General features: G+C 70.1%; 120 protein-coding genes and 3 pseudogenes (2 of these 123 only partly in view). 46 read left to right on the top strand and 77 right to left on the bottom strand.

All coding sequences use genetic code 11. The annotated features are described in order from the left end of the window. Positions 1-567, bottom strand: partial view of a class I adenylate-forming enzyme family protein gene (locus ACZ3II_RS02950; protein ID WP_465515924.1) — the 5' portion only. Its footprint begins 861 nt before the window's first position; 567 of the gene's 1,428 nt are visible here — the first part of the coding sequence; the start codon lies at positions 565-567; its stop codon lies beyond the left edge, outside the window. A gap of 502 nt (positions 568-1,069) precedes the next feature. Between ACZ3II_RS02950 and ACZ3II_RS02955 the strand changes: the two genes are divergently transcribed. Together ACZ3II_RS02955 and ACZ3II_RS02960 are read left to right on the top strand one after the other, a co-directional pair. Then, a complete protein-coding gene (locus ACZ3II_RS02955) occupies positions 1,070-1,918 on the top strand; it encodes an ECF subfamily RNA polymerase sigma factor, BldN family (RefSeq protein ID WP_465516591.1) in 849 nt (282 codons plus the stop codon). 175 nt (positions 1,919-2,093) lie between these two features. Beyond that, the gene (locus ACZ3II_RS02960) at positions 2,094-3,263 is read left to right on the top strand and encodes a DUF5667 domain-containing protein (RefSeq protein WP_465515925.1); all 1,170 of its coding nucleotides are present in this window, start codon (positions 2,094-2,096) and stop codon (positions 3,261-3,263) included. 177 nt (positions 3,264-3,440) lie between these two features. Here the strand turns inward: ACZ3II_RS02960 and ACZ3II_RS02965 are convergent, their stop codons facing one another. The 5 genes from ACZ3II_RS02965 to ACZ3II_RS02985 form a co-directional block, all read right to left on the bottom strand. Then, entirely contained in the window at positions 3,441-4,415 is a 975-nt protein-coding gene (locus ACZ3II_RS02965) for a lysophospholipid acyltransferase family protein (protein WP_465515926.1), read from the bottom strand. Next, complete coding sequence (locus ACZ3II_RS02970) at positions 4,412-5,455, bottom strand: NAD-dependent epimerase/dehydratase family protein (protein WP_465515927.1); 1,044 nt, start codon at positions 5,453-5,455, stop codon at positions 4,412-4,414. The genes ACZ3II_RS02965 and ACZ3II_RS02970 overlap by 4 nt, the downstream gene beginning before the upstream one ends. A 42-nt stretch (positions 5,456-5,497) precedes the next feature. After that, a complete protein-coding gene (locus ACZ3II_RS02975) occupies positions 5,498-5,599 on the bottom strand; it encodes a 30S ribosomal protein bS22 (RefSeq protein WP_007465623.1) in 102 nt (33 codons plus the stop codon). Between the two features lie 124 nt (positions 5,600-5,723). After that, positions 5,724-5,960: a helix-turn-helix domain-containing protein gene (locus ACZ3II_RS02980; protein ID WP_465515928.1), complete on the bottom strand. Its 237-nt coding sequence runs from the start codon at positions 5,958-5,960 to the stop codon at positions 5,724-5,726. A 181-nt stretch (positions 5,961-6,141) separates the two neighbouring features. Then, the gene (locus tag ACZ3II_RS02985; protein WP_465515929.1) at positions 6,142-7,062 is read right to left on the bottom strand and encodes a proline dehydrogenase family protein; all 921 of its coding nucleotides are present in this window, start codon (positions 7,060-7,062) and stop codon (positions 6,142-6,144) included. Between the two features lie 87 nt (positions 7,063-7,149). On the opposite strand from ACZ3II_RS02985, the gene ACZ3II_RS02990 reads away from it, so the two are divergent. Then, complete coding sequence (locus ACZ3II_RS02990) at positions 7,150-7,689, top strand: CGNR zinc finger domain-containing protein (RefSeq protein WP_465515930.1); 540 nt, start codon at positions 7,150-7,152, stop codon at positions 7,687-7,689. Here the strand turns inward: ACZ3II_RS02990 and ACZ3II_RS02995 are convergent. After that, positions 7,676-8,485: a sugar phosphate isomerase/epimerase family protein gene (locus ACZ3II_RS02995; protein WP_465515931.1), complete on the bottom strand. Its 810-nt coding sequence runs from the start codon at positions 8,483-8,485 to the stop codon at positions 7,676-7,678. The two genes, ACZ3II_RS02990 and ACZ3II_RS02995, sit on opposite strands and share 14 nt — an antisense overlap. An 85-nt stretch (positions 8,486-8,570) precedes the next feature. Between ACZ3II_RS02995 and ACZ3II_RS03000 the strand changes: the two genes are divergently transcribed. Next, positions 8,571-9,389, top strand: coding sequence for a DUF3109 family protein (locus ACZ3II_RS03000; RefSeq protein WP_465515932.1), 819 nt, complete (start codon positions 8,571-8,573; stop codon positions 9,387-9,389). Between the two features lie 99 nt (positions 9,390-9,488). Here ACZ3II_RS03000 and ACZ3II_RS03005 read toward each other — a convergent pair whose 3' ends face one another. Continuing rightward, positions 9,489-10,172, bottom strand: a complete 684-nt coding sequence (locus ACZ3II_RS03005; protein WP_043533249.1) for a response regulator transcription factor — start codon at positions 10,170-10,172, stop codon at positions 9,489-9,491. A 30-nt stretch (positions 10,173-10,202) separates the two neighbouring features. After that, positions 10,203-11,483, bottom strand: a complete 1,281-nt coding sequence (locus ACZ3II_RS03010; RefSeq protein WP_465515933.1) for a sensor histidine kinase — start codon at positions 11,481-11,483, stop codon at positions 10,203-10,205. A gap of 181 nt (positions 11,484-11,664) precedes the next feature. Here ACZ3II_RS03010 and phoU point away from each other — a divergent pair, with 181 nt between their 5' ends. Further along, complete coding sequence (gene phoU, locus ACZ3II_RS03015) at positions 11,665-12,318, top strand: phosphate signaling complex protein PhoU (RefSeq protein ID WP_465515934.1); 654 nt, start codon at positions 11,665-11,667, stop codon at positions 12,316-12,318. Between the two features lie 103 nt (positions 12,319-12,421). Here phoU and ACZ3II_RS03020 read toward each other — a convergent pair whose 3' ends face one another. Continuing rightward, positions 12,422-13,171, bottom strand: a complete 750-nt coding sequence (locus ACZ3II_RS03020) for a phosphoglyceromutase (protein WP_465515935.1) — start codon at positions 13,169-13,171, stop codon at positions 12,422-12,424. 139 nt (positions 13,172-13,310) lie between these two features. On the opposite strand from ACZ3II_RS03020, the gene ACZ3II_RS03025 reads away from it, so the two are divergent. Next, positions 13,311-14,540 carry an MDR family MFS transporter gene (locus tag ACZ3II_RS03025; protein WP_465515936.1) on the top strand — a complete coding sequence of 410 codons (1,230 nt, stop codon included), beginning with the start codon at positions 13,311-13,313 and terminating at the stop codon, positions 14,538-14,540. Positions 14,541-15,128: 588 nt separating this feature from the next. On the opposite strand, the gene ACZ3II_RS03030 is transcribed toward ACZ3II_RS03025, so the two are convergent. Further along, on the bottom strand, positions 15,129-15,611 hold the full coding sequence (locus tag ACZ3II_RS03030; RefSeq protein ID WP_465516592.1) for a type III secretion system chaperone family protein: 483 nt from the start codon (positions 15,609-15,611) through the stop codon (positions 15,129-15,131). Next, entirely contained in the window at positions 15,605-16,885 is a 1,281-nt protein-coding gene (gene mshA / locus ACZ3II_RS03035) for a D-inositol-3-phosphate glycosyltransferase (protein WP_465515937.1), read from the bottom strand. Before mshA ends, ACZ3II_RS03030 begins: the two co-directional genes overlap by 7 nt. A gap of 148 nt (positions 16,886-17,033) precedes the next feature. On the opposite strand from mshA, the gene ACZ3II_RS03040 reads away from it, so the two are divergent. Then, on the top strand, positions 17,034-17,789 hold the full coding sequence (locus ACZ3II_RS03040) for an SDR family oxidoreductase (RefSeq protein ID WP_465515938.1): 756 nt from the start codon (positions 17,034-17,036) through the stop codon (positions 17,787-17,789). Between the two features lie 2 nt (positions 17,790-17,791). Further along, on the top strand, positions 17,792-18,547 hold the full coding sequence (locus ACZ3II_RS03045) for a class I SAM-dependent methyltransferase (RefSeq protein WP_465515939.1): 756 nt from the start codon (positions 17,792-17,794) through the stop codon (positions 18,545-18,547). Between the two features lie 52 nt (positions 18,548-18,599). On the opposite strand, the gene ACZ3II_RS03050 is transcribed toward ACZ3II_RS03045, so the two are convergent. Together ACZ3II_RS03050 and ACZ3II_RS03055 are read right to left on the bottom strand one after the other, a co-directional pair. Then, positions 18,600-19,007 carry a response regulator gene (locus ACZ3II_RS03050; RefSeq protein WP_465515940.1) on the bottom strand — a complete coding sequence of 136 codons (408 nt, stop codon included), beginning with the start codon at positions 19,005-19,007 and terminating at the stop codon, positions 18,600-18,602. A 141-nt stretch (positions 19,008-19,148) separates the two neighbouring features. Continuing rightward, positions 19,149-20,354, bottom strand: a complete 1,206-nt coding sequence (locus ACZ3II_RS03055) for a S8 family peptidase (RefSeq protein WP_465515941.1) — start codon at positions 20,352-20,354, stop codon at positions 19,149-19,151. Positions 20,355-20,614: 260 nt separating this feature from the next. Between ACZ3II_RS03055 and ACZ3II_RS03060 the strand changes: the two genes are divergently transcribed. Together ACZ3II_RS03060 and ACZ3II_RS03065 are read left to right on the top strand one after the other, a co-directional pair. Continuing rightward, a complete protein-coding gene (locus ACZ3II_RS03060) occupies positions 20,615-20,827 on the top strand; it encodes a DUF7455 domain-containing protein (protein WP_465515942.1) in 213 nt (70 codons plus the stop codon). Between the two features lie 76 nt (positions 20,828-20,903). Continuing rightward, a complete protein-coding gene (locus ACZ3II_RS03065) occupies positions 20,904-22,664 on the top strand; it encodes a sensor histidine kinase (RefSeq protein ID WP_465515943.1) in 1,761 nt (586 codons plus the stop codon). Positions 22,665-22,750: 86 nt separating this feature from the next. Here the strand turns inward: ACZ3II_RS03065 and ACZ3II_RS03070 are convergent, their stop codons facing one another. The 7 genes from ACZ3II_RS03070 to ACZ3II_RS03100 form a co-directional block, all read right to left on the bottom strand. Beyond that, a complete protein-coding gene (locus ACZ3II_RS03070) occupies positions 22,751-23,557 on the bottom strand; it encodes an SRPBCC family protein (protein WP_465515944.1) in 807 nt (268 codons plus the stop codon). Positions 23,558-23,617: 60 nt separating this feature from the next. Beyond that, positions 23,618-24,343 carry a hydrolase gene (locus ACZ3II_RS03075; protein ID WP_465515945.1) on the bottom strand — a complete coding sequence of 242 codons (726 nt, stop codon included), beginning with the start codon at positions 24,341-24,343 and terminating at the stop codon, positions 23,618-23,620. Positions 24,344-24,570: 227 nt separating this feature from the next. Then, positions 24,571-24,813, bottom strand: coding sequence for a carbon storage regulator CsrA (csrA, locus tag ACZ3II_RS03080; RefSeq protein WP_465515946.1), 243 nt, complete (start codon positions 24,811-24,813; stop codon positions 24,571-24,573). 76 nt (positions 24,814-24,889) lie between these two features. After that, on the bottom strand, positions 24,890-25,288 hold the full coding sequence (gene fliW, locus ACZ3II_RS03085) for a flagellar assembly protein FliW (RefSeq protein ID WP_465515947.1): 399 nt from the start codon (positions 25,286-25,288) through the stop codon (positions 24,890-24,892). Positions 25,289-25,329: 41 nt separating this feature from the next. Beyond that, positions 25,330-26,247 (bottom strand): flagellin N-terminal helical domain-containing protein, encoded by a 918-nt coding sequence (locus tag ACZ3II_RS03090; RefSeq protein WP_465515948.1) that lies wholly within the window; start codon positions 26,245-26,247, stop codon positions 25,330-25,332. An 11-nt stretch (positions 26,248-26,258) separates the two neighbouring features. Then, entirely contained in the window at positions 26,259-27,725 is a 1,467-nt protein-coding gene (gene flgK, locus ACZ3II_RS03095; protein ID WP_465515949.1) for a flagellar hook-associated protein FlgK, read from the bottom strand. Beyond that, on the bottom strand, positions 27,725-28,210 hold the full coding sequence (locus tag ACZ3II_RS03100) for a flagellar protein FlgN (RefSeq protein WP_465515950.1): 486 nt from the start codon (positions 28,208-28,210) through the stop codon (positions 27,725-27,727). The genes flgK and ACZ3II_RS03100 overlap by 1 nt, the downstream gene beginning before the upstream one ends. 245 nt (positions 28,211-28,455) lie before the next feature. Here ACZ3II_RS03100 and ACZ3II_RS03105 point away from each other — a divergent pair, with 245 nt between their 5' ends. From ACZ3II_RS03105 to ACZ3II_RS03170, 14 genes are all read left to right on the top strand, one after another. Continuing rightward, positions 28,456-29,706 (top strand): flagellin N-terminal helical domain-containing protein, encoded by a 1,251-nt coding sequence (locus ACZ3II_RS03105; RefSeq protein ID WP_465515951.1) that lies wholly within the window; start codon positions 28,456-28,458, stop codon positions 29,704-29,706. Positions 29,707-29,834: 128 nt separating this feature from the next. After that, positions 29,835-31,250, top strand: coding sequence for a flagellar filament capping protein FliD (fliD, locus tag ACZ3II_RS03110; protein ID WP_465515952.1), 1,416 nt, complete (start codon positions 29,835-29,837; stop codon positions 31,248-31,250). Between the two features lie 50 nt (positions 31,251-31,300). Then, on the top strand, positions 31,301-31,672 hold the full coding sequence (fliS, locus tag ACZ3II_RS03115) for a flagellar export chaperone FliS (RefSeq protein ID WP_465515953.1): 372 nt from the start codon (positions 31,301-31,303) through the stop codon (positions 31,670-31,672). After that, the gene (locus ACZ3II_RS03120; protein ID WP_465515954.1) at positions 31,669-32,007 is read left to right on the top strand and encodes a hypothetical protein; all 339 of its coding nucleotides are present in this window, start codon (positions 31,669-31,671) and stop codon (positions 32,005-32,007) included. The genes fliS and ACZ3II_RS03120 overlap by 4 nt, the downstream gene beginning before the upstream one ends. 179 nt (positions 32,008-32,186) lie before the next feature. Beyond that, positions 32,187-32,534 (top strand): flagellar basal body rod protein FlgB, encoded by a 348-nt coding sequence (gene flgB, locus ACZ3II_RS03125; RefSeq protein ID WP_465515955.1) that lies wholly within the window; start codon positions 32,187-32,189, stop codon positions 32,532-32,534. Between the two features lie 2 nt (positions 32,535-32,536). Continuing rightward, entirely contained in the window at positions 32,537-32,929 is a 393-nt protein-coding gene (locus ACZ3II_RS03130) for a flagellar basal body rod protein FlgC (RefSeq protein WP_465515956.1), read from the top strand. Between the two features lie 5 nt (positions 32,930-32,934). Beyond that, positions 32,935-33,285, top strand: a complete 351-nt coding sequence (gene fliE / locus ACZ3II_RS03135) for a flagellar hook-basal body complex protein FliE (protein ID WP_465515957.1) — start codon at positions 32,935-32,937, stop codon at positions 33,283-33,285. Position 33,286: 1 nt separating this feature from the next. After that, a complete protein-coding gene (gene fliF, locus ACZ3II_RS03140) occupies positions 33,287-34,897 on the top strand; it encodes a flagellar basal-body MS-ring/collar protein FliF (RefSeq protein WP_465515958.1) in 1,611 nt (536 codons plus the stop codon). Positions 34,898-34,913: 16 nt separating this feature from the next. After that, on the top strand, positions 34,914-35,939 hold the full coding sequence (fliG, locus tag ACZ3II_RS03145; protein ID WP_465515959.1) for a flagellar motor switch protein FliG: 1,026 nt from the start codon (positions 34,914-34,916) through the stop codon (positions 35,937-35,939). Further along, entirely contained in the window at positions 35,923-36,591 is a 669-nt protein-coding gene (locus ACZ3II_RS03150) for a FliH/SctL family protein (protein WP_465515960.1), read from the top strand. The genes fliG and ACZ3II_RS03150 overlap by 17 nt, the downstream gene beginning before the upstream one ends. A 13-nt stretch (positions 36,592-36,604) precedes the next feature. Next, positions 36,605-37,912: a FliI/YscN family ATPase gene (locus ACZ3II_RS03155; RefSeq protein ID WP_465515961.1), complete on the top strand. Its 1,308-nt coding sequence runs from the start codon at positions 36,605-36,607 to the stop codon at positions 37,910-37,912. Between the two features lie 315 nt (positions 37,913-38,227). Next, entirely contained in the window at positions 38,228-38,671 is a 444-nt protein-coding gene (locus ACZ3II_RS03160) for a flagellar export protein FliJ (protein ID WP_465515962.1), read from the top strand. After that, on the top strand, positions 38,668-39,660 hold the full coding sequence (locus ACZ3II_RS03165; RefSeq protein WP_465515963.1) for a transglycosylase SLT domain-containing protein: 993 nt from the start codon (positions 38,668-38,670) through the stop codon (positions 39,658-39,660). The genes ACZ3II_RS03160 and ACZ3II_RS03165 overlap by 4 nt, the downstream gene beginning before the upstream one ends. 31 nt (positions 39,661-39,691) lie before the next feature. Next, the gene (locus ACZ3II_RS03170; RefSeq protein WP_465515964.1) at positions 39,692-41,887 is read left to right on the top strand and encodes a flagellar hook-length control protein FliK; all 2,196 of its coding nucleotides are present in this window, start codon (positions 39,692-39,694) and stop codon (positions 41,885-41,887) included. A 136-nt stretch (positions 41,888-42,023) separates the two neighbouring features. On the opposite strand, the gene ACZ3II_RS03175 is transcribed toward ACZ3II_RS03170, so the two are convergent. The 25 genes from ACZ3II_RS03175 to ACZ3II_RS03295 form a co-directional block, all read right to left on the bottom strand. Next, the gene (locus ACZ3II_RS03175; RefSeq protein ID WP_465515965.1) at positions 42,024-42,272 is read right to left on the bottom strand and encodes a hypothetical protein; all 249 of its coding nucleotides are present in this window, start codon (positions 42,270-42,272) and stop codon (positions 42,024-42,026) included. A gap of 12 nt (positions 42,273-42,284) precedes the next feature. Further along, positions 42,285-43,616 (bottom strand): hypothetical protein, encoded by a 1,332-nt coding sequence (locus tag ACZ3II_RS03180; protein ID WP_465515966.1) that lies wholly within the window; start codon positions 43,614-43,616, stop codon positions 42,285-42,287. A 169-nt stretch (positions 43,617-43,785) separates the two neighbouring features. Then, entirely contained in the window at positions 43,786-45,840 is a 2,055-nt protein-coding gene (locus ACZ3II_RS03185; protein WP_465515967.1) for a flagellar biosynthesis protein FlhA, read from the bottom strand. A gap of 170 nt (positions 45,841-46,010) precedes the next feature. Continuing rightward, complete coding sequence (locus ACZ3II_RS03190; RefSeq protein ID WP_465515968.1) at positions 46,011-47,102, bottom strand: EscU/YscU/HrcU family type III secretion system export apparatus switch protein; 1,092 nt, start codon at positions 47,100-47,102, stop codon at positions 46,011-46,013. Positions 47,103-47,128: 26 nt separating this feature from the next. Continuing rightward, on the bottom strand, positions 47,129-47,893 hold the full coding sequence (gene fliR / locus ACZ3II_RS03195) for a flagellar biosynthetic protein FliR (protein WP_465515969.1): 765 nt from the start codon (positions 47,891-47,893) through the stop codon (positions 47,129-47,131). A gap of 4 nt (positions 47,894-47,897) precedes the next feature. Continuing rightward, positions 47,898-48,662, bottom strand: coding sequence for a flagellar type III secretion system pore protein FliP (gene fliP, locus ACZ3II_RS03200; RefSeq protein ID WP_465515970.1), 765 nt, complete (start codon positions 48,660-48,662; stop codon positions 47,898-47,900). Positions 48,663-48,664: 2 nt separating this feature from the next. Then, positions 48,665-49,093 carry a FliO/MopB family protein gene (locus tag ACZ3II_RS03205; RefSeq protein WP_465515971.1) on the bottom strand — a complete coding sequence of 143 codons (429 nt, stop codon included), beginning with the start codon at positions 49,091-49,093 and terminating at the stop codon, positions 48,665-48,667. Positions 49,094-49,098: 5 nt separating this feature from the next. Further along, entirely contained in the window at positions 49,099-49,854 is a 756-nt protein-coding gene (fliN, locus tag ACZ3II_RS03210) for a flagellar motor switch protein FliN (protein WP_465515972.1), read from the bottom strand. After that, complete coding sequence (locus tag ACZ3II_RS03215) at positions 49,851-50,801, bottom strand: flagellar motor switch protein FliM (protein WP_465515973.1); 951 nt, start codon at positions 50,799-50,801, stop codon at positions 49,851-49,853. Before ACZ3II_RS03215 ends, fliN begins: the two co-directional genes overlap by 4 nt. 110 nt (positions 50,802-50,911) lie before the next feature. Then, on the bottom strand, positions 50,912-51,370 hold the full coding sequence (locus ACZ3II_RS03220; RefSeq protein ID WP_465515974.1) for a flagellar basal body-associated FliL family protein: 459 nt from the start codon (positions 51,368-51,370) through the stop codon (positions 50,912-50,914). Positions 51,371-51,390: 20 nt separating this feature from the next. Then, positions 51,391-52,398: a flagellar motor protein MotB gene (locus tag ACZ3II_RS03225; RefSeq protein ID WP_465515975.1), complete on the bottom strand. Its 1,008-nt coding sequence runs from the start codon at positions 52,396-52,398 to the stop codon at positions 51,391-51,393. A 5-nt stretch (positions 52,399-52,403) separates the two neighbouring features. Further along, positions 52,404-53,195 (bottom strand): motility protein A, encoded by a 792-nt coding sequence (locus ACZ3II_RS03230; protein ID WP_465515976.1) that lies wholly within the window; start codon positions 53,193-53,195, stop codon positions 52,404-52,406. A gap of 1 nt (position 53,196) precedes the next feature. Next, positions 53,197-53,481, bottom strand: coding sequence for a flagellar FlbD family protein (locus ACZ3II_RS03235; RefSeq protein WP_465515977.1), 285 nt, complete (start codon positions 53,479-53,481; stop codon positions 53,197-53,199). Positions 53,482-53,701: 220 nt separating this feature from the next. After that, positions 53,702-55,018, bottom strand: a complete 1,317-nt coding sequence (locus ACZ3II_RS03240) for a flagellar hook protein FlgE (protein WP_465515978.1) — start codon at positions 55,016-55,018, stop codon at positions 53,702-53,704. Between the two features lie 17 nt (positions 55,019-55,035). Beyond that, positions 55,036-55,485 (bottom strand): flagellar hook assembly protein FlgD, encoded by a 450-nt coding sequence (locus tag ACZ3II_RS03245; protein WP_465515979.1) that lies wholly within the window; start codon positions 55,483-55,485, stop codon positions 55,036-55,038. Between the two features lie 225 nt (positions 55,486-55,710). Then, on the bottom strand, positions 55,711-56,199 hold the full coding sequence (locus ACZ3II_RS03250) for a hypothetical protein (protein WP_465515980.1): 489 nt from the start codon (positions 56,197-56,199) through the stop codon (positions 55,711-55,713). Positions 56,200-56,206: 7 nt separating this feature from the next. After that, positions 56,207-56,569: a response regulator gene (locus ACZ3II_RS03255; protein WP_465515981.1), complete on the bottom strand. Its 363-nt coding sequence runs from the start codon at positions 56,567-56,569 to the stop codon at positions 56,207-56,209. Then, complete coding sequence (locus tag ACZ3II_RS03260; RefSeq protein WP_465515982.1) at positions 56,566-57,051, bottom strand: chemotaxis protein CheX; 486 nt, start codon at positions 57,049-57,051, stop codon at positions 56,566-56,568. The genes ACZ3II_RS03255 and ACZ3II_RS03260 overlap by 4 nt, the downstream gene beginning before the upstream one ends. Beyond that, positions 57,048-57,434 carry a response regulator gene (locus tag ACZ3II_RS03265; RefSeq protein ID WP_173476755.1) on the bottom strand — a complete coding sequence of 129 codons (387 nt, stop codon included), beginning with the start codon at positions 57,432-57,434 and terminating at the stop codon, positions 57,048-57,050. The genes ACZ3II_RS03260 and ACZ3II_RS03265 overlap by 4 nt, the downstream gene beginning before the upstream one ends. A 5-nt stretch (positions 57,435-57,439) precedes the next feature. Beyond that, positions 57,440-58,285 carry a CheR family methyltransferase gene (locus ACZ3II_RS03270; protein WP_465515983.1) on the bottom strand — a complete coding sequence of 282 codons (846 nt, stop codon included), beginning with the start codon at positions 58,283-58,285 and terminating at the stop codon, positions 57,440-57,442. Then, positions 58,282-59,451 carry a protein-glutamate methylesterase/protein-glutamine glutaminase gene (locus tag ACZ3II_RS03275; RefSeq protein ID WP_465515984.1) on the bottom strand — a complete coding sequence of 390 codons (1,170 nt, stop codon included), beginning with the start codon at positions 59,449-59,451 and terminating at the stop codon, positions 58,282-58,284. Before ACZ3II_RS03275 ends, ACZ3II_RS03270 begins: the two co-directional genes overlap by 4 nt. A 13-nt stretch (positions 59,452-59,464) precedes the next feature. Further along, positions 59,465-60,337: a hypothetical protein gene (locus ACZ3II_RS03280; RefSeq protein WP_465515985.1), complete on the bottom strand. Its 873-nt coding sequence runs from the start codon at positions 60,335-60,337 to the stop codon at positions 59,465-59,467. After that, the gene (locus ACZ3II_RS03285; protein ID WP_465515986.1) at positions 60,337-60,774 is read right to left on the bottom strand and encodes a chemotaxis protein CheW; all 438 of its coding nucleotides are present in this window, start codon (positions 60,772-60,774) and stop codon (positions 60,337-60,339) included. Before ACZ3II_RS03285 ends, ACZ3II_RS03280 begins: the two co-directional genes overlap by 1 nt. Position 60,775: 1 nt before the next feature. Beyond that, entirely contained in the window at positions 60,776-63,142 is a 2,367-nt protein-coding gene (locus ACZ3II_RS03290) for a chemotaxis protein CheA (RefSeq protein ID WP_465515987.1), read from the bottom strand. Between the two features lie 88 nt (positions 63,143-63,230). Next, on the bottom strand, positions 63,231-63,929 hold the full coding sequence (locus tag ACZ3II_RS03295) for a response regulator transcription factor (protein WP_465515988.1): 699 nt from the start codon (positions 63,927-63,929) through the stop codon (positions 63,231-63,233). A gap of 385 nt (positions 63,930-64,314) precedes the next feature. Between ACZ3II_RS03295 and ACZ3II_RS03300 the strand changes: the two genes are divergently transcribed. Continuing rightward, a complete protein-coding gene (locus ACZ3II_RS03300) occupies positions 64,315-64,920 on the top strand; it encodes a CAP domain-containing protein (protein WP_465515989.1) in 606 nt (201 codons plus the stop codon). Positions 64,921-64,973: 53 nt separating this feature from the next. Here the strand turns inward: ACZ3II_RS03300 and ACZ3II_RS03305 are convergent, their stop codons facing one another. Next, entirely contained in the window at positions 64,974-66,050 is a 1,077-nt protein-coding gene (locus ACZ3II_RS03305; RefSeq protein WP_465515990.1) for a UDP-N-acetylmuramate dehydrogenase, read from the bottom strand. 32 nt (positions 66,051-66,082) lie between these two features. Here ACZ3II_RS03305 and ACZ3II_RS03310 point away from each other — a divergent pair, with 32 nt between their 5' ends. The 3 genes from ACZ3II_RS03310 (at position 66,083) to ACZ3II_RS03320 (ending at position 69,339) form a co-directional block, all read left to right on the top strand. Beyond that, a complete protein-coding gene (locus tag ACZ3II_RS03310) occupies positions 66,083-66,844 on the top strand; it encodes a maleylpyruvate isomerase family mycothiol-dependent enzyme (RefSeq protein ID WP_465515991.1) in 762 nt (253 codons plus the stop codon). Positions 66,845-66,931: 87 nt separating this feature from the next. Further along, positions 66,932-68,320, top strand: a complete 1,389-nt coding sequence (locus ACZ3II_RS03315; RefSeq protein WP_465515992.1) for a GH1 family beta-glucosidase — start codon at positions 66,932-66,934, stop codon at positions 68,318-68,320. A 5-nt stretch (positions 68,321-68,325) separates the two neighbouring features. Beyond that, positions 68,326-69,339, top strand: a complete 1,014-nt coding sequence (locus ACZ3II_RS03320; protein ID WP_465515993.1) for a LacI family DNA-binding transcriptional regulator — start codon at positions 68,326-68,328, stop codon at positions 69,337-69,339. A gap of 551 nt (positions 69,340-69,890) precedes the next feature. On the opposite strand, the gene ACZ3II_RS03325 is transcribed toward ACZ3II_RS03320, so the two are convergent. The 13 genes and pseudogenes from ACZ3II_RS03325 to ACZ3II_RS03385 form a co-directional block, all read right to left on the bottom strand. Continuing rightward, positions 69,891-70,406, bottom strand: a complete 516-nt coding sequence (locus tag ACZ3II_RS03325) for an O-acetyl-ADP-ribose deacetylase (RefSeq protein WP_465515994.1) — start codon at positions 70,404-70,406, stop codon at positions 69,891-69,893. A gap of 107 nt (positions 70,407-70,513) precedes the next feature. Beyond that, entirely contained in the window at positions 70,514-71,314 is an 801-nt protein-coding gene (locus tag ACZ3II_RS03330) for an EI24 domain-containing protein (protein WP_465515995.1), read from the bottom strand. Positions 71,315-71,397: 83 nt separating this feature from the next. Next, positions 71,398-71,823, bottom strand: coding sequence for a hypothetical protein (locus ACZ3II_RS03335; protein ID WP_465515996.1), 426 nt, complete (start codon positions 71,821-71,823; stop codon positions 71,398-71,400). A 198-nt stretch (positions 71,824-72,021) separates the two neighbouring features. Next, positions 72,022-72,912 (bottom strand): alpha/beta fold hydrolase, encoded by an 891-nt coding sequence (locus ACZ3II_RS03340; RefSeq protein WP_465515997.1) that lies wholly within the window; start codon positions 72,910-72,912, stop codon positions 72,022-72,024. 22 nt (positions 72,913-72,934) lie between these two features. Continuing rightward, positions 72,935-73,249: a DUF2516 family protein gene (locus tag ACZ3II_RS03345; RefSeq protein ID WP_465515998.1), complete on the bottom strand. Its 315-nt coding sequence runs from the start codon at positions 73,247-73,249 to the stop codon at positions 72,935-72,937. A gap of 58 nt (positions 73,250-73,307) precedes the next feature. Next, positions 73,308-73,778: a hypothetical protein gene (locus tag ACZ3II_RS03350; RefSeq protein WP_465515999.1), complete on the bottom strand. Its 471-nt coding sequence runs from the start codon at positions 73,776-73,778 to the stop codon at positions 73,308-73,310. An 11-nt stretch (positions 73,779-73,789) separates the two neighbouring features. Beyond that, positions 73,790-74,158 (bottom strand): annotated as a pseudogene (locus tag ACZ3II_RS03355) (helix-turn-helix domain-containing protein); the annotation flags it as partial. A gap of 76 nt (positions 74,159-74,234) precedes the next feature. Then, positions 74,235-75,146, bottom strand: a complete 912-nt coding sequence (locus ACZ3II_RS03360; RefSeq protein ID WP_465516000.1) for an asparaginase — start codon at positions 75,144-75,146, stop codon at positions 74,235-74,237. After that, positions 75,143-75,976: a beta-keto acid cleavage family enzyme gene (locus ACZ3II_RS03365; protein WP_465516001.1), complete on the bottom strand. Its 834-nt coding sequence runs from the start codon at positions 75,974-75,976 to the stop codon at positions 75,143-75,145. Before ACZ3II_RS03365 ends, ACZ3II_RS03360 begins: the two co-directional genes overlap by 4 nt. A 113-nt stretch (positions 75,977-76,089) precedes the next feature. Further along, complete coding sequence (locus tag ACZ3II_RS03370; RefSeq protein ID WP_465516002.1) at positions 76,090-76,287, bottom strand: DUF397 domain-containing protein; 198 nt, start codon at positions 76,285-76,287, stop codon at positions 76,090-76,092. Positions 76,288-76,329: 42 nt separating this feature from the next. Further along, positions 76,330-77,202 (bottom strand): helix-turn-helix domain-containing protein, encoded by an 873-nt coding sequence (locus tag ACZ3II_RS03375; protein ID WP_465516003.1) that lies wholly within the window; start codon positions 77,200-77,202, stop codon positions 76,330-76,332. Positions 77,203-77,546: 344 nt separating this feature from the next. Then, positions 77,547-78,587, bottom strand: coding sequence for a CAF17-like 4Fe-4S cluster assembly/insertion protein YgfZ (ygfZ, locus tag ACZ3II_RS03380; RefSeq protein WP_465516004.1), 1,041 nt, complete (start codon positions 78,585-78,587; stop codon positions 77,547-77,549). Next, positions 78,584-79,018, bottom strand: coding sequence for a Fur family transcriptional regulator (locus ACZ3II_RS03385; protein WP_465516005.1), 435 nt, complete (start codon positions 79,016-79,018; stop codon positions 78,584-78,586). The genes ygfZ and ACZ3II_RS03385 overlap by 4 nt, the downstream gene beginning before the upstream one ends. 7 nt (positions 79,019-79,025) lie before the next feature. On the opposite strand from ACZ3II_RS03385, the gene ACZ3II_RS03390 reads away from it, so the two are divergent. Beyond that, a complete protein-coding gene (locus ACZ3II_RS03390) occupies positions 79,026-79,757 on the top strand; it encodes an aminotransferase class IV (protein ID WP_465516006.1) in 732 nt (243 codons plus the stop codon). A gap of 60 nt (positions 79,758-79,817) precedes the next feature. Here ACZ3II_RS03390 and ACZ3II_RS03395 read toward each other — a convergent pair whose 3' ends face one another. Together ACZ3II_RS03395 and mtfM are read right to left on the bottom strand one after the other, a co-directional pair. Then, positions 79,818-80,417, bottom strand: coding sequence for a heme-binding beta-barrel domain-containing protein (locus ACZ3II_RS03395; protein WP_465516007.1), 600 nt, complete (start codon positions 80,415-80,417; stop codon positions 79,818-79,820). Further along, a complete protein-coding gene (gene mtfM, locus ACZ3II_RS03400) occupies positions 80,414-80,518 on the bottom strand; it encodes a small membrane protein MtfM (protein ID WP_043533180.1) in 105 nt (34 codons plus the stop codon). Before mtfM ends, ACZ3II_RS03395 begins: the two co-directional genes overlap by 4 nt. Before the next feature lie 14 nt (positions 80,519-80,532). Between mtfM and ACZ3II_RS03405 the strand changes: the two genes are divergently transcribed. Then, positions 80,533-80,907 carry a DsrE family protein gene (locus ACZ3II_RS03405; protein WP_465516008.1) on the top strand — a complete coding sequence of 125 codons (375 nt, stop codon included), beginning with the start codon at positions 80,533-80,535 and terminating at the stop codon, positions 80,905-80,907. Here ACZ3II_RS03405 and ACZ3II_RS03410 read toward each other — a convergent pair. Beyond that, positions 80,901-81,794 carry a hypothetical protein gene (locus ACZ3II_RS03410; protein WP_465516009.1) on the bottom strand — a complete coding sequence of 298 codons (894 nt, stop codon included), beginning with the start codon at positions 81,792-81,794 and terminating at the stop codon, positions 80,901-80,903. The two genes, ACZ3II_RS03405 and ACZ3II_RS03410, sit on opposite strands and share 7 nt — an antisense overlap. Positions 81,795-81,865: 71 nt before the next feature. Between ACZ3II_RS03410 and ACZ3II_RS03415 the strand changes: the two genes are divergently transcribed. From ACZ3II_RS03415 to ACZ3II_RS03425, 3 genes are all read left to right on the top strand, one after another. Continuing rightward, the gene (locus ACZ3II_RS03415) at positions 81,866-82,042 is read left to right on the top strand and encodes a hypothetical protein (RefSeq protein ID WP_465516010.1); all 177 of its coding nucleotides are present in this window, start codon (positions 81,866-81,868) and stop codon (positions 82,040-82,042) included. Beyond that, on the top strand, positions 82,039-82,239 hold the full coding sequence (locus tag ACZ3II_RS03420; protein ID WP_465516011.1) for a type II toxin-antitoxin system RelE/ParE family toxin: 201 nt from the start codon (positions 82,039-82,041) through the stop codon (positions 82,237-82,239). The genes ACZ3II_RS03415 and ACZ3II_RS03420 overlap by 4 nt, the downstream gene beginning before the upstream one ends. Positions 82,240-82,332: 93 nt before the next feature. Next, positions 82,333-82,638 carry a helix-turn-helix domain-containing protein gene (locus tag ACZ3II_RS03425; protein WP_465516012.1) on the top strand — a complete coding sequence of 102 codons (306 nt, stop codon included), beginning with the start codon at positions 82,333-82,335 and terminating at the stop codon, positions 82,636-82,638. Positions 82,639-82,670: 32 nt separating this feature from the next. Here the strand turns inward: ACZ3II_RS03425 and ACZ3II_RS03430 are convergent, their stop codons facing one another. Further along, positions 82,671-84,701, bottom strand: a complete 2,031-nt coding sequence (locus ACZ3II_RS03430) for an ATP-dependent DNA helicase (protein ID WP_465516593.1) — start codon at positions 84,699-84,701, stop codon at positions 82,671-82,673. Between the two features lie 33 nt (positions 84,702-84,734). Here ACZ3II_RS03430 and ACZ3II_RS03435 point away from each other — a divergent pair, with 33 nt between their 5' ends. After that, positions 84,735-85,244, top strand: a complete 510-nt coding sequence (locus tag ACZ3II_RS03435) for a DUF402 domain-containing protein (RefSeq protein WP_465516013.1) — start codon at positions 84,735-84,737, stop codon at positions 85,242-85,244. On the opposite strand, the gene sigJ is transcribed toward ACZ3II_RS03435, so the two are convergent. Next, on the bottom strand, positions 85,221-86,108 hold the full coding sequence (gene sigJ, locus ACZ3II_RS03440) for an RNA polymerase sigma factor SigJ (protein WP_465516014.1): 888 nt from the start codon (positions 86,106-86,108) through the stop codon (positions 85,221-85,223). The genes ACZ3II_RS03435 and sigJ overlap by 24 nt on opposite strands. A 99-nt stretch (positions 86,109-86,207) precedes the next feature. Here sigJ and ACZ3II_RS03445 point away from each other — a divergent pair, with 99 nt between their 5' ends. From ACZ3II_RS03445 to ACZ3II_RS03455, 3 genes are all read left to right on the top strand, one after another. Further along, positions 86,208-87,152 carry a PI-PLC domain-containing protein gene (locus tag ACZ3II_RS03445; protein WP_465516015.1) on the top strand — a complete coding sequence of 315 codons (945 nt, stop codon included), beginning with the start codon at positions 86,208-86,210 and terminating at the stop codon, positions 87,150-87,152. Between the two features lie 84 nt (positions 87,153-87,236). Then, complete coding sequence (locus ACZ3II_RS03450) at positions 87,237-87,863, top strand: DUF47 domain-containing protein (protein WP_465516016.1); 627 nt, start codon at positions 87,237-87,239, stop codon at positions 87,861-87,863. A 3-nt stretch (positions 87,864-87,866) separates the two neighbouring features. Beyond that, positions 87,867-88,874, top strand: coding sequence for an inorganic phosphate transporter (locus ACZ3II_RS03455; protein ID WP_465516017.1), 1,008 nt, complete (start codon positions 87,867-87,869; stop codon positions 88,872-88,874). Here ACZ3II_RS03455 and ACZ3II_RS03460 read toward each other — a convergent pair. Then, positions 88,871-89,848, bottom strand: coding sequence for a Gfo/Idh/MocA family protein (locus ACZ3II_RS03460; RefSeq protein ID WP_465516018.1), 978 nt, complete (start codon positions 89,846-89,848; stop codon positions 88,871-88,873). The genes ACZ3II_RS03455 and ACZ3II_RS03460 overlap by 4 nt on opposite strands. Before the next feature lie 115 nt (positions 89,849-89,963). On the opposite strand from ACZ3II_RS03460, the gene ACZ3II_RS03465 reads away from it, so the two are divergent. After that, positions 89,964-90,737, top strand: a complete 774-nt coding sequence (locus tag ACZ3II_RS03465; RefSeq protein ID WP_465516594.1) for an NUDIX hydrolase — start codon at positions 89,964-89,966, stop codon at positions 90,735-90,737. A 431-nt stretch (positions 90,738-91,168) separates the two neighbouring features. On the opposite strand, the gene pstB is transcribed toward ACZ3II_RS03465, so the two are convergent. From pstB to ACZ3II_RS03495, 6 genes are all read right to left on the bottom strand, one after another. Next, the gene (gene pstB, locus ACZ3II_RS03470; protein WP_465516019.1) at positions 91,169-91,945 is read right to left on the bottom strand and encodes a phosphate ABC transporter ATP-binding protein PstB; all 777 of its coding nucleotides are present in this window, start codon (positions 91,943-91,945) and stop codon (positions 91,169-91,171) included. Between the two features lie 12 nt (positions 91,946-91,957). Beyond that, positions 91,958-93,007: a phosphate ABC transporter permease PstA gene (pstA, locus tag ACZ3II_RS03475; RefSeq protein WP_465516595.1), complete on the bottom strand. Its 1,050-nt coding sequence runs from the start codon at positions 93,005-93,007 to the stop codon at positions 91,958-91,960. A 32-nt stretch (positions 93,008-93,039) separates the two neighbouring features. Continuing rightward, positions 93,040-94,113 (bottom strand): phosphate ABC transporter permease subunit PstC, encoded by a 1,074-nt coding sequence (gene pstC, locus ACZ3II_RS03480; RefSeq protein ID WP_465516020.1) that lies wholly within the window; start codon positions 94,111-94,113, stop codon positions 93,040-93,042. Between the two features lie 47 nt (positions 94,114-94,160). Next, positions 94,161-95,264: a phosphate ABC transporter substrate-binding protein PstS gene (gene pstS, locus ACZ3II_RS03485; RefSeq protein ID WP_465516021.1), complete on the bottom strand. Its 1,104-nt coding sequence runs from the start codon at positions 95,262-95,264 to the stop codon at positions 94,161-94,163. Positions 95,265-95,572: 308 nt separating this feature from the next. Next, a complete protein-coding gene (gene mshD / locus ACZ3II_RS03490) occupies positions 95,573-96,460 on the bottom strand; it encodes a mycothiol synthase (protein ID WP_465516022.1) in 888 nt (295 codons plus the stop codon). 15 nt (positions 96,461-96,475) lie between these two features. Next, entirely contained in the window at positions 96,476-97,192 is a 717-nt protein-coding gene (locus tag ACZ3II_RS03495; RefSeq protein WP_106315799.1) for a winged helix-turn-helix transcriptional regulator, read from the bottom strand. 288 nt (positions 97,193-97,480) lie between these two features. On the opposite strand from ACZ3II_RS03495, the gene ACZ3II_RS03500 reads away from it, so the two are divergent. The 5 genes and pseudogenes from ACZ3II_RS03500 to ACZ3II_RS03520 all read left to right on the top strand — a co-directional run bounded on the left by ACZ3II_RS03500 (position 97,481) and on the right by ACZ3II_RS03520 (position 100,841). Next, positions 97,481-98,473: a hypothetical protein gene (locus tag ACZ3II_RS03500; protein WP_465516596.1), complete on the top strand. Its 993-nt coding sequence runs from the start codon at positions 97,481-97,483 to the stop codon at positions 98,471-98,473. A gap of 73 nt (positions 98,474-98,546) precedes the next feature. Continuing rightward, entirely contained in the window at positions 98,547-99,338 is a 792-nt protein-coding gene (locus tag ACZ3II_RS03505; RefSeq protein WP_465516023.1) for an LmeA family phospholipid-binding protein, read from the top strand. Positions 99,339-99,405: 67 nt separating this feature from the next. Further along, positions 99,406-99,483: pseudogene (locus ACZ3II_RS03510) on the top strand (Ms5788A family Cys-rich leader peptide); the annotation flags it as partial. Positions 99,484-99,655: 172 nt separating this feature from the next. After that, a complete protein-coding gene (locus tag ACZ3II_RS03515; RefSeq protein ID WP_465516024.1) occupies positions 99,656-100,504 on the top strand; it encodes a sulfurtransferase in 849 nt (282 codons plus the stop codon). 4 nt (positions 100,505-100,508) lie between these two features. Next, positions 100,509-100,841 (top strand): DUF1416 domain-containing protein, encoded by a 333-nt coding sequence (locus ACZ3II_RS03520; protein ID WP_465516025.1) that lies wholly within the window; start codon positions 100,509-100,511, stop codon positions 100,839-100,841. Positions 100,842-100,947: 106 nt separating this feature from the next. On the opposite strand, the gene ACZ3II_RS03525 is transcribed toward ACZ3II_RS03520, so the two are convergent. Continuing rightward, on the bottom strand, positions 100,948-102,195 hold the full coding sequence (locus tag ACZ3II_RS03525) for an AI-2E family transporter (protein ID WP_465516597.1): 1,248 nt from the start codon (positions 102,193-102,195) through the stop codon (positions 100,948-100,950). A gap of 162 nt (positions 102,196-102,357) precedes the next feature. Here ACZ3II_RS03525 and ACZ3II_RS03530 point away from each other — a divergent pair, with 162 nt between their 5' ends. Further along, on the top strand, positions 102,358-102,654 hold the full coding sequence (locus ACZ3II_RS03530; RefSeq protein ID WP_465516598.1) for a GroES family chaperonin: 297 nt from the start codon (positions 102,358-102,360) through the stop codon (positions 102,652-102,654). Between the two features lie 2 nt (positions 102,655-102,656). Here the strand turns inward: ACZ3II_RS03530 and ACZ3II_RS03535 are convergent. Both ACZ3II_RS03535 and ACZ3II_RS03540 read right to left on the bottom strand, forming a co-directional pair. Then, positions 102,657-104,118, bottom strand: a pseudogene (locus tag ACZ3II_RS03535) (PrsW family intramembrane metalloprotease); the annotation flags it as partial. Next, positions 104,115-105,233: an FUSC family protein gene (locus ACZ3II_RS03540; RefSeq protein WP_465516026.1), complete on the bottom strand. Its 1,119-nt coding sequence runs from the start codon at positions 105,231-105,233 to the stop codon at positions 104,115-104,117. The gene ACZ3II_RS03540 and the pseudogene ACZ3II_RS03535, both read right to left, overlap by 4 nt. Before the next feature lie 30 nt (positions 105,234-105,263). Here ACZ3II_RS03540 and ACZ3II_RS03545 point away from each other — a divergent pair, with 30 nt between their 5' ends. Beyond that, the gene (locus ACZ3II_RS03545) at positions 105,264-105,902 is read left to right on the top strand and encodes an HD domain-containing protein (RefSeq protein ID WP_465516027.1); all 639 of its coding nucleotides are present in this window, start codon (positions 105,264-105,266) and stop codon (positions 105,900-105,902) included. Between the two features lie 100 nt (positions 105,903-106,002). On the opposite strand, the gene ACZ3II_RS03550 is transcribed toward ACZ3II_RS03545, so the two are convergent. Together ACZ3II_RS03550 and ACZ3II_RS03555 are read right to left on the bottom strand one after the other, a co-directional pair. Then, the gene (locus ACZ3II_RS03550; protein WP_465516028.1) at positions 106,003-106,266 is read right to left on the bottom strand and encodes a DUF4031 domain-containing protein; all 264 of its coding nucleotides are present in this window, start codon (positions 106,264-106,266) and stop codon (positions 106,003-106,005) included. After that, entirely contained in the window at positions 106,263-108,062 is a 1,800-nt protein-coding gene (locus ACZ3II_RS03555) for a glycerol-3-phosphate dehydrogenase/oxidase (RefSeq protein ID WP_465516029.1), read from the bottom strand. The genes ACZ3II_RS03550 and ACZ3II_RS03555 overlap by 4 nt, the downstream gene beginning before the upstream one ends. 111 nt (positions 108,063-108,173) lie before the next feature. Here ACZ3II_RS03555 and ACZ3II_RS03560 point away from each other — a divergent pair, with 111 nt between their 5' ends. Continuing rightward, a protein-coding gene (locus ACZ3II_RS03560; RefSeq protein ID WP_465516030.1) for an Ig-like domain-containing protein crosses the window boundary here: on the top strand, positions 108,174-110,861 show its 5' portion. The gene runs 2,484 nt beyond the window's last position; 2,688 of the gene's 5,172 nt are visible here — the first part of the coding sequence; its start codon is at positions 108,174-108,176; its stop codon lies beyond the right edge, outside the window.

Consider the following 110,861-nt stretch of genomic DNA (forward strand, 5'->3'; position numbering starts at 1 on the left):
GTGGTGCACGACGCTGCCGAGCCCGGTGTTCAGCCCGTAGGCGTGGAAGAACGGCACCGCCAGCAGCACCACGTCGTCCGGTCCCACCACCGGCGGATCGATGCGATCGAGCTGGTCATGGTTGGCGGCGAGCGCGGCGTGGGTGAGCATCGCGCCCTTCGGGCGCCCGCTCGTGCCCGAGGTGTAGAGCAGGACCGCCAGATCAGTTTCCCGGGGTACGGGGTGAGCGGTCCCGCCGCCCTCCCCCACCTCGTCGACCACCAGCGACGCGCCGGAGTCCGAGATGACGTGGTCACGCTCGTCGGCGGTCCAGGCGGGACTGAGCGGCACCGCGACCCGCCCGGCACGCAGCACCCCGAAGTAGGCGACGGCGAAGTCCACGGTGTTGCCGAGCAGCAGCGCGACCCGGTCGCCGGGCGCGGTGCGCGACGCGATCCAGCCGGCCGCGGAGGACACGCGCGTGTCCCATTCCGCCCAGGTGACCGTGACGTCTCCGGCGATCAGCGCGGGCCGGCCGGGGCGGCGTGCGGCAGCCTCGGCGAGGGCGTCGCGGGCGGGTTCCTCCACGAGGCCCGAGTCTGGCACAAACGGCTCCCCGCCGGGTCGACGCACGGGCGGTCCGTCCGGAAAGCGGCATCTTCGCAGAAGATGACCTTGATGGGGCGGTGCCGCCTTGATGCGGTTCGCGGCTTTGCGCGTAGCGCACACGTTGTGCGACTCCGTGTGTCCGAACTCGGCAATACTTCCGCTCTGTGTAACGGGATCCACACCAACGGGTGAGGCCAACCGGCTATTTCAGCGGGTTGCCCCCACCCTTTTGTTGTGATTGACCGCTTTTCTTGTTGTGAGTGACCCACCCTCATCCCGAGGAGGCCGCTGTGCCCCACAAAGCACGGAATCACGGTGAATTCACGTCTGGCGGGACGAATTCGCTGTCGTCACAGGCCCGCCGGGTTGAGGAGGCGCAGTGACCCATGTGTACGCCGAGGACCCGTATGGCCGTGACGTCTTCTCGGCGCGGCTCGCACTCACCGAGGGCTTGAACGCTTTGCGCAATTCAGTGGACGGCATGATCGTCAACGCCATCCGGGGCGACAGCCCGAAGCAGACCGGCAGCCGCCGGACGCCGAACGGGCCACCCGCGGTCGCGTCGCCGCACACCGGCAACGGCAAGTTCTCCGGCGGCCGGGTCGGGCCGCCGCGGACCCCGTCCCAGCCCACCGCCGGCCAGCGTTCCAACATCGGCGAGGGCGAGACCGTCACCGGCGACCACACCGTGGTCGTGCCGACCCAGAGCACCACCGGCCCGCCGAGCGAGGCCAGCCCGCCGAAGGCCAGGCCGGACCGGGGGGACCCGGCCGCCGAGGTGTGGGCGCTCGTCGAACGGGCCCAGGCCGGCGAGGCCGAGGCCTTCGGCCTGATCTACGACCGGTACGTGGACACGGTCTTCCGCTTCGTCTACTTCCGCGTCGGCAACCGGCAGCTCGCCGAGGACCTGACCTCGGACACCTTCCTGCGGGCTCTCAAGCGCATCGGCAGCTTCACCTGGCAGGGCCGGGATCTGGGCGCCTGGCTCGTCACCATCGCCCGCAACCTGGTCGCCGACCACTTCAAGTCCGGCCGGTACCGCCTCGAGGTGACCACCGGCGACGTGCTCGACGCCGACCGCGAGGACCGGGGCCCGGAGGGCAGCCCGGAGTCCGCGGTGGTCGACCACATCACCAACGTCGCCCTGCTCACCGCGGTCAAGCAGCTCAACCCGGAACAGCAGGAATGCATCGTGCTCCGCTTCCTGCAGGGTTTCTCGGTGGCCGAGACCGCACAGACCATGGGCAAGAACGAGGGCGCCATCAAGGCCCTGCAGTACCGGGCCGTCCGCGCGTTGAACAGGCTCCTGCCGGACGGGTTCCAATCTTGATCCGGCGATCTCACTTGTCGATCTCCGATACCCGATGGGAACGCCCGGCACCCGTAACCGGGGCCGCGTGTCGCGCGTTTGTCCGGATGCGACCCCGGACCGTCACCCACGGCCCGGTCGCCGACGCCGGCCCCAAGGCCGGCGAGACAGTCACGAGCGAGGGGAGGTGCCCACGGTGAAGTTCGCATTCCCGAACTCCCGGAGTGCCGCGCGCTTCGCGGAACTGATCGACGACGCCGGCGGCGCCCGTCGGCACCACACCCGTGGGCAGGCCGACGAGGAACTGAACCGGCTGGTCGCCATCGGTAACCGGCTCTCCGCGGCCAATCTCGGCGCACCGGTCGACTCCGAGTTCCGCGTCGGCCTGCGCGCCATGCTGGTCGCGACGGCCGAACGGGACGGCATCGGGCAGACCGACGCCGCCGCCGATCCGGGACCGGCCGCCGCGGCCGGCACCGTCCGGCGCCCACTGTTCGGCCGCCGGATCCGCACCCGCGGGGCGATCGTGATCGGCGTCGCCGCCGGCGCGATGGCCGTCTCCGGGATATCCGCGGCCAGCGAGAGCGCCTCACCGGGCGACGCGCTGTACAGCGTCAAACGGCAGACCGAACGTGCCCAGCTGGCGATCGCCGGATCCGACGTGACGCGGGGCGAATTGTCCCTCGACTTCGCCCGGACCCGGCTCTCCGAGGCGATGGCGATGAAGGGTGACGAACCCGAGTTCGCCCTGGTCCTGGACGACATGGACGCCGACACCCGGAAGGGCGCCCGGCTGCTGACCACCAAGGCGGTGTCCCAGCAGGACACCAAGCCGCTGGCCACCCTGGACGGCTTCGCCGCCGACCAGCGCAAGGCGTTCAACCCGGAGCTGGAGAAGCTGTCCAGCGCCAACCGGGAGCGGGCGGCGGTGTCCCTGGAGCTGCTGCGGGACGTCACCAAGCGCACCGAGTCGCTGCGGTCCGGGCTGGCCTGCGCCAAGGTCACGCCGAACGGCTCGGACGCGCTCGGGCCGAAACTGCGCGACTGCCGGGACGACGACGCCGCCGCCGGCGGTGCTCCGGACGCGACGCCACAGCCGCACAGCGGCTCCGGCAAGACCGGCGCCAAGCAGGGCGGGCAGACCCCGACGCCGAAGCCCTCGAAGTCCGGGACCGGCGCGGTTCCCGGGACGACCGGGAAGGCGACGGTGCCCGGCACCGGCAAGTCGACCGGACCGGCGGGCACGACGCCGGCCACCACCGGTGGGGCCACCCCGACGCCGACGGACACGGCAGGCACCTCGGACCTGACCCCGGCGGAGGAAGAGGGCGGCGTGCTGGGCGGGCTGCTCAACGACCTGTTCTGACAGTCAGGCCGGGCGCGGAACGTGGCGAGGGGCGGTGCCGGAGTTCAACACTCCGGGGCCGCCCCTCAATCCTCACTATAGGACGGACGAGCCGCGTACCCGAAGCAGATTGGCACGCTTCATTCCCGTGTGTGGAGTTCGGCCGCTATGCGCACCCCAACTCAACACGCATGGAACTTACGGGCCGAACGGGTCCGGCCGTTTCTGCAGGAGTTCGTGCAGGGTCGCCTGGATCGTCTCGCGGACCTGGTCGGCGAGGTTGTAGACGACGAGCGGGTCGTCGGCGTACTCGGTGAGGTGCGCGGTGGGGATCGGCGGGCAGAACTCGATCAGCCACTTGCTCGGCAGCGGCACCAGACCCAGCGGCCCGAGCAGCGGGAAGGTCGGGGTGACCGGGAAGTACGGCACCCCGAGGAGCCGGGCCAGCGGCTTCAGGTCGGCCAGGATCGGATAGATCTCCTCGGCGCCGACGATCGCCACCGGCACGATCGGGGTGCCGGTGCGCAGCGCCGCCGACACGAACCCGCCCCGGCCGAACCGCTGCAGCTTGTAGCGCTCGGAGAACTTCTTCCCGATGCCCTTGAAGCCCTCCGGGAACACCCCGACCAGGTGGCCGGAGTTCATCAGGCGCTCGGCGTCGGGATTGCAGGCGACGGTGGCGCCGGCCGCCCGGGCCAGCTCGCTCATCACCGGCATCCGGAACACCAGGTCGGCGCCGAGCAGCCGCAGATGACGCTCGTTCGGGTGCTTGTCGCGCAGGGCGACGGTGAGCATCAGGGCGTCCAGCGCGATCGTGCCGGAGTGGTTGCCGACCACCAGGCCGCTGCCGTCGGACGGAACGTTCTCGATGCCGAACACCTCGGTCCGGAACCAGTCCCGGTAGAGGACCTTCAGCAGCGGGTGGAAGAAGGCGTCGGCCAGCTCGGGGTCGAACCCGAACTCGTCGACCTGATATTGCCCGGCCAGGCGCCGCCGCAGGAAGGCCAGCGCGCCGGCGACCCGCTCGTCCCACACGTCGGCGGGCGGCTCGGCCATGGCGGGCCGCTCCGGGATCGGCCGCCTGCCGTTGACCCGCTGCACCGGAGGCGGCTCGGGCAGTTGGAAGTCGGCCTGCCCGGGCAGCATGTCGCCGCGGTACTCGTCCTGGCTCATGATCCGGCCCGGACCTTGCGGATGCCGTCCAGGATCGCGTTCTCCGCGGCGGCCAGCCGGTCGGCGGTGAGCGTGGAACCCTCACCGTGCGCCCGGATGAACTCCTCGAAGGCGGCCAGCGTGGTCCGCGGGGTGAAGCCGAACTCGTCGATCAGGCGGGTCGTGTCCACCACCCGACCGTGCACGAAGAGGTCGATCTGGTCCAGTCCGATCTGCTCGACGCCGAACTGGCGGAGCAGGGCCGCGCCGGTGGAGAGGGCGGGCTCGGGCACCGGCAGCGAGATCCGGCCGGCCCGGCGGACCGCCTGGGAGAGCATCAGCACCCCGGAGCCGGCGACGTTGAAGGTGCCCGGGTGGTCCTCGATCACCGAGCGGTGCAGGACCTCCAGCGCGTCCTCGACGTGCACGAACTGGAGCCGGGCGTCACGGCCGAGCACGGTGGGCACCACCGGCTGGGAGAAATACCTGGTCAGCGACGTCTCGGCGGACGAGCTGATCATGGGGGCGAAGCGGAGGACGGTGGCCGCGACCTCGGGCCGGCGGCGGCGGAACCCGCGGACGTACCCCTCGATGTCGAGGATGTCGCGGGCGAACGCGCCACGCGGCACCGCACGGGGCTCGGTGTCCTCGGTGAAGACCGCCGGGTCGCGGAAGGAGGCGCCGTAGGCGGCGGTCGACGAACGCACCACCAGCTTGCGCAGCGTGGACGTGCCCTGCGCAGCGGCCAGCACCTGCATGGTGCCGATGACGTTCTGCTCTTTCATCGCCGCCCGGCCCTGCTGGGCGTCAGGCACGCTGGTGATGGCCAGGTGCACGACGGCCTCGGCGCCGAGGTCCGCGATCGCCTCGGTGGCCGCGCGCGCGTCAGCCCGAATCCGTTCCACCCCGTCCAGCAGGCCCATCAGGCCGGCGGGCGGGTCATGCGGATCCAGGCCGACGACACGGTCGATCCGGGGATCTGCGGCAAGACGTGCAGCAACCCGGGCGCCGATGTATCGGCTGACCCCGGTGACTACGACAACGCTGGGCGCGGCTGTCACGTTGTTGGGATCCTCAGGCCGGACGATCCGCCCGGCCCTCAATCACTTACCGAGACGACGACGCTGGACGCGGGTCTTGCGCAGCAGCTTGCGGTGCTTCTTCTTCGCCATACGCTTGCGGCGCTTCTTGACCACGGAGCCCATACGAAAAGCCTCTCGAACCAGATGTCATGAAACTGCACTGTGGCGGGGACCGGCAGGGCCGACCCGGGAACCAACCGGTCCAGCGTACCGGCAGGCCCCCCGGGGACCAACAGGACCCCTGCGGTCAGGCGCTCTGTGAGAACGCTCCGCGCAGATAAGCGTGTACCGCGTGCTCGGGCACCCGGAACGAGCGGCCGACCCGCACCGCGGTGAGGTCACCGCCGTGCACGAGCCGGTAAACGGTCATCTTGGAGACCCGCATCAGCGCGGCCACCTCGGCGACCGTCAAAAACCGCACCTCGGAGAGCCGTTCCTCGGTCTGGCCGGAAGTCTGGACTGCGGTCTGGGCTGGACCCGTCATCTCGTCGCACCGATCCTTTCGCAGGCACGATCCGCCGCGGCCGGAGGCTCCCGGACGCCGCGAGGACGACGTGCGTGTCATCAGAACGGTATCGATACGGCTGTGACCAACGCGATACGTTCCGTGAAATGCCCACAAAAAGTCAAGGCCGACACGCCGGATCTGTGACGGTTTCGACCCTTTACTTCCGGGAACTGACGGCTCGGGCCACGAAACCCACGTTCGTAGGGCGCTCGGCGAGGCGGCGCATCAGGTAGCCGTACCACTGCTCGCCGTACGGCAGGTAGATCCGTACCGTGTGGCCGCCGGCCGCCAGCCGGGCCTGCTCCTCCGGGCGCACCCCGTAGAGCATCTGGAACTCGTACTCGGCGGTGGAACGGTCGAACCAGCGGGCCCGGTCCTCGCCGATCGCGATCAGCCGCGGGTCGTGGGTGGCCACCATCGGGTAGCCCTCCCCCGACATCAGGATGTTCAGGCAGCGCACGAACGACTTGTCCACGTCCAGGGCCGACTGGAAGGCCACCGACTCGGGTTCGGCGTACGCCCCCTTGCAGAGCCGCACCCGCGAGCCGGACGTCGCCAGCTCCCGGCAGTCCCCCTCGGTGCGCCGCAGGTACGCCTGCAGCACCGCCCCCGTCGACGGGAAGTCCTTACGCAGCTCCAGCAGCGTCTCGAGGGTGGCGTCGGTGGAGTTGTGGTCCTCGGCGTCCAGGGTCACCGTGGTGCCGGCCTCGGCAGCGGCGGCACAGACGGCACGGGCGTGCTCGTACGCCAGCTTCTCGTCGATCCGCTGGCCGAGGGCCGACAGTTTCACGCTGACCTCGGCTGCCGGCGTCAGCCCGGCGTCCTTGAGCCGCCGGAGGATCGTGACGTACTCGTCGCGGGTGGCCACCGCCTGCTCTATCGTGCGGGTGTCCTCACCCAGATGGTCGAGGCTGACGGTCAGGCCGTCGTCGGCCAGTTCGCGACTGACCCGGAGCACCTCGTCGGCGCCGTGGCCCGCGACGAAACGCCGCACGACATTGCGGCTGACGGGGACGGACTCGACCAGTCGCTCGAGCCGGGCGGACCCGGCCGCGGCGAGAAACAGGGAACGGAGCATGCGCCGAGCGTAACGTCCGGACATGCCCCGACCTGCTGAGGCAACACATACGTGCCCAGGGACCCCACCTGCGGCTACCTTTGTCGGGTGAACTTCGATGCGTACGCCCGGACGGCGATCGACCTCGTCAACGCCGGTCTGGACGACCTCGCCGGGCTGCGGGCCCTGTTCTCCGGCGATCAGGCATACATGCGCGATCAGGTCGCCGAGAAGGACCTCGTGGTGTTCCGCCGTGCCCAGCGCCGGTTGCGTGAGGTCTTCGAGCACGGCACCACCGGCCAGGACGCCGACGCGGTCCGGGAGCTGAACAGCCTGCTGGAGGCCTACCCCGTCCAGCCACGCATCTCCGGCCACGACGCCAGCGACTGGCACATGCACGTCACCAGCCGCGGCTCCTCGGTGAGCGCGGAATACCTGGCCGGCGCCGTGTGGGGGCTCTCGGTCTGGCTGTGCGAGTTCGGCAGCGCCCGGTTCGGCATCTGCGCCGACGAGCGCTGCGGCAACGTCTACCTCGACACGTCGTCGAACAACTGCCGCCGGTTCTGCTCGGAGCGCTGCGCGACCCGCTCGCACGTGGCCGCCCACCGCGCCCGCAAGCGTGCCGCCGGAACCCTCACCCCTGCGTGATCGCCGGGCTCGGCTCCAGGTGACGCCGGGCGAACTCCAGGGCTTCCCGGAGGTCCGCCTCGCGGGCCGGGCGGCTCGCCGCCTTCCGCGTGTTGATCTCCAGCGCCACTGATCCGGTGAATCCGCGGCCGGCCAGCGAGCGCAGCAGCTCCGCGCACGGCTGATTGCCACGGCCGGGGACCAGGTGCTCGTCGCGGCCCTCGCCGGTGCCGTCGCCGAGGTGCACGTGCCGCAGGCCGGCGCCCATCCGGTCGGCCATGTCGAGGGCGTCGATGCGGGACGCGGCGCAGTGCGACAGGTCGAGCGTGTAGGCGTTGAAGCCGATCTCGGTCGGGTCCCAGCCGGGGTTGTACGGCACCACCCAGCGACCGGCCATCTTGACCGGGAACATGTTCTCCACCGCGAAGGACAGGTCCGGGTGCCGGTCCTGGATCTTGGCCAGGCCCCCGGCGAAATTGCGGGCGTAGTCGCCCTGCCAGCGGAACGGTGGGTGCACCACCACGGTCGGCGCGCCGAGCGACTCGGCGAGCTGGGCGGCCCGGCTCAGCCGCTCCCACGGGTCGGAGCTCCACACTCGCTGGGTGACCAGCAGGCAGGGGGCGTGCACCGAGAGGACCGGCACGCCGTAGTGGTCGGCGAGGCCCTGGAGGGCGCCGGCGTCCTGGCTGACGGCGTCGGTCCAGACCATGACCTCGAGGCCGTCGTAGCCGACCGTGGCCGCCATCTCGAACGCCGCCGCGGTCGGCTCCGGGAAGACCGAGGAGCTGGAGAGAAGCACGGGTACGCGGGAAGTCACGCCCTCCAGCGTAGCCATACGCCACCGCGGCGGATATATCAGCTCTAAACGGTCATGATCGACGGGTGGGCGTACGCTGAGGCGGATGAGCCGCACGCGACCACCCCGGGAAACCTCGCTCGACTTCCCTCGTGAATGGATCGAGTTCCTCGATCCCGCCGATGAGCAGCACCTCGTCCGGGCCGACCTGACCTGGCTGCTCTCCCGCTGGACCTGCGTCTTCGGCTCCGCCTGCCGCGGCATCGTGCCGGGCCGCGCCGAGGACGGCTGCTGCTCGCACGGCGCGTTCTTCACCGACGCCGACGACGAGAACCGGGTCAAGGCCGCGGCCGCCAAGCTGACCCCGGAGACCTGGCAGCACTACCGCCGGGGGTTCAAGAATTACACCGAGGTGGACACCGTCGACGGGACGAAACCCGCGCGGCGTACGGCCACCCGCGCCGCCGACGGCCCCTGCGTCTTCCTGAACGAGGCGGATTTCCCGGCCGGCGGCGGCTGCGCACTGCACGCCCAGGCCCTGCGGGACGGGGTGCACCCGCTCACCTACAAGCCGGACGTGTGCTGGCAGCTCCCGGTGCGCCGGGAACAGGACTGGATCAAGCGGCCGGACGGCACGAAGCTGCTGCAGTCCACGGTGACCGAGTTCGACCGGCGAGGATGGGGGCCGGGCGGTCACGATCTGGCCTGGTGGTGCACGTCGTCACCGGACGCCCATGTCGGGACCGAGCCGATGTATCTCTCCTACGCCCCGGAGCTGATCGCGCTGATCGGCGAGGCCGCGTACAAGAAGCTGGCCTCGCTGTGCGCGGCCCGGGTCAAATCCGGCCTCATCGCCGTGCACCCGGCCACCGCACGCGCCACTGCCCCGACACGTCGCGGTGGCCGGGAGCCGGCCACCCCGTGATCACACCCCGATCCCTTGGAGCACCGGATGGCCCGATCACGGGCGGGCCATCCGGCTCTCACATAGTCTCATGCAAGGTGTACAAGGAGCAAGGGTGAATCAGGGCTCGAACTTGTAGCCCAGACCCCGCACGGTGACGATGTAGCGCGGCGCGGACGGCTCCGGCTCCACCTTGGAGCGCAGCCGCTTGACGTGGACGTCCAGGGTCTTGGTGTCACCGACGTAGTCGGCGCCCCAGACCCGGTCGATCAGCTGGCCGCGGGTGAGCACCCGGCCGGCGTTGCGCAGCAGCAGCTCGAGCAGCTCGAACTCCTTGAGCGGGAGCTGCACGCCGGCGCCGTCGACGGTCACCACGTGCCGCTCGACGTCCATCCGGACCGGACCGGCCGCGAGGGTCGGGGTGCTCACCTCGGCGGCCTCGGTGCCCTGCCGGCGGAGCACCGCGCGGATCCGGGCGACCAGCTCCCGCGGCGAGTACGGCTTGGTGACGTAGTCGTCCGCTCCGATCTCCAGACCGACGACCTTGTCGATCTCGCTGTCCCGGGCGGTGACCATGATGATCGGGACGGCCGAACGCTGCCGCAACTGGCGGCAGACCTCGGTGCCGGACATCTCCGGCAGCATGAGGTCGAGCAGCACGATGTCGGCGCCGGTCCGGTCGAACTGCGTCAGGGCGGAGGTCCCGGTCGCGGCGACCGACACCTCGAATCCCTCTTTGCGCAGCATGTACGACAGGGCGTCGGAGAACGACTCCTCGTCTTCGACCACGAGCACGCGGGCCAATGTGGTTCCTTCCGTCGTCCGTACAGGGGCTCAGCGCCCGGCTGCACCGGACTCGATCTCAATCGCCGTCGGTGACGACGAGGGGGACTCGGGGGGTCGCGCCGGTAGGCGCAGGGTGAACGTCGAACCGTCGCCGAGTGAACTGGTCACATCGACGCGGCCGCCGTGGTTGGTGGCGATGTGCTTGACGATGGCGAGGCCGAGACCGGTGCCACCGGTCGACCGGGACCGGGCCTGATCAGCGCGGTAGAACCGTTCGAAGACCCGTTCGACGTCGTGCGGGGCGATGCCGATGCCCTGGTCGGTGACGTCGATCTCGATCCACTCGTCGTCCTGACGGAGCGTGATCGAGACCTTGGTGTCGTCGCCCGAGTACGCGATCGCGTTCTCCACCAGGTTGGTGACGGCGGTGGCGAACTGACTGTCACTGCCGTACGCCATGACGCCCTTGGGCCCGTCGTAGGCGATCTCGATGCCCTTGGCCGACGACGTGGTGCGGGTCCGGTCGATCACCTCGGCGATCACCCAGTCCAGCGAGACCGGCTCGGGGTTGGGCAGCGGCTCGGCGCCCTGCAGACGGGTCAGTTCGAGCAGCTCGTTGACGAGCCGGCCCATCCGGGCGGACTCGTGGTGGATCCGCTCGGCGAAGCGGCGCGCCGCCAGCAGGTCCTCGGAGTGGTCCTCCAGCGCCGCCTCGGGCAGCTGCGTCGCGTCCAGCAGCGCCTCGGCCAGCAGCTGCAGGGCCCCGATCGGGGTCTTGAGCTCGTGACTGACGTTGGCCACGAAGTCCCGGCGGACCCGGGCCAGCCGGTGCGCCTCGGTCACGTCGGCGGCCTCGACCGCGACATGCGTCGAGTTCAGCGCGACCGCGCGCAGATGCAGGCCGAGCGGCGCCTGGGCGCCACCGGCACGGCCCCGGGGAAGATCGAGTTCGACTTCGCGGCGTACGCCGGTCCGCCGCACCTGACCGGCCAGGGTACGCAGGATCGGATGGGCCGCGATGGTGCCCGGCGCCCCGCCGGACCGCAGCAGGCCCATGGCACGGGCAGCCGGGTTGACCAGCACCGGGTGATCCTCGGCGTCGAGGACGACGACACCGACCCGCAGCGAGTCGAGACTCTTCCGGCCGATCCCTTTCAGGCCGTGCTTACCCGCCGGGCGATCATCGTCCGGTTCGATGGCGGCGCTCCCCTCCGGGGCACCGGTTCCACCCGGGTCGCCCGATCGGCGTATCCGGGCGAGCACCAGGCCCGCTCCCACACCGACGGCGAGCGCGGCAGAAACCATGCCGGCGGCGTATTCCCACTCCACGCAGCGATCGTAGGGTCATTGTTTACCTGAACCACAGGGCCATTACGGCAAATCGGGCGCGTGTCGAATAAAGTTCACTGCCGCGCCCGGCGTCGTTCACCGGTGTTCACGTAGCCGCCGTCCCGCCCGAATAGCGTGGGCCCGCACCCGGCCGTGGCCGCACGAAAGAAGGACTTGGAAAATGCGCGAGGAGTACCAGGCCGATCTGGTCGAGGTGAGCCGCCTGCTGGTGACGATGGCGGAGTCCGTCCGCGCCGCCCTGCGCAAGGCCACCTCGGCGCTGTTGACAGCGGACATCGAGGCCGCCCGCGCGGTCATCGATCGGGACGCCGAGGTCGACGCGATCTACGAGCAGGTCGAGCTGAAGGTGGCGGACACCATCGCCCGCCAGGCGCCGGTCGCGTCCGATCTGCGGCGCGTGATCACCGCCCTGCACATCGCCGCCGACCTGGAGCGGATGGGCGACCTGGCCGAGCACGTGGCGAAGACCGCGGCGCGGCGGCACCCGTCGCCGGCGGTTCCGGCCGAGCTGCGCCCGACCTTCCAGGGGATGGCCCAGGTCGCCGACGAGATGGCCGAGAAGATCACCGACCTGCTCGGCAAGCCGAACGCGGAGGTCGCGGCCCAGCTCGAGAAGGACGACGACGCGATCGACGACCACGAGCGCAAACTGTTCAAGATCATGCTGGCCGACGACTGGCCGTACGGCGCGGAGACCGCCATCGACGGCGCGCTGCTCGGCCGCTTCTACGAGCGGTACGCCGACCACGCGGTCAACATCGGCGAGCACCTGATCTACCTGATCACCGGCGAGAAGTCCGACGAGCTGAGCTAGCTGAGCAGGACCCCGCGTCGACCATGGGGGTGTGGTTGCCGCCACACCGCGCGGGGAGAGGAGGGCCGGGACACCACGGGGGTGTCCCGGCCTTCGTCGTTCGTTACTTCTTGCCCTGGTTGGCGACGGCCTCGGCGGCTGCCTTCGCGGCGACCGGGTCGAGGTAGGTGCCGCCCTTGGTGATCGGGCGGAGGTTCTCGTCCAGGTCGTAGCGCAGCGGGATGCCGGTCGGGATGTTCAGGCCGGCGATCGCCTCGTCGGAGATGTCGTCGAGGTGCTTCACGATCGCGCGCAGCGAGTTGCCGTGCGCCGCGACCAGGACCGTCTTGCCGGCGCGCAGGTCCGGGACGATCGCGTCGTACCAGTAGGGCAGCGCCCGCACCAGGACGTCCTTCAGGCACTCCGCCGTCGGCAGGATCTCCGGGGCGAGGTCGGCGTACCGGGGGTCGCCGTCCTGGGCGAACTCCGAGCCGGCCTCGATCGGCGGCGGGGGCACGTCGTACGACCGGCGCCAGAGCATGAACTGCTCCTCGCCGTACGTCTCAAGCGTCTGCTTCTTGTCCTTGCCCTGCAGGGCGCCGTAGTGGCGCTCGTTGAGCCGCCAGTGACGCTTCACCGGGATCCAGTGCCGGTCGGTGATGTGCAGCGCGATCTCACTGGTCCGGATCGCACGCCGAAGAAGGCTGGTGTGCACCACGTCGGGCAGCACCCCCTGCTCCTTGAGAAGCTCGCCGCCACGCCGGGCCTCGTCCTCACCCTTGGCGTCCAGGTCCACGTCGACCCAGCCGGTGAAGAGGTTCTTGGCGTTCCACTCGCTGTTGCCATGCCGCAGCAGCACCAGGGTTCCAGTCATGAACACATCTTCCCCCGTCGCCCGGAGCGGCGTGCCGGGCACCCGCCACGTGTCCGCCGCCACAGTGAAACTCGCTTGCGCCGGATCCGCAGATGTAAGGGAATAGGTCCCGTTCAGTGCTTACGGGGGAGGCGTCCGGGTGCGAGGCTGGTTACGGCAGGCGGCGGGTGGGCTGCCCCGGCAGTTCTGGTTCCTGTGGACCGGGACCCTGATCAACCGGCTGGGCTCCTTCGTGGTGCTCTTCCTCAGCATCTACCTGACCGCCGATCGGGGCTTCTCGCAGAGCCAGGCCGGCCTGATCCTGGGCTGTTACGGCGCGGGCGGCGCGATCGGCACCCTGACCGGCGGCGTGCTGGCCGACCGGTGGGGCCGCCGGCCGACCATGCTGACCGCCCAGTTCGGCGCCGCCGCGCTGATGCTCGCGCTGGGCATGGCCGAGTCCTATCCGCAGATCGCCGTCGCCGCGTTCCTGCTCGGCACGTTCGCCGAGGCGGCCCGGCCGGCGTTCTCGGCGATGATGATCGACATCGTGCCGGAGCACGACCGGGTCCGGGCGTTCTCGCTGAACTACTGGGCGATCAACCTCGGCTTCGCGCTCGCCGCGATCCTCGCCGGGTTCGCCGCCCAGGTCGACTACCTGTTGCTCTTCGCCGGTGACGCGGCCAGCACCCTGATCACCGCGGTCATCACGGCGATCTTCCTGGCCGAGACCCGCCCGCCCGGCCCGCGCCACCGGCAGGCCGGCCCCGGCCTCGGCGCCGCGCTGCGCGACCCGGTCTTCGGCGTCTACCTGGTGCTCAGCCTGGCCACCGTGATGGTCTTCCTGCAGCACCTGTCGACCCTGCCGATCAGCATGCTGGCCGACGGGCATTCGGCCGCGACCTACGGCACGGTGATCGCCGTCAACGGCGTGCTGATCGTCGTCGGCCAGTTGTTCGTCCCCCGGCTGATCCAGGGCCGGGACAGCGCACGGGTGCTGGCGGTCGCGGCGGTGCTGGTCGGTTGCGGTTTCGGGCTGGTCGCGGTGGCGCACACCCCGTGGATGTACGCCGTGACGGTCGTCATCTGGACCCTCGGCGAGATGCTGCAGTCCCCCAGCAACGCGGCCACCGTGGCGGCGCTCTCCCCGCCCGGGCTGCGCGGCCGCTACCAGGGTCTGAACTCGCTCACCTGGTCGGCCGGCACGGCGCTGGCCCCGATCCTCGGCGGCCTGATCCTGCAGCGGGGCGGCGACGCCGTGCTCTGGGGCGGCTGTTTCGTCCTGTGCCTCGTGGTCGCGGCCGGGCAGCTGCTGGCCGGCCCGGCCCGCGCACGGCGTGCCGCTCGATTGCGGGCATCCGAGGAGGAGATGGTGGCGGCGCCGGTCTGACACACGGCGAAATCCCGCTTACATACATTAAGCGGAACGAAATGAACTGGAAACAATAGCGCCGGCGGCGGCGGACGACACCCATCCCCATAGGCGCCGTCCGCACTAACCGCCGGTCTCGGGTCGCGCCGTCCCCCAACGGCTCATGCCACCCGTCCCCAAACGCCGGACCGCGGCGATCATTGCTGATCGACCCGTTCCCCGAACTGACGGCTCGGCGTCCATCGACCACGCTAGTTGGGCGAGTCAAGCCCCACAACCCGATTTCGTGTCGACATCTGTCTCAACCGTCACATTCGCCGACAACCAACCGATCGGACGATCCGCCAATCACTCGTCCGGGTTTCCCGAGATGGTCAGGGAATACCGTTCAGCGGAGCAGGCGCGGGAAATGGCGACGCACGGTAGACGGCCATCGAAGCATGCGCCGTCAAGCCCGGGAAACGCGGGGACTTCGCCGGAAGATTGCCAGTACCCAGGAACGCAACAGCGCATACATCGATGAGTAACAAGGTTCGATTCCCGGCCGGGACCACATTGGACCATGCGACCGGGATAGACCGCGCTAGATGATCAAAGGGAGCGGGACTATTCGGGACGTTCCGCCAGATGCTTGAAGGCCTGGAGGTTCGCCGTCGATTCACCGTGCTTGACCCGCCAGTCCCATTCCCGGCGGATCGAGGTCGCGAAACCGATCTCCAGCATGGTGTCGAACGACTCGTCGGCATAGGTCAGCACCGAGCCGAGCAGGCGATCCAGCTCGTCCTCGTCGAGCGCCTTCAGTGCGACCCGGCCGGTGAGGTACACGTCGCCTGCGGTGTCGATCGAGAAGGCGACACCGTACATCCGGGCATTGCGCCGCAACAGCCACGCCCACAGCTCCTCGTGCCGTTCGTCCGGCCGGCGCATCACGAACGCCTCGATCCGCAAGGCGTGCTCGCCGACGATCAGATTGCAGGCGGTCTTCAGTTTCCGCGTGCCGGGCAGGCTGACCACATAGGACGAGTCGCCGGTGGACTCCCAGTCCAGCTCCCGCTCGGTCAGCACCCGTTCGATCAGTTCCGTCACCATGCGCACGACGCCCCCTCGAGTCGCGCCGCGATCAGCGCCCGATGCTCGCTCACCGCGTCACGGTAGACCCGGATCAGTGACTCGGCAGTGCGATCCCAGGAGAACTGCGACGCGTGCGCCACCGCGCCGGCCGCCAACCGGCGCCGGTGACCGGGCTCGTCGAGCAGCCGGTCCAGCACCTTCGCCCAGTCCCGCGGGTCGTGCCCGTCGATCAGCACGCCGCTCACCCCGTCCCGCACCGCGGTGACCAGGCCACCGACCGCGGCCGCGACCACCGGGGTGCCACAGGCCTGCGCCTCCAGGGCGACCAGGCCGAACGACTCGCTATAGGACGGCACCGCGACAAGGTCGGCGGCGCGGTAGAGCGCGGCCAGGCCCTCGCCGGTCTGCGGGGGCAGGAACACCACCGAGCCGGTGACCCCGAGCCTGGCGGCCAGCTCGATCAGCGAGGACGGCCGATCCAGGCCGCTGCCGCTGGGGCCACCGCAGATCACCAGGGTGGCGCCGGAGCCGGCGGCCCGCATCTCGGCCAGCGCCGCGATCAGCACATCGGGCGCCTTGAGCGGCTGGATCCGGCCGACGAAGGCGACGATCCGGCCGTGCTCGGGCAACCCGAACCGGGCCCGGTCGGCCGCGCCCGGCCGGAACCGCCGCAGGTCCACGCCCGGCTGCACGACGCTCACCAGGGACGGGTCGGCGTCGTAGTGCTCGATCAGGTCGTGCGCCTCGAACTCGGTGTTCGCCACCAGACGGTCGGAGGCCGCGACCACCTGCTCCTCGCCGATCACCCGGGCCTTCGGCTCGGGCCGGTCACCGGCGGCGATGAACCGGTTCTTGACCTTGGCGAGGGTGTGCGCGGTGTGCACGTGCGGCACGCCCCAGCGCTCCCGGGCCAGCCAGCCGACCTGGCCGGACAGCCAGTAGTGCGAGTGGATCAGGTCGTAGTGGCCGGGCGGGTGCGCCGCCTCGGCCCGGAGCACGCCGTTGGTGAAGGCGCACAGCTGGGACGGCAGCTCCTCCTTGGCGAGCCCCTCGTACGGCCCGGCGGTCACGTGGCGCACGTGCACCCCGGGCGCCATCTCGACCACCGGTGGCAGGTCGCCGGCGGTGGCCCGGGTGAAGATCTCCACCTCGACGTCCCGCTCGGCGAGCCGCTTGGCGACCTCGACGATGTAGACGTTCATGCCACCGGCGTCCCCGGTGCCCGGTTGTTCCAGGGGCGAGGTGTGGACGGAGAGCGTGGCGATTCGTCGGGGAGTCGGCCATCCAGCCACGCTGTCTCCTTCGTGTCAGGCCTGAGAACTTGTTGCGCCAAGGTTCATCTTCCCCATCGGCGTTCACCGAACCACCACTCAGCGGACCCGGGGTGATCCAGGTCATTGATCGTGCGAGGGGGTACCGCTCGTGCGAAAGAATCGCGGCATGCTGAACATCGCAGTCGTCACGGGGGCATCGAGCGGGATCGGCGCCGCCACGGCACGCCGTCTGGCCTCCGAGGGATTCCACGTGGTCGCGGCCGCCCGCCGCGCCGACCGGCTGGAGGCGCTGGTCAAGGAGATCGGGGCGAACGCGACAGCGGTCGAGTGCGACATCACCTCGGAGGAGTCGGTGGCACGCCTGGCCGCGTCGGTCGCCGCACTGGGCGGCCCGCTCACCCTGCTGGTCAACAACGCCGGCGGGGCCCGCGGCGTCGACCCGGTGGCCGGCGGTTCGGTCCAGGACTGGCAGTGGATGTACGAGGTGAACGTCCTCGGCACGCTGCGGGTCACCCAGGCGCTGCTGCCGGCGCTGGAGGCGAGCGGCCGCGGCACGATCGTGACGGTCGGGTCCACCGCCGCCTTCACGGCGTACGAGGGCGGCGGCGGTTACGTCGCGGCCAAGCACGGGCAGACCGCCCTGGTCCAGACGCTGCGGCTGGAGCTGTCCGGCAAGCCGGTCCGGGTGATCGAGATCGACCCGGGCATGGTGCACACCGAGGAGTTCTCGCTCAACCGGCTCGGGGGCGACCAGGCGAAGGCTGACGCGATCTACGCCGGCGTCAAGGAGCCGCTGGTCGCCGACGACATCGCGGACTGCATCGCGTGGACCGCCACCCGCCCGCAGCACGTCAACGTCGACCGGCTGGTGGTGCGCCCGATCGCCCAGGCCGCCCAACACAAGGTGCACCGGGAGAAGTAGGAGTGGTGAAGCCGGTCGGCGCGATCACCCGGGGGACGACCAATCCCAACCGGTTGCGCCGCGTCGACAACTTCCTCGCGTACCACTGTGGTCCGCTCCTGAAAGAAGCGGCGCAGCCGCTGGTCGTCGATCTGGGCTACGGCGCGACGCCGGTGACGGCTGTCGAGTTGCGGAACCGGCTGGCGGTCGCGGTCCGCGCGGACGTCACGGTCGTCGGTCTGGAGATCGATCCGGTACGGGTGAGCGCCGCCCAGCCCTTCGCCGACCCGCCGTGGCTCGCGTTCCGGCGCGGCGGGTTCGAGCTGGCCGGCCTGGCTCCGGTGGTGGTGCGGGCGTTCAACGTGCTGCGGCAGTACCCCGAGGACGAGGTGGCGGCGGCCTGGCGCACGATGACCGCGACCGGAGCGCTGCTGGTCGAGGGCACCTGTGACGAGCTGGGCCGGATCGCGACCTGGACGGTCGTCGAGGACGGCACGCCGGCGACGCTGACCCTGTCCGCCCGGCTGCCGGTGCTGGAGCATCCGGCCGTCTTCGCCGAACGGCTGCCGAAAGCCCTGATCCACCACAACGTGCCCGGGCACCCGGTGCACGAGCTGCTGCGGGCGCTGAGCCGGGCGTGGGAGACCGAGGCGACCCCGTTCGGACCGCGCCAGCGCTGGCTGGCGACGGTCCGGCGGATGCGTTCCGAGGGCTGGCCGGTGCTCGGCGGCCCGGCCCGCTGGCGGCTCGGCGAACTGACCGTGCCCTGGCCGCTCTAGCCGGTGTGTGGCTTTCGGGCGCGCATTGCGGCCGAACTCCACACACAGTTCGTCAGCTGCTCTCGTCCTTCTTCTCCAGGGCCTCTCTCACCGCCGACATCAGGGCGTCCGCGGTGAACGGCTTCTTCACCAGCACGTCGGCCTCGGTGATCTCGCCCTTGGCCACCGCGATGTCCTTGGGCAGGCCGGAGACGAAGACGACGCCGATGCCGGCCCGCATGCCGCGGATCATCCTGGCGAGTTCGCCGCCGGAGGCGCCGGGCAGTGTCAGGTCGGTGATCAGCACGTCGATCTTGCCGGGGTGCTCCCGGCAGATACCGATGGCCTCGTCCTGATCACCGGCCGCCAGCGTCAGGTACGAGCCGCGCCGTTCCAACATGCGACGCATGATGTCGCGCAGGTCCTCTTCGTCGTCCACGACCAGGACTGTCGGCCTCTCGGCGACCGGCGCCTCGGACATCTCGGTCCTCCTCGGGCTGGGGTCGCTCTCACGCTATCCGTCACCGGCCCCCGGCGTACGGCGGTCGGCGGGTTTCTCCGGCTGGTTGTCACGGCTGTCTCCCGGCCCGCGAGACAGCCGTGACAACCAGCTGGTACGGGGTCAGACGGTGTTCAAGGGGCCGGTGTGCAGCAGGCGGTTCGGGGAGCCGTCGCCCGGGTTGCCGACCAGGTCCGTGGTGGCGCCGGCGACCAGGTCGTCACGCACCTGCGCGGGCGTCCGGTCCGGGTGCGCGCCGAGGACCAGGGCAACCGCGCCGGCCACGTGCGGGGCGGCCATCGAGGTGCCGCTCAGCAGCTTGACGTCCCAGTCCGATCCGGTGCCGGCCGAGGCGATCCGCACGCCGGGCGCGAAGATGTCCAGGCAGGGGCCGTAGTTGGAGAACCCGGCCCGGGCGTCTGCCGTGTCGGTGGCGCCGACCGTGATCGCCTCCGGGGTGGCGGCCGGCGACACCTCGCAGGCGTTCCGGTTCTCGTTGCCGGCGGCGACCACGTAGGTGACGCCCTGCGCGATCGAACGCTGCACCGCGGCGTCGAGCGACATGCTCCGCGAACCGCCCAGGCTCATGTTGGCGACGGCAGGCCGCTTCGCGTTCGCGGTCACCCAGTCCACCGCGGCGATGAAGCCGGCGTAACTGCCCCTGCCGTCGCATCCGAGAACCTTGAGCGCGACCAGGCCGACGTCCTTGGCCACGCCGTAGGTGGCGCCGCCGATCGTGCCCGCGACGTGCGTGCCGTGGCCGTGGCAGTCGTCCGCCACCGCGTCGTTGCCGACGAAGTCCCAGCCGTCCACGGCCCGGCCGCCGAACTCCCGGTGGCCGACCTTCACACCGGTGTCGATGACGTACGCGGTGACGCCGGCCGCCGAGCGGTGGGTGTAGGAGCCGGACAGCGGCAGCGTGGGCTGGTCGATCCGGTCCAGGCCCCAGGTCGGGGCGGACTGGATGGCCGGGCTATCCGCGGCGCTGATCTCGGCGTCCTGTTCGACGAACGCCACGGCCCGGTCGGCGGCCAGGTGCCGGGCCTGGGCCGCGGTGGCGTTCAGGTGGAAGCCGTGGACGGTGGCCCGGTAGTCGCCGGCGACCGTGCCGCCGTACTCCTCGACCAGTTCGCGGGAGGTGGCGGCGCCCGTCCCGGGCTTGAGGACCACGATGTAGCTGCCGGGGATGGCGCCGTCCACCCCGGTTCCCAGGACCGGGCCGACCGGCGCCGCGACAGCCGGCCCGGTCAGCCCGCAGAGCAGGGCGGTGGCGGCGCTCGCAGCGGCGATCAGGCGGAAGGCGGGGCGGCGGGCGTCGTTACCGAACATCTGGTGTGGTCCTCTCGGTTGTCTTCACTCGGCGGCATATCTGCACGTCCGGGGGCATGCCGAAAGCGGCTGAGGGAATGTTGGGGAGAGGGGAGTGCGTCCCCGGGTTCGTCCGGGTAGTGGCCGGGTTGCGCCTGCCGGCGACGGATGAGTCACACCGGGAACCTCTAAGCCGACCGTGCGGGGGGCCGAACTTCTCGCTGTCAGGACCGCTGCACCGCTACACCAAGCCGTAATGCCACCCGAGCAAGGAGAGCGATATGACCACTCTGCTGTCGCCCGAGATCGACACCGTCGGCGAGATGACCGAGCGCTGCGATCGCTGCGGGGCGGCCGCCAAGCTGGAGGTAGTCCTGACCAGCGGCGGTGACCTCGCGTTCTGCGGCCACCACGCCAACCGGCACCACGCCGACATCACCCGCGTCGCCAGCAAGATCCGTCTCGAGGACGGGTTCGACTGGGCCGGGAGGTAACCGCCCGACGGGGTAGCCCGCGATATGCTCTTTCCCTCACGTCTTGGGGGTATTTGTGCATATCGCGGCGCATGACGTGGGCAGACTGTCCCGGCTGACCGCCGGGTGCGCCGGAGTCACGGTTGCCGTTCTCGGCGCGCTGCACACGTTCGACGCCGGGCCGGCGGTCGCCCTCATACCCGCCGGACTCGCCCTCCTGCTCCAGGTGACACCGGCCGGCGGCCGAGCCGGCCGATTACGGGCCGGCGCGGCCGCGCTGCTCGCCCTGGGCGCCGCCGCAGTGGGCGCCGCGTCACTCGGCACCCACCCGGCCGCCGCCGTCGCGACCACCCTGTCCGGGCTGGCACTGGCCTGCCTCGACCTGCGGGTGCCCGGCCGGGCCGGCGGCATCGCGTTCCGGGTCGCCGACCCGCTCCTGCTGGGCGCCGCCATCATCGCGCTGGTCGCCCTGGTGCCACGCCTGTTCGAGCCGGCCTTCCCGCCCGGCCGCGGACCGGACAGCGTCATGGCACCCACGCTCGCCGGGACACTGCTCGCCCTGGCCGTCGGCACCATCCTGGCCCGGCCCGAGACGGGACCGCTGCACACCCTCGACGAGTCGGGGCCCCGGGTGGCCGTACGCCGCCTGGCTCCCGCCCTGATCGCCGCACCCATCGTCGCCGCCCTGGTCAGCGCCTTCGCCGCGCGGACCGGCGCGAGCCGTCCGGTCGCCGCGGTGAGCACCGGGGTGGTCCTCGCCGCCCTCGCGCTGCTCGCCCTGCTCGCCTACCTGGTGCGCACCCTCGACGACGCCGACCAGCGGCAACGGCATCTGGTCGCCGAGCTCCGGGAGCGGCAGGACTTCGCGCAGACGCTGCTGCAGTCGATGAACGAGGCCGTCATGGTCCTCGACGCCAACTACCGGGTGATCGACGTCAACCGCCGCTGGCGCGAACTCACCGGCCACGACCAGCCACCCGTCGCCACGCCGCCGTTGCCGCCTCCCGGCACCGGCGGCGACTGGCTTCTGCCCCGCGCCGACGGCACCGACGTGCCGGTGCTCGCCACCATGGCGGCCATCCCGGACGCGGCCGGCGCCCCCCGCGGGTACGTGGCCACCTACATCGACATCGCCGAGCGCAAGCAGGCCGAGGACGCGCTCACCGAGCACGCGGCCGAGCTCGAGCGCGGCAACGCCGACCTGGCCGCGGCGCTGGCGTTCAAGAACGACCTCACCTCGATGCTGACCCACGACGTGGCGCAACCGATCAGCTCCATCGCGAGCCTCGCCGAGCTGCTCTGCGCGGACTGGGCGGACCTGCCCGAGGACATCCGGCTGGAACTCGCCACGAAGATCGACAAGAACACCCGGCGGCTCATCAAGATGATGAACGACCTGCAGTTGCTCTTCCGGCTGGACACCGGCGCGGTCACCGCCCGGCGGGTGCCGGTGCCGCTGCTCGAGGTGGTCGAGTCGGCCTGCGGGACGGCGGTCGGCACCGGCGACGTGGAGATCGTCATCGACGAGGAGCTGTCGGCGCTGGCCGACCGCGGGCATCTCAGCGTGGTGGTGGAGAACCTGGTGAAGAACGCGTTCGCGCACGGCTCCCCGCCGGTCCACATCCGGGCCGGCCGCGCCGCCGGGGACACCGTGCGCCTGGTGGTGCAGGACAGCGGCGCCGGGATCCCGGACGACCTGCTGCCGAACCTGTTCGGGCGGTTCATCCGGGGCGCCGGGCTGGGCCTGTTCATCGTGCGGCACCTGGTGGAGGCGAACGGCGGCGCGGTGAGCTACGAGCACGCCGAGCCTCGGGGCGCGCGCCTGATCGTGACCCTGGAGGCGCCTTCCGCGTGTTGAGTTCGGGCGCGCATAGCGGCCGAACTCCACACGCAAGCCGAAGGCCCGGGACGCTGCGCGTCTCCGGGCCTTCTGACGTTCGCGGGTCAGCCGCGCTCTTCCTCGTTGATCATGCCGTGGCCCCACATGTCCGAGCCGGTGTTGCGGCCACCCATCCGCGCGGTGCCGGCGATGCCGCCGCTGCCGATGTCGGCCGAGGTGGGTGCGTTGTGCAGCGGGTTGTCGGTGAGCCCGGTGCCGGTCGGGTCGGCGTTGCTCAGGTCCGCGGCGCCGGTGTCCCATCCGGCGCCCGGGCTCGGGGCGGGGCCCGTCGCGTTCCGGTTGCGGATGCGCGCGGCGACCGAGGCCGGCGACGGCGCGTCCATGCCGATGCCCGGCAGCAGGGTGTGCGACCGGCCGCTCATCTGCTTCGAGCTGGCGCCGCCGTGCGGGATCGGCCGTCCGCCCAGCACACCGCTCTCCACCAGGCCCTTGAACGTGGTGAGGTCGGCCTTCAGCCGGCGGGTCAGCGACTCCTGGCCGTGCCGGTCGCTGGGCATGAGGAAGGCGATGTCGGCCTCCAGCTGGGCGACGACCTGGGTCTTCGTCTCACCCATCGGGCGCAGCGTGATCGTCTCGGCGAGCAGCGGGCCTTCCATGGTCGACCAGGAGACGCGCTCGTCCGGCGACCGCTCGATGATCTGGGCGTCGAATTCGCGGCGCTTGCCGTCCACATCCATGATCCAGTGGGTCTGGTCAGCGCCGATCGACGTCACCTGCCGCACACCGGTCATGAACCGCGGGTAGTTCTCGAACGCCGCGAGCTGCTCGTACACCGTGTGGACCGGCGCACTCACTTCGATAGCCTGCTGAACCATGCTCATCGCAACTCTCCCATGCTGAAGTGCTGGCATCACAGAGAGTACGGAGGTGATTTCGCCTCGTGTTCGGTTTCGCTGTTTCCTTGACTTCACTCAAACCCGGCGAAGGTACTGCCAACGGCCCACCTCGGCCGCGTACCGGGCGTCGCTGGCCGGCGCCACCGTCACCGCGGCGTCGAGGAGCATCTCCACCACCCGCGCGGACGGGCTGCGCCACGCCTCGCTGACCTCCACCACGGCGCCGGTGGTCCGGCAGGCGGCGGCCAGCTCGGCGACCAGCGCGGGCGTCACCACGGAGTCGTCGACACCGGCCTGGCCGAGCAGGGACAGCGGGCGGGCGAGCTGCGCCGGGACGTACCGGGACGCCCGCTCCAGGCCCTTCACCGTCGCCGCTACCAGCGACTCGGCCACCTGCCCGGCGGTCAGCACACCGGCGTCCAGCCGGGCCCGCACCTCACGCGGGCCGAGCAGCCCGTCCTCGGTCGGCAGCCCGGAGACCGCCACCGACAGGGCGTCCAACGGGGCCAGGTCCGGCGGCAGGGCCAGCCAGCCGTCGGCGCGGACCACCTCCACCTCCGCGGCGACCCGCAGGGTCATCTCGGTACGGTGCCGGGCCCGCCGGACCGCGTCGGCGTACGCCGACAGCCAGGTGGTGTCCGGGGCCGCCTGGTCGGCGAAGGTCAGCGCGGTCAGACCGGCCCGGTCGGCCGCGGAGACGACCACACCGACGGCGTCCCGGCCGGCCGCGAAACCGGTGTGCACGTGCGCGTCCACCGTCAGATCGAGCGCGCCTGCCGTACCGACCGCTGATTCGCCCACGTTGTCTCCCCGGCTGAAAGAAACGGGACTGTCCCGCCGAAGAACGAGAGTGCGGGCCGGACGTTGTCTCCGGGGTCAGCGGCCGGTGCAGGTCGGGAGCGTGACCGTGGACCGTACCGGCAACCCGGCCGCACCAGCCGGCGCACCCCGGCCCCGGCATGCTTCTTCTCATGCACAGGAAGACGCCCGCCGCGACGAATCGCGGCGGGCGCCCGGAACCATCTGTCTCACTCGGACGATTCCGGTTTCCCCAGCATCTGAGCGAGCGCGTGGACGGCGTCATCGGTGGGTGAGGCAGCCGCCCGGTTCGCCTCCTTGAGCTCGCGGTAGACCTCCTCGCGGTGCACCTGCACGTCCCGGGGCGCCTGAATGCCCAGCCGGATGACGTCGCCGCGGGCCTCGAGGACCGTGATGACGACATCGTCGCCGATCATCACGCTCTCCCCGGCCCGCCGGGTCAGCACAAGCATCGGGGCCCTCCTCCATCCATGGAAGAGCATGGGGCGCGGCCGCGCCGAAACGCGACCGCGCCCGCACTGACGAGGTTCAGAAACTCCGGTTCATGATGGCCCGGACCGGCAGGCCCGAGCCGTTGAGGACGACCTGCATGGCACGCATGCTGTCCCGGTCGACGACGATCGGGGCGAGCAGGTTGGCAGTGGTCTCGTTCTCGCCGGCGGTGATCACCGTGAGCAGCAGCACCCGGTCCGGGTCCTGGGTGTTCAGGGCGGCGAAGACCGCGTTGTCGATCTCCGGGGCGTACTCCGGGAAGAACGGCTCCGGAGGGGCCACCAGGAAGCGGAGCTCCGGGTTGTCGACAGACGTGAGCGCGTAGAGCAGACCGTCGTCGTTGAGACGCACCAGAACGAAATCCCGGTGTGCCGGGAACCCCGCCATGGGCACCGCCATCGTGATGGTCGGCAGCCCCAGCGACGGGTCGGTCATGGTGGACTCGATCGGTCGGGATGCGGTGCGAATACTCATGGTCACCTCAGGAAATCGATGAGCGAGGGCTGGATCACCTTGGCCGTGGCGGCCAGGGCGGCCTGATACGAGGTCTGCTGGAGCTGCAATTCCATGATCGCCTTCGGCAGGTCGACATCCTCGATATCGGACAACTGCGACGACACGGACATCAAACGATCCTCAGCGGACTGCTTCATCTGCGTAACCCGATTATATCGGGCGCCTACGTCGGAAAGGGTTGAGTTAACAATTTCGGTGGCTATATCCAGGTTTTTCAGGCCAGTCTGGATGTCCTCGGGTTTCTGGTCCCGCATGGCTTTGACGAGACCGTCGAGAACGCGGAACAACTGCTTGTCGTTGTCGACGCCGTCCACCGTGTCCGGACCGAAAACCTCCGGGCCACGGACGTCGACCCGCACCTTGGCATTCGGGCCGATGGCACGCGTGGTCTCCCCCGCGATCTCACCCTGGTATTCACCCTTGTCCCCGTAGGCGGTGGCGTCCGGAGTGGACCCGCCGAAGACCGGGCGATCCAGGTACTTCGTGTTGGCGTACTGAATCAATGTGCCTTTGATCTGCTCGATCTCCTCGGCACGCGCCCTGTTCGCCTGCGGCGTGCTGCCACCGCCGGCACTCGCCGCCTCCAGCGTGAGCGTCCGGACCTTCTGCAGCCGCTCCGTGACGCTCTGCAGGGTGTCCTGCACCGTCCCGAGACGGCCCAGCGCGTCGTCGGCGTTGGTGGAGTACTTCTTGTTCGCGCGCACCTCGCCCCGCAGCTGCAACGCGGTCACCGTGCCGGTCGGAGAGTCCGACGGACGGCGTAGCTGCTTGCCGCTGGAGATCTGGTCCTGCGCCTCCTGGGTGCGGTTGAGATTCCGCTGGAGGCCGGCCATCGTCCTGGTCTGGATGCCACTCTGTGTCACCCGGGGACTCGTCATGAGCGTCCTCCTTACCTGCCGACCAGGCCGGTGCGGTTGATCAGCTGGTCGAGCATCGAGTCGATCGTGGTCAGGACCCGGGAGGCCGCCTCGTACCCACGCTGGTAGGTGAGCAGGTTGGTCATCTCCTCGTCGAGGTTGACCCCGGACTCCGAGTCCCGTGCGGCGTCGACCTGGTCGGTCACCGCGTTCTGGATGTCGCGCCGACGGGTCGAGGACTGCGCGGCCACCCCGAGATCACCGATCAGCGACTGGTACGCGGCGTCCGCACCCGTCCGGGAATCGGCCAGCTCGGCCAGCGCGTCGGCCCGATCGCCGTCGAGCACCGGGGTCCCGCCCTTCGGATTTCCCGAGGAGATCGCCAGCTTGTCGACGTCATCGACGATCTCCTGATTGACCATGATGTTCTTGGCGTTGAGTGTGGTGCCCTCCTTGGCCACGAAGAGATCGAGGCCGGAACTGCCGTCGTATCCGAATGCGGCGATGGGGTCGCCGGCGTGCACGCCGTTGACGTCCGCCGCGAGCTTCGTGGCGACATCGTCGAGACGCCGCGACCACGTCGCCAGCGTTCCGCCCTCACGGAGCAGCTCGGTCTGGGCGCCCATCGTCCCGCCGGCGCTCACCGGTGTGCCGTTGTCCTTCCATTGGAGAGCTACGTCGATGCGCTGCCCATCGCCGTTGACAGTGCCGAGGCTCTCGAGCCGTGTCGCGCTGGGCTCCTTGATCGCGATCTCGCGGACGTTGAACCCGCTGACCAGCTGCGCGTTTCCGATGTAGACGTTCGTCGCGCCGTTCGGTGAGTCGGTGGTGGTCGCCCCGGCGAGTTCCGCCAGCTTGAGGATCTGCTGCCCGCGCTGGTCCATCAGCTCGTTCGCCTGCAAGCCGGCTTGGCTGGCCACCACGATCTCGTGGTTCAGCTTCGCGATCGAGGCGGCGGTCTTGTTGACCTCGCCGACGTAGGTGTCGAGGCTGGCCCGCGTCGCGACGTACTGGCTGTTCAGCGCGCCGGCCGCGTCGTTGAGCGAGGCCGCGACGGTGGTCGCCTGCTCCAGCGCGGCCGCCTTCGGCGCTTTCTGCGCCGGGTGCGCGGCAACCGCGTTGAACCCGTCCCACATGTCCTGCAGGCGCGCCTGCAGGGCGGTGTCGCTGGGCTCGCCGAACACGTCCTCGATCAGGTTGTACGCGCTCGTCCGCTCGTTGTGGTACGCGGAGTTGGCGTGCTCGGTGTAACTGCGCTGGTCCAGCGCGGTGTTGCGGAGACGCTCGACCGAGGTGACCGTGACGCCGTTGCCGACCGCGTCGGTGGTGGCGTAGACGCCCGGCACCAGATTGGCGTTCTGCCCGTGCATCACCACCCGCTGGCGGGTGTATCCCTCGGTGTTCGCGTTCGCGATGTTCTGGCCTGCGACGTCCAGGCCCCGGCGCTGCGCGTACAGCGACGTGAGCGCCGTGTTGAGTCCACTGAATGTGCTGCCCATCAGATCGCCTCATCAACCAGGGTGGGGCGCCGCACGGCGCCGCTGACGGTCTGGCCCTGCGGTCCGTACGTTTCCACAGTCTCAGCGAACGCGAGCATGGTTTCGCGAGCCGCACGCTGACCTGCGGTGAGCAGATCACGGTTGACGTCGGCCAGGGCCCTGATCTCCGACGTCAGCATCAGAAAGGCCTTACGGTGCTGGTGCAGCAGATCGGACCAGGGGTCCGGGGCCGCGTCGGCGAGTTCGCCGAGCGAAGCGTCCGGGGACAGACCGAGCTCGACGGCGACCTCCTGGGAGTACGCCGCGCGGATCACCTCGGTCTGCCGGATCTGATCCAGGACCACCTCGACCTCGCGGGTGGCGTGGCTGAGCCAGCGGGACCGGTTTGTCGCGAGGAGCAGCTGCTCCTCCTCAAGCTTGAACAGCAGCATCTCCAGCAGCTCCCGAGAGCGCCAGAGGACACTGGCCAGGTCGGTCAGGCTCACCCGGTCCTCCGTCGTATAGCCGTTCGGGCGCACCCCTCGGCGGACCCGCTCATTCGGACAGGTCGGCACATCCGCCGTGCCGCTGAGTGGTTTCCCCCGATCGGTACTTATCTGGTTCGCCCTAAAAGCCCGAAAAAATCTCGGAGAATCCTCAGTGCCTCTCGGCGACTCGCCGAACGGAAGGGCGCAACACCACGGCTCATGGACGGGCCGGATCACGAGCCCACATCAGGGAGGAATCACCAATGGGTCTCCGCATCAACCAGAACATCGCCGCGCAGAACGCCTACCGGAACCTGTCCGTCACGGACAACCAGATGTCGAAGTCGCTCGAGAAGCTCTCCAGCGGTTTCCGCATCAACCGGGCGGCTGACGACGCGGCCGGCCTCTCGATCTCCGAGGGCCTGCGGGCGCAGACCGGCGGTCTGAAGGTCGCCGTCCGTAACGCCCAGGACGCCATCAGCGTGGTGCAGACCTCTGAAGGCGCGCTCAACGAGGTCACCGGCATGCTCCAGCGCATGCGCGACCTGTCGGTGCAGTCCAGCAACGCCTCGCTCGACGCGGACGCCAAGAAGGCCGCGAACGCCGAGTTCCAGCAGCTCTCCCAGGAGATCGACCGGATCGGCGAGACCACGGCGTTCGGTAAGTCGAAGCTGCTCGACGGCTCCTTCGGCATGGCCGCGAAGACGTCCGGCGACCCGCTGACGGGCACCCCGGCGTCCGGCAGCACCCCCGCGGTGCAGGCCACGCTGCCGACCACCAGCGGCGCCATCTCGATCACCGCGATCGGGGGCAAGACCCTCGACACCCAGATCGACGTCGGCGACATCGCCCTGACCGAGAAGGACAAGAACGGCGACGACGTCGCTCTCAGCCCGCAGGCGGCGGCCAAGAAGATGACCGAGGCCATCTCCACCGCCCTGAAGGACCAGGGCCACGGCGACGTCACGATGGAGGTCTCCGCCGAGGTCGACAAGACGAGCGGCAACGTCACCTTCAGCGTTTCCGGCACGACCGGTTTCAGCGCCACCATCGGCTCCCTGGTCGACGCCTCCGCGGGAGCCGACCCGATCGAGAACGCGACGCCGGGCGCGTTCCAGATCGGCGCCAACGCGGGCGAGACGCTGAGCGTCGGCATCGGCGCCGTCAACTCCAAGACCCTGGGCCTGTCGAACCTCGACCTGACCAAGGCCGCCACCCCGGGTGGCGGCAAGTCGGGTGCGGAGGAGGCGATGAAGGCGCTCGACATCGCCATCCAGTCGGTCTCCGACACGCGGGCCAAGCTGGGTGCGCACCAGAACCGCTTCGAGCACACGATCAACAACCTGAACGTGGCGGTCGAGAACCTGTCGGCGTCGGAGTCGCGGATCCGGGACACCGACATGGCTCAGGAGATGGTCGGCTTCACCCGCAACCAGATCCTGACCCAGGCCGGCACCTCGATGCTCTCGCAGGCCAACCAGGGCTCGCAGGGCGTGCTGTCGCTGCTCCGCTGAGCAACCCGATAGCAACCGAAAGCGACTGAATCGGTAGCGCCAACGACCGAAGAGATGGGGGTAGCCGGCTCGCCCAGCCGGCTACCCCCGCTCCGTGAACGTCCTCGGTGAAGGAAAGTAGGTTTCCCGTGAGCAGCTCTGTCGACGGCCTCGTCAGCGGCATGCAAACCTCCTCGATGATCCAGCAGATGATGCAGGTCGAGGCCGCGCCGCAGACGAAGCTCAAGACCAAGGTCGAGACCGCCCGGACCACCGTCACGTCATATCAGGCGATCAACACCAAGCTGGCGGCCGCGGAGTCGGCGGGGAAGGCGATCGGGCGGCTCGAGACCTGGCGCACGATGAAGACCAAGTCCAGCTCCGAGTCGGTGACCGCCACGTCCGGGGGCCTCAGCGCCATGGCCGGCAACATCAAGTTCGACGTCAAGTCGGTGGCCCGCCCGCAGTCCACGGTCCTGCGGGTCGACACCACCGCCGACAACGTGCTGCCCCCCTCGTTCGACATCAGGATCGGCAAGAACGACGGGACCGGCGTCGCCGACCCGAGCGCGACCCACACCATCACCCTCTCCGGCGACCCGATGCCCACGCCGACGCCGGACAACCTGGCCGCGGCGATCAACAGCGCCGACATCGGCATCCGCGCCTACGTCGTGAAGACCGGCGAAAACGAGGGCATGCTGCAGCTCACCGGCATGAAGGCGGGCGCCGAGAACGGGTTCGAGCTGGTCGGGTTCGGGGGCCTCGGCCTCCCCGACCCGGGCACCGGCCTGACCACCGACCCGGCCACCACCGTGGCGTCCAACGCGGTGCTCAAGATGAACCCGGACGCCGGAGCGGCCTCGTTCGAGGTGACCAGCGACAGCAACACCTTCACCGGCCTGATGCCCGGCGCCACCATCACCGTCAGCAAGGAAGAAGACGGCGTCACCGTCGACGCGACGACGGATGTGGACGCCATCGCGGCCAAGTTCAAGGCGTTCGTCGACGCCACGAACGAGGCGCTCACCGAGATCAAGACGCAGACCGCGTACGACCCGGAGACCCGCAAGGGCTCGCCGTTGACCGGTGACTTCACCATCCGGCAGATGTCCCAGGCGCTGCTCAGCGAGATCAGCACCGGGCTGAACACCAAGAAGTCGGTGGACGCGGATAACAAGGTGGTGACCGAGCCGTTCGACTTCGGCGCGGACGGCCCCTCGCTCAGCCGGCTCGGCATCAAGATCGGCGAGGGTGGCCTCCTGGAGTTCAAGGAGAGCGCCTTCAAGGAGACCTACACCAAGGACCCGGCGCTGGCCCGGGAAGCCGGCATGACCTTCGGCAACAACATGGTGATCCTCGCCAACAGGCAGCAGAAGACGGTCAAGAGCGTGGTCGAGGGCCGCAAGACCGAGATCGAGACGCTCAACGATCAGGTCAGCAACTGGGACATCCGGCTGGCGTCCCGGCGTCAGGCGCTGCAGCGGCAGTACGCCGCGCTGGAAACGGCGCTCGGCAAGCTGCAGAACCAGTCGAGTTGGCTCAGCGGAGCCATGGGCGGCTGACGATTTCCGCCCCACTCCGGCCGACCACTGAGATCAACCGAGGGAGACCCATGAGCGCACCCAACCTCCGCGACCGTTACCTGCAGGACTCGATCAACACCGCCTCGCCGGGCAAGCTTCTCGTCATGCTGTACGACCGCCTCATCCTCGATCTCATGCACGGCGAGGAGGCGATCCGGCATGCCGACCGGGCGCTGGCCAACGACCGGATCTCGCACGCGCAGGAGATCGTGCTGGAGCTTCGCGCCACCCTGAACCTGGAGGCCTGGGACGGCGCGCCCGGCCTGGCCAACCTGTACGGCTTCATCCTCACCGAGCTGATCGGCGCCAACATCAAGCAGGACGCCGACCGGGTGGCGGGCTGCCGCAAGTTGCTGGAGCCGCTGCGCGACGCGTGGCGCGAGGCCGCGGCCGCGACATGAGCACCGCGACGGAGAACGGCCTGAACTGGCGGGCCGCCTGGACCGCCGCGCTGGACGACCTGGAGATGGACGTCCTCGCGGTCGAGACGATGCTGCTCGACGAGCGCCGCATCGCCGAGACCCCGCCGGCGAACCCGTGGCGCCCGCCGACCGAGCTGGGCGCCCTGCCGCTGGAGCTCAGGCCGCGGGCCGACGAGATCCTCACCCGTCAGCTGGCCGTGGCGGAGGAGATCGCCCGCCGGCTCACCGCGAACCGTCAGCAGATGGCGATGACCTCCCGGATCGAGACCGGCGAGGCGGTCAAGCGCCCGGTTTACCTGGATTTCGCAATCTAGATCCCATATGACTCAGGTCCCGGACCCCCGCAGGGGTCCGGGACCTTTCTGTGTGCAACCTCCCAGCAACCGGTTGGGACTCAGCGGAACCGGGAGTACGCCGAAGTGCAGGGTACGAGCACGGATCGCTCACCGAAAAGCCACGGATCGGCTCCACGGAATCGACTAGGGAGTCTGCCTTGTTCGAGGACCGCGCATCCGCCTCTCTCCGCGTCTCCATCGCCGGGCTCGCCGCACGGCAGCAGGCCATCGCCAACAACATCGCCAACATCGAGACCCCCGGTTACCGGGCACGTAAGGTCAAGTTCGAGGAGGCGCTGCAGAGCGCCGTCACCCGGGGCCAGTCTCCGCTCGGGGTGACCCCGAGCGTGCAGGAGTCGCTCGAGCCGACCCGGCTCAACGGCAACAACGTCAACCTCGACCAGGAAACGTTGTCGCACATCGACACCACGATGCGCTACAACCTCGCGATTCGGGCGCTGGACGGCAAGTACAGCTCGCTGCGCGAAGCCATCAAGGGGGCCTGACGATGAGCACCTTCAACGCCATCGGGATCGCGGGTAGCGGCGTCACCGTCTACCGCAAGTGGCTGGACGCGGTCGCCGACAACCTCGCGAACATCAACACCACCACGCGGACCAGCGAGAACGCCTTTCAGGCCCGGTACGTCGCGGCGCGCGCCGCCCAGGACGGCAACGGGGCCGAGGTCGCCGGCATCCAGTACGGCAACGCTGAGGGAGTCCTGGCCTACGAGCCGGACAACCCGCTCGCCGACGCCGAGGGTTACGTCCGTCGTCCGGACATCGACATGGGCAACCAGATGGCCCAGCTCATGATGGCCCAGCGCTCCTACCAGGCCAACCTCTCGGTCGTCGACCGGGCACGTGAGTCGTACAACGCCGCGATCAACCTCGGGAAGTGATCACCATGACCTCACCGATCAGTCCGCTCGGCGGTTTCTCCGGCATCGAAGGCATCAGCGGCCGCGGTATCGGTGGCCTCAACGGCCTCGGCAGCATGCTCGGCGCCTCGGAGACCGCGGCCACGCAGGGACCGAACACCGACTTCGCCGGGATGCTCTCCAAGAGCATCGAGAACCTGCAGGCCGCGCAGACCAAGGCGAGTGACCTCGCCGTGCAGGTGGCCGACGGCCGCCTGAAGGACCCGGCGCAGTACACCATGGCCGCCACGGAGGCCGGTCTGGGACTGCAGCTCACCATGGCCGTCCGGAACAAGGCCGTCGAGGCGTTCCAGGAGATCATGAGGATGCAGGCATAAAATGACCGACCGCCTTCCCGCTCCGGTTCGCCGCGTCACGGACACCTTCAAGTCCTTCACACCGGGACAGAAGGCTGTCACTGTTTTCGCGATTCTCGCCCTCGCCGTCGGCGGTTACTTCTTCGCCGCCTGGGCCGCGAAACCGTCGTACCAGATCCTCTTCAACAACCTGTCGACCAAGGACGCCAGCGCGATCGTCGAGTCGCTGCAGAAGGCCGGCACCCAGTACGAGCTGGCCAACGACGGCCAGACCATCCTGGTGCCGCGCGACCAGGTCAATCAGCTCCGCCTCCAGCTGTCCGGCGAGGGCCTGCCCAACGACGAGGGCACCGGCTACTCGCTGCTGGACCAACAGGGCATCACCACCAGCGACTTCATGCAGCACGCCAACTACCAGCGGGCCCTCGAGGGCGAGCTGTCCAAGACGATCAAGTCGATCGAGGGTGTCGAGGCCGCGACCGTGCACCTCGTGATGCCCAAGGAGGACGTCTTCTCCGACGATCAGAAGAAGCCGACCGCGTCGGTGCTGGTCGCCTCGAAGGGCAACGAACAGCTCGACCAGCAGCAGGTGCAGTCGATCGTGCACCTGGTCGCGTCGAGCGTCGAAGGGCTCGACCCCACCCAGGTCACGGTGGCCGGCTCGGACGGGCGGATGCTCTCCGCGGGTGGCGGCAACATCATCGGCGCCACCGGCGCGGACAACGCCGGCGAGCAGCAGACCGTGGCGTTCCAGAACCGGCTGAACAGCTCCCTGCAGCGGATGCTCGACAACCTGGTCGGGCCCGGCCACTCGGTGGTCACCACCACCCCGGTCCTCGACTTCGACCAGGCCGAGACCCGGACCAAGAAGTACAGCACCGACCCCTCGATGCCCGCCGAGCAGGAGAACATCAAGAGCGAGCAGTACAACGGCACCGGCAACACCTCCGGTGGGGTGCTCGGGCCGGACAACATCCAGGTGCCCAACGGCGGCAACTCCGGGCAGTACACGCAGAAGGACGAGACCCGTACCCGCCGCTTCAACGAGGTCGAGGAGGTGCGCCGGAACGCCCCGGGCAGCATCGAACGGCTCAACGTGTCGGTTCTGCTGGACAGCACGGTGGCCGGATCGGTCGACCCGAACGAGGTGCAGCAACTGCTCAGCGCGGCGGCCGGTATCGACCCCACCCGCGGCGACACCATCGCGGTGGCCTCGATGCCGTTCGACAACACCCAGGCGCAGGCGGTCAAGGACGAGCTCGCCGCCGCGGCCGCGGCCGAGAAGGCGGCCAAGCAGACCAAGCTGATCCAGACCGGGGCCCTGCTGTTCGTGGTCCTGGCACTGATCTTCCTGGCCTGGCGGGCCAACCGGCGGGCCAAGAAGCGCCAGCAGCAGCTCACCGACGAGGAACGGCGTCACCTCGAGGAGATGCAGGCGGCGCTGGAGGCGCAGCGGGCGGCGGAGCTGGACGTCACCGTCGCGCACGCACTGGAGCTGCCGGAACTCGCCGGAAAGACGGACGAGGCACGCGAGGAGCGGCATCGTGAGATCGAGGAGCTGGTCCGGGAGAAGCCGGACGAGACCGCGTCCCTGATCCGCAGCTGGATCTCCGCCGACACGAACCCTCGCTGAACCACAGGAGTTTCAGTTGACTACACCGGCGCTCACCACGCTCAACATGACCGGGGTCCGCAAGGCCGCGATCATGCTGGTCCAGTTCGGCAAGGAACACGCGGCCCAGGTCATGGCGAACATGACCGACAAAGAGGTCGAGATGGTGTCCGCCGAGGTGGCCCGTTTGGGCAAGCTCGACCCGCTCCAGGTCGACGACGTGATGGACGAGTTCTACGCCATGGCCACCACCCGATACGCCGGGTCGGGTGGCATGGACTACGCACGGGAGCTGTTGGAGGCGTCGCTCGGCAAGGACCGGGCGGCGCTCATCCTGGAACGCCTCGAAGCGTCGATGAACGACATCCCCTTCAACTTCCTCAGCAACGCCGACCCCCGGCAGTTGCTCTCGTACGTCCAGTACGAGCATCCGCAGACCATCGCGCTGGTGCTCGCGCACATCCCCTCCGGGCTGGCCTCGTCGATCCTGGCCGGCCTGCCGCTGGAGGTGCAGACCGAGGTCGCGCACCGCATCGCGATCATGGATCGCACCTCGCCGGACATCATCCGCCAGGTGGAGAGCGCCCTGCAGCGCAAGCTGTCCAGCGTGCTGCAGCCGGACGAACTCTCCACGGTCGGCGGTCTGCAGCCACTCGTCGACATCATCAACCGCGCCGACCGCACCACCGAACGGCTCATCCTGGAAGCCCTGGAAGCCCGCAGCCCCGAGCTGGCCGAGGAGATCCGGCGCCGGATGTTCATGTTCGAGGACATCATCAACCTCGAGGACCGCGCGGTGCAGCTCATCCTGCGCCAGGTGGAGCCGGCCGACCTGGCCTGCGCTCTCAAGGGCGTGCCCGAGGGCGTACGGGACAAGGTCACCAAGAACCTGTCCGAACGCGGCCGGGAGAACCTGCTCGAGGAGATGGACCTGCTCGGCCCGGTCAAGGTCAAGATGGTCGAGGAGGCCCAGGCCAAGATCGTCGGTGTCATCCGCACGCTGGAGGACTCCGGCCAGATCGAGATCCAGCGTGGCGGTGAGGCGGATGAGCTCATCGCCTGACCGGGTGCTCCGGGGGGTCGCGGCGGAGAACCTGGCCGCCGCCCGCTTCGGGATCGACCTGCGCAACGACGTCCCGGTCGACAACGAGGCCGTCGAGCAAGCCAAACAGCAGGCCAGGACCACCGGGTACGCCGAGGGATGGGCGCAGGGCAAGCGTGAGGCCACGGTGGCCGCGGAGTCTGCCACGGCCCGCGCGCACGCTGCCGAGGAGGCGTTCGAGCAACGCCGCGCCGCCGCCCTGAACCGGGCCGTGAACGCCCTGGGCCGGGCCGTCACCGATCTCGAGAACCAGCTCATGCCGACCTTCACCGAGCTGCAGGAGGTCGTGCTGGCCAGCGCCTGGGACCTCGCCGAGGCGATCATCGGCCGGCGCCTGCGCGACGATCCGGAACGCGGCGCCGACGCGCTGCGCCGGGCCGTGACCGCCGCCCCGGAACACGGCGACATGACGGTCAACCTGCACCCGGACGACTTCCGGAGCCTCGTGGGCGAGGGATCCGGGGAGGATTTCGACTTCGAGGGCCGGCGGATCACGCTGCGCCCCGACCCCGGGCTCCAGCCCGGTGACGCGGTCGCCGAGACGGGCACCGCCACCGTCGACGCGACCATCGCCGCCGCGGTCGACCGTGCCCGGGAGGCACTGCGGTTGTAAGGGCCTACTTCTGATGACCGATGTCTTTCAGCACCGGCTGCACAGTGCGATGGAAGCCGCCCGCCCGCTGGTCAGCGGACGGGTCACCGGGGCGGTCGGGCTGCGCGTGACGGTGAGCGGGCTGGAGGCGAACGTCGGCGACCTGCTGCGCCTCGGCAGCGCCACCGACCCGATCCTGGCCGAGGTCGCCGCGCTGGACGGGGACAAGCTCTCCTGCATGCCGCTCGGCCCGATCACCGGGATCGGCGCCGGCACCCCGGCGGTGAGCACCGGCGGGCCGTTGCGGATCGCGGTCGGGCCGGACCTGCGCGGCCGCATCCTGGACGGCCTGGGCCGCCCGATGGACGGCGGCCCGCCGTTGCGCGGGCACCTGGTGCCGATCGACGCGGCGCCGCCCTCGGCCATGGAACGCCAGCTGGTCGGGGCCCAGATGTCCCTCGGGGTACGCGTCCTCGACACGCTCGTCCCGTGCGGCAAGGGCCAGCGCATCGGCATCTTCGCCGGCTCCGGCGTCGGCAAGTCGACCCTGATGAGCCAGATCACCCGGGGCACCGCGGCCGAACTGAACGTGGTCGCGCTGGTCGGCGAACGCGGCCGTGAGGTGCGCGAGTTCATCGAGCACGACCTGGGCCCGGAAGGCCTGGCCCGCTCGGTGCTGGTGATCGCCACGTCGGACACGCCACCGCTGGTCCGGCTGCGGGCCGGCGCGGTCGCCACCCGGATCGCCGAGTACTACCGGGACGAGGGTGCCGACGTGCTGCTGATGATGGACAGCGTGACCCGTGCGGCGATGGCGCAGCGGGAGGTCGGCCTGTCGGTCGGCGAGCCGCCGGCCACCCGCGGCTATCCCCCGTCGGTCTTCGCGATGCTCGCCTCGCTGCTGGAACGCGCCGGGCCGGGCGCCCGCGGCAGCATCACCGGCCTCTACACGGTGCTGGTCGAGGGTGACGACCACAACGAGCCGATCGCCGACGCGGCCCGGTCGATCCTCGACGGCCACATCGTGCTGGACCGCAAACTCGCCACCGCCGGCCACTTCCCGGCGATCCAGGCCCTCGACTCGATCTCCCGCGTCGCCAACAAGATCACCACCCGGGAGCAGCGGGCCGACGCCACCGAACTGCGCCGGCTGATGGCCGCGCACCGCGAGGTCCGGGAACTCGTCGAGATCGGCGCCTACGTCGCCGGCACCAACCCGGACGCCGACCGCGCCAACGCCGCCTGGCCCCAGATCAGCGCGTTCCTCCGCCAGGATCTCGACGACCGCACCACGGCCGACTCCGCCTGGGCCGCGTTACGCGCCCTGATCGCGACGACCTGATCTTTCCGGCTGGTTCTGAGGGCTGTCTCAGGGCGGTTGAGACAGCCCTCAGAGCCAGCCGAGGGGGTAACCGGGACCACCGCATTCGGCCCGGCGGCCGCGTTACGGCCCGGACCCCGGCAAACCTCGCGCGGAGCGGATGGGACGGCCTGGTTGCGGTTGAGAGCAGTTTGCGGCGTACGAGAAAAGGGTTGAGAAATCGCCACCGGGCAGCTCAGTAGCGAAGCGGGTGCAGGCGCTCAGTGGATCATCGGAAGGGCCGAAGCGGTGAGGTGAGGGCTAACCGTCCCCGTGAGGAGGCCGACGTTGAATCGCTTGTTCCGACTGGGATCCGTGCTGCGCGCCCGCAAGGCACAGGAGGACGCCGCCCGTGGCGCCGTGATCCAGTCCCGGGCCGACATCCGTGAAGCCGAAGCCATGGTGAAACGCCGCAAGCTGGACCTGGTCGGGGCGGACGCGCCGTCCGAGGGTTCGGCCCGCGCCATGGTCGCCGCCCTGGTCGCCCGGCAGTCGCTGGCCGCCGGCCTGTTCGACGCACAGCGGATGGTGACCGACGCCGAGGACGTCGAGCGGCAGCGGATGGCCGCGCTCGCCGACGCCTCCAAGCGCAGACGCGCCGTCGAGCTGATGGCCGAACGGCACGCCGCCACCGTCAAGGCCCACGACCTGCGCACCGACCAGGCCAACCTGGACGAGCTCGCGGTCAGCGCCAAGGCGCGCAGCTCCGCCGGAACCGTCGACGACCGGGGCGAACAATGACCATGCTGGGCGTCTCCGGGGTCCTGTCGCGCATCTCCGAACTGCAGAATCAGCTCGGGATCAACACGACCGGCCCGGCTACGGCGGCTACCGGCGGCACGTCCGGCGCACGGTTCGCCTCGGCGCTGTCCAGCGCCACCGGCACGCCGGGCGGGCCGGTGGCGGGATCCGGGCCCAGTGGGGACGACGTGGTCGCGGCGGCCAAGAAATATCTGGGTACGCCGTACGTCTTCGGCGGCACCGACCCGAAAAAAGGCCTGGACTGCTCCGGGTTCATCAAGCGGGCCTACGCCGACCTCGGCGTCGATCTCCCCCGCAACTCCTGGCAGCAGGCCAAGGCCGGCCGTCCGGTCGCCAGCCTGGCCGATGCCAAGCCGGGCGACGTCCTCGCCTTCAACTCGCCGGTCGACCACGTCGCGATCTATCTGGGCGACAACAAGATGATCGCCGCGCCGAAACCGGGCGACCACGTCAAGATCCAGAGCGTGTACGAGACGCCCAGTGCCATCCGCCGCGTCCTCGACACCGTGCCCGCCGCCGCCGTGCAGGACATGTCGTCGCTGCGCCCGGCCGGTTTGCGGGCCGTCGCCGGCGGCGGGCTGAGCGGGGTGCCGTACGCCGAACTGTTCGAACAGGCCGGCGCCCGGCACGGCGTCTCACCGAAACTGCTCGCCGCCGTCGCCAAGGTCGAGTCCAGCTACAACCCGCGGGCCGTCAGCAAGGTCGGCGCCCAGGGCCTGATGCAGCTCATGCCGGCGACCGCCCGCGGCCTCGGCGTCGACGACGCGTTCGACCCGGCCCAGGCGGTCAACGGCGCGGCCAAGCTGCTCGCCTCTCACCTGCGCGAGTTCAAGTCGGTGCCGCTGGCGCTGGCCGCATACAACGCCGGCGGCGGCGCGGTGCACCGGCACGGAGGCATCCCGCCGTCAGCGGAGACCCAGGCATACGTCCCGAAGGTGCAGAAGGCCCTGGCCGCCCTCGGCGGCTGAGGTCCTACGGAGCAGAGATCAGGGAGACCGCATGACCATGCCGAGTTCAGTGAACGGTCCCGACCGCAAGCCGGGTGCCGAGGCGTCCCGGCGGCCGGGCGGGCGGCGTGAGGAGGGCGGGGCGGACTTCGGTTCGGCACTCTCTGCCGAACTGGGCCGGCCTCCCGGCGAGGACGAGCGGGAAAGACCGGAACGAACCGGCGGCGACACGGACCCCCAGCGGGCCGCACGGGCGGCGGCGGCCCGGACAGCGGCGGCGAAGTCGGCGGCCGCGCACACCACCGACCAGGCCGCGATCGCCCGCGCGACCGCGGAACGGGTCGCCGCCGAACGGAACGCGGTGGCGCGGGCGGCCAGTGGGCGGGCGGCGTTCTCCCGGGCGGCTCTGTCGCGGGCCACCGCCCCGCAGGCCCCCTTGTCACGGCCCGCCGCTGCGCAGACCGGCTCGGCGCGGGCCACCACTTCACCGGACACCTCGCCGCGGGCCGCCGTGGAAAGGGACGCGGCCGAGCGGGCCACGGCGAAGCGCGCCACCACGGACCGGCACGCTGACCGTGCTACCGCGGAGCGGCACGCTGACCGGGCGGCGGACGGGCGGGAGACGACACAGCGGGCGGCAACCGAGAGGGCGGCCGCCGAGCGGCGCTTCACCGCCGGGCGCACCGCGAAGCAGCCCGTGCCGCCGGCAGGCGCGGACACCCGGCGGCCCGCCGAGGCCACCGCCGGCCGGACGACGGGTGACCGCGCCTCCGCGGCTTCGGGTGATCGCACGCCCGCGGCTTCGGATGACCGCACGCCTGCGACCTCGGGTGACCGTACGGCCGCGAAGGCCGGGCCGGTGCAGGGCGATGCCGAGTCCCGTCCGGTGACGGATGCGGCAATCGAGGCCACGGCGGTCGACGACGCCGCGCAACCGGCCGGCGAGGAGACGGCCGAGGCGGAACAGAAGCAGGCGACCGGAGGCGAGATCGGCACGGTCACGGCGATGGCCGGCACGATCGCCGGCATGGCGGTGCAGGTGCCCGCCGAGGCCACGCCGGACAGCGGCGGCGAGGCGGCCGCCCCGTCCCCGGTCACCGTCGCCGCACCCCAGGCCGGCGCGACCGTGACCCCGGCGGCGACCGGCACGGCGACGCCGGCCGAGAACAGCACACCGGGCGCCACCGGCGCCGCTGCGACCGCCACCGTCCCGGCGGACCCGGCCGGAACCACGTCGGCAGCCCCGGCGGGCGCCGCGACGGCGCAGCCGGCTGCCACCGCCGATGCCGCCACGGCCACGACGGCTCCGGCCATCGCGCCGGGCACGCCCGGCACCACCCCGGGCAGTCCCGCCGCACCGGGTCAGCCGGCCGGCGCGAACGCCGCCGCACCGGGTACACCCGACGCCGCGGCCGCCGCACCGGCCACGACGGTGACGCCGGAGGCCGCCGCCACGCTTCGCCCGGAGAGCCTGCGCACCGCCGACACCGCCGCCACCACGACGGCGGCGGAACCGGCCACGACGAGCCCGGCCGGCACCGCCGCCGAGCCCACGGCCGCCGGGGACACCGGAACCGGCCAGGGTTCGGCGGACACCGGCGGCCAGACCGGTCAGGGTGGCTCCGGCCAGTCCGGCTCCGGCTCGGCCGGGACCACGGCGACCGGGTTCTCCACCGGTCTTCCCCAGGGCGCCGTCCCCGGTGAGGCCACCGCCGCGGCCACCCCGCCCGCCGCCGGGCTGGCCGGGGTGACCGGACCGCAGGCCGCGGCGCCGGCCGCGCCGGTCGCCGAGACCGCGGCCCCACCGCCGCCCGCCCCGAGCACCCCGTCGCCGGCGGCCGCGCAGGTCGCGATGCGGATCATTCCGTTGCGGCTGGACGCCGACGGCGTACACCGGCTGACCGTGAACCTGCACCCGGTCGACCTGGGCCCGGTCCAGGTGGTGGCGGAGATCCGCAACGGCGACATCACCGTGCAGCTGTCCGGCGGCACCGAGGCGGGCACCGAGGCGCTCCGGTCCTCCCTGGCCGACCTGCAGCGGGACCTGGAGGATGCCGGGTTCACCAACTGCACCCTCGACCTGCGGCAGGGCAATCCGCAGCAGCAGGCCCGGCAGCAGTTCGCCGAGACGCTGAACCGCCGGACCGGCAACGGCCCGGCCGGTGGACCGGACGTCGGCGCCGAACCCGCCCCGGTCACCACCCGGCGGGTCGACCCGGGCACCGGGCGGGTGGACATCGAGGCCTGACAAACGCATCGGGCGCCGGCCGCTGTGTTCAGCGGTCGGCGCCCGATGGCGTGTGGATTTCTGGCGCGTATAGCGCCCGAAATCAACACGCTGGAACTGCATCTCGGTCGGCTTCCCCACCGGGCGAGATGACGGTTCAGGACGACTTTCCTGGCTCCGGATCGCTGTCGTACGGCTCGGGCCGCACCACGTGCGCCGGTTCCTCCTCGGCCTTCTTGTAGCCGGCGAGGATGAAACGGAGCCCGGCCAGCAGCACCGCGGCGATCGGCACGGCCACCAGGAACCGGATCAGCACCTGGATCAGCTCCACCTCGTCGAGCATCAGGCGGTACCAGGCCGGAGCACTGATCAGCAGCGCGAACAGCAGAACCGACGGCTTGATCATCGGCTGACGGGGTCAGCGGCGGCCGGAGCGGGTCACCCGGCGAGGCATGACCGCCAGCGGCATCACCTCGGCGGCGATCCGGGCGCACAGCATCGCCGCCCAGGCGTGCGGGGTGGCCGGCTTGCCGTCCAGCGAGAAGATCGGCACGTCCAGCCCCAGCACCGAGGCCGGGTCCGCGGTGAGCTCCACGCTGTGCACCACGAGTGCCTCCACGTCACCGAGGTTGCGCAGGTGGCGGGCGGTGTCGGCGGTCTTGCGGGTGGCGTCGACGACGGCCCAGAGCGCGGTGGCGCCGAGCGCGTCGCACATGTCGTTGACCCAGAACGGGTCGGTGCCGCCGACCGGCGCGTCGACCACCACCACCCAGGGGTGCTCGGAGCTCTGCAGCTTCTCCGCCCGCGACTCGGCCGCGCTGCGGCTGGAGATCAGCCGGGAGGAGTGCAGCCCGGTGCCGGCCGTGGAGGGCGCGGCGAGCAGCAGGTGGGTCTGGTCCACGTGCAGCTGTTCCAGGATGTGCTTGCCGATCGAGACGGCGGTGTGCACCTCACCGGCCAGGACCAGGATCTCGCCGGGGCCGTCCGGGATGCCGGGGGCGGCCGGGCGGGCGGCGAGCACGCTGAGCACCCCGGCGTACGTGTCCCCGCCCGTGATCTTGCGGGCCATCGCCTCCGGCATGCCGACCGCGATCAGGTTGCGCTGCACCGGGTCGAGGTCGTCGGTGGGCGGCGGCGGGGCCGACGACTTGGGGGCCGGCGTCGGGGCCGGGGAGACCGGGACCGACTCGTCGAGCCCGTAGACCTCGGCCGCGGAGCGGATCGGAGCCGGGGCGAACGCGGCTCGCGGAGGCGCCAGGGCCGGTTCGGACGGCCGTACCGGAGCAACGGGTGAGACCGCACGCGGCGCGGACGTGGCGGCGCGGATCGGCGTCATGGTCTCGGGGACCTCGCGTTCCCGGGCGGCGGGCCGTTCCGGGAAGCTCGGCATCGTCGGCAGGGCGGCGGGCAGCGGCCGCTGGCCCGCGTTGACCGCCGAGCCGGTGGCCGCGGCCGGGCGGAAGGGCCGCACCGTCGGTGTGTCCTCCCGGCTGTCGGCCTTGGCCTCGGCCGGCCGGGCCCGGGCCGGGGCACGGCCCTCACCCAGGTGGCCGGCGACGTCCAGGCCGGCCATCAGCTCGGCGAACGCGGCCCCGGTGTCACCGAGGCCGGCCGTGCGGCCCTCCTGACGGGCCCGTAGATCGGCCGTGGTGGGCCCACGTTCGGTGGTCACCCGGTCCTTCGATTCGGCCTGCTCCAGCAGGCGCTCGAAGTTCTGTGTGCCGTTGCCGGCAACGGTCTGTTGCGCCATGTCATCACTGTCCTCGGTTGAATCCGGTACCTCGACGGAGAGCTCGTAGTGCTGCTTCGCGAAGAAGCCCCCGATGCCACCGCTTCGTACTTTGTCTGCGGAGACGATCCGGACACCCGACCCGTATTCGTCACGCACCTGAGCCAGCAACGGCTCGATGGCCGGTCCCTCAAGCAGCACCCGCGTAGGCACCGTTCACCACCCCTATCGTCTCGATCTGTGCGGTGGAACCAGAGATTTCGCTGTACGACAGCACCTGGACCCGGCGCGAGCCGGCTCGCAGCAGTCGCATCAACGGCAGCCGCAGCTGTGGTGAGCAGGCCAGGACGGGATTCATGCCCTGCTGCTCGGCGGCCTCGGAGATCCGGCTGGCCTCGCTGACGATCGCCTCGGCACGCATGCCGTCGATCGCCATGAAGGCGCCGGTGTCGCTGGGCCGCAACGATTCGAGAAGGCTCTGCTCGAGCATCGGATCGAGCGTGATCACGGTGAGCCGGCCCGCTGTCGTGTGCTGGGCGGCGATGGCCGGCCCCAGCGCGCTGCGCGCCGCCTCGACCAGGCCGTCGTGATCGACCGACATCTTGGCCCGCAGCGAGAGCGACTCGAAGATCCGGACCAGGTCGCGGATCGGCACGCCCTCGTCGAGCAGCGCCTGCAGCACCTTCTGGATCTGGCCCAGGCTGAGCAGCGCGGGGGTCAGTTCCTCCACCACGACCGGGTGGGTGCGCTTGACCATCTCGCTGAGCGCCCGGACGTCCTCGCGGCCGAGCAGGCGGCTGGCGTTGGTCCGGACGATCTCGGCCAGGTGCGTGATGATCACCGACGCGCGGTCCACCACCGTCGCGCCGGAGATCTCGGCCTGGTAGTGCATCTCGGCGGGAACCCACTTGCCGGCCAGCCCGAAGACCGGTTCGACCCCGGCGCGGCCGGGGAGCGCGTGCAGTCCCTCGCCGATGGCCAGGACGGTGCCCGGCGGCGCCTGGCCGGAGCCGGCGTCGACCCCGGAGATCCGGATCGCGTACGAGGACAGCGGCAGGTCCAGGTCGTCGCGGGTCCGGACCGGCGGCATGATCACGCCGAGTTCCATGGCCATCTTGCGGCGCAGGGCGCGTACCCGGTCGAGCAGGTCCCCGCTGCCCGGGTCGACGAGGTCGACCAGGTCCGGGGCGAGCGCCAGTTCGAGGGGGTCGATCCGCATCTCGCCGAGCAGCGACTCCGGGGAGTCCGGCGAGGGCAGATCGGGCGCCTCGGCCGCGGCCTTCGCCGCCTGGACCTCGTCCTCGGGCACCGGATCCTTGACCCGTTGCGCGATCAGCAGGACGATCCCCCCGACCAGCAGGAACGGCAGTTTCGGTAGGCCCGGGATGATGCACAGGGCGATCGCCGCACCCCCGCCGATGCGCAGCGCGAGCTTGTTCTGGCCGAGCTGCGTGGTGACGGTCTGGCCCATGTCACCGGAGGTGGCGGACCGGGTCACGATCAGACCGGTGGCGACCGACAGCAGCAGCGCCGGGATCTGCGAGACCAGGCCGTCGCCGATGCTCAGCATGCTGTAGTGGTTCATCGCGTCGGCCGGGGCCATGCCGGCCTGCATGATCCCGATGGCGAAGCCACCGACCAGGTTGATGATCGTGATGATGATGGCCGCGATGGCGTCGCCCTTGACGAACTTGGAGCCACCGTCCATGGCGCCGTAGAAGTCGGCCTCGGCGGCCACCTCGGCGCGGCGCACCTTCGCCTGCGCGTCGTCGATCAGGCCGGCGTTCAGGTCGGCGTCGATCGCCATCTGCTTGCCGGGCATCGCGTCGAGGGTGAACCGGGCGCCGACCTCGGCGACCCGCTCGGCTCCCTTGGTGACCACGATCATCTGGACGATCACCAGGATCGAGAAGATCACCAGACCGATCACCAGGTTGCCACCGACGACGAAGCTGCCGAACGCGTGGATCACCTTGCCGGCGTCGCCGTCGCGCAGCACCAGGCGTGTCGCGCTGATGTTGAGAGCGAGCCGGAACAGGGTCATGACCAGCAACAGCGCGGGGAAAACGGCGAAGTCGAGCGGTCTCTGCACGAACATCGAGATGAGCAGGACCAGGAGGGCGGCCGTGATGTTCACGGCGATGAACAGGTCCAGCAGGAAGGTCGGCAAGGGTACGACCATCATGATGATGATGCCGACGACCCCGATGGGTACGGCGAACTTGCCTAGGTTCTTCGTTTTCACGGCACCTTCCGAGCGTGGGCAGTCCGATGGCCATCCGGGCCCCGCCGTCGCCGTCCTGGCAATGGTCTGTTCGGCGTGTTCCCGCCGTCACTGAGGCCGCTGTGGCACCGCCACGCACCGATCTTCCCTGCTCTTGCACCAGCTTGTGAGGAAATCTCTGTATTTGGTGGTTATGCCGCTACTGAGGTCGGGTTCGGGTTCCGGTGCAAACCAGCCGCCGCACCACGTGCCTTCAGACTCATCACGAACGCCAGCACCCTCGCCACCGCGCCGAAGAACTCCGCCGGGATCTCCTGGCCGATGTCGCAGTCCTTGTTCAGGGCCCGGGCCAGCGGCACGTCCTGCACCATCGGGATCCGCTTCTCGGTGGCGATGTCCCGGATCTTCGCGGCGACCGGGCCCTTGCCCTTCGCCACCACCCGCGGCGCGCCCTTCTCCGGCTCGTACCGCAGCGCCACCGCGACGTGCACCGGGTTCACCACCACCACGTCGGCGGTGGGCACGTCGGCCATCATCCGGTTCCGGGCCATGGCCTGCTGCTTGGCCCGGATGTGGGCCTTGACGTGCGGGTCGCCCTCGGTGTTCTTGTACTCCTGCTTGACCTCCTCCTTGGTCATCCGCAGCTGTTTCTTGGTCCGCCGGCGCACCACGAAGTAGTCGGCGGCGGCCATCACGATGCCGGCCGCCGCGGCGGCCTGGAGGAGCTGGATCGCGGCGTCGTTGATGACCGCGACCAGGGTGGCCAACGGCAACCGCCCGGCGGTCATCAGCACCGGCACGATGTCCTGCATCGTCAGGTACAGCACGATCGCCAGCACCGTCGTCTTGATCAGGGCCTTGGCGCCCTCCCAGAGCGCCTGCCCGCCGAACATGCGCTTGATCCCGGTGAACGGGTTGAGCCGGTTGAACTTCGGGATGAACAGCTTGGTCGCGACCCGGATGCCGCCCTGCGACCCGGCCGCCACGATGCCGACCGCCATCATGGTCAGCGCCAGCGGCAGGACCGTCCAGGCGGCGCTCATCAGCGCGTCCTTGAAGATGCCGAGGGTCTTGCCGGGATCCGGGTTCTGGATGGTGTCCGGGATCTTCTCCACCAGCTCCTGGGCGCGCTCCATCGCCTTACCCAGGGTGCGGGGCAGCATGATGCTGGCGGCGAGCATGCCGACCCAGGCACCGAGGTCCTGACTCCGCCCGATCTGGCCCTCCTGCTTGGCCTTCTTCAGTTTTTGGGCTGTGGGTTCCTCGGTCTTCTCGCCGGACACGTCTCACCTCCTCATCTCCGCGGGACTCACCCGCCGCCGAGTCGCACCACCACGGTGACCGCCTTGTCGACGAGCGTGTCGAGGATCCCCGGCAGCTGCGAGATCGCGATCGCGGAGAGGGTGACGACCAGGAAGATCTTGATCGGGAAACCGAGCTGGAAGGCGTTGAGCGCGGGCGCGACCCGGTTCAGCAGGCCCAGGGCCACGTCGGCCAGGAAGAGCACCGCCATCAGCGGCCCGGCGATCTGGATCGCCGCGAGGAACATCTCGCCGATGCCCTTGAGCAGCAGCCGGCTGAACGTCTCCATGTCGAACGTGGCGTTCAGCGGCAGGGTACGGAAGCTCTGCAGGAAGCCCCGGATGATCAGCTGGTGCCCGTCGCTGGCGAACAGCAGGGTGAGAGCCACCAGGTTGTAGTACCGGCCGAAGATCGAGCTGCTGCTCTGCGAGAACGGGTCGTACGTCGAGGCCAGCGTGAAGCCGCTGGCGAGGTCGAGCAGGTCGCCTGCCGCCTGGAGGGCCGCGAACAGCAGGGCGGTGAGGAAGCCGAGCCCGGCGCCGATGAGCACCTGGAGAGCGGCCGTGAAGATCAGGTCCTTGGTCTCCAGCGACGGGACGGTCTGCCGCAGGTACGGCGCCATCGGCAGGGTCAGCCCGACCGAAAGCAGAGCCTTCACCTGCGCCGGGATGAACCGGGAACTCAACGGCGGGCAGAGCATCATCCAGGCGCCGGTCCGTACCGCTCCCAGCATGACCGCCAGGAACTCCGCGGTGGCGACCTCGAAATTCATCGTCTCAGTACGAGCCGACCAGTGCCGTGATGATCAGGGCCCACCCGTTGACCAGCACGAACAGCAGCAGTTTGAAGGGCAGCGCCACGGTCACCGGCGGCAGCATCATCATGCCCAGCGACATCAGCGAGGCGGACACCACCAGGTCGATGATCAGGAACGGGATGAAGATGACGAACCCGATGATGAACGCGGCCCGCAGCTCGGAGAGCACGAACGCCGGAATCAGCGTGGTGAGCGGGACCGCCTGGATGTTGGCCGGTTTCTTCTGGCCGGACACCTTGGTCAGCAGCGCGACCTCGTCGGGGCGGGTCGCCCCGTACATGAACTCGCGGAGCGGCTCGACCCCGTCCTTGAACGCCTGGGACTGTGTCTTGTCGCCCTTGAGATAGGGCTGCACGCCCTGTTCGTTGATGGCCGAGACGGTCGGTCCCATGATGAACATGCTCAGGAACAGCGCCAGGCCGGCGAGCACCTGGTTGGGCGGCATGCTGGTCAGGCCGAGCGCGTTGCGGGTGATCCCGAGGACCATGAAGACCTTGGTGAAACAGGTGCAGAGCAGCAGTAGGGCCGGCGCCACCGACATCAGGGTCAGGCCCAGGACGATCACCAGGGACGAGGCCGGGCGGCTGCCGTCCGGGTTCGTCCCGTTGATCTGGATGTCGATGCTGGGCGGTGACGGGGTCGGCGCGGGCGCCGCCGAGGCGATGCCCGGCAGCAGGATGAGGGTCGCCACCAGCATCAGCAGCGGGATCGCGCGCCGCGTCATGTCTACCGCCTCGTCGTCCGGTCGCGCAGCGCCTCGAGCGCCGTGGTCCAGGTCCGCGGCGAGAGCAGCGAGCCGTCCAGCCGCCCGCCGAGGCTCATCGGGTGCCGGTCCGGCAGCTTGGGGTGCGCGTGCAGGCCGTCCGACTCCACCTCCATCTCGTCACGGTGCTCGTCCGGCTCGGTCTCGAAGGGTTCGAGGTCGGTCTCGGTGAGGATGCTGACCTGCTGTTCGGTGATGCCGACCACCAGCGCGCGATCGGCGACCCGGATCACCGCCACCGCCGAGCCGCGGCTGAGCTGCTGACGTCCGAGCACCGCGAGCATGCCGTCGCGGCGGCTGGTGTACGGCCGGCGTACGGCCTTGGCCAGCAGCCACATCAGGAACAGGACGATCAGCAGCGCCAGGGCGACCCGGAAGGTGAGCGAGATCAAGACCGTTACTCCACGCCCGGCGAGACGATCTCGGTGATCCGGATGCCGAAGTTCTCGTCGACCACGACCACTTCGCCGCGGGCGATCAGCCGGCCGTTGACCAGCAGATCGGCCGGACTGCCGGCGGCCCGGTCCAGCTCGACGATCGCGCCGGGGGTGAGCGAGAGCAGCTCGCGCACACTCATCCGGGTCCGGCCCAGTTCGGCGGAGACCTCCATCTCGACGTCGTGCAGCATGTCCAGACCACCCCGTCCGCCGCCGCCGGCCCGGGCCGGCGCCGCCCGCTGGGCCACGCTCACCGCTCCGGCGTCCTCACCGGGCCACTGGCTGAGGGCCAGGCCGATCACCGCACGGATCTCGAGTTCGTCGCGCAGCGGCACCGCGACGGCGCCCTCCTTCGTGGCGAGCGCGCTGAGCGCCACCCCGGGCTCCATCAGCTGACCGGGGTCGAGGACCACCGGCCCGAACACCCGGGCCGCCGCCTCCAGGGCCGGCCGGACCGCCGCGGTCAGGTCGAGCTCGCCGAGCGGGCTCTCCTTCAGGGCATCCGCGAGATCCTGGCCGACCACCACGACGACCTCGCCGGAGGCAGCGCCGGTGAACCTCGCCGTGATCGCCTGACCCTCGATCACCGTCCCCGCGTCCGGTATCACCGGGTCGGCAGCCACCAGGGCACGGCTGGTGGGCAGAACGGCCAGCGCGGCCTCGGCGGCGTTCCTGGCGAGCGCGAGCTGAGGCGCGGTCATGGTGGGCGCTGTCATGGGCGGCCAGACTCCTTGGACGGGCTCTCGTTGGGCGACGGCACGACGAGACATGCGAGCCGGGCGCCCTGGTTACCGGGAACTGCGTGAGCGAAGACGATGTCGTTGACGGTCACCTCGAGCGGCCGGCTGGTCGGATGTCCCAGCGGGACGACGTCACCGGGGCGCAGATCCACGATGTCATCGGTACGCATCCGAATGGGCTGGAATCGCACTGCTACGTCGATCGGAGCGGCGGAAAGTCCGGCGGTCAGGTTCCGCAGGGAGGTGTCCTTCTCGAGCCGCTCGGCGGCGCTCAGGACGACCGCCTCGGTCCGCGACAGCACCGGCAGGATGGTGTTGAACGGCAGGCAGATGGTGGCGATGCACTCCTCCGCGCCGATCTTCGTCTCGAACGACGCCACCACCACCGCGTCGCCGGGCGCGTGAGCGCGCAGGAACTGCGCGTTGTACTCGATCTCCTTCAGCTTCGGCGTCAGGTCGACCATGCTCTCGAAGCCGTAGCGCAGTTCGCCCAGCATCCGTTCGATGAGACCGCGCAGCAACGGCATCTCGACCTCGGTCAGCGGACGCTCCGGCTGGGTGCCGCCGGGCCCGCCGAGCATGTGGTCGATCGCGGTCATCACCGCCGACTGGGCGATCTCCAGCAGGACCGTGCCGGGCAGCGGGTCGAGGGTGACCACGGCGATGATCGTCGGGTTGGCGAGCGCGGCGACGTACTCGTCGTAGTTCAGCTGCTCGATGGAGATCAGGGAGACGTTGCTGACCACCCGGAGGCGGGTGGTGAACAGCGTGCCGCAACTGCGCGCGTACGACTCGAAGACCATCTGCAACGTACGGACGTGTTCGCGGGACAGCTTGATGGGACGCCGGAAGTCGTACGCGGTCGGGCCCCCGCCTTGGCCACGACGCGAGATCCTGCCGGGGGAACGTTGAGCGGTGGTCACGTCGTCCTCATCGGCTCGGTTACCGATCCGCTGAGCCGTGGCGGCGTTTTCATCCAGTTCTCATGCCGATGGGCGGGTCTCCCTGGGGAGACCCGCCCGGTGTGGCGGTCTTACTGGGTCACGAACGAGGTGTAGTAGATGTCCATGACCTCTTTGACGTCGTCGTGGGTGTAGGTCTCGATCAGCTTGGCCAGCAGCTCTTCCTTGACCTTGGCGCGGCCCTCGGCGGTGGAGAGCTCGGCGACCGTGCGGCCGGTGTAGGCGTCGATCACCAGCTGGTAGGCCTCGTTCAGGTCGATCGCGTGGTCACCCGACTCCTCGGTCTGCTGGATGGCGAAGCCCAGCTTCAGGTAGTGCCCCTCGGCCAGGTTCACCGTGATGGTGTTCTCGGCGGCGGTCACGATGCCCTTGACCGGCTTCTCCTCGGCGGCGTCGGCGGAGTTGCCGCTCATCATGAAGAACGCGCCGGCTCCACCGCCACCCACGAGCACCAGCGCCAGGGCGATGATGATCATGAGCATCTTGTTCGACTTCTTCGGCGCCTCGGCAACCGTGGTCTCGTCAGCCATCAGAACTCCCCCAGTTCAGATCAGTTGTGGTTGGTGGTGGTGCTGGCGGTGCTGGTCTTGGCGGTCTCGGCGGCGACCTCGGCCTGGTGCTCTGCCGTGGTCTGGCCGGTGTGCAGCTTGCCGTCGGCGCCGGCCGCGGAGGGCAGCAGCGCTGCCTGGTCAGCCGAGAGCATGGTCAGGATGACGACGTCCACCCGGCGGTTCATCGAGATGGAGCGCGGGTCCTTCGGGTCGATCAGCGGCTTGGTGTCGGAGAAACCGACCGCGCTGAGCCGCTTCTTCGGGATGTCGTGGTCGGTGAAGAACCGGACCGTGGTCGAGGCGCGGGCGGCGGAGAGTTCCCAACCGCTCGGGTAGTACGTGGTGCGGGCCTTGAGCTGGTTGGTGTGGCCGTCCACCTCGATGCTGTTCGGCAGCTTCGCCAGGGTGGGTGAGATCGCGTTCAGGATCTTCTCGCCGCCCTTCTGAAGCTCGGCGCGGTTGCCGGCGAAGACCACCTCGTTGGTGACGATGGTGACCACCAGGCCGCGCTGGTCGATGGTGAACTTCGCGCTGCCGAGCAGCTTCTGTGCGGCCAGCGCGTCGGCGAGCTTGCGCTCGATGGCCTTGAGGTTCTCGGCCTCCTTGGCCGCCTCTTCCGCGTTGGCCGAGGCCTTCTTGCGGTCCTCGGCCTTGATGGCCCGCTCGACCGCTTCCTTCTGCTTCTGGTTCAGGCCCTCCGTGCCGGAGGACCCGTCACCCGGGTTGGAGCCCGGGTCGATCTGCACGATCTGTGCGGTGTTCGCGGCGCCGTCCAGCGGGGCAGAGTTCCCGCTGAACGCCGCGCTCTTGGAGCCGAAGCCGGCGGACAGGCCTTGTGCCAGCTGCGCGAACTTCTTCTGGTTCACGTCACTCATCGAGAAGAGCACCACGAAGAGCACGAAGAGCAGGGTCATCATGTCGGCGTACGACACGAGCCAGCGCTCGTGGTTGGCGTGCTCCTCGTGTTCTTCGTGCTTCTGCTTACGCTTGCCGCCGCCGGAGCTCATCTAGGTCAGGCCGCCTTCTTGCTCGAGGCCGCAGCTTCGGCCTTCTTCATCTCGTCCGGGGGAAGCAGGCTGCGGAGCTTCTGGGCGACCAGACGCGGGTTCGAGCCGGCCTGGATGGCCAGGACACCGTCGATCACGAGCTCCATCTCCTCGGCCTCGATCGCGCTGAGGCGAGCCAGGCGGGCGCCCATCGGCAGCAGGATCATGTTGGCGCTGAGAACACCCCAGAGGGTGGCGCAGAACGCCGCGGCGATCGAGTGGCCCAGCGTCTCGGGCTTGTCCAGGTTCTCCATGACCAGGACCAGACCCATGACCGTGCCGATGATGCCGATCGTCGGGGCGTAACCACCCCAGGACTCGAAGAACTTGACGCCGGCCTTGTCGGCCTTCTTCTTGGCGGCGACCTCGGCGTGCAGGATGTCGTGCAGCTCGTCCGGGTCGGTGCCGTCGATGGCGAGCTGCAGACCCCGCTTGAGGAAGGGGTGCTCGACCGTCTTGACCGCGTCCTCGAGAGCCAGCAGACCCTCACGGCGGGCCCGCTCGGCCAGCTTCACGACGCTGTCGAGCAGCTCGGCCGCCGGCGTGACCTTGTTGGTGAAGCCCTTCTTGAGCTGCGCGCCGAAGGCCTTCGTGTCCTTCATGACGCCACCCGCCATGGCGGCGGCGAAGCCACCACCGAAGACCAGGAGCATCGACGGCCACAACATGATGGAGGCGGGTGAACCGCCCTCGACCAACTGGACGGTGAAGACGATGGCCAGTCCGAGAACTACACCAATGATGCTAGCGAGGTCCATCTCAGCGTCCGTTCCGGTGCAGCGGGAGCACCTTGGCGTCGAGGTCGTCAGAGGAAGAGGGCACTGCGGTGGAGTCCACGGGCTGGGTCTCCATCCGGCTCGCTTGGGCGATGAGCGAGGCGCGGTAGTGACGCACCGAGTCGATGAATTCGGGTACCGACTCGGCGATGACGTACTTGGTGCCGTCCACCAGGGTGACGACCGTGTCGGGCGTGCAGTCCACACGCTCGACCAGGTCCGGGTTCAGTGCGAACACGGCGCCATTGATGCGAGTTACGAGGATCAAGACTGTTCCGTCCTTGGGTCGTCCTTGGCTGGTGTCGGGCCCTCCGTGGCCCTTCGCCTATCAGTTCGGCTCGACCTCGGTTGCCGATGAGATCGAACCGGTCGCTATCCGGGTGCGGGCTGCGGCGCTTCCGCGCACACCTCTCCCACCTCTCACACAGCGGCGGCCGGGGTGGGCCGGAGCCCGCCCCGGCCGCCGGCCGAGATTTGACGCTGTACTACTAGCGCTTCAGGTTGACGAGCTCCTGGAGGATCTCGTCCGAGGTCGTAATGATCTTGGAGTTCGCCTGGAAGCCCCGCTGGGCGACGACCAGGTTGGTGAACTCCTGGGCGAGGTCGACGTTCGACATCTCCAGCGCGCCGGAGATGACCTGACCCATGCCCGCACTGCCGGGTTCGCCGACCTGGGCGTACCCGGAGTTGACCGTCGTGCGGTACTGCGAGTTCCCGACCTTCTCCAGGCCGGCCACGTTCTTGAAGGTCGCCATGGCGACCTGGCCCAGCGTCTGCTTCATCCCGTTGCTGTAGACACCGATGATCTCGCCGGAGTCCGACACGGTGTACGACAGCGACGTGAGCGCGCCGGCCGTCTGGCCGTCGACGTTGAAGACGCGGGCATCGGTGAGACCCGAGTACATCGTCAGGTCCTTCATGTTGATCTTGATGCCGGGATCGTCGGGCCCGTTGGTCTTGGCGGCACGGAAAATCATGTTGCCGTCGGCGTCCAGGGTGCCGGCATCCGGAATCTCCTTCGGCTGGATCTCCGGCTTGCCGTCCTTCATTTCGAGCGTCATGTCCTCCTCGGTGCCGTTGACACGGACGTTTTTGGTGGCGTCCTTGGGGTCATAGGTCTCGTAGAGGTTGATGGTCCATTCCGTTTCCGGGGTCGGATCAAGGCTGCGCTCATAGACGGCAGTGACGGTGCGGGCGGCACCCTTGTCGTCATAGATCTTGACCGGGATCGTGACCGTGTCCTTGATGGCCAGCGGATCCGCGGGGAGATCGCTGGTCAGGTTGCCCTTGAGGGTGATCTGCGAAGTCTCCTTGGGCGGCATTGTCGCGCCGAGGGGCATCTTGATGTCGCTCGGCTGGACGCCGGAGTTGACGTTGCCGGCGGCGTCCGCGGTCCAGCCCTGCACCGGCTCACCGGTGGCGGTGGCGAGCACCCCGTTGGCGTCGAAGAAGAACGAACCGGCCCGGGTGTAGAGCTGCTCGTTGCCGCTGCGGGTGATGAAGAATCCGTCACCCTGGATCATCATGTCGCCGGACTTGCCGGTGGTCTGCGCCGATCCCTGGCTGAAGTTCGACGTGATGCCGGCGACACGCACACCGAGGCCGACCTGGGCCGGGTTGGTGCCGGCCTGTCCGTCCTGCGGCGAGCCGCCCGCGCCCATCATCTGGCTGAGGGTGTCGTTGAACTGCACCTGCGAAGTCTTGTAACCCGTGGTGTTGACGTTCGCGATGTTGTTACCGGTGACGTCGATCATCTTCTGGTGGGCGTTGAGCCCGCTGATACCGGAGTAAAGAGAACGCAGCATTTACTAATCCTTCGACACTAAGAGGGAGACGTTGTTCCGCCGGTCTTGGAATCGTTGGCGACTTCCGTGACCTTGGACAGCTGAACATCCGTGTTCCCGACTCGGAGCGTCGGTTCGCTGTCTCCGTTGAGCTTCGCCGCACTGATCACGCCGGTCTGCATCACACCGGTCTCGTCCATGTACGTGACAGTTTTCCCGACCAGAGAACTGGCGCCGATCATCCGCTGCGACTGCAGCATGCCGATCATGTCTTCCAGCTTCTCCACCTGCGTGAACTGGGCGGTCTGCGCCAGGAACGCGGTCGAGTCGGCGGGCTTCGTGGGATCTTGGTACTTCAGCTGCGCGACAAGGAGCTTCATGAACGTGTCCTTGTCACCCAGCGATTTGCTCTTGGCCTCGGCGGCCTTCGCCGCCGCCACTGCCTTGGCAGGATCGGCGCCGGTCGGTCCGGACATCGGTGAGGTCATCGAACTCTCTCCTGTCCCGTATCAGGCTCACCCTAAGCTTCGGCCCGTCCCCCGATTTGCTTAGACGGTTGGGCTTATTCGCGACGGTGCGGATGCAGCGGCTCGCCTCAAGCCGGACACAGCTCAAGGTAGGTCGCGAACAAGCCCAAAAATTTGCGGGCCCACCATCAGGCGGGCCCGCAACAACAAGATCTTCAATTTTGTACGCCTAAAGGATCAGGATTTTCACGGTGCCATCGACACGCTGAGCTTGCCCTTGCCGTACCGGTTGACCTCGACCGAGAGGTCGAGCCGCCGGCCGAGCGCGAGCAGGACAGCCCGGGCGTCGCCCGGCAGCTCCTGGTTCGGGTAGATCACCTGGTACAGCTTCACGTGCGGCGCGCCCTCCCGGTTGAGGAGGCTGGTGAACACGTTGCACAGCTCGAAGACGTTCTCCGCCAGGTTCGGGAAGAGCTGCTTCTCGTCGATGCTGTCCTCGGCGGCGCCGGCGGGCAGCAGGCCGAGCGCCGCTCCCGCGTTCGCCGCGAGGCTGAGCGTCATGCCCATCACCGCGTAGATCTTCTGTCCGCTGTCCGTGAAGATCGCGGTCGTCGACAGCGGCACCTCGGGTGCGCTGATCGGGTCACCAGGGCTGACGGTCACCTCTCGACCCAGAAGGTCCTCGAAAAGGTTGCGTACGGCTAGAGAGCCGGGAAGAACCGAGACGTCTGACATGTCTTAATCATCCCAAAATAGGAGCGAACACTTCATCGAATCGCTCAGCGGTGAAGGGTTTGACGATGAAGAACGCGGACCCGGACGCTTCGGCGGCCGTCTTCATCTCCGGAGTGCACTCCGAGGTCACGAAGCCGAACTTGACGTTGTTGCCGGCCGCACGGAGCTGCCGCAGCACCTCGATACCGGTCAGATGCGGCATGTTCCAGTCGGAGATGACCAGATCGGGCTTCTCCGCAACGGCCTTGTCCAGGGCTTCCTTGCCGTCCGCCGCCTCGATCAGGTCGTGATCTCCGAAACCCGCCTGCCGCAAAGTCCGGACGACGATCTGCCGCATCACCCGGCTGTCATCGGCGATGAGGATCTTCATGCACCCTCCTCCTTGTTGTCGGTGCTGCTCTGCCACATCGATATGGACACCGGTTCGCCTTCCCACATCCCGTACACCCCGCTGATCCGCTGGGCATTCGGGAACCGCGCCGAAGCCTCCGGCGCGAGATTCACTTGCGGGAGCGACAACTGCGCCCCCGGCGGCAACATCGCCTTGACGTTGCCACCGACGATGTTGGCCAGTTCGCCGAGCGTGTCGGACATGTCCTCCTCACTCACTTCCTCAAGCTCCATGGCGAGGAAGGCGGCCGCGGCGCGCTGGGCGGCGGCACGGGAGGACGCGTACACGACATGCCCGCTCCAGGACCCGGTGATCGAAACCGAGGAGTGCACCTCGGAAGGCTGGTTCTCGTCGTACGTGGGAATCAGCGGACTGACCCCCTCGGGATCCAGGTACGACTCCCATACCTGTTCCACCATCTCGGCGAGGTCGCTCTCGTCGACCTCGACTTCGACACTCATGAGTTCGCTCCGGTCGGGACGAGGCCCAGAAGGGCCAGCTTTTCGATCATGGCGCCTTCGGTGAAGGGCTTGATCACGTATTCGTGAGCGCCCGCGGCGAGCGCCCGTACGATCTGGCTCTGTTCGCTCTCGGTGGTGACCATCACGAGGGTCATCTCCCGCAACCGGGGATCCGCCCGCACCTTGGTGACGAACTCGAGCCCGTTCATGTTGGGCATGTTCCAGTCGATGAGGGCCAGTTCCGGCACCTCCGTCATGTCCGCGAGAAGGTCCATCGCCTCCTTGCCGTCCCCCGCCTCCACCGCCTCGAAGTTGAGCTTCGTGACGATGCGCTTGAGGATCATGCGCATCGCGCGCGAATCGTCGATCACCATGGCGCGCATCGGCGTCATCCCCTTCTCGCGGCGCCGGCGGGCGCCGCAGTGCGAGTCCGGTAGGCGGAGGTGCGGCCGGCGGCCACCCGCTCGTAGTTGTCGTCGATCCCGATCGTGGTCTCGGCCGCACCGAGGAAGAGCAGGCCGTCCGGGCGCAGGATCTTGGCAGCGTTCTGCAGCACCTGACGCTTGGTGGCCACATCGAAGTAGATGAGGACGTTCCGCAGGAAGATCACGTCGAACGGCTGCATCGGTGGGAAGGGGGCGGTGAGGCTCATGTGCTTGAACGAGACGTTCTTGCGCAGCGCCGGGATCACCTGCCAGTGCGCGCCGGCCCGCTGGAAGTACTGCACCAGCTGGGTGGCGGCCAGGCCACGGTTCACCTCCACCTGGCTGTACTCGGCCTTCTGCGCCCGCTCGACCATCGCGGTGGAGATGTCGGTGCCGACGATCTCGTACGACCACCCGGCGGGCAGCGTCTCCTGCAGCGTGATGGCCAGGCTGTACGCCTCCTGCCCGCTGGAGCTGGCCGCCGACCAGAAACGCAGTTTCCGTACGCTCGCCCGGGACTTGATCAGCTCGGGCAGCACCACGTCGGTGAGCGCGGAAAACGGCTCCCGGTCCCGGAAGAAGGATGTCTCGTTGGTGGTCAGCGCGTCGATGATCTTCCGCTGGTGCTGCGGGTTCGGGCGCTTCTGCAGGTCCCCGATGAACTCGTTGACGTTGGCCGCGCCGACCGCCCGGGCGACCGGGATGAGCCGGGCCTCGACCAGGTACTCCTTGCCCGGCGCGAGAACGATGGACGCCTCCCGGCGCACCAGGTTGGAGACGAAGGTGAACTCCGCCGCGGACAGGGTCATCGGGCCACCGCCGGTGACCGCCCCGCCCGGACGCGGTTGAGCAGGGCCCCCGCGATCTTGTCCAGCGGCAGCACCTCGTCGGCCAGGCCGGCGCTCACCACCGCACCGGGCATGCCCCAGACCACCGAGGTCGCCTCGTCCTGGGCCAGCACCTCAGCCCCCGCGTCTCGTAGCACCTTGGCACCACTCCGTCCGTCTTGTCCCATTCCGGTGAGAATGGTCGCGAAGCATGACCCGCCGTACAGCGCCGCCACCGACCGGAACATCACATCCACGGCCGGGCGGCACGAGTTCTCCTGCGGCCCGTTGTTGAGCTGCGTCATGGTCGCCGTCCCGCGGCGCTGGAAGACCAGGTGACGGTCCCCCGGCGCGATGTAGACGGTGCCGGGCGTGAGCTCCATGCCCTCGCCGGCCTCCACCACCTTCAGCGCGGTGCTGCGGTCCAGGCGCTCGGCGAACATCTTGGTGAACACCGGCGGCATGTGCTGCGTGATCACGATCGGGACGGGCAGGTCCGCGGGCAGCCCCAGCAGCACCTTCGTCAGCGCGTCCGGGCCACCCGTGGACGAGCCGATCGCCAGGATGTCGATCTTCCCGCCGGAGCTGCGCTTGACCGCGGGCCGGGTCGGAGCCGGTCCACCGGTGGGCGGGCGGCCCAGGGCTCCGGGCGCTCCGGGCGGGCCACCGGGACGCAGCGGCGCGGTGCCGGGACGCAGGCCGGCGGCGGGGGCCGGCGGGCGACCGGGTGGGGCGGCCGGCGGGCGGCGGCGGCCACCCAGGGCCTGGATCTTGGGTACGAGCTGCTCCCGTACCGCCATCATCGACTCCTGGACCGAGCCGACGTTGCTCGGCTTGGTCACGTAGTCGGTGGCGCCCGCGGAGAGCGCCTCCAGAGTCGCGGTGGCCCCGGCTGCGGAGAGCGTGCTGAACATGATCACCGGGGTGTTGTGCCGCTTGCGCAGCTCCCGTACCGCCTCGATGCCGTCCATCTGCGGCATCTCGATGTCCATCGTGATCACGTCGGGCTTGAGCTGATCGATCTTCGCCTGGGCGAGCAGACCGTTGGCTGCGGTGCCGACCACCTGAATGCCCGGCGCCTCCCCGAGAGCGTCGACGATCAGCCGACGGACCACAACGGAATCGTCGACGACGAGAACCGAGATCATTCGACCACTCCCTTCAACCGAGCCAGGCCGGACCGAGCGCGGCGACGACCGGTGCGAGCAGCCGGTGCGCCGTTGCGGTGTCCAGCAGATCGCGGACCACGAGCGCCTGAACGGCGCCGCTGAGCATGTTCCAGACCCCGCCGGCCCGGTCGGCCAGCGGAATGCCGGCCGTGTCCACCGCCTGCACCAGCAGCATCTGCGCTGCGGCTGCGGTCCGGACCCGATCCGAGAGGTACGCCGCCCATGACGCCGAATGCACGGCGGGCGACCATCCGGCGGTGTTGCGCCGGGCGTCGTCGGCGGCGGTCGAGACCCGTTGCCGGTCCTCGGGCCGTAGCGTGCGGAGCCGGTCGAGCAGCGCCGACACCGTGTAGTGGTGCGGGCCCATGTCGATCGGGGCGCCGGCCGGCAGTTTCCGCACCGCCGACACCCACCCGGCGCCGAGCCCGCGCCGGACGTCGTCGTCGAGCACCTCCCGGAGGTAACTGGCGACCGCGGCGTCACAGAGCAGCGCCGTCGCGGCGGCCGCCTCGTCGCTCTGCCGGGCGTCCCGGCCGGCGCCCTCCCAGGTCCACGACATCACGTCGTAGCGCAGGCAGGTGAGCAGTGAGTCCACCGATCCGATCGGCGCGCGTTCGACGAGGGCGAGGTTCCCGGCCGGGTCGTCCTTCGACATGCCCTTGAGCGACGGCATCCGGCGGGCGGCGCTCTCCACCTCGACCCAGAGCGGGCCCCGGACGTTCTCGTCCGGGAGCCGCTCGGCGAGCACCGGCAGGTCCCCGCTCTTCAGCCGCAGAGCGCGCAACAGGACCTCGGCCGCGGCCGGCCCGCCCTCCAGGCGGGTCAGGTCGAAGCCCAGAACGGGGGCGCTGACCAGGCTGTACATCAGATGGTGGCGCGGTAGGTGTCGACGGCCTGATTGACGTCGAGAGCCAGCATCAACCGCCCGTCCAGCTTGAACGTGCCCACCACCAGTTCCCGGGTGGGCCCGCTCAGCGTGTCCGGCGGCGGTTCGAACGTGTCGTCGTCGAGATCGACCACCTCGCCGATCTTGTCGACGAGCAGGGACACCGGCTCCCCGTCACCACGCAGGATGACGTTCATGACCGGGCCCTGGAGGGCCTGCCGGGCCAGGCCGAGCTGGACCCGCAGGTCCACCGCGGCGATCACCTGACCGCGCAGGTTGAACAGGCCACCGACGGCGGGCGGGGCGAGCGGCACCGGGGTGTACTCGTTGTACGAGAGCACCTCCTGCACCGTGTGCACCTCGACGCCGAACAGCTGCCCGTCCACCTCGAAGGTGGCGAACTGACGACTCGTCATGTCAGACCTCCACCATCATGTCGTCCATGGAGTCGCTGTAGAAGTTCGGATCGGCGGCGAGGATGGCCCGGCGCACGTCCAGCAGTTCGGTCACCCGCTGCTGGATCACCGCGGTGCCGACCAGGCCGTCCTCCTCCGCGTCGCGGCGGGCGGTGGTCGAGTTCTCGGCGATGTCGACGATCCGGTCCACGACCAGCGCCACGCTCTTGCCGCCCTCGCTGTAGACGACCACCGACACGGTGTCGCCCTCGAGTTCCTCGCCGTACGCCCCGAGCAGGTGCGACAGGCGCACCAGCGGCAGGATCTGGCCCCGGTACTGGACCACCTCGCGGGAGCCGGCGTGCTCGATCCGGTCGCGCGGGAACTCCTCCAGCCGCGTGACGGTGTCCAGCGGGATCGCCACCCGGCGCTCGCCGACCGCGGTGACCAGCAGGCGCTCGGTGCCACCGCCGGCGGCGCCGCGCTTGTCGGCGACGGTCTCCCGCTCCGAGTCGACGGCCAGGTGCGACCGGCGGGCCAGCGAGGACACGTCCAGGATCAGGCCCACCTTGCCGTCACCGAGGATGGTGGCCCCGGCGTACAGGCCGATGTCCTTGAATCTGGTGTTGAGGGCCTTGACCACGACTTCTTCGGTGTTCAGCACCCGGTCCACGACCAGACCGAACCGTCTGCCGTCGGCCTGCAGCACCATGATGTAGACGCCCTGGTCACCGCCGACCTCCAGACCGAGGGCACGATCGAGGCGTACGAGCGGGAGCAGCTTGCCGCGCAGCCGGTAGACGGGCGCGCCCGAGGCGTACTCGACCTTCGTGGTGTTGCCGTCGATGAAGACCAGCTCGAGCACCGCGACCTGCGGCACCACGTACCGCTGGTCGGCGCAGTCGACGGTGAGCGCCTGGATGATGGCCAGCGTCAGCGGGATGGTGAGCCGCCAGACGGTGCCCTCGCCGGGCGTCGAGTCGACGCTGACCGCGCCGCCGATGTTCTCGATGTTGGTCTTGACGACGTCCATGCCGACGCCGCGGCCGGAGACGTTGGTGACCTTCGCGGCGGTGGAGAAGCCGGGCTGGAAGACCATCGCCATGATGTCGCGCTTGTCCATGTTCGGGATCTGTTCCGCGCGGAGCAGGCCGTTCTCCACGGCCTTCTGCGCGATCCGCTCCACGTTCAGGCCGGCGCCGTCGTCGGCGACCTCGACCGCCACGTGCCCACCCTCGTGGTACGCGCGGAGCGTCAGCGTGCCCTCCGGCCCCTTGCCGTTGGCGACGCGCCGCTCCGGGTCCTCGATGCCGTGGTCCACCGCGTTGCGCACGAGGTGGGTCAGCGGGTCCTTGACCGCTTCGAGCAGGCTCCGGTCGAGTTCGGTCTCCTTGCCCTCCATCACCAGCTGGACCTGCTTGCCGAGCGAGTTGCTCAGGTCCCGGACGACTCGGGGCAGCTTGGACCAGATGTGCTCGATGGGCTGCATCCGGGTCTTCATGATGCCCTCTTGCAGCTCACTGGTGATCATGCCGAGCCGCTGGGCGCTGCGGACCAGACCGGAGTCACCGATCTCCATCACGCCACGGACCAGCTGGTTCCGGGCCAGCACCAGCTCGCCGACCATGTTCATCAGAGTGTCGAGCAGGTCGACGTCGACACGGATCGCGCTGTCCGCGATGCTCCGCTTCGGCGCCTGCTGCTGCAATGCCTCGTTGACCGCGGCCGGCTGGGTCTTGCCCTCCTCCAGCAGGATCGTGCCGAGCTTGCGCTCGTCGCCCTCGATCTGCTGTTGCAGCGCCGAGCTGACGTCGGTCGGCTGGGCCGCGCCGGCGTCGACCAGGATCTGGCCGAGCGGCTGGCGCTGGTCGGCGACCGGCTCGGGCGCCGGGCGGATCGCTGCGGCATCCTGCTCGACACTGACCGGGGCCTCCGCCTCGTCGGCCGGCGCGTCCTCGGCGGGAGCGGCGGCAGCAGCCGGGGCGGCGGGCGCGCCGTCCGTCGGCGCGTTCATCTGCGCCTGGATCTTGACGATCATGCTCTCGATGTCGACCTCGGCCTCCGACCCGTTCTCCTCGATCGAGGAGAGGATGGACCGGACGCCGTCGATGCAGAGCAGCAGGACGGTGATGGTCTCCGGGGTGACCGGCTGCACGCCGTCACGGAGGCGGGAGAGCAGCGACTCACCGGCGTGCGCGAGCTTCTCCAGCCGGGAGAACGCCAGGAACCCGCTGGTGCCCTTGATCGTGTGGATCGCCCGGAAGATGCGGGAGATCAGGTCACGCGAGTCCGGTTCCTGCTCGAGGCTGACGAGGTCCCGGTCGATCTGGTCCAGGTTCTCGTGGCTCTCCATGAGGAATTCGCCGACGATCTCGCCAAGGTCTTCCACGACTTACCTACCTCCTGCTCGGCTTCACTGCCCTCATCGACCCACGGGGACGCCAACTGAGAAGACTCGCCCGGTAACGCCCTCGGAATCAGGACTCTCCGCCCGGGCGGCGGTAGCGATAGCCGAACCCGCGCACCGACTCGATCGGTGAGTCGTCCGGGTCGGACCAGCCGAGTTTGCGCCGCAGCCGCAGCACCGCGAACTTGACCCGTTCCTGGCCGATGCCGGTCGGGTCGTCCCAGGCCTGGGTCAGCAGCTGGTTCGGCGAGAGCACCGCGCCGGCATGTCGTACCAGCGCGTTGAGCAGGCGGAACTCGGTAGGGGTGAGGCGCTTCTCGTCACCCTTGACGTAGACCCGGCGCTTGGTCGGGTCGAGGTGCACGAGGCCGTCGTCGTAGACCTGGCTGGCCCAGCTGTTCTGCCCCGCGGACGAGCGGCGCAGCAGCGCCTCGACCCGGGCCAGCAGTTCGTTGTTGGCGAACGGCTTGGTCAGGTAGTCGTCGGCGCCGCCCCGCAGGCCGCGCACCTTCTCCGCCTCCTGGCCGTGCGCGGTGAGGACCAGCACCGGGACGTCCGAGACGTCACGCAGGCGCTCCAGCACCTGCCAGCCGTCCATCTCCGGCAGGCCGACGTCGAGCACCACCAGATCCGGGTGCTCCGCGTACGCCTCCTTCAGCCCGGACCGGCCGTCGGCGGCGTGCGCCACCTCGTATCCGGCCCGGCTGAACAGCAGCCGGAGGGCGAGTGCGATGTCCGGGTCGTCCTCGACCACGAGAAGGCGACTCATCGTTTGCTCACCCTGCTCCCCACCCGCGCCCGCACCCGTCTCCGGGCGCGAACCGTCCGCGGCACACGAACCTGGCACCGCCCGCGCAACCGCGAGCGGGAGAAAAAAGTCCTCAAGCGCAAACACACCATAGCGTGATGTGACCGCCTATTTACGGACAGTGACAGTCTAGCGCCGGTCGGGATGGTCCGAGCCGGTCCGCGAGGATCCGCCCGAGCAGCCTCGACACAAGCCGCGCACCGGCTCGATCGAGATATCCCTACAGCCTGACATTTCCCGTACGGCTTATCGCCCGTTCCGCGAAAGATGTGACACGCCGCGAGCTTCGGGGTGCGATAGCCGTGACGGGGCGATCCGCGCCCCGTTTCCGCTATCGGGAGGCCCCGTGTTCGACCTGGTGGTCCGAGTCGCCGCACCTGCGCTGTTCGCCCTGTCCGCGCACGGGCCGGCCGTCCCGCCACGGCCCCAGAGCACTCCGCCCCCGGCCGTCACGTCCGGCCCCGCCGCAGCCGTTCCGGCGCCGGTTCCCCGTACCCCCGCAAGCAGTGTGCCCACCGCAACCGCCGCACCAGCCGTCACGCTGCCGCCCACCCCCGCCCTGGTCCGGGCCCGCACCACGATGGCGCAGGTCGTCCGGCTCACCAACAGCGAACGGCTGGAGGCCGGCTGTCCCGCCCTGTCAGTCGACGACGACCTGGTCACCGCGTCCCAGCGGCAGAGTTCCTACATGGCCCGGACCAGGCTGTTCAGTCATGTGTGGCGGGACGGCTCGACGTTCGTGGAACGCAGCCGGGACGCCGGTTACCGGCAGCCGGCCGGGGAGAACATCGCCTGGGGGTACCGCAGCGCGCCCGAGGTGGTGCGGGCCTGGATGGCCAGCCCGGGCCACCGCAAGAACATCCTCAACTGCCGGGCCCGGTCGATGGGGGCCGGCGTGGCCTTCGCCGCCGACGGCACTCCTTATTACACCCAGGTCTTCGGCTGGAACTGAGATCCGGTGTGTTGATTTCGGCCGCTATACGCGCCCGAAATCAACACACCGGATCAGATCGCGCAGTTGATCAGGACCGGCTCGGGGTGCAGCTCGACGCCGAACCGGGCCCGGACGCCGTCGCGGATGGTCCGCGCCAGGTCGAGCAGGGCCATGGTGGTGCCGGTCCCCCGGTTGGTCAGGGCGAGGGTGTGCTTGCCGGAGATCGCCACCCCGGCGCCGGCGAAGCCCTTCGGGAAGCCCGCGTTCTCGATCAGCCAGGCCGCCGGGATCTTCACCGTGCCGTCCGCGGCCGGCCAGTGCGGCATCCCGCCCGGCGTCGTCTCCGTCAGTGTGGCGAACGACGCCGCAGGCACCACCGGGTTGGTGAAGAACGAACCCACCGACCAGGTGTCCCGGTCCTCCGGGTCGAGCACCATGCCCTTGCCCGCCCGCAGTTTCAGCACGGTGTCCCGGGCCTGGCGCAGCGGCACCCGGTCGCCGGCCTCGGCGCCCACCGAGCGGGCCAGTTCGGCGTACCGGATCGGGGCCGACTCCCCGGACCGGGCCAGCCGGAAGTCGACGGCGGTGACCAGGTAGCGGTCGTTGTGCTTGAAGACGCTCGACCGGTAACCGAAGCCGCACTCGTCCGGCGTCATCACCAGGATCTCGTCGGCCTGCCGGTCGTAGGCGTGCACCGCCGCGATGGTGTGCGCGACCTCCTGGCCGTACGCCCCGACGTTCTGGATCGGGGTGGCCCCGGCCGCGCCCGGAATCCCGGACAGGCACTCGAGCCCGGACCAGCCGTTGGCGACGGTGTGCGCGACGAAGTCGTCCCACGGCTCCCCCGCCGCGACCCGGACCAGCACACCGGAGCCGTCCTCGGCGACCGCCTCGATCCCGCGGGTGCGCAGCAGCAGCACCTCGCCGTCGAACCCGTCGTCACCGATCACCACGTTGCTCCCGCCGGCCAGGACCAGCAACGGGCGCCCCGCTGAGGTGGCCGAACGCACCGCCGCGACCGCCTCGTCCGTATGGACCGCGGTGGTCACCGTGCCGGCCGGGCCGCCAAGGCGTAGCGTCGTGTAAGCCGCCAGGGAAGTGTCACTCACGACGCTCACCCTAAGCTGACACTTCAGGGGGTTTTTCACCGGCGGTCCGGCCGAGCGGGGAGACGACTGCGATGAACAGGTTGCACGCGACGAAGGATTTCTGGCTGGCGGCACTGCGCGCCGACGGCCCGGCGCTCTATGACGCCGTCGCCGAGACGGGTCCCGGCACCGCCGTCCCGTCCTGCCAGGACTGGACCGTGGCCGACCTCGCGCACCATGTGACCACGGTGCTGCACTGGGTGCGCGCCACGGTGACCCGCGGGGTCACCGAGCGGCCCGCCGCCGGCGGCGACCTCCCGCGGTACGAGGACTGGACCGAGGCGCTGGACCACCTGCGGCGCGAGATCACCGGCACGATCGAGACCCTGGAAGCGCTGGACCCCGACTTCCCGGCGTGGAACTGGGCGCCCCAGCCGAAGCGGGCGAACTTCTGGCACCGCCGGACGGCCCACGAGATCTCGGTGCACCGGTGGGACGCCGAGTCGGCCGCCGGGCGGGCCACCCCGATCGAGACGAAGCTGGCCACCGACGGGGTCGGCGAGGTCCTGGACACCTGGCTGCCGGCCGGCAAGCGGCAGGGTCCCACCGATCTGCACGGCGTCGTCCACCTGGTCGCGGCGGATGCCGGGCAGGAATGGTTCGTCCGCCTGCGCGGCGAGGGGATCGCGCTGCTGGACACCGGCACGATCCTGGACAGCGACGATCATCACGCCCGGGCGAAGGCCACCGGCAGCGCCAGCGATCTGCAATTGGCTCTGATGGGGCGCAAAAGGCCGGACCAACTCGCCCTGACCGGTGATCCCCGCCTCTTCCAAGCACTACGGACCGGCTGAAGTTAATCCGCCATCTCGTTGTCACGGGCCGGTCAAGCCGTAAGATGAACCGGTTAAGTTCAGCGGATCATCAGAAGCGGAGAAGACATGACGGCAACCGTCACGTCCACGTCGGCGCAGCCGGCCCCCGCGGGGATCACCTTCCCCGACGGCTTCGTCTGGGGCGCGGCAACGGCCTCATACCAGATCGAGGGCGCCGCGCGGGAGGACGGCCGCGGCCCGTCCATCTGGGACACCTTCAGCCGTACGCCGGGAAAGGTCTTCGCCGGTCACACCGGGGACATCGCCTGCGACCACTACCACCGGTACGCCGACGACGTCGCCCTGATGGCCGACCTCGGTCTGGCGTCGTACCGCTTCTCGATCGCCTGGCCGCGGGTCCGCCCCGACGGCACCGGGCCGGTCAACCCGAAGGGTCTCGACTTCTACGACCGGCTCACCGACGAGCTGCTCGGCAAGGGCATCGACCCGGTCGTCACCCTCTACCACTGGGACCTGCCGCAGACCCTCGAGGACCGCGGCGGCTGGACCAACCGGGAGACCGCCGAAGCGTTCGCGGACTACGCCGCCGTCGTCTTCGGCCGCCTCGGTGACCGCGTCGGCACCTGGACCACCCTGAACGAGCCGTGGTGCTCCGCCTACCTCGGGTACGGCAACGGCATCCACGCGCCCGGCCGTCAGGAACCCGCCAACGCCCTCGTCGCCGCGCACCACCTCAACCTGGCACACGGCCTCGCCGCCCGCGCCCTGCGCTCGGCCGGCGCCCGAAACATCAGCATCACGCTGAACCCGTGCGTGGTCTCCCCGCTCGACGCGGAGAACCCGGACGACGTGGCCGCCGCCCGGCTCATCGACGGCGTCGCCAACCGGATCTTCTTCGACCCGCTGCTCAAGGGCGAGTACGCCACCGACGTGCTGGAGCACATCGCCCGCGTCACCGGCGACGCCTCCTTCATCAAGGACGGCGACACGGAGATCATCCACCAGCCGCTCGACGTGCTCGGGATCAACTACTACACCCCGGCGTACGTGGAGGCGGTGCCCGGACACCGCGGCGCGCTCGACTACCCCGGCAGCGACGGCATCGCCTTCCGCCGGCTCCCCGCCCCCGTCACCGACATGGGCTGGCCGATCGAACCGGCCGCGCTGACCCGGCTCCTCACCCGCATCCACCGGGACTACCCCGGCACCGCGCTGATGATCACCGAGAACGGCGCCGCGTACCCCGAGGGCCTCCACGACCTGCCGCGCATCGAGTACATCGACGGCCACCTGCGCGCCTGCCACGACGCCCTGGCGGCCGGTGTGGATCTGCGGGGATACTTCGCATGGTCCCTGATGGACAACTTTGAATGGGCCGAAGGCTACGCGAAGCGTTTCGGTATGGTGCACGTCGACTACACCACGCAGCAGCGCGTGCTCAAGGACAGCGCCAAGTGGTACCGCGAGGTGATCCGCCGCAACGGGTTGGAGTAAAAGCTTTGACGACGCGGGAACGGCCGACTCTGGAAGCAGTCGCTCGACGGGCCGGGGTCTCCCGGGCGACGGTGTCCCGCGTCGTCAACGGCTCCACCACGGTCGCGGCCGCCATCCGCGAAGCAGTCAACCGGGCCGTCGAGGAACTCGGCTATGTGCCGAACCAGGCGGCCCGGAGCCTGGTCACCCGGCAGACCGACTCGATCGCGCTGATCCTGCCGGAAACCGCCAACCGGGTCTTCTCCGACGACCTGTTCTTCCCCGCGATCATCCGCGGCGTCGGCTCCGAACTCGAAGCCGCCGACAAACAACTCGTCCTGATGATGGCCGGCTCCGCCGCCGGCTACCACCGGGTCGAACGGTACGCCGTCGCCGGTCACGTCGACGGCGTCATGTTCGCCTCCATCCACGGCGCCGACCCGCTGCCCGGCCTGCTCGCCCGGCGCGGCATCCCGGTGATCTGCAGCGGCCGGCCGATGAACGACGACCCGCCCGTCCCGTACGTCGACGTCGACCACGCCGGCGGCGTCGCCGCGGCCATCCGCCACCTGATCTCCTCCGGTCGCCGGCGGATCGCCACCATCGCCGGGCCGCCCGACATGGTGGCCGGGCTGGAACGCCGCACCGGCTACCGCGACACCCTCGCCGCGCACGGGCTGCCCGAGATCGTCGCCACCGGCGACTTCACCCGCGACTCCGGCGTCACCGCGATGCGTGACCTCCTCGAGCGCGCGCCCTCCCTGGACGCCGTCTTCGCCGCCTCGGACCTGATGGCGCACGGGGCGCTGCAGGCGCTGCGGGAGGCGGGGCGGCGGGTGCCGGAGGACGTGGCGGTGATCGGCTTCGACGACTTCGACATCAGCCGGTACAGCGAGCCACCGCTGACGACGGTCCGCCAGCCGATCGGCGAGGCAGGCCGCACGATGGCCCGCCAGATGCTCCGCCTGATCTCGGGCGATCCCGACGTCGAGCCGGCCATCATCCTCCCCACCGAGCTGATCATCCGTACCTCTGCCTGATCCCTTTCGGTCTCCCGGCCAAGCCCGCTTCCGCCATGCCGACTCCACCCGTGCCGCGCCGGGCCCGTTACCGCCCGAGACACGCGTCAGACCAGCGGGTGCCGGGCGTGCCGACCCTCCTCGGCGCGATCTTGGGCGATGGGTATCGGGTCGGATGTTCTTGCTGTTCACGCCCGCGTCTGGGATCGCTGGCGCAGGCATGCATGTGGCGATCTTGAGCAATGCGGCACCAGGACGACCGGCCGCCAGCCGGCGATCTTGCGCGAGAGACAACGCCGCCTCCCGCCCAAGATCGGCAGCGCCGGCGATCTTGGGCGGGACACACCGGTTTCCCGGAACCGGAGGAACAAGTTCGAGCAGCATTGCGATCTTGGGCTCCCGGCTCCGGCACTGGGCTCCCAAGATCGGACGCGAGGTGACTTTCGCGAAGCGATACGGCCTTGACTGCCCTGAAGGCTTGACCGGCCAACCCTGGGCCGGCTGGCCATCTCAACCCGCAACGACGGCGGAGAAGGGTGCGCGCCGTGGATCACCCCAGCCGCTCCGGTGCTTCAGGACTGGTCAGCGACTGTGCGGGCGATGGCGGCGGTTTCGGCGCCGAAGAGAACGAGGGTTGCGGTACGAATGTGCACCGGTTCGGCGGAGCGCAGCACCGTCAGCGCCTGCCGGACCGCGTCGTCGGCCGGCCACCGGTAGATCCCGGCCGAGATCAGTGGGAACGCCACCGATTCGGCGCCGAGTTCGTCGGCGATCCGTAGGGAGTTCGCATAGCAGGACCGCAGGAGTTCGGAACGGTCCTCGGTCGCGCTGTGGACCGGCCCGACCGTGTGCACGACCCAACGTGCCGGCAACCGGCCCGCGGTCGTCGCGACGGCTTGCCCGGTCGGGAGCCCTCGACCGTACCTCGAAGCCCGCAACATACGCGTCTCCGCCAGGATCTCCGGGCCGCCCTTGCGGTGGATCGCACCGTCCACCCCACCGCCACCGAGCAGCGACGAGTTCGCCGCGTTGACGATCACGTCGACGTGCTGCTGCGTGATGTCGCCCTCGATCAGCTCGATCTCCACGCCGGGACCCTACCGTTCCGGCGCCGTCACCTTCCCACCTATTTCTCCCGCTTCTACCCGCAACGACTACGGCAGGGCCCGTAGGCGTGGGCCATCGGGAGGGCGGATTACAGGGAGGCGGTGGTGGTGATCTCGATGGGGCGGCCGAGGGACCGGCGGGCGAGCAGGGTGGCCCCGGCGATCGCGGCGGGCATCAGGAAGACCGCGCCGAGCGGGATCAGGAATGTTGCGAAGACGATGGAGCCGAAGCCCAGGGCCAGTGGCCGGTTGCGGCCGAGGGCCGCGCGACGGTGACGCAGGCGCTGGCCACGGCGCTGGAACGGGACTCCGGTCAGTTCCAGGGCGAGCAGCCAGCCACCGATGGCCCCGGCCAGCACCGGGATCACGGTCTGGCCGACGAACGGGATCAGGCCGAGCAGGAAGAGCGGGATGCCGACCAGGATGGAGACGCCGACCAGCTTCAACGAGTCGGCCACGCTGCGGCGCAGGGAACGCCAGAAGCCGACGTCGACGGCGTCGGGTACGCCGCCGAACCGGTCCTCGACGAGTTCCGAGATCTTCTCGTAGAACGGGTCGCCGATCACCAGGGTGACCGCGGTGAAGGTGAGTACGGCGAGAAGCACGCCGGAGCCGAGCACGGTGATGCCGCCGAACACCCGCATCGTTCCGCGGGCCCAGCCGGACCAGTCGTCGGCGAACCAGGTGACCAGTGCGGACAGGTCCGGCAGGTAGCGGATCAGCATCACCAGCGCGACGGTGTAGAGGATGCCGGAGACCAGCGCCGGGATCAGTCCGATCAGGAGCAGCCGCGGGTTGCGCAGCACCAGGGCGAGGCCACGGCCGAGCAGCGCGGCCCCGTTGACGAACTCACGAAACGCCGTCACCGGCCGGCTCTGATCACCACTCACGTTTCGGGAGCTTAGAGCGTGGCCGCCACGGCACTCGGCAACGGGCCGACCCGCGGCCACTTCCGGGTCGGCCAGAAGGGACGTCAGGGGTTCGTACTGGTGGAGGGCGTCGGGGTGGCGGGGGTGGTGGTAGCGGTCGGCGCGGGGGGCGTATCGGACGGGTCGGAGGGGTCGATCTGTGTCGGGGTGGGGACGGGCGGGAGGGTCAGCAGCGGCGGTTCGGTCGTCGGGGCGGGCACGGGAGGCGCGGTCTGCACGACTGTCACGGTCGTGATGACGACGCTCGGGCCGGCTGCGGGGACGGTCGCCTGCGGCGGGACGGCGGTGGATCGAGGGGGGCGGGCGGTGTAGCCGGCCGGCGAATCCCGTGGCGGGCTGGCCTTGCGGGGCGCGGAGCCGATCCCGTCGGCCCCGTGGAGGGTGCCGTCGGCACCGAAGGCGGCCGGGCGTACGGCGGGAGCCCCCAACGCCCAGCCGGTGACCACCGCGAACGGGAGCCCGACGATCACTAAAGCGAAAAAGACGGATTTAGGGGACAAGCGCACGTACCACTCACCGCGCCACCGCCCGAAAAGTTACGGCTTCTGGACATAACACCCAAAGCGCGGCCGAGCTCGGGAAGCCAGAGGGCCGGAAAAGGGATCCCAGCGACGAAAACGGCCGGGAGGCCAGCGGAAGGCAGACGGGGCGAAAGGCAGGCCGGCCGGTCAGTGGTTCAGGAAGGCGGAGATGCGTTCGCGCAGCAGGGTGCGGTTGGTCCAGAGGACGGCGGGGCGGTCGTACACCTCAAGCTCCGCTCCGGGTAGCAGCCCGGCGATCCGCTCGGCCCAGGAGACCGGATGCACCTCGTCGCCGAGGCAGCCGATGACCAGGGCTCGGCCGGTGAAGGCGGCGAGCCGGGACTCGTCGGGCACGGCAGGGGCGGACCACACCGAAGCGGTCTCGGCGGCGAGGCCGTCCTGTTGCAGCTGCTCGACCCGTTGCCGCAGGAAGCTCCAGCCGGCGGGGGTGTCCCGCACCGACGGGGGGATGTCCTGCTCGACGGCGTCGGCGATCATCGCGGCCTCGCCCGACTCGACCGAGGCGAGAAGGCGGTCCAGGCGCTCCTCGGAGGCGGCGGGGCGGGTGCCGTCGAGGGCGGCGGGCAGGTAGAGGACGATCCGCTCGAAACGGGTGGGCTCGTCGGCGATCAGGCGGCAGAGCGCGGCGGCGCCCATGCTCACGCCGACCGCGCGGGTGGCTCCGGCCAGGCCGGCGACGGCGTGCAGGTCGGCGGCGAGGTCGGCGAAGGACCACGGGCCGGGTGGCGCGTCGGAGCGGCCGTGCCCGCGGAAGTGGAAGAACACCCGGCGGCCGGTCACCGCGCTGCCGAGCGGGCGGGTGCCGGCGATGTCCCCGGCCAGCCCGTGCGCGAACACCGTGACCGGGTCGCCGGAGCCGGTGACGAGGCGCTCCACCCGAACCCCTGAGGGGAGGGTGACCAACTCGGTCGCCGGACCCGGCAGCGTCGGCCGGCCCGTCCGCGGGCCTGTCCGGTCCATGCGCTGAAGGCGCGGCCCGCCGTCCGGCGGTGGCGCGCCGAAACGGCCACGCCTCATCAAGCGGTCACCAGAGAAGCGGTCACCAGAAGCCCTTGCCGTCCGACAGGTCCTTGAGGCCCGGGCGGACGTCGAGCATGTAGACCAGGGCGGCAGCCACACCGATCATGCTGATGATCAGAAGGCCGCCCTGGGTGAGCGCGGTGAGCGCCAGGCAGACGCCGATGATGCCGGCCCACGCGCCCTTCGGGAGGGTGCCGAGGGCCTGGAATCCGTTGCCTTTCTGGGTCAGGCAGTGGATCAGGGCGACGGCCTGCACCGCCAGCGAGACGACGTAGACGAGGAGGTCGATGTAATACCTGACGTCCAGGAAGAAGATGGGCGCAGCGGTGGCCATGACTGAAGAGTCTATGCCGAGGGCCCCGGCGATGCCGGGGCCCTCGGTGCATGTCAGATCACTCGGCGGGAGCGGCCGGCTTGGCGCGCTTGCGCGGCTTCGGCGCGGCCTCGACGGCCTTGGCGTCCTCGACCGCGGCCTCGACGGCCTTCGGCTGCTCGGTGGCCTCGATGTCGGAGTTGACCACGTCGGCGGCCTCGACGACACCGGTGCCGACGACGCGCTCGCCGCGGGAGACCAGCTCGTTGTAGACGGCGATGGCGCGCTCCTGGGCGACCTGGGCGAAGGTCACGGCGGCGCTGGTCGCGTTGTCCCGGAGGGAGACGAAGTCGGTCTCCTGGGCCTTGCCGCGCAGCTCGGCGGCCTTGGTGCCGGCCTGCTCGTTGTAGGCGCGGAGGGCGGCGGCGGCCTGGGTGCTGAGCTCGGTCACCACGGCGGGCAGCTTGCGGAGCTGCTGGTAGGCCAGGTCACCGGCGCCGGCGGCGGCGTAGAGGGGGGTCGGGATCTTGGTCTGGGTCTGCTCGGTCATTTCTTCTCCTCAGCGTCCTCGGCGGGCGGTGCGTTGCGCGCGTTCTCGTTGCGGAAGGTCTCGTAGATCTGCGTCAGGGACTGCTTCTGCGCGATCGTGAGCTCCGGGTCGACCGCGATGGCGGCCAGCACACCCTGGTGGCCCTCGCCATCGAGCAGCCCGGCCCGCAAATACATCGCGGGCGTCGACACTCGCAAGGCGCTGGCGATCTGCTGCAGCACCTCAGCGCTCGGCTTGCGCAGGCCACGCTCGATCTGGCTCAGGTAGGGGTTGCTGACGCCAGCCTTGTCGGCGAGCTGCCGGAGCGAGATCTTCGCGGTCTGCCGCAGGTCTCGGATGAAGGTTCCGATGTCCTCGGGCAGATCCTTGGGCGTGGCCATGCATCGAAGGTAGCCCGCGGTGCTAGCTGTTGCAAGCAAAACGCTTGCTCCAGCTAGCGTGAACCGGGTCACCCCACTATCCGAAGACCGCGCGAACCTCTCCCACCGGGCGTCCCCCACCCAGAATCACCTCGGGCATGGCGGGAACGTCCACACCGATCCGGCGCAGGGCGGCGATCAGCACGGGTACGCGGGCCCGCGTCGCGCCGTCGGAGATCTTCAGCGCCACCGCCCCCGCGCCGGCCATGGCGGCCGCGGCCACCCCGTCCGCGCCCTTCTTGACGAGCAGCCCCGGCACCGCGTTCATCAGCACGGTGTCCTCGGTCCCGGTGCCCGCCACCAGCTCCGGGTTCGCCCGCATCGCGTCGGCCACGCGGCGTTCCGGCGTCCCCGGCTCCGCCTCGACCAGCTTCAGGAACCCCCGGGCCAGCCCGACCGGCGTGATGCCGAAGATCGGCGCGCCGCAGCCGTCCACCCCGAGCGCCGCGATCGGCTCACCGGCGAGCACGCTCACCGCGTCGGCGAGGGCCTTCTGCAGGGGATGATCGATTTCGAGGTAGGAGTCCAGCGGCCATCCGTTGATCACACAGGTGGCGAGCATGCCGGCGTGCTTGCCGGAGCAGTTCATCAGGATCGGCTCGGCCCGGCCCCCACCGCGCAGCCAGGCGTTCCGTGGCGTCTCGCCGAGCGGCAGGTCGGCCGGGCAGCCCAGCGCCGTCAGGTCCAGGCCGGTCGCGGCGAGCATGGCCCGGACCCGTTCCACGTGGAACGCTTCCCCGTCGTGGCTGCCGCTGATCAGGGCGAGGTCGGCCTCCTCGCGCGGGACCAGCCCGGCGTTCAGCAGGCCGACGGTCTGCAGGGGCTTGTTCGAGGAACGGGGGAAGAACGGGCTGTCCACGTCCCCGAGGCTCTCGCCCCCGATCACCGCGACGACACCGTGGTGGACGCTCTCCACGAAACCGGAGCGGACGACTTCGGCGACGATCATCGAGCCGGCACTCCGAGCAGGTCACGGGCTTGCGAGGGGGTCAGCGGCGGGCGCTGGGCGAGCTGGGCGAACCCGACGGCGCGGGCCACCAGCTGCATGTTGGACTCGACGGGGCGGCCTTTCGCGTACGTCAGGGTGTCCTCCATGCCGACCCGCAGGTGACCGCCCGCCGCCAGCGACGCCAGCATCACCGGCAGGGTGCTGCGACCGATCCCGGTCGCCGAGAACGTGGTGCCCTCCGGCAGGTCGCGGATGACGCGCTCGCAGGCGACCACGGCCGCCGCCGTCCCCGGCATCCCGCCCGGCACGCCCATCACCAGGTCGAGGTGCACGTGCCCGCCGAACGGCAGGCCGTACTTGCCGAGCAGCCGCTGCAGGGTGGTGAGCTGGCCCAGGTCGAAGATCTCGTACTCCGGCACGATGCCGCGCTCCTGCATGCGGGTGTGCAGGTCGACGATGAACGCCCACCGGTTCAGGAACACGTCGTCGCCGAAGTTGACGGTGCCCATCGTGCAGGAGGCCATCTCCGGGGCGGCGTCGAGCACGGCCAGCCGGTCCGCCTCCGGATCGTGCACGGACCCACCCGACGACAGCTGCACGATCAGGCCGGTGGCCTCGCGCAACGCGGCGACTGTCGCCCGCAGCCGGCCCTGGTCCAGGGTGGGCCGGGCGTCGTCGTCACGGATGTGGACGTGAATGATGGAGGCGCCGAGCGCCTCGCACTCCTTGGCGGTGGTCACCAGCTCATCCAGGGTCACTGGCAGAGCCGGCGCGTCCGCCTTGCTGCTCTCCGCGCCGGTCGGGGCGACGGTGATCAAGGTCCCGGTCATGCGGTCATCCTGCCATGCGGGACTCCCCGGACCAGGCCTCGATGCGGCGCCGCACCGGTCATCACCGCGCGCAAGAGGCGGGAACCACGAGGTTCCCGCCTCTTGCGCTGGGCTCAGTGGCTGAAGGCGCCGCTCTTGATGCCGGTGATGAAGTCGCGCCATTCAGCTCTCGTGTGGGCGAGGATGTGGCGGCGGGATTCCTTCGAATCGGCGACGAAGACGGAATCGGTGGTGATGGCCACCTCAACGCAGGCGCCGGTGGTGCAGAACGACGAGGTCCGCCAAGGCAGGTTCATTTCCTCGACACGCATCGGAATCTCCCAGGAATATGTCAGCCGGCGCAGAGCCGACGATCACTGATCCCGCAGGAGCCCTTCCAGGAAGGACGTCGTACCGCGCACGGTGAGCGCCTTCCGCTGAAGATCCTGGAAGGCTTCGAGGTGCCTGGTCACCTCATCGGGCTGTTCCAGGTACCAACCGGCGCCGACGACACCCTCGTGGTAGACGATGTCGGACATACTGGCCGCTGAGCCAGTAGATATCGCATTAGAGAACTGAAGGACGATGAATCCGCTCACCAGGCCCCGGTGGGCGCCCACGGAGAACGGAAGGACCTGAAAGACGACGCGGGATCCGGTGCTCACCTCGAGCAGCCTGCGTATCTGGTCCCGCATGGTCTCGCGACCACCGATCGACCGGCGCAGCACGGATTCGTCGACGACGAAATTCAGGTTGGTGTTGCTGTTCAACAGCCGCTGTCTGGCGACCCGCACTTCGACGACCTTTTTGAGGATCGCCGGGTCGTCGGTCCAGGCACTGGTCAGAGCGGCCCCGTACTCGGGTGTCTGCAAAAGGCCCGGAACGGCCCCCATCTGATAGTCACAAATCGTTGTTGCGGCACCCTCCAGGCCGATCAGCCGCTCATATCCGGGATCAAGGTCGTATTGCGCCCACCACGCTGCTTCCCGGCTCTCCTCGACGAGCCTCATAAGCTCGTCGCGGACATCGGGATCGGCGACTCGGTAGAGGTCCAGCAGATCCCGGACATCGCGGGCGGATATGTTTCTCTGTGCTGTTTCCAAGCGGCTGATCTTCGACGGGGAGAGGAGGAGTTCCCGCGCCACGTCGGCGATGCTGAGCCCGGCGCCGATGCGGTGTTGCCGCAAGGCCGCGCCCAGTTGGCGGCGGCGCACCAGGGGCCCAGGATGACCGGGAATGATCGCCACCTCCGTGATCGCAAGAGGGCAGGCCACATGTCACTTTGACAGGTGGCAGCTACCCAGGCAAATGCCAGATTGTCAAGCGACGGTGGCAATTGCCAAAACGATCAGCCATAATTAACTACAGACAGTCACAAAGATCCCCTCTTCGGTGATCAAGTTGGTATTAAGGTAACTCCCCCCGGCAAGGGAGGTGCTGGCTTTAGGCGAAGAGTTCTCGGGCACCGCGGGGCACAGGCTGGTGCGGCCGGCGCGGCAACGCTGGCTGCATCAGCTAAGCACTCAACGGTCTAAACGCCCATGAGGCCACTCGGACGTCACCAGAATGAGTACAACTTCCGGGTGCATGGTCACTGCGTGTCAATAGCGGCTGCCGACTCCGCAACGGAGAGGCGGGCATCATCCGGCACGTTCCGCTTGAGCACGGCGAGAGCGATCATGCCCAACTCGTGATGACGGACGGCGGTGCCGACGAAACCGATCGCGCGACCGTCCATCTCGACCGCGGTGCCCCGCGCCGGCGGATGGTCGCTGGCGATCCCGTCCAGGTGCAGCAGGACCAGACGGCGGGGCGGGCGGCCCATGTTGTGCACCCGGGCGACCGTCTCCTGACCGCGGTAGCAGCCCTTCTCCAGGTGCACGGCGGAAGCCATCAGATCGACCTCGGCGGGGATCGTCCGGTGATCGGTCTCCCAGCCCAGCCGGGGGATCCGGTGCGCGACCCGCACCGCCTCGTACGCCCAGACACCGGCCTGCGGCACGCCCAGCTTCTCGATAACGTCGGCCTTGCGCGCGCGGGGCACCAGCAGGTCCACGCCGAGCGGGACGCGACGGGCCAGGCCGCCTTCGAAACCCCGTACCGCATAAAGGGAGGTGGCCTCGGAAGGAACGGACCCGGCGGCGAACTTGGGTCCCGGCACCGCACCCACCCGGGGCTCGGCGAGGTCCGGGAAGAGCTCGGCCGCACCCGGGCCGACCAGCGAGAGAACCGCCAGCTCAGCGGTCGCGTCGCGGGGCTCGACGCGGGTGAAGAACCGCATCATCTCCAGGTATTTCAGCAGGCCCGCGCCGGCCCCCGGCTCGGTGTCCAGCCAGGCGGTGACGCCGTCCTCGGTGACGTAGGCGTGCTGCTCGACATGCCCGTTCGGCGAGAGGACCAGCAGCTCGGAGCCCTGGTCCGCGGAGAGGCCGGACAGGTGCTGGGTGGTCAGGGTGTGCAGCCAGCTCGCCCGTTCCTCGCCGGGAACCGCGACGACGTCCCGGTTCGACCGGTCGACCAGGCCCACGCCGGTCTCCAGCAGGCGCTGCTCGCGCATCGGGTCGCCGAGATGGGCGGGCACCCCGGCGTCGGCCGAACCCGGCTCCAGGTCTTCCACCATCACGATGGTCATGCGGTCTCCTTGCAGTTGCCACATAGGCCGAACAGCGACACGTGCCCCACGTCGACCCGGAAGTCCCGCTCCCGCAGCAGCAGGTCGGTGACCGGGTGCATCACCGACGGGTCGACCTCGGCGATCGAGCCGCACGACCGGCACACCAGGTGGACGTGCTGGTCCTCGCCGGCCGCGTGGTACGTCGGGGAGCCGTGCGACAGGTGCGTGTGATTGACCAGGCCGAGCTCTTCGAGCAGCTCGAGCGTGCGGTAGACGGTGGTGATGTTCACGCCGGCGGCCCGCTCCCGGACCGCGTTGTGCACCGACTCGGGTGTCGCATGACCGAGCTCGTGCACCGCTTCGAGGATCAGCTGACGCTGTGGGGTGAGTCGCAGGCCCCGCTCGCGGAGCATGGCGGCTAGCGATGTGGCGGACACGTGACCGAGCATAGTTCGGATGACCACTGATATCCGCGTCGCGCCCGGCGACCTGTTCGGCGACGGAGTCTTCGAGACGATCCACCTGCGCCCGGACGGAGCATGGCTGCTCGAGGAGCACCTCGCCCGGCTGATCCGGTCGGCGGCGATCTTGGGTTTGCCCGCGCCCGACTTGCCCGATATATCGCTTTCTGGGACCGAAAGCGCACTGCGGATCATCTACACCGGCGGTCGGGTACACACCTCGGTCTCCCCGATTCCGCCGGGCGTGCTGCGCGAACGGCGCGAAGGAGTGCGGGTGATCACCGCGGATCTCGGCATCTCGATACGGCGGCGTCCGCCGTGGTCCATCACCGCGGCCAAGTCCCTGTCCTATGCGGAGAACTTCGCGGCACGGCGATGGGCGGTACGGCAGGGCGCCGACGACCTGATCTGGTTCGCCACCGAGGGGTACGCCCTCGAAGCCCCCACCGCATCACTGGTCTGGCTGGCCGGCGACGAGCTGTGCACGGTCCCGCCCGCGGAGGCCGGCATCCTGCCCGGCATCACCGCCGCCCACCTGCTGTCGCTGGCGCCGTCGGCGGGCCTGCACGCGGCCGAGCGCATGGTCACCCGCGACGAGCTGGCCGCGGCGGACGCGATCTGGCTGGCGTCGTCACTGCGCGGCCTGGCCGAGGTGACCGAGCTGGACGGGGCGCCCCGGACGCGTTCGCCCTGGACACCCCGCCTGTTGGAGCTGCTGGGCTACTGACCCGAGGGTGTGTGGATTTCGGGCGCGAATAACGGCCGAACTCCACACGCCGAAACGGGACTAGCCGCCGATCCGCAGGAGCCGGGCGGACATGTGCGGCTTCAGGCCACTGTTGTCGATCGCGATCTCGTGGGCGTACAGCAGGGCGCCCTCGACGATCCCGAACAGCCGGTGCCCGCCGGTCACATGCAGGCCGGACGGCGTGTACGCCACCGCGTCCGCCGACATCTCCAGCCGAGTCGTGGCCGCCTTGCCCAGGTAGAGCTCGGCCACCCCGTCCGGCCGGATCATGGTGGCCTCCATCTCGTCACCGGGCCGCCCGTCGACCAGGATCGGCCGCCAGAACCCGGACTCGACGAGCGCCTGCCCGATCGGCTTGGAGTCCTCGTCGAGCAGCCACGCCCGCGACTCGTAGCGCAGGAACGACCGGCCGTCGTGACTGATCCGGATCTCCTGGCCGAAGTTGTAGTCCTCGTCCACCGGGAAACCACCCTGCCCACGGCCGCGCCACAAGCCGACGAACGGCAGCAGGCCGAGCAGTGCCGGGTGCAGATCCGGGCCGGACCGCAGGTCGTGAGTGTCCTCGTAGGGGTACTTCTCGACCGGCGGAGCGTTGAGCCACGGCGGCGGTCCCAGCGGGTTTTCCGTCTCGTTGCTCACCAGCGTCCCCTCGAAATGCGCATTGCCAGATAGCCGAAGCCGCCGGCCAGACCGCCCAGAGCGGCCACCAGCAGGCTCACGAACCCGATCTCCGTAACCATGACCGGCCCATCTTATGCTGGCCGGTATGGCACGTTTGCTGGTCGTCAAGGCCACCGCCGGCGCGGACGCCCCGGAACGCTGCAACCAGGCCTTCAACGTGGCGACCACGGCCGCGACCGCCGGCGTCGACGTGTCCCTGTGGCTGACCGGGGAGTCCACCTGGTTCGCCCTGCCGGGCCGGGCCGCGACGTTCGAGCTGCCGCACGCCGCGCCGCTGCCCGACCTGATCGACGTGCTCCTCGAAGCCGGCCGGATCACCGCCTGCACCCAGTGCGCGGCCCGCCGTGACATCGGGCCGGCCGACGTCATCCCCGGCATCCGGATCGCCGGCGCCGCCGTCTTCGTCGAGGAGATCATGTCCGACGGGGCGCAGGCGCTCGTCTATTGACGGCAGCCGGTGGTCACCGTCACCCGGAGACGGTCACCGTCGGCGGTGACCACTGTTGATTCAGGGCCTGCGCGGTACGCCCACCCGCCCGGCTCCGACCACACCGGGGTCGTCCCGTCCGGGACCCCGCGCGGTTCGCCCCGCGGATCCACCGGCCCCGCGTCGGCGACGTAGGCGGCTGCCGTGCCGCCGCTGGGGCAGGGCACCGCGAAGCTCGTCACCGCACCGGCGTTCCCGGCCCCGTTCCCGCCGTCGGCTCCGCTGGCGGGCCCGCCCGCCCTGATCGCGGCGACCGTCGTGGCCACCTCGGCCGGAACAGCCCCGGCCGCCGGATCGGCGAGATCGACCGCCCCGCTGCCCGGACGGCAGCCCGTGGAGATGTGCAGGTTCAGCACCCGGTCGGCCGAGTTCGCTGTCGTGTCGATCGCGACGAACTCACCGGCATCCGCGTAGAACGACAAGCGGGTGCCGCCGCGGGTCGCCACCACACCGGCCCCGTACGCCGCCGGCAGCCCCGCCGTCACCGAGTCGAGCGCCTCCCGTGCCTCCCCCTCGGCCACGTACAGCGTCACGTCCCGGCTGATCTCCAGCCCGCCGCGCACCGGGGTGATCGAGCACTCATCGGCCCGCAGCTCACCGAGCCGCAGCACCCAGCGGTCCTCCTGCGCCGCCTCGACGACCGCGCCGGCGGCCGCACGCAGCGCGGGCAGCGTCCGGCCGGCATCCCGCTGCTCGGGCACGGTCGGCGGATCGTTGCGCACCGACCAGAACCCGGCGCCGGTCAGCGCCAGCGCCCAGACCACCAGTGCGCCATACACCCACCACCGCCGCCGCCAGTCCCGAACCGGCGGCGGATACCCATACCCCGGCCCCGTCACGGCAGCCATGGTGACACGTCCTTCCGGATCAGCCGGAAGCGCGACTGACCACGGGCATGAGTTTTTCTTATACCAGATTCGTGTGGGACATCGAACTCCATCACGAGGTCGAGGCTTGGTACTTGCGGCTCTGCGTGACCGATCCGGCCACAGCCGACCTCGTCGCCGACGCCATCGAGGTCCTCGCCGAACACGGGCCAACCCCCGGGGGCGACCGCTCGTCGACCGCCGCAGAGGCAGCGCCTATCACAACATGAAGGAACTGCGTCCAGGGTCGTCCGGCGCGACAGAGATCCGGATGATCTTCGCCTTCGACCCGGCAGGGAAAGCCGTCTTCCTAGTGGCGGAAGACAAGTCGGGGCAGTGGCGAGAATGGTACGAGAAGGACATCCCGCTGGCCGACGCGCGATTCGCCATGCATCTCGAGACACTGGACAAGGAGGGTGAGCGATGACTGAATTCGTGAACTGGCGCGACGTCCAAGCGAAGGCACGCGCCATCGACCCGACCCGGGATGACCCCCGATCGCGTCGAGCGCCGAGCTGAGATGCGCAAGCAGATGCTGGCCGCCGTCAGCGGCGCCCGACTGGCCGAGATCCGAAAGGGGAGCGGACTGACGCAAAGCCAGCTTGGCGAAGCCACCGGACTCAGTCAGGCACACATCAGCCAGATCGAGAACGGTGAGGGAGTCTCGCTCGACGTGCTCCGGACGTACGGTGCAGGGCTTGGCGGCCACGTCGATGTCGTCGCCCGAATCGGCGACATCAGCTCAACGTGGCCTAGATCGGATATTACGCCCGCTCCGGAACCTCACCAGTACGGCTTCCAGCGATCGAACACGTCATGCAACTAGCGCACTAGCGCCTATAGTCGCTCATCAACCCATCAGGTGTTCGCCAGGCGGCGCAGGGCGCCCTCGGCGACGTCGGGCCGGGTCGTGTACCAGAAGGGGGGCAGCGACTTGCGCAGGAAGGCGCCGTACCCCCGGGCCGTCTCCAGCCGGGAGTCGAGGACCGCGACCACGCCCTTGTCGCCGGTGGAGCGGATCAGGCGGCCGACGCCCTGGGCCAGCCGGACCGCCGCGATCGGGACGCTGACCGCGGAGAAGCCGGAGCCGCCGGCCGCGTCCACCGCGTCGGCGCGGGCGGCGGCCAGCGGCTCGTCCGGGCGCGGGAACGGCAACCGGTCGATGACGACGAGCTGGCACGAGTCGCCCGGCACGTCGACGCCCTGCCACAGCGACATCACGCCGAAGAGGCAGCTCTCCTTCTGCTCCTTGAACTTGCGGACCAGGATCGGCAGCGTCTCCTCGCCCTGCAGCAGGACCGGCAGGTCGGTCTTGGCGCGGACCAGCTCGGCGGCCTGAGTGGCGGCCTTGCGGGAGGAGAAGAGTCCCAGCGTGCGGCCGCCCAGCGCCTCCACCAGCCGCAGCAGCTCGGCTCCGGCGGCGTCGGGCAGGCCGGAGGCGGCGGGGCGCGGAAGGTGCGCGGCCACGTACAGAATGCCCTGCTTGGGGTAGTCGAACGGGGAACCCACGTCGAGCGAGGTCCACCCGTCACCGGAGGCGGGGGCGCCGTCGGGGCCGGGCGTGGCGGCGGGCAGGCCGAGCGAGCGGGCCACCGTGTCGAAGCGGCCGCCGAGGGTCAGGGTGGCCGAGGTGACGACGACGGTGCGGTCGGAGTACAGGTTTTCGGCGAGGGTGCCGGCGACCGAGAGCGGGGCCACCACCAGGGCCCGCCTGCCGTTGCCGAAGTCGGATTTCTCCACCCAGGCGACGTCGTACGCGTTCTCCTCGAGGAGCCGCTGCGCGGTGGTGGACAGCTCGTCGAGAACCGCCTTGCCCTGCTGCTTGCCGACCGGGTCGGGATCGTCGGACTTGATCTCGCCGATCGCGGTGAGCCCGGCCCGGGTGGCCGACTCCAGCGTGCTCACGGCCAGGCGCAGCCGCTCGGGCAGGCCGTCAGTGAGCCGCCCGGCCGGCAGGTCGGCCAGCGCCAGGGTGAGCGCGTCGGCGGCCTCGGCCAGCGCCTCGGCGGCGGCCGGGGTGACCACGGTGCGGGCGCGGCGGCCGGCCCGCTCGATCGCCTCGGGGGTGATCTCGGCCTGGGCGGCGGAGGAGACCCGGTCGGCGAGCTCGTGCGCCTCGTCGACGACGAGCAGCTTGTGCGGCGGGACGATCTGCCGGCCGGCGATCATGTCGACGGCGAGGAGGCTGTGGTTGGTGACGACGATGTCGGCCTCGCGGGCGCGGACGCGGGAGGCCTCGGCGAAGCACTCCGCACCGTACGGACAGCGGGCCGCGCCGACGCAGTCGCGGGCGGGCATGGAGACGGCTTTCCACGCCGAGTCGTCGACGCCCGGGTCCAGCTCGTCACGGTCGCCGGTCTGCGTCTTCTCCGACCATTTCCGGATGCGCAGGATCTGCTTGCCGAGCCGGCCGGCCTCGCCGAGCCACTGGCCGGCCTTGGGTGCGGCCGGCGCGTCGAAGAGGGTGTCGGACGGGCCGTCCTCGTCGGCGTGTTCGAGTTTGGCCGCGCACAGATAGTGGTGGCGGCCCTTGAGCACGGCGAACGTGGGTTTGCGGCCGAGCACCGGCTGGACCGCCTCGGCGAGCCGGGGCAGGTCGTGCTCGACGAGCTGGTTCTGCAGGGCGAGGGTGGCGGTGGAGACCACGACGGGACCCTCGACGAGCAGGGCCGGGGTGAGGTATCCCAGGCTCTTGCCGGTGCCCGTGCCGGCCTGGACGAGCAGGTGCTCCTTGTTCTTGACGGCCTTGTCGATGGCCTCGACCATGGCCTGCTGGCCTGGCCGGGCGGATCCCCCGGGGACGGCGCCGACAGCGGCGGCGAGGATCTGTTCGGCGGTGGCCTTCTTCTTGCTGGCTGCGGGCACGGGAGGAACCGTACCCGGCACCACCGACACTTTCCGGTCACCGTTAGGGTGCAAGCCATGCCGAGCGAGATGGTCCGGGTCATCTACACGAAGTACGACGGTTCGGCTCATCGTGACTACCCGGCCCGCCGCCTGGCCGAGGACGACCTCGGCATCTGGGTCGGCGTGACCCGGGGCACGGCCTCGGTCTACCACGGCCGGCCGTCGGTGGAGCAGATCCCGTTCGTCCTGCTGATTCCACATCACGCCTGGTGGACCGGGATGTTCAACCCGCCGCCGCGGACCAGCGAGGTCTACTGCGACATCACCACCCCGGCCCGCTGGGAGGGTGACACGGTCCACATCATCGACCTCGACCTGGACGCGGTGCGCCGCCGGGAGACGGGTCTGGTCGAGCTGCGCGACGAGGACGAGTTCGCCGAGCACCGGGTCGCCTTCGGTTACCCGGAGGATCTGGTGGAGCACGCCTACGCGGCGGCGCGGCAGCTGCTGGTGGCGCTCGGCGACGGCTCGGAGCCGTTCGCCTCGCACTACCGCAAGCACCTACTCGAAGTCACCCAGGACTAGCTTCTCCGGGTTCTGCTGGTTGAAGATGCCGGTGATCCGGCCGTCGTCGACGGCGAGCGTGGAGACCAGCAGCAGCGGCCCGCCGTCCACCCGGGTGCCCCGGACGACGAGTGCGGCCGACCCGTTGACCAGCGCCGGCTCGATCTTCATGTCGGTGATCCCGGCCAGCCGGTGACCGAAAAGGCCGGTGAAGAACCGGGCCACCTTGTCGGCGCCGAGGATCGGGCGCAGGGCGGTGCGGACGACGCCGCCACCGTCGCCGATGGCGACCACGTCGGGTGCGAGCACGGCGGCGAGGGTACGCATGTCGCCGTCCCGTGCCGCCGCGAGGAACGCGTTGAGCACCCGCCGCTGCTCGGCCAGTCCCGCGGTGTGCCGGATCCCGCCGCCGGCGACCGCCTTGCGGGCCCGGGACGCGTGCTGCCGGGCGGCGGCGGGCGTGCTGTCGAGCACCGCCGCCACCTCCTCGAACGGCACCGCGAACGCGTCGTGCAGCACGAACGCGACGCGCTGTTCCGGGGTGAGGCGTTCCAGCACCACGAGCAGGGCGATGCTGACCTGGTCGGCGATCTCGGCCCGGTCGGCGGGGCCGGCGTCGGGTTCGACCACGTAGACCGGCAGCCACTCGCCGGGGTACTCGTTACGGCGTACCCGGGCGGAGTTGAGCTGGTCCAGGCAGATCCGTGCGGTGACCGTCGTCAGCCATCCCCGCGCATCCCTGATCTGCTCGGTCTGCTGCGCGTAGCGCAGCCAGGCCTCCTGCACCGCGTCCTCGGCCTCGGCGCGGTTGCCGAGCATCCGGTACGCCACCCCGTGCAGGTAGGGGCGGTGGAGTTCGAACTCGTCGGCGGACGGCTGCGACATGAGAGGAATTCTGCGCGAGATCGCCGGTTTCCGGCTAGCGACTGTGCCACAGTATAAAACACCCATAAAGACTAAATCGGACGGTGCTTGGTGCAGGACATGGCGACTCTCGCCGGCGGCCTGGCCGGGCTGGCCGGAGCGGGCGGCGCGGTCTCGGTCGTGATGCTCCGCCGCTCCCGGCCCTGCCTCGCCGCCGGTCACGCGCTGGCCGGGCCGGACACGGCCGACCCGCTGCCCGCCGTGCTCAAGGCCGGGCTGGGCGGGCTGACGGTCCGGGTCACCCCCGGGCCGCACGGCGAGCTGTTCCTCGGCCCGGGCGGGCCGCAGCCGGGGCGCACCCTGCGGCGACTGGTCCTGGCCCCGCTCTTCGCCCGGGCCGGCAACGGCGCGGGGCTCCTCTGGCCGGATCAGCAGGCGCCGTTCCGGCTGGTCGTCGAGTTCGCCGGGACCAACCGGGACCCGGCGGCGCTGCTGCACGCCTACCGGATGCTGGACCGGCAGCTGCAGGACCACTCCGGTCTGCTCAGCCGATGCCTGCGCGACGAGATGACGCCGGGTGCGGTGACGGTCACGGTAACCGGCGCGGTGGACGTCCGCGAGCTTCTCGCGGCGCAGACCGAGCGGTACGCGTTCGCCGACGGCACCTTCGACGACCTGGGTTCCCGCGCCGCCCCGCCGTCGCTGGTCCCGATGGTGAGCGAGTCGTGGAGCCGCCGGTTCGGGTGGGACGGTCAGGAGCCGATCACCGCCGAGGAACGGCACCAGCTGCACGCCCTGGTCCGGGCCGCGCACGACGACGGCCGTACGGTCCGGATCGCCGGCCTGCCCGAGGGCACTCGCCGGGCCCGCGCGGCGATCTGGAGCGAACTCGGCGCCGCCGGCGTGGACGTGATCGCCGACACCGACCTGACCGGGCTGGCCCGGCACCTGCGCCGGCACCCGGTCACCGGGACGCCCCGGCCGCACCTGCCGACCAGGGCGGTTCGCCGTTCCGCGCCGCGCCCGAACGCGCCACGTTCAAACGGTCGTCACGAGACGGTTTAGGAACCGTCGCAAAGGGTGAACCCGCGGGGACCGCTAGCATGCTGCTGGAGATCCATTCAAGAGCCGTCGATCGAGGTCCGCGCTGTGAAGTTCTCATTCCGCCCCGTCGAGGGTGCCTTCTACGAACTCTTCACCAAAGCCGCGTACAACCTGGTCAAAGGGACCGAGCTGCTGAACGAGCTGGCGTTGCCCGGTGTGGACGTCCAGTCCGTCGCCGATCGGCTCAGCGATGTGGAGCACGACAGCGACTCGATCACCCACGAGCTGTACAAGAAGATCAACTCCACCTTCATCACCCCGTTCGACCGGGAGGACATCTACTCGCTCGGCTCCCAGCTGGACGATGTGATGGACCACCTGGAGGCGGCCGGCAACCTGCTCTACCTGTACGGGCTGACCGATCTGCCGTCCCTGCCGCGGGAGCTGCACGAGCTGGTCACGGTGCTGGACCAGCAGGCCAAGGTGACCGCCGAGGCGATGCCGCGGCTGCGCACGATGAAGAACCTCGAGGAGTACTGGATCGAGGTCAACCGCCTGGAGAACGACGGCGACCGGGCCTATCGGATGCTGCTCGTCCGCCTCTTCTCCGGGGAGTACGACGCGCTGACCGTACTCAAGATGAAAGAGGTCGTCGACGAGCTGGAAGCCGCCTGCGACGCCTTCGAGCACGTGGCGAACACCGTCGAGACCATCGCGGTCAAGGAGTCCTAGAGCGTGGATCCCGAACTCGTCGCCGTCGTGGCGGTGATCCTCGCCGCGATGGCGTTCGACTACACGAACGGCTTCCACGACGCCGCGAACGCCATCGCCACCAGCGTCAGCACCCGGGCACTGACCCCGCGGATCGCGCTCGGCATGGCCGCGATCGGCAACTTCATCGGCGCGCACCTGGGCACCGAGGTCGCCAAGACGGTCGGCGACGGCCTGGTCGAACTGCCGACCGGCGTGCCCAGCCTCGGCATCGTCTTCGCCGGCGTGCTCGGGGCGATCACCTGGAACCTGATCACCTGGTACTTCGGGCTGCCGTCCAGCTCGTCCCACGCGCTCTTCGGCGGCCTGGTCGGCGCCACGCTCTTCGCCACCGCGGGCTCGGTCAAGTGGGACAACATCATCAACAAGGTGCTCATCCCGATGGTGGTGTCGCCGTTCGTCGGGCTGATCCTCGGGTTCGCGATGATGGTCGCCATCATGTGGATCTTCCGGCGCGGGCATCCGGGCCGGCTGAACCGCGGGTTCCGCTGGGCGCAGACCGCCTCGGCCGCCGCGATGTCCATCGGCCACGGCATGCAGGACGCGGCGAAGACCATGGGCATCGTGGTGCTGGCGCTCTACACCGGCGGTTTCCAGTCCAGCTCGGAACACATTCCGGAGTGGGTGTACTGGACGTCGGCGACGGTGCTGGCGGCCGGCACGTACGCCGGTGGCTGGCGGATCATCCGTACCCTCGGTCGCAAGATCATCGATCTGGGGCCGCCGGAGGGTTTCGCGGCCGAGACGGTGGCCAGCTCGGTGCTCTACTTCAACGCCCTGGTGCTGCACGCGCCGATCTCGACCACGCACACCATCACCTCGGCGATCATGGGCGTGGGCGCGACGAAACGGCTCAGCGCGGTCCGATGGAACGTGGCGGGCAACATCGTCATCGCCTGGGTGACGACGTTCCCCGCCGCCGCGTTCTTCTCCTGCATCATCTACTTCGTGGTGCGGCCGCTCTTCAACTAGTAGATGACGCCGATCTGCTCGCGCAGCGCGTCCAGCAGGCCCATCACCTCGAGCGTGGTGGAGTGCGGCACGAGTCCGCTCTCCAGCTCGCCGGCGAGCAGGGCGCGCTGTACCTCGGCCGCCTCGAACTGGTAACCGCTGCCCTCGATCGGGAACTCGAACGTCTCCGGCTCCTCGTCCGGCCGGTTCAGCGTGAACGAGGTCGGCACGAAGAAGCCGGCCGGCAGGTCGATCCGCCCGGCGGTGCCGGTGATCGACGCCGCGTTCCGGCTGGCCCCGTTGATGCTGCAGGTCAGGGCGGCCACCGCGCCGGACGCGTAACCCAGCAGGACGCCGGTGTTCTCGTCGACCCGCTCCGCGGTCAGGTGCGACCAGGCGTGCGCGTGCTCCGGCACACCGAGGATCAGGTGCGCCAGGTGAACCGGGTAGACACCCAGGTCGAGCAGCGCGCCACCGCCCAGTTTCGGGTCACGCAGCCGGTGCGAGGCCTCGAACGGCCCCTGCAGCCCGAAGTCGGCGTGCACCGCGCTCACCGCGCCGATCGCGCCACCGGCGACCAGCTCGGCGATCTTGCGGATGGCCGGGTTGCAGCGCATCCACATGGCCTCCATCAGGAACACACCCCGGGCGTGCGCGGCCTCGATCAGCACCGCCGCCGACGGCAGGTCCAGCGTGATCGGCTTCTCCACCAGCACGGCCTTGCCGGCCTCGATGCAGAGCATCGCCGCGTCCAGGTGGAACGCGTGCGGCGTCGCCACGTAAATCACGTCCACCGCGTCGTCGGCCGCGAGTTCGGCGTACGACCCGTACGCCCGTGCGAAACCGTGCCGCTCCGCGAACGCCTCGGCGTTCGCCTTGTTCCGTGAGGCCACCGCGGCGAGTTCGGCGCCCTCCACCAGTGGCAGGTCGTCGGCGAATGTGCTGGCGATCCCGCCGGGGCCGAGAATCCCCCAGCGCACCTTCTGTCCTGTCATGATCGATACCGTATCGCCCGGCGAACCGTCCGCGGCCCCTCCGCCAGCATTCGGGCGGGCGATACCGTATCGCCCCGGCCACACCGGGTGGCAGGATCGACCGGTGACCGACTCGATGTCGCTTCCGCCGGCCATGTCGCAACGCGCCCGCGAGTTCACCGGCCCGCCCGCGCCGGCCCGCCCGGCAGCCACCGTGGTGCTGCTCCGCCCGTCCGGCGACAGCTTCGAGGTCTACGTGCTGCGCCGCGCCGGCACGATGACGTTCGGCGGTGTCTACGCCTTCCCCGGCGGCGTCGTCGACCCCTCGGACCGGCCCTCCACCATCCGCACCGACTGGCCGGACCGGCTCGGCCTGCCCGGCGACGAGGCCCACGCGGTGGTCGGCGCCGCCGCCCGCGAACTGTTCGAGGAGACCGGCATCCTGCTGGCCGGACCCGCCGCCGAACCCGACCGCACGGTCACCGCCACCGACGGCCCCGACTGGGAGAGCGACCGCGCCGCCGTCCAGCGCCGCGAACTCACCATGGCCGACCTGCTCGCCCGCCGCGGCCTGCGCCTGCGCGACGACCTGCTGCTGCCCTGGGCCCGCTGGATCACCCCGGACTTCGAGCCGCGGCGCTTCGACACCTGGTTCTTCGTGGCGCTGCTCCCGGAGGCCCAGAGCGCCCGCGATGTCTCCGGCGAGGCCGACCGCACCGCCTGGGTCCCGATCGGCGGCACCGACGACCTGCCGATGCTGCCGCCCACCCGGCGCACGCTCGCCCAGATCACCGCCTGCGGAACCCTCGCGGACGTGGTCGCCGCGTCCGCCCACCGCGACGCCGCGACACCGCTCAACCCCCGCGTCGTGGTCACCGCAGACGGTCGGGTAACGCTTCAGATCCCCTGAGACCCCGCAGCGGTACGGGCCACCACTCCCCCAACCGCAATCGACCCGTCCCGTGACCCCCGGCGGGCGGCGTGGGGCGGTGGCCCGGACCGAAGCGCCTCTCACGGGCGTAGCGGCCCCCACGTTCGCGAGCCGTACGCCAGACAGGCATCCCGGCCGCCATGACCGGCGTGAGCGACGGCTCGCGAACCCGGGGTAACCGCAACCGACCGCCAGCCGTACGCCAGACGGCCATCCCCGCCGCCATGACCCGCGTGAGCGACGGCTCGCGCCCGGCCGTCACCGCGCGCTGGGGCCGGGAGAGCCGCGGACCTCGCGCCGGGAGTTCCGGGGGCGGCGGGATTGCGGTTGTGGGAGTGGTGGCCCGTACCGGCAGAACGCCGGCCCGGCGGGAAGCCGGACCGGCGCGGAGACCGTGAGTGAAGCGGACGTCAGCCGAAACGGCCGGTGATGTAGTCCTCGGTCTTCTTCTGGGTCGGGTTGCTGAAGATCTTCTGGGTGTCGTCGTACTCGATCAGGCGGCCCGGGTCACCGGTCTTGTCGATCGAGAAGAAGCCGGTCTTGTCGCTGACGCGGGCGGCCTGCTGCATGTTGTGCGTGACGATGATGATCGTGAACTGGTCCTTCAGCTTGAACATCAGGTCCTCGATCGCCAGCGTCGAGATCGGGTCGAGCGCGGAACACGGCTCGTCCATCAGCACGACCTGCGGCTGCACCGCGATGGTCCGGGCGATGCACAGACGCTGCTGCTGACCGCCGGAGAGGCCGGCGCCCGGACGGTCCAGGCGGTCCTTGACCTCGTCCCACAGGTTCGCGGAGCGCAGCGACTTCTCGGCCGCCTCGTCCAGCACCGACTTCTTCTTGACGCCGTTGAGCTTCAGGCCGGCGACCGTGTTCTCGTAGATCGACATGGTCGGGAACGGGTTCGGCCGCTGGAAGACCATGCCGATCATGCGGCGGACCGCTGTGACGTCGACGTCCGGGTCGTAGATGTTCTGGTCGTCGATCGTCAGGCTGCCCTCGATGCGGGTGCCCGGCAGCACCTCGTGCATGCGGTTGATGGACCGCAGGAAGGTCGACTTGCCGCAACCGGACGGGCCGATCAGAGCGGTGATCGTCTTGGGCTCGACGGTCATCGAAACGCTGTCGATCGCCTTGAAGGAGCCGTAGTAGGACGAGACGTTGCTCGCCTCGATGCGCTTGGCCATGGAAGACACCTCTTAACGGGACAGCTTGTTGCGACGGGCGAGCAGCTTGGCGGCGACGGTCAGGACCAGCACCAGCGCGACCAGGGTCAGCGCGGCGGTCCAGGCCCGGTCGGGAGCGAACTTCGAGCCGTCACCGGCCTGCTGGTACACGAAGAGCGCGAGCGACGACTGGCCGCCCTCGAACGGGTTGAAGTTGATCGCGGCCAGGCCGCCGGCGGCGAGCAGCACCGGGGCGGTCTCACCCGCGGCCCGGGCGACCGCGAGCATCACGCCGGTGACGATGCCGGGCAGGGCGGTGGGCAGGACGACCTTGAGGATCGTCTTCCACTGCGGGACACCGAGGGCGTACGAGCCCTCCCGCAGCGGGCCGGGCACCAGCCGCAGCATCTCCTCGGTGGACCGGACCACCGTCGGCAGCATCAGCACGAACAGGGCCATCGCGGCGGCGAAGCCGGACGCCTGCGGGCGGCCGTCGTTGAAGAACGGGCTCACTTGCAGCACCCAGAAGGTGTAGACGAACAGACCCGCGACGATCGACGGGACACCGGTCATGACGTCGACGAAGAAGCGGATCGTGCCGGCGAACTTGCCCCGGCCGTACTCGACCAGGTAGATCGCGCCGAGCACACCGACCGGGACCGCCATCAGGGTGGCCAGTCCGACCTGCTCCAGGGTGCCGATGATGGCGTGGTACGCGCCACCGTTGGCGTCCCGGGCGCCGATGTTGTTCATCGAGCTGCCGAAGAAGTCGCCGTCGAGGCGGGCCATGCCCTTCTCGACGAGCGTCCAGATCACCGAGATCAGCGGCAGGACCGCCAGCACGCAGGCGGTGTAGATCAGCGACTTCATGGTCCGGTTGCGGGCGGCCCGCTTGCCCTCGATGCGGCCGGCCACGACGGCGAGGCCGATCAGGTAGAGGGCGGCGCCGATCACCACGACCAGGACCCCGTTGCCGATGCCGAGACCGAGCACCAGGACGGCGGCGGCCACGAAAGCGGCGGCCGCGACGGCGACGTTGATCCCGACCGGGAGCTTCTTGCTCCGGATGTTGTCCGGCGTCATCACGACACCGGGCACCTGCTTCTCCAAGATGCTCATGCGGCGTTGTCCCGGAACTCGCGACGGCGGTAGATGATCGCCCGTGCCGTCATGTTGACCACCAGAGTGATGGTGAAGAGGACCAGACCGGAGGCGATCAGGGCGCCGCGGCCGGTCTCGTTGGCCTCACCGAAGGAGTTGGCGATGTTGGCGGCGACCGAGTTGCCGCCGTTCTCGATCAGGTTGAACGAGATGTCGAAGGCGATGCTGAGCGTCAGCGCCAGGGCGATCGTCTCGCCGAGGGCACGGCCGAGGCCGAGCATCACCGCGGCGACCACACCGGGCTTGCCGTACGGGAGGACCGCGGTGCGGATCATCTCCCAGCGGGTGGCGCCGAGAGCCAGGGCCGCCTCCTCGTTCATCCCGGGGGTCTGCTGGAAGACCTCGCGGGAGAGGGAGGTGATGATCGGCAGCACCATGATCGCCAGGACCAGGCCGCCGAGCAGGATCGACTGTCCGAACGGGCCGTCGCCGCCGAAGAGCGGGATCCAGCCGAAGTACTCGTTGAGCCAGATCGAGAAGTCCCGGACCGGCGCCTGCAGCACGTCCCGGCCCCAGAGACCGAAGACGACACTGGGCACTGCCGCGAGCAGGTCGATCACGAAGCCCAGCGGGGTGGCCAGCCGCTTGGGCGCGTAGTGCGACAGGAAGAGCGCGATGCTCAGCGCGACCGGCACCGCGACCAGCAGCGCGATGATCGAGCTGAGGACGGTGCCGAACGCGATCGCCGCGATGCCGAAGGACGGCGTCGCGTCGTTCGGGTTCCACTCGAACTGGGTGAAGAAGCTGCCGGTGTTCGCCTGCAGCGCCGGCGTCGCCTTGTAGATCAGGAAGACGGCGATCGCGACGATGATGACCAGAACCATCGCGCCGGATGCCGTGGACACGGCCCGGAAAGCCGTCTCGATCGAGAATCGGGACTTCTTCGGCAGTGCGCCACCGCCACCGAGCGGGGGCTCGTCGTAGTTGCTCGGGGAAGAGCCGTAGCCGGCGCCCTGCCCGCGACTCGAGGTCGCGACCAGGTCGCCGGCGGTGGCGTTCTTCACCGAGCGGGAGGGGTAGTCACCCATCTGCGCGCTCGCTGTCGTCTCGGAGGGAAGGAGATCAGTCGGTCGGATCAGGCGATCGAGGCGACCGACTTCTCGACCTGGGTGCGCAGGGTCTCCGGCAGCGGGGCGTAGCCGACCTTCTCCAGAGCCTTCTGGCCGTCGGTGCTGGAGGTGTACTTCAGGAAGGCCTGAACCTCCTTGGCCTTGGCGCTGCCCTTGCTGCAGGCGATCTCGTAGGTCACCAGAACGATCGGGTACGCGCCCGGGGTCTTGGTGTTGTAGTCGATCGACAGCGCGAGGTCGCCGTCCTTGCCCTTGATCGTGGCGTTCTCGAAGGTCTTGCCGGCGTTGGTGCCGTTCAGCTCGGCGTACTCGCCGGCGCCGTTCTTGATCTTCGCGGTCTGCAGGCTCAGGTTCTCCGCGAACGACATCTCGACGTAGGAGATGGTGTTGGCGGTGTTCTTCACCTTGGTGGCGATACCGTCCGACTTGGAGACGGCGGTGCCGCCCGGGGCCTTCCACGCCTTCGCGTTGCCGAAGGTCCAGTCGGCCTCGGCCGACTTGCTCAGGTACTTGGTGAAGTTGTCGCTGGTGCCGGACTCGTCAGCACGGTGGACGGTCTCGATGTTGGCGGACGGCAGGGTCGCGCTCGGGTTCTCCGCCTTGATCGCCGGGTCGTCCCACTTGGTGATCTTCAGGGAGAAGATCTTCGCCAGGGTGGAGGGCGAGAGCTGCAGGCCGTCCACGCCCTGGACGTTGTAGACGACGCCGATCGGGCCGATCACCATCGGGAGGTTGAGGGCCTTGCCGCCGACGCACTTGGCGTCCGCCTTCGGCTGCTCCTCCTCCTTCAGCGCCGAGTCGGAACCGGCGAAGTCGGCCGTGCCGTCGATGAACGCCTGGATGCCCGCGCCGGAGGCGGTGCCCTGGTAGTCGACCTTGGCGCCGGCCGAACCACACTTGGCCTGGTAACCCTTGATCCACTCGTCCATGGCGTTCTTCTGGGCGCTGGAGCCCTGCGCCGTCAGGCTGCCGCTCACGCAGTCGCCCGCGGCAGCGGAGGAGCCGCCGTTGGCCGCCGGGGTCGGCTCGTTGTCGGAGCCGCACGCGGTGAGCGCGATCGTCGCAGTCAGAGCAATGCCGGCAACGAGTCCGGACCGCTGGAGCTTCACGGTTTTCCCTTCGGGTGGGGGTGTGTCCTGCAGCCGGTGTCTCACCGGCTCACACTGGGAAAGTTAAAAGTGGGAAGTGACCGGCTCGCTGGCCCCAAATGAACCAGGCGTGAACACGTCGGCCCCGCTGAGTAGCCATCCACTGAGCTGAAGATAGCCAGAAGGTGAACCGCTCGCGCTTCACTCGACATGTCGGAAATATCCGGTGGCCCGTTATCGCAGCGAGATATCCGCTTGTCCGGGGCGTTATCCAAAAGCGGCGCCGGGGCCTACTGATAACGGCGGGCAGCCGTCAGATGACCGTTCGGTTACCCGAGGCGGTGGTAGTTCACATCCGTCTTGTAGACCTCGAAACCGAGCCCCCGGTACAGCTTCACGGCGGCGGTGTTCGACTCGTCCACATAGAGGCCGGCGACGGTCAGGCCGGAATCCGCGAGGTGCCGCAGGCCCGCCACGCTCAGCGCGGCGCCCAGACCCCGGCGGTGCCCGGCCGGGTCGACGCCGAGCACGTAGATCTCACCGAGCGCCGGCTCGTCGCCGGCGGCCGGGTGCACCTTGGTCCAGTGGAAACCGGCCAGGGTGTCGGTGATGTCGACGGCGAGCAGGAAACCGGCCGGGTCGAACCACGGCTCCGCCTCCCGGCCCAGCAGGTCGTCGAGCGTCCAGCGGCCCTGCTCGGGGTGGTGCGCGAAGGCCCGCGCGTTGACGCCGAGCCAGGCCTGCTCGTCGGAGCCGGGCCGGAAGCTGCGGACCGTCACGCCCTCGGGCAGCGGGATCTCCGGCAGCGGCTCGGCCAGGGAACGGCGCATCTGCCACAGTACCCGGGCCCGCTCGAAACCGTTGCGGGCGGCGAAGGCGGTCGCGCCGGGATCGTCGCCGTGTGCCCAGAACCGCAACGGGCCCGGGCCGGCGGCGGCCAGCAGCTCGGTGCCGACGCCCGCCCGGCGGAAACCGGGGTCGACGAACAGCTCGCCGGAGGCATCCTCCACGAAGGCGTAACCGGCGAGCCGGTCACCGGCATAGGCCAGCAGATGCCGGCCGTGGGAGGGAACGTCGCCGCGGACGCGCAGCACGACGTCCTCGGAGAGAGGCTGGACGCCGTCCAGGTGCGCGGCGGCAGCGGCCACCGCGAGCACGTCGTCCACCTCGGACGACGAGAGCCGGTCCGTGACACGGACCGGCTCTCGAGACGTCATGGCAGGAACTATAGATCAGACCGGAAGCGAGACCGGCTCGTTGTCCGGCAGCTGGCGGCCGGACGGCGGGACCACGAACTTGTAACCGACCTGGCGGACCGTGCCGATCATCGACTCGTACTCCGAGCCGAGCTTGGCGCGCAGGCGACGGACGTGCACGTCGACGGTGCGGGTGCCGCCGAAGTAGTCGTAGCCCCAGACCTCGCGGAGCAGCTGGTCGCGGGTGAAGACCCGGCCCGGGTGCTGGGCGAGGAACTTGAGCAGCTCGAACTCCTTGTAGGTGAGGTCGAGCGGGCGGCCCTTGAGCTTCGCGGCGTAGGTGTCCGGGTCGATGTTGAGCTCACCGGCACGGATCGAGCCGCCGGCGCCGGCGGTCGCGTTGTTGAGACGGCCGACCGACAGCCGCAGCCGGGCCTCGACCTCGGCCGGGCCGGCGCTGGCCAGGATGACGTCGTCGACGCCCCAGTCCGCGTTCAGCGCGATCAGGCCGGCCTCGGTGACCACGGCGATCAGCGGGACGCCGATCCCGGTGGCGTGCAGCATGCGGCAGGTGGCCCGCGCCTCGGAGAGCTCGGAACGGGCGTCGACCAGGACGGCGTCCGGGCTGGGGCCGGACACCAGGGTGCGCACGTCGCGGGGGGCGGTGCGCACCGAGTGGGGCAGAAGGTCCAGAGCGGGCAGTACGGCGGAAGGCTCACCGGCACGTGCCGTGACCAGCAGAAGAATCTCCACACTCACCTCCGTCCTCGCGGCTCGCGGGCCGCTCGGGTGACCCGGTCTGCGAAGCTGACATGCTGCGCCACCGGAGAATGGGGCCCGGCGTCACCGACGGGTGGGTTGCGCTTACCTTAACCGATGCATCTCGTCCGATACCCGGGTCGCACTCCCAAGTGATGTAGAGAACGCCAGGTAGGTGGCCGAACGGCCGATCCTTAACCAGCCTTTTACCCGAGCGGGTGGAGGTGCGGCGATTGGGACCACGGACCCGGTTCTGGCACGATCACAGGCGTGTTCCCCTCGATGCCGAACGACGACCCCTGGGACGCCGAAGCCTCCCAGCAGGTCGCGCGCATGAACCCGGGCCGGCCCAAGGCCGGGTTCGGCGCTGTCCCGGAGGACGAGGAGGAGAAACGTCCCTCGTCGGAGGAGCTCGAGGACGACGAGGAGTTCGAGGAGATCCCGGTCGTCCCGGTCCGGCCGAAGCTGTCGGCCGCGATCGGGGGCTTCGCCGCGCTGCTCGCCGTGGCGCTGATCGTCGGCAGTCATCTCACCGGGCCCGGCACCCGGACGCCGTACGCGATCGTGCTCTTCGGTGTGCAGTTGCTCGGCCTGCTCGCCTGGACCATGGCCCTGCAGCCGCCGGCCGCCGCCGCGACCGCCGCGGTGGTCGCGGTGACCGCGCTGATCGCCGACTACCTGGCGGTGACCGGCGAGCCGGGTGAGCTGCTGCCGCTGCTGTGGGTGACCCTCGGCGGCTTCGCGGTGACGATGGTGGCGCAGGTGGTCCGCGCCGCCGACCGGCAGCGGGCCAAGGACACCTGGCGCACCACCCTGCTGATCGTGTGCGGCGCGACGGCGTACGCGATCCTGATCGTCCTGACCCGGGAGCCGATCGGCTCGCAGGCCATCCTGGTCTGCTGCACCGGCGCGGGGGTGGCGCTGCTGGTGGCCCGGCTCACCGACGCGGTGTTCCCGAAACCGCGGATCGCCCTGCAGGTGCCGCGCGGCGCGACCGGCATCGTGCTCGGCGCCATGCTGGGCACCCTGGCCTCGGCCGTGCTCGGCAGCTATCTGGTCTTCCCGTTCACCCCGGCCAAGGGCGCGGTGCTCGGCCTGGTCGCCGCGGTCGCCGCGCACCTGATCGACCTGGCGGTCAACTTCGGTGAGGCGGGTCGCCGGCTGGCCGGGGAGGCGCCGACCTTCTGGCTGGCCCGGCACATGCAGGGGCCGCTCGGCGGGTTCGCGCTCACCGCGTTCGCGGCCTACGCACTGGCACACTGGTACCTCACCTGACCCGGCTGTTTCACCGCACCCTGGACCCGGGCATGTACGTTTCCAGGGCAGCCGGGCGGTAAGGGGAGGAACAGTGGCCGAGGTTTACGGATCGGCGCGTCCCCGCCGTCGCCGGGGGCGCAAGCTCCTGACCGTGGCGCTGGTGCTGCTGGCCCTGCTGGCGGCCGGGCTCGTCGTGCTGGACCGGTTCAGCAACTCGTACGCGGAGAACGTCCTGGCCGACAAGGTCACGCAGGAGGTGGCCGCCCGCAGCGCGTCCAGCAGCCCGCCCGTGGTGACCATCGCCGGCGTCCCGTTCCTCACCCAGGTCCTCGCCGGGAAGTACGAGGAGATCCGCATCGAGCTGCCCGACTTCCGCGCGACGGCGCTGTCCGGCGAGACGGTGCGGATGGATCTGCTCGACATCCGCGCGCGGGACGTGCGGGCCCCGCTCGAGGCGCTGCGCAGCGGCCAGGGCGAGGTGCGGGCCGGATCGGTCACCGGCGTCGGGACCATCGATTACGCGCTGCTCGCCGAGGCGACCGGCCAGGAGGGCCTGAAACTCGCCGAGAAGGACGGGAAGGTGGTCGGCTCGGCGACCGTGTCGATCTCCGGCCTGCAGAAGATCAACGTTTCCGCCGCCATCGATCTGAAGGTGGTCGACGGCAAGATCCGGGTGCGGTTCTCCGACGTCAAGGCGACGGACGTGCCGGAGACCCCGCTCGACGAGAGCAGTCTGACGTCCCTGCTGAAGGGCGACCTGCCGGACATCCCGGTGCCGGATCTGCCGATGAAACTGCAGCTCCAAACGCTGCAGCCGCTGCCGGAGGGCCTGCGGGTCGCGTTCGGGGCGACCGATGTGTCGCTCGCGGCGGCGGGTGTCTGACCTCACTCGATCCCGGATCGTGGTCGGCTCTGTTCCGTAGCGTGAGCACGCTGGTAGGGTCGGCCACATGAGTATGTTGCTCACCAAACGGCGCGCGGTCGACCTGTGTCGCGTGGCCGCGTGCCTGTGTCGTCCCGTCATCTGACGGGGCCACTCGGTGCTGAGCACCTCTTCTAGCTAGCCCAGGGCATCTCTAGCCCGGCAGTGGCGCCGTCGCACAGCAAGCCCGTGATCCCAACCACCTCTGGGTCCGCGCGGAGTGCGACAACACATCCGTGCGCTGACTCTCCCATCACCCATCTCCAAGGAGTGAATCGATGAGTCGCGACACCGCACTCGTCTCGGCCGACTGGGCCGAGCAGAACCTGGACACCGCCGGCCTCGTGTTCGTCGAGGTCGACGAGGACACCAGCGCCTACGACGGCGGGCACATTCCGGGCGCCATCAAGATCGACTGGAAGACGGACCTGCAGGACCCGGTCCGGCGGGACTTCGTCAACCAGGAGCAGTTCGCCGCTCTGCTCTCCGAGCGCGGCATCTCCAACGACGACACCGTGATCCTGTACGGCGGCAACAACAACTGGTTCGCGGCGTACGCGTACTGGTACTTCAAGCTGTACGGCCACGAGGCCGTCAAGCTGCTCGACGGTGGCCGCAAGAAGTGGGAGCTCGACGCCCGCGTCTACACCAAGGACGTGCCGGTCCGCGAGAAGACCGAGTACGTCGCCAAGGCGCCGAACCTGGAGATCCGCGCGTTCCGTGACGAGGTCGTCCAGGCCATCGGCGTGAAGAACCTGGTCGACGTCCGCAGCCCCGACGAGTTCGCGGGCCGCCTGCTCGCCCCGGCGCACCTGCCGCAGGAGCAGTCGCAGCGGGCCGGTCACATCCCGACCGCGATCAGCGTGCCGTGGAGCAAGGCCGCCAACGACGACGGCACCTTCAAGTCCGACGAGGACCTCGCCAAGATCTACGGGGAGGCCGGCCTCGACGGCAGCAAGGACACCATCGCGTACTGCCGCATCGGCGAGCGCTCCTCGCACACCTGGTTCGTGCTCAAGGAGCTGCTCGGCCACGAGAACGTCAAGAACTACGACGGCTCCTGGACCGAATACGGCTCCCTCATCGGTGTGCCGATCGCCCTCGGCGACGAGCCCGGAAAGGCCTGATCCCATGACTTCTCCCGCCAACGTCGCGGCCGGCTGCGCCGCCCCTGACCAGTCCGCGCCCCTCCCCAGCAGCGTGGACCTGGCCAAGGAAACCGTGATCACGGGTATCGTCCGCAACGCCGAGGGCGAGGCCGTCGGCGGCGCCTACGTGCGGCTGCTGGACGGTTCCGGCGAGTTCACCGCCGAGGTCGTCTCCTCGCCGGAGGGCCTGTTCCGCTTCTTCGCCGCCCCGGGCAACTGGACCGTGAAGGCGCTCAGCCGGCACGGCAACGGTGAGCTGGCCGTCGAGGCCGCCCGTGGCATCAACGAGATCGCGCTGACCGTGGCCAACGCCTGACCCACGCTCTGTTGACAAAGGCGGGACCCTTGCCGGGGTCCCGCCTTTTCGTCTCCCGACCGCGTGTGGATTTCGGCCGCTATGCGCGCCCGAAATCCACACGCTCTCAGACGCCGGTGGTGACCACCTCGGCGTGCGGGGGGATCTCCGGGCGGCGGCGGGACAGCCGCCGGACGGCGGTGTTGAGGACCGCGATCAGCGGTACGGCCACCAGCGCGCCGATGATGCCGGCCAGCACCACCCCGCACGCGATCCCGATGATCACCGCGAGCGGATGCACCGACACCGCCCGGCCCATGATCAGCGGCTGCAGGACGTGGCCCTCGATCTGCTGCACCAGGATCACCGCGCCCAGCGTGATCAGGGCGACCACCCAGCCCTCGTCGACCAGCGCCACCAGCACCGCGACCGCGCCGGACACGCTGGCGCCGACGATCGGCACGAACGCGCCCAGGAAGACCAGCGCGGCCAGCGGGAAGGCGAACTCCACCTCCAGCACCACCAGCGCCAGGCCGATGCCGACCGCGTCGATGAAGGCCACCAGCACGGTGGCCCGCACGTAGGCGCCCAGGGTGGCCCACGAGGCGTCGCCGGCGTCGGCGAGCGACCAGCGCGCGTTCACCGGGAACAGCCGGACGATGAACCGCCAGATGGCCCGCCCGTCCCGCAGGAAGAAGAACGTCGCGAAGATGACCAGCAGCATGCCGGTGACCAGCTCGGCGATGGTGGCGACGGTGGCGATGCCGGTCGACGTGAGCGCCGACGTGTTCGAGTTGACCCACTCCTGCGCGGTGGCGATGCCCTGGGCCACCTGGTCGTTGGAGAGGTGCAGCGGGCCGGTCTTGGCCCACGTCTGGATCTGGTTGACACCGGCCGCGGCGTTCTCGGTCAGCTTCGGCACCCCGGCGATGAACTCGTTGACCACCAGGGTCAGCGTGCCGACGAGCAGGCCGATGCCGCCGACCAGCACCAGGAAGGTGGCCAGCGAGCGGGGCAGGCGCAGCCGCAGCAGCCAGCCGACGGCCGGGCCGAACAGCGCCGACAGCAGCAGCGCGATGGCCAATGGGACGATCACGATGCTGACCATGCCGACCAGCCGCAGCAGCGCCCAGCCGATCACGCCGACCACGATCAGCCGCCAGCTCCAGGCCGCGGCGATCCGCAACGGCTGCGGGACCTCCGCGTCGTCCCGGCTGGCCGTCGAGTTGTGCACCAACTCCGGGTCGGAGGGGGCGGGGACGAACTCGTGCTCGTACCGCTCCGGCTCGGTCGCCGGACGCTCGGCCCGCATCTGCCGCACCGACTCCCGGCCTGAGTCGTAGGCTTTCTTCAGGTTGTCCCGGACCCGCTGCAAGCGGTTCAACCGCCTAACCCCCTCGACCTGTCGAATACGTGGTCATCACGCTAGTACGCGAATGCCCGTATCGGCTTCCCCGTGAACCTGGCTGTTCCGTGGCGGCGTACCGTCTGCAGCGTGAGTGCCGACACCCGTACCGAGGCCGGACTGCCGATCCGGATGCTGCACGACCGCGTTCTCGTCAGCCAGGACGGCGGTGAGGGCGAGCGCCGTTCCACCGCCGGCATCGTCATCCCGGCCACCGCCTCGATGGGTCGGCGCCTGTCCTGGGCGACGGCGGTCGGGGTGGGCCCCAACGTGCGTTCGATCGTGGTCGGCGACCGTGTGCTGTTCGACCCCGACGACCGCTCCGAGGTGGAGTTGCACGGCAAGGGTTACGTGCTGCTGCGCGAGCGGGACGTGCACGCGGTCGCGGCCAACCGGGTCGAGTCCGACGGGACCGGCCTCTACCTCTGAGGCGGGAGCGGATCCCGCACGAACGGCGGCGGCGCGAACGGCGGTGGCCCTCCGTAGCCCATCGGCATCGTGGGCAGCACGATCGGGATCGGCATGACCGGCTCCGGCGGCGCCGCCACGGTCCGCACCACCCCGTCCGGGAAGGTGATCCGGTAATGCCGCCCGTCCCACCAGGACGGCGGTGTCTGCGGGTCCCGCCCGGCGAAGGCCGACCGGTAGTTGGTGATCGCGAGCAGCAGATCCCGTTCCTCGGTGACCGCCCGGTCCATCTCCGCGGGGGTGCGCGGCAGGCCCCGGGTCAGCCCGTCCCGCAGCAGAGCCAGCTTGTTCGCGGCGAACTGGAAGTCACGCATCGCCCGCCGCCCGATCGGGCCGGCCACCCGGCGCGCCCACTCCCGGGCGGCGTGCCGGCGGCCCAGCGTGCCCAGAGCGGCGACCTCGGACGGGGCGAACCAACCGGCTTGGGCGTACGGGTACAGCACGCGCTCGGCCAGCCGGCCCTCCCAGCTGCGCCAGGCGATCGCGAAACCGACCACGGCGAAGAAGAGCGGGACCATGAAGCCGAGATAGCCGTACAACATGATCAAGGTCTCACCGGTGGCGACGGACAACGTCGGCAGCAGGTTGAAGATGCCGTGCAGGATCATCGCCAGCACCAGGCCGGCCAGCGGGGCGAGCCGCCGGACCGTCTTGTCGCCGGAGCGCGCCGCGATGCCCAGCCCGATGCCGGCCATCGAGGTGAAGAGCGGGTGGGCGAAGCCGGTGAAGATGATGCGCACGATGAAGATCAGGAACACGTTCTGCAGGCCGGTCGCCGGGCCGTAGTCGGCGGCTCCCTTGGCGTACCCGTGGCCGCCCAGGTAGAGCACGTTCTCCACCATGGCGAACCCGAGCGCGGAGAGCCCGCAGTAGACGATGCCGTCGGTGATGCCGGACCACTCCTTGCGGCGCCGCCAGAACAGCAGCAGCGGGCCGAGGAATTTCATCGACTCCTCGATCAGCGGCGCCACCAGCACCGCCACCAGCGCGTCTGGCAGACCGACCCGCTCGAAGAGCCAGGCCGCCCCACTGTTGACCGCCAGCGCGGCGGCGGTCGCCACCGCGGCGCCCCAGGCGAAGCAGAAGATCAGGTAATGCGCCGGCTCCGGCTCATAGCGATCCAGCCAGATGAAGGCGCTGGCCAGCAACGGCACCGGCAGGATCGCCGCGGTGAGGCCGATGGCCAGGCCGGCCGGGCCGATGTTGTAACCGAGGAAGATCAGCATGCCGATGGCGGCGAGCGCGATCAGCGTGATCGCCCCGCCGATCTCGACCCAGCGCCACCACCCGGGACGGCCCGGTGCGGGCAGCTGGGGCGGAGCCGGGGTCGGCGGCGCCGAGACCGGGCTGAAGGCTGCTGGTTCGTCGGCCATGTCCGCCAGCGTAGTCATCCCCGTCGCGCCCGACATGCCCCGCATCGATCATGAGGGCGTCAGCCCGGACCGGCCGGGCCGGCGGCGGCCGCTGCGGGGCCGGGCGCTCCAGCCGATCGCGTCCCGCACCTGGCGGGTGGCCTCGGCGTACTCCACACCGGTGGCGCGCAGCAGGTCGGCCACCGCGGTCCGGGTCTGCGCCACCACCACGCCACCGGAGTAGCCGACGCCCTCCCGGTAGGCGTGGCCGGACTCGGCGACCGCCCGCAGCGCCCGTTCCCGGGCGGCGACCGGCTCGATGCCACGGTCCCACTCCTGCCGCAGCAGCTCCACCGCGTCGCCGAGGTGCCGCACCGACTCGGGCAGCACCGCCGGGATCGCCTCGTGGTCGTTCAGCGCGGTCTGGGCCCGGCGCAGCAGCACCCGGACGTTGCGCAGCGCGTAGGTGAGCTGCGGGGCGCCGTCGACGTACTGGGCCAGGGCGCCGCGGGCCCGCCACCGGGCCGGGGCGAACGCCACGTTCTCCCCCGCCGCCTCGATCGCCGCGCTGAACGCCGCAAACGTGCCCTCGGCCGCCCGCAACCGCTCGAGCGCCGTCTGGATCACCGCCGGGTCGGCGGCGGCCAGTCCGCGGGCCGCGTCGTGCAGGCCGTCGGTGAAGGCCCGCAGCGCCGGATCGGCGGCCCGCCTGACCACGGTCAGCGGGTTCAGCGGCAGCAGGACGGTCATCACCACCAGGGCGATCCCGCCGCCGACCAGCGCGTCCATGAACCTGGTCCAGACCGGGCCGTTGGCGGTGGTCAGGGTGGCGACCAGGACGGCAGAGGAGGCGGACTGCACGATCAGCGCGGCCCCGCCGCCGGCCGCGGTCGCCAGCAGCACCGCGAGCAGCACGATCACGCCGATCTGCACGGGCCCGTTGCCGATCAGCAGGATGATCCCGTCGCCCAGGCCGATGCCGGCGGCGACCCCGATCACCAGTTCGGAGGTGCGCCGCAGCCGCTGTCCCACCGAGGAGCCGAGCGCGATCACGGCGGCGATCGGCGCGAAGAACGGCATCGGGCGGCCGAACAGGTCGTGCGCCACGTACCAGGCGAGACCGGCGGCCAGGCCGGCCTGGATCGCGAGCATCAGCCCGGCCCTGGCACGGGAGAGGACCACGGTCATGATCTCCAACCTACGTGCCAGGATGCCTACGTGACATCACTGCCCGAGGCCTTCCGCTCCGCCGCGCGTGGCGCCGGCGCCACCGCGAGCGACGACGACCTGGACGCGGCCGCCCGGCACCTGCTGAGCTGCTGGACCGAGCCGCAGCGCCACTACCACGACGTGAGCCATCTCGCGTCGGTGCTCGACGTCGTCGATCGCTTCGCTCACCTGGCACCCCACCCCGATCGGGTACGCCTGGCGGCCTGGCTGCACGACGCCGTCTACGACCCGCGTGCCCTGGGTGACGCCAACGAGCGGGACAGCGCCGAGTTCGCCGCCGGCCTGCTGGTCAGCCTGGGCGCCCCGGACGAGGACGCCGCCGAGGTGGCGCGCCTGGTCAGCCTGACGGCCGGCCACGCCACCGAGGACGACGACCCGGACGGTGAGCTGCTCTGCGACGCGGACCTGTCGATCCTGGCCGCCGACCCGGACCGGTACGCCGAGTACACCGCGGCGATCCGCCGGGAGTACGCGCACGTCCCCGACGACGCGTTCCGTGGCGGCCGCTCCCGGGTCCTCACCGAGCTGCTGAAACTCCCGTCGATCTACCGCCTGGAGCCGCTCCGCGAACAGTGGGAGGACCGGGCCCGCGCCAACCTCACCACTGAGCTGGAACAGCTCGCCTGACTTCCAGCGTGTTGATTTCGGCCGTCATACGCGCCCGCAATCAACACGCCAGGTGCCTGAGTTCCGGCGTGTTGGTTTAGGGCGCGCATAGCGGCCGAAATCAACACGCCAGGTGCTTCGGGCGGCGTAGACCCGCCGCCCGGAGCCGAGCGGTCAGCTCCCGGGAGGGCAGCAGGGTCGCGCCCAGCCAGATCGCGCTGCGGAACCGGAACTCCGGGATGTCGTAGTGGTCCCGGTCGAAGGCCCGCCGTGGCGCCCCCAGCATCTCGGCGAAGGCGTGCAGTTCCTCGTACGACACGTCGCTGACCAGGTGCGACCAGAGGCAGCCACGGCCCGGCCAGAGCGGCTCGTCGACGAGGATCACAGGTCGATCTCGAGCAGCGGCTCCCGGCGATCGGCGGCCAGCCCGCGCACGTCCGGCGCGCCGATCCGGGCGGCGTCGGCGGTCGCGTCGTCCGGCATGGTCTGCGACTGGCGTTCCGCGGTGACCCGGGCCAGGTAGTGCTCGACCTCCTTGCGGCGGACGGTGGCGTCCCAGCCGAGCGCCTCCCCCATGATCTCGGCGGCGTGCTCGGCGGACTCGGCGCCGCGGTGCGCGGTCTCGATCGAGATGCGGGTGCGCCGGGTCAGCACGTCGTCCAGGTGCAGGGCGCCTTCGGCGAGGGTCGCGTACGCCACCTCGGCCGCCAGGTATTCCGGGGCGCCGGCGAGCGGCTGGGCCAGCCGCGGTTCGGCGGCCATCATCGCGAGCAGGTGGACGGTGAGGGTCCCGTACCGCTCGAGGAGGTGTTCGACCACGCCCGCCGTGACACCGTGCCGCCGGGCCAGGTCGTGCCGGTCCCGCCAGGCGGCGGCGTAGCCGTCGGCGCCGAGCAGCGGGAGCTGGTCGGTGCGGGACGGGCCGGCCTCGCCGCCGAGCCGCCACACCGCCCGGTCCACCACGTCGGCGGCCATCACCCGGTACGTCGTGTACTTGCCGCCGGCGACCAGTAGCAGGCCCAGCATCGGCTCGACCACCGCGTGCTCGCGGGACAGTTTCGAGGTGGAGTCGGCCTCGCCGGACAGCAGCGGGCGCAGGCCGGCGTAGACGCCTTCGATGTCGTCGGTGGTGAGCGGCCGGTCAAGCACCGTGTTGACCTGGTCGAGCAGGTAGCGGATGTCGCGGGCGGAGGCGGCCGGGTGGGACCGGTCGAGCTGCCAGTCGGTGTCGGTGGTGCCGATGATCCAGTGGCCGCCCCACGGGATCACGAACAGCACGCTGGTGGCGGTCCGCAGGATCAGGCCGGCCTCACCGGTGATCGCCGAGCGGGGCACCACCAGGTGCACGCCCTTGGAGGCGCGGACCCGGAAGCCGGGGCGGACCCCGACGTCGCTGAGCATCCGGGACATGTCGTCGCTCCACACACCGGTGGCGGCGACGACCGTACGCGCGCGAACCTCGAAAGGCTCGGAATCCGGGCTCTCCAGATCGCGCACCCGGACCCCGACCACCTGCCGGGCCTCGCGCACGAACCCGGTGACGCGCGCGCTGGTCACCACGGCCGCGCCCAGGCTGGCCGCGGTCCGGGCCAGGTTGACCACCAGGCGGGCGTCGTCGACCTGACCGTCGAAGTAGCGGATCGCGCCGGCCACCCGGTCGGCGCGCAGGCTCGGGAACAGGTGCCGGGCGCCGTCGCGGGTCAGGTGCCGGTGCAGCGGCATGCCCCGGCCGGCGCCGAAGATCCCGGCGAACGCGTCGTACGCCGCCACGCCGAGCCCGTAATAGCCCCGCTGCCAGGCCCGTTTCGGCAGGCCGGCGCTGGGCAGCGGAACCAGGATCGGGACCGGGCGGACCAGGTGCGGGGCGAGGCGGGTGGCGAGCAGCCCGCGCTCGGTCAGCGCCTCGTGCACCAGGCCCAGCTCGAGCTGTTCCAGGTAGCGCAGGCCGCCGTGGATCAGCTTGCTGGACCGGCTGGAGGTGCCGGCGGCCAGGTCACGGGCCTCGACCAGGGCGACCTTGAGACCGCGGGAGGCGGCGTCGACAGCGGCGCCGGCGCCGGTCACGCCGCCGCCGATCACCAGGACGTCGAACTGCTCGTCACGCAGCCGCCGCAGATCAGCGGTGCGCCGGATCGGGGACAGGCGGCCGGCGGAATAGCGGGAGACCGAGGGATCACGCACCCGTCCCACGTTAGCGCCCGCAGCGGTCACCCCGGCGGGGGAAAGTCATCGACCTCCGGTATGCCACGAATAGTCAGCATCACCCGGTAAGTCGAGATTACCGTCGGAGCCATGCACCGGACCGGGACCGCGGTTCTGCTCGTCTACGCCACCCTGCTGGCCGCGACCGCCCTGGTGGCCCGGCCGGTGGCGGCCGCGGTGACCTCGCCGTTCACGGTGCGGTACGCGGCCAACACCAACGGCTCGATCCTGCTGCGCGGCAACACCAACCTGGTCTGCCCGCCGCTGGGGAACTGCCTCAACGCGCGGCAGGGGCTACGGCCGAACGGGGAGTCGCAGGACAACAACGGGTACGTGATGACGAATGCCGACGCCGACGGCGACCTGGGCCTTGTCACCCGCAACGACAGCACCGCGACGGTGGCCCTGCCGCCGGGTGGTTCGGTGCTGTTCGCGGCGCTGTACTGGGGCGCGGACACCGGCGGTGGCACCTCCGGCGTGGACGCGCTGCTGCCGGGGGACCGGGGACGGGTGCTGTTCCGTACCCCCGGCTCGGGGTGGCGGACGGTGACCGCGGGGAAGATCTTCGACCCCGGTGGCGGCGACACGAACTATCAGGCGTTCGCCGACGTGACCGCCCTGGTCGCCGGCGCCGGCAACGGGGTGTACGGGGTCGCCAACATCCAGGCCGGCATCGGTGTCGACCGGTTCGCCGGGTGGACCCTCGCCATCGCCTACCGCGATCCCGCCGAGAGCCTGCGCGCCCTGCGCCTGTATGACGGGTACGGCTCGGTGAGCGCGAGTTCCGGCAGCGTCAACATCACGGTCGGCGGCTTCGAGACGCCGCACGCCGGTACCGTCCGCGCCGAGATCGGCACCGTCGTCTACGAGGGCGACCGCGGCAAGTCCGGGGACGTGCTGCGGCTGAACGGGGCGGCGGTGAGCGACACCGCGAACCCGGCGGACAACTTCTTCAACAGCACGGTGAGTGACGGCGGGACGCCGGTGACCGGTCGCAGCCCGGCCTGGCCCAACCTGTTCGGCGTCGACATCGACCAGTTCGACGCCACCGGGCGGCTCGGGCACGCGGCCACCTCGGCCACCCTCACCCTGAACACCACCAGCGACACGTACTACCCGGGGGTGGTCAGCTTCGCGATCGACCTGTACGCCCCGAAGATGACCACCACCGTGACCGGCACCGACGTGAACGGCGGCGACCTGGTGGCGGGCGACGTCATCGAGTACCGCATCGACGTGCGCAACGACGGCAACGACACCGCGGACGCCTCCTGGCTCACCAACGCGATCCCGGCGTGGACCACGTACGTGCCGGGATCGCTGCGGATCGGCGGCGGCCCGGTCACCGACGCGTCCGGCGACGACGGCGGCACGGCGCGGCCCGGACGGGCCGAGTTCGCGCTCGGGGACATCGCCAGCGGGGGAACGGCGTACGCGATCCTCCAGGTCCGGATCGATCCCGGCGCCCCACCCGGCTACTCGATCGCCAACGCGGTCGACCTCAGCTACACCGGGCACACCGCGAACGTCAGCGTCTCCGGGCCGGCCGCCTCGGTCGCCACTCCCGTCGCTCCCGGCCGCACCGACCTGGTCGCCGCCCTGACCGTGCAACCGCCGGTGCTCCAGCGCCCGGCCCTGCCCGCCGCCGTCTCGTACGTCGCCACGGTCCGCAACGCCGGCACCGCCCAGGAGAACGCGGCCACCGCCGAACTGACCCTGCCCGCCGGGGTCGGCGCCGGCGTCCTGCCCACCGGATGCTCGGTGTTCGCCCAGGTGGTCACGTGCGCTCTGGGCCCGGTCGCCCCGGGCACCGCGGCGACCGTCACCGTCCCGGCCACGGCCGCCGGGACCGCCGCCGCCCAGCCGGCCGCCACCCTGACCGTGTCCGGGACCGGCTCCGACGCCCTGGCCTCGAACGACACCGCGACCGTCTCGTTCCGGATCAACCTGGCTCCGGACCCGTCCGGTGACTCCGCGGCCACCACGATCGGGACGGCGGTGACGGTGCCGGTGCTCGGCAACGACAGCGACCCGGACGGCCTGTCGTCCGCGCTGACCGTGTCGATCGGCACGCCGCCCGGGCACGGCGCGGCGATCGTCAAGGCCGACGGCACTGTCACGTACACGCCGGCGGCCGGGTGGAAGGGGAACGACACGTTCACGTACGTGCTCGCCGACGCGGACGGTGGCCGGGCCACCGCGACGGTGACGGTGCGGACCGCCAACGCCGCGCCGGTCGCCCGGGACGACGCCGAGGCCACCGCCTCCGGCGCCGAGGTGATCGTCGCGGTGCTCGGCAACGACAGCGACCCGAACGGCGACCCGCTGACCGTGGTCGCGGTCAGCGGCCCGCAGGCCGGCGCCGGGACGGTCCGGATCGACGGCAGCGGCACCGTCGCGTACGCGCCGTCGGCCACCTTCGTCGGGCAGGCCGTCCTCGGGTACACCGTCAGCGACGGTGAGGGCACCGCGACCGCCCGGATCCTGGTCGACGTGGCGAACGCCGCGCCGACCGCGAGCGACGACCTGGCGACCGTCGCCTACCTGGGCAGCGTGACGATCCCGGCGCTCGACAACGACAGCGACAACAACCTGGACCCGCTCACCATCACCGGGACCGGCACCCCGTCCTCGGGGACCGCCACCGTGGTCGGCACCGGCACCGACACGAAGGTCGTCTACCAGGCCGCGGCCGGGTTCTCCGGCACGGTGACCTTCCGGTACACGATCCAGGACAACCACAGTGGCACGTCCACCGGGTCGATCACGGTGGTGGTC

The organism is Actinoplanes sp. NPDC019969 (assembly GCF_055562375.1).

What these genes read in the sequence shown, in the direction of transcription:
- ACZ3II_RS02955 (WP_465516591.1), top strand. Translation starts at nt 1,070, where the DNA reads ATGATCGTCAACGCCATCCGGGGCGACAGCCCGAAGCAGACCGGCAGC.
- ACZ3II_RS02965 (WP_465515926.1), bottom strand. Translation starts at nt 4,415, where the DNA reads ATGAGCCAGGACGAGTACCGCGGCGACATGCTGCCCGGGCAGGCCGAC.
- ACZ3II_RS02975 (WP_007465623.1), bottom strand. Translation starts at nt 5,599, where the DNA reads ATGGGCTCCGTGGTCAAGAAGCGCCGCAAGCGTATGGCGAAGAAGAAG.
- ACZ3II_RS02980 (WP_465515928.1), bottom strand. Translation starts at nt 5,960, where the DNA reads ATGACGGGTCCAGCCCAGACCGCAGTCCAGACTTCCGGCCAGACCGAG.
- ACZ3II_RS02985 (WP_465515929.1), bottom strand. Translation starts at nt 7,062, where the DNA reads ATGCTCCGTTCCCTGTTTCTCGCCGCGGCCGGGTCCGCCCGGCTCGAG.
- ACZ3II_RS03000 (WP_465515932.1), top strand. Translation starts at nt 8,571, where the DNA reads ATGAGCCGCACGCGACCACCCCGGGAAACCTCGCTCGACTTCCCTCGT.
- phoU (WP_465515934.1), top strand. Translation starts at nt 11,665, where the DNA reads ATGCGCGAGGAGTACCAGGCCGATCTGGTCGAGGTGAGCCGCCTGCTG.
- ACZ3II_RS03020 (WP_465515935.1), bottom strand. Translation starts at nt 13,171, where the DNA reads ATGACTGGAACCCTGGTGCTGCTGCGGCATGGCAACAGCGAGTGGAAC.
- ACZ3II_RS03030 (WP_465516592.1), bottom strand. Translation starts at nt 15,611, where the DNA reads ATGGTGACGGAACTGATCGAACGGGTGCTGACCGAGCGGGAGCTGGAC.
- ACZ3II_RS03040 (WP_465515938.1), top strand. Translation starts at nt 17,034, where the DNA reads ATGCTGAACATCGCAGTCGTCACGGGGGCATCGAGCGGGATCGGCGCC.
- ACZ3II_RS03050 (WP_465515940.1), bottom strand. Translation starts at nt 19,007, where the DNA reads ATGTCCGAGGCGCCGGTCGCCGAGAGGCCGACAGTCCTGGTCGTGGAC.
- ACZ3II_RS03055 (WP_465515941.1), bottom strand. Translation starts at nt 20,354, where the DNA reads ATGTTCGGTAACGACGCCCGCCGCCCCGCCTTCCGCCTGATCGCCGCT.
- ACZ3II_RS03060 (WP_465515942.1), top strand. Translation starts at nt 20,615, where the DNA reads ATGACCACTCTGCTGTCGCCCGAGATCGACACCGTCGGCGAGATGACC.
- ACZ3II_RS03070 (WP_465515944.1), bottom strand. Translation starts at nt 23,557, where the DNA reads ATGCCAGCACTTCAGCATGGGAGAGTTGCGATGAGCATGGTTCAGCAG.
- csrA (WP_465515946.1), bottom strand. Translation starts at nt 24,813, where the DNA reads ATGCTTGTGCTGACCCGGCGGGCCGGGGAGAGCGTGATGATCGGCGAC.
- fliW (WP_465515947.1), bottom strand. Translation starts at nt 25,288, where the DNA reads ATGACCGACCCGTCGCTGGGGCTGCCGACCATCACGATGGCGGTGCCC.
- ACZ3II_RS03090 (WP_465515948.1), bottom strand. Translation starts at nt 26,247, where the DNA reads ATGACGAGTCCCCGGGTGACACAGAGTGGCATCCAGACCAGGACGATG.
- flgK (WP_465515949.1), bottom strand. Translation starts at nt 27,725, where the DNA reads ATGGGCAGCACATTCAGTGGACTCAACACGGCGCTCACGTCGCTGTAC.
- ACZ3II_RS03105 (WP_465515951.1), top strand. Translation starts at nt 28,456, where the DNA reads ATGGGTCTCCGCATCAACCAGAACATCGCCGCGCAGAACGCCTACCGG.
- fliS (WP_465515953.1), top strand. Translation starts at nt 31,301, where the DNA reads ATGAGCGCACCCAACCTCCGCGACCGTTACCTGCAGGACTCGATCAAC.
- ACZ3II_RS03120 (WP_465515954.1), top strand. Translation starts at nt 31,669, where the DNA reads ATGAGCACCGCGACGGAGAACGGCCTGAACTGGCGGGCCGCCTGGACC.
- ACZ3II_RS03130 (WP_465515956.1), top strand. Translation starts at nt 32,537, where the DNA reads ATGAGCACCTTCAACGCCATCGGGATCGCGGGTAGCGGCGTCACCGTC.
- fliE (WP_465515957.1), top strand. Translation starts at nt 32,935, where the DNA reads ATGACCTCACCGATCAGTCCGCTCGGCGGTTTCTCCGGCATCGAAGGC.
- fliF (WP_465515958.1), top strand. Translation starts at nt 33,287, where the DNA reads ATGACCGACCGCCTTCCCGCTCCGGTTCGCCGCGTCACGGACACCTTC.
- ACZ3II_RS03150 (WP_465515960.1), top strand. Translation starts at nt 35,923, where the DNA reads ATGAGCTCATCGCCTGACCGGGTGCTCCGGGGGGTCGCGGCGGAGAAC.
- ACZ3II_RS03155 (WP_465515961.1), top strand. Translation starts at nt 36,605, where the DNA reads ATGACCGATGTCTTTCAGCACCGGCTGCACAGTGCGATGGAAGCCGCC.
- ACZ3II_RS03165 (WP_465515963.1), top strand. Translation starts at nt 38,668, where the DNA reads ATGACCATGCTGGGCGTCTCCGGGGTCCTGTCGCGCATCTCCGAACTG.
- ACZ3II_RS03170 (WP_465515964.1), top strand. Translation starts at nt 39,692, where the DNA reads ATGACCATGCCGAGTTCAGTGAACGGTCCCGACCGCAAGCCGGGTGCC.
- ACZ3II_RS03175 (WP_465515965.1), bottom strand. Translation starts at nt 42,272, where the DNA reads ATGATCAAGCCGTCGGTTCTGCTGTTCGCGCTGCTGATCAGTGCTCCG.
- ACZ3II_RS03180 (WP_465515966.1), bottom strand. Translation starts at nt 43,616, where the DNA reads ATGGCGCAACAGACCGTTGCCGGCAACGGCACACAGAACTTCGAGCGC.
- fliR (WP_465515969.1), bottom strand. Translation starts at nt 47,893, where the DNA reads ATGAATTTCGAGGTCGCCACCGCGGAGTTCCTGGCGGTCATGCTGGGA.
- fliP (WP_465515970.1), bottom strand. Translation starts at nt 48,662, where the DNA reads ATGACGCGGCGCGCGATCCCGCTGCTGATGCTGGTGGCGACCCTCATC.
- fliN (WP_465515972.1), bottom strand. Translation starts at nt 49,854, where the DNA reads ATGACAGCGCCCACCATGACCGCGCCTCAGCTCGCGCTCGCCAGGAAC.
- ACZ3II_RS03220 (WP_465515974.1), bottom strand. Translation starts at nt 51,370, where the DNA reads ATGGCTGACGAGACCACGGTTGCCGAGGCGCCGAAGAAGTCGAACAAG.
- ACZ3II_RS03225 (WP_465515975.1), bottom strand. Translation starts at nt 52,398, where the DNA reads ATGAGCTCCGGCGGCGGCAAGCGTAAGCAGAAGCACGAAGAACACGAG.
- ACZ3II_RS03230 (WP_465515976.1), bottom strand. Translation starts at nt 53,195, where the DNA reads ATGGACCTCGCTAGCATCATTGGTGTAGTTCTCGGACTGGCCATCGTC.
- ACZ3II_RS03240 (WP_465515978.1), bottom strand. Translation starts at nt 55,018, where the DNA reads ATGCTGCGTTCTCTTTACTCCGGTATCAGCGGGCTCAACGCCCACCAG.
- ACZ3II_RS03245 (WP_465515979.1), bottom strand. Translation starts at nt 55,485, where the DNA reads ATGACCTCACCGATGTCCGGACCGACCGGCGCCGATCCTGCCAAGGCA.
- ACZ3II_RS03250 (WP_465515980.1), bottom strand. Translation starts at nt 56,199, where the DNA reads ATGTCAGACGTCTCGGTTCTTCCCGGCTCTCTAGCCGTACGCAACCTT.
- ACZ3II_RS03255 (WP_465515981.1), bottom strand. Translation starts at nt 56,569, where the DNA reads ATGAAGATCCTCATCGCCGATGACAGCCGGGTGATGCGGCAGATCGTC.
- ACZ3II_RS03260 (WP_465515982.1), bottom strand. Translation starts at nt 57,051, where the DNA reads ATGAGTGTCGAAGTCGAGGTCGACGAGAGCGACCTCGCCGAGATGGTG.
- ACZ3II_RS03265 (WP_173476755.1), bottom strand. Translation starts at nt 57,434, where the DNA reads ATGCGCGCCATGGTGATCGACGATTCGCGCGCGATGCGCATGATCCTC.
- ACZ3II_RS03270 (WP_465515983.1), bottom strand. Translation starts at nt 58,285, where the DNA reads ATGACCCTGTCCGCGGCGGAGTTCACCTTCGTCTCCAACCTGGTGCGC.
- ACZ3II_RS03275 (WP_465515984.1), bottom strand. Translation starts at nt 59,451, where the DNA reads ATGATCTCGGTTCTCGTCGTCGACGATTCCGTTGTGGTCCGTCGGCTG.
- ACZ3II_RS03280 (WP_465515985.1), bottom strand. Translation starts at nt 60,337, where the DNA reads ATGTACAGCCTGGTCAGCGCCCCCGTTCTGGGCTTCGACCTGACCCGC.
- ACZ3II_RS03285 (WP_465515986.1), bottom strand. Translation starts at nt 60,774, where the DNA reads ATGACGAGTCGTCAGTTCGCCACCTTCGAGGTGGACGGGCAGCTGTTC.
- ACZ3II_RS03295 (WP_465515988.1), bottom strand. Translation starts at nt 63,929, where the DNA reads ATGAGTCGCCTTCTCGTGGTCGAGGACGACCCGGACATCGCACTCGCC.
- ACZ3II_RS03310 (WP_465515991.1), top strand. Translation starts at nt 66,083, where the DNA reads ATGAACAGGTTGCACGCGACGAAGGATTTCTGGCTGGCGGCACTGCGC.
- ACZ3II_RS03315 (WP_465515992.1), top strand. Translation starts at nt 66,932, where the DNA reads ATGACGGCAACCGTCACGTCCACGTCGGCGCAGCCGGCCCCCGCGGGG.
- ACZ3II_RS03340 (WP_465515997.1), bottom strand. Translation starts at nt 72,912, where the DNA reads ATGAGGCGTGGCCGTTTCGGCGCGCCACCGCCGGACGGCGGGCCGCGC.
- ACZ3II_RS03345 (WP_465515998.1), bottom strand. Translation starts at nt 73,249, where the DNA reads ATGGCCACCGCTGCGCCCATCTTCTTCCTGGACGTCAGGTATTACATC.
- ACZ3II_RS03350 (WP_465515999.1), bottom strand. Translation starts at nt 73,778, where the DNA reads ATGACCGAGCAGACCCAGACCAAGATCCCGACCCCCCTCTACGCCGCC.
- ACZ3II_RS03360 (WP_465516000.1), bottom strand. Translation starts at nt 75,146, where the DNA reads ATGATCGTCGCCGAAGTCGTCCGCTCCGGTTTCGTGGAGAGCGTCCAC.
- ACZ3II_RS03365 (WP_465516001.1), bottom strand. Translation starts at nt 75,976, where the DNA reads ATGACCGGGACCTTGATCACCGTCGCCCCGACCGGCGCGGAGAGCAGC.
- ACZ3II_RS03370 (WP_465516002.1), bottom strand. Translation starts at nt 76,287, where the DNA reads ATGCGTGTCGAGGAAATGAACCTGCCTTGGCGGACCTCGTCGTTCTGC.
- ygfZ (WP_465516004.1), bottom strand. Translation starts at nt 78,587, where the DNA reads ATGACCATCGTGATGGTGGAAGACCTGGAGCCGGGTTCGGCCGACGCC.
- ACZ3II_RS03385 (WP_465516005.1), bottom strand. Translation starts at nt 79,018, where the DNA reads ATGCTCGGTCACGTGTCCGCCACATCGCTAGCCGCCATGCTCCGCGAG.
- ACZ3II_RS03390 (WP_465516006.1), top strand. Translation starts at nt 79,026, where the DNA reads ATGACCACTGATATCCGCGTCGCGCCCGGCGACCTGTTCGGCGACGGA.
- mtfM (WP_043533180.1), bottom strand. Translation starts at nt 80,518, where the DNA reads ATGGTTACGGAGATCGGGTTCGTGAGCCTGCTGGTGGCCGCTCTGGGC.
- ACZ3II_RS03405 (WP_465516008.1), top strand. Translation starts at nt 80,533, where the DNA reads ATGCTGGCCGGTATGGCACGTTTGCTGGTCGTCAAGGCCACCGCCGGC.
- ACZ3II_RS03410 (WP_465516009.1), bottom strand. Translation starts at nt 81,794, where the DNA reads ATGGCTGCCGTGACGGGGCCGGGGTATGGGTATCCGCCGCCGGTTCGG.
- ACZ3II_RS03420 (WP_465516011.1), top strand. Translation starts at nt 82,039, where the DNA reads ATGAAGGAACTGCGTCCAGGGTCGTCCGGCGCGACAGAGATCCGGATG.
- ACZ3II_RS03425 (WP_465516012.1), top strand. Translation starts at nt 82,333, where the DNA reads ATGCGCAAGCAGATGCTGGCCGCCGTCAGCGGCGCCCGACTGGCCGAG.
- ACZ3II_RS03435 (WP_465516013.1), top strand. Translation starts at nt 84,735, where the DNA reads ATGCCGAGCGAGATGGTCCGGGTCATCTACACGAAGTACGACGGTTCG.
- sigJ (WP_465516014.1), bottom strand. Translation starts at nt 86,108, where the DNA reads ATGTCGCAGCCGTCCGCCGACGAGTTCGAACTCCACCGCCCCTACCTG.
- ACZ3II_RS03445 (WP_465516015.1), top strand. Translation starts at nt 86,208, where the DNA reads ATGGCGACTCTCGCCGGCGGCCTGGCCGGGCTGGCCGGAGCGGGCGGC.
- ACZ3II_RS03460 (WP_465516018.1), bottom strand. Translation starts at nt 89,848, where the DNA reads ATGACAGGACAGAAGGTGCGCTGGGGGATTCTCGGCCCCGGCGGGATC.
- ACZ3II_RS03465 (WP_465516594.1), top strand. Translation starts at nt 89,964, where the DNA reads ATGTCGCTTCCGCCGGCCATGTCGCAACGCGCCCGCGAGTTCACCGGC.
- pstB (WP_465516019.1), bottom strand. Translation starts at nt 91,945, where the DNA reads ATGGCCAAGCGCATCGAGGCGAGCAACGTCTCGTCCTACTACGGCTCC.
- pstA (WP_465516595.1), bottom strand. Translation starts at nt 93,007, where the DNA reads ATGACGCCGGACAACATCCGGAGCAAGAAGCTCCCGGTCGGGATCAAC.
- pstC (WP_465516020.1), bottom strand. Translation starts at nt 94,113, where the DNA reads ATGGGTGACTACCCCTCCCGCTCGGTGAAGAACGCCACCGCCGGCGAC.
- mshD (WP_465516022.1), bottom strand. Translation starts at nt 96,460, where the DNA reads ATGACGTCTCGAGAGCCGGTCCGTGTCACGGACCGGCTCTCGTCGTCC.
- ACZ3II_RS03500 (WP_465516596.1), top strand. Translation starts at nt 97,481, where the DNA reads ATGCCGAACGACGACCCCTGGGACGCCGAAGCCTCCCAGCAGGTCGCG.
- ACZ3II_RS03515 (WP_465516024.1), top strand. Translation starts at nt 99,656, where the DNA reads ATGAGTCGCGACACCGCACTCGTCTCGGCCGACTGGGCCGAGCAGAAC.
- ACZ3II_RS03520 (WP_465516025.1), top strand. Translation starts at nt 100,509, where the DNA reads ATGACTTCTCCCGCCAACGTCGCGGCCGGCTGCGCCGCCCCTGACCAG.
- ACZ3II_RS03530 (WP_465516598.1), top strand. Translation starts at nt 102,358, where the DNA reads ATGCTGCACGACCGCGTTCTCGTCAGCCAGGACGGCGGTGAGGGCGAG.
- ACZ3II_RS03540 (WP_465516026.1), bottom strand. Translation starts at nt 105,233, where the DNA reads ATGACCGTGGTCCTCTCCCGTGCCAGGGCCGGGCTGATGCTCGCGATC.